The following is a 115,343-nucleotide window of genomic DNA, read 5'->3' as shown; positions in this document are numbered from 1 at the left end:
TGTCATTATGTGGGCAAGTGAAACAATGACTGTAGCAGAAGCGCTACAAGTGTCATTAGTAGGTTTTGCAATAGTTTTTCTATCATTAATATCTTTAGCAATATTTGTAAAGATTATATCAGCTGCTGTTGGCTCAATAGCAGGAAAGACTAGTCAAAAACCTGAAGCTAGTAAAGCAGCTTCTAAACCAGCCAAAAAAGTAGAAAGTAAGGAAGATAGTGCATTAGTGGCAGCAATTATAGCTGCAGTTAGTGAAGAAATTAAAAGACCAGTTGATAAGTTTAAAATAACATCAATAAAAAGAAAATAAGTAGAAAATAAAAATAAGGAAGGATGTATAAAATGAAGTATCAAGTTAAAGTAGACGGAAAAGTTTTTGAAGTAGAAGTTGAAAAAGTAGGCGGAGCTCCTAAATCATTATCAATGGCAGATTTTGGTCAACCAGCAGCTCCTGCAGCTCCTCAAGCAGCACCAGCAGCAGCTCCTCAAGCGGCACCAGCTCCTAAAGCAGAACCAGCACCAGCTCCTGCAGCATCAGGATCAGGCGAAAATAGTGTTGTAGCTCCAATGCCAGGAAATATCTTAAAAGTTCTTGTAAACGATGGAGACCAAGTATCAGCAGGAGATGTTGTAGTTGTTCTTGAAGCTATGAAGATGGAAAACGAAATAGTAGCACCAGCAGATGGTACAATTTCTATGAAAGTTAAAGTAGGAGAAACAGTAGACACTGACCAAGTAATAGCTGAACTTAACTAATTAGTTAGACAATATACTGAACAATATTTAGGAGGAAATTACAGTGATATTTGTAAACGCACTTTCAGGTATATTGGGAGAATCAGGTTTTGCAGCTTTAACATGGCAAAATTGTGTAATGTTTTTAGTATCTTTTATACTACTTTACCTTGCCATAAAAAAACAATTCGAACCATTACTATTATTACCAATAGCTTTTGGTATGATGCTCTCAAATTTACCACAAGCAAATCTTATGCTTGAAACAGAACCTTGGTATGATCAAGGTGTTTTAAGAATTATATACGGCGGAGTTAAATCAAATCTATTCCCATGCCTAATATTCATGGGTGTTGGATCAATGACAGACTTTGCACCACTAATTGCTAACCCTATTTCATTACTACTGGGTTCAGCTGCACAATTCGGGATTTATATAGCTTTTACAGTAGCAGTAGCTCTAGGCTTTGCCCCACAAGAAGCAGCAGCAATAGGAATTATCGGTGGAGCGGATGGCCCTACAGCAATATATGTAACAAACACATTGGCACCTCACTTACTTGCACCAATTGCGGTTGCTGCATATTCATATATGGCTCTTATTCCTTTAATTCAACCACCAATTATGAAAGCATTAACTACTAAAAAAGAACGTGAAACAAAAATGGTTGCATTAAGACCTGTTTCTAAAGCTGAAAAAATAGTATTCCCAGTAGTTGTAGTATTATTTACAGCTTTACTATTACCATCAGTAGCACCACTTCTTGGTCTACTTATGCTTGGTAACTTATTTAAAGAATCAGGAGTTACTGCAAGACTTTCAGATACAGCACAAAACGCTCTAATGAATATTGTAACAATCATGCTTGGTACAACAGTTGGAGCAACAGCAAATGGAGAAATATTCCTTTCTCTTGCAACAATAAAGATAATATGTCTTGGACTTATGGCTTTTGCATGTGCAACTGTAGGAGGAGTTTTATTTGGTAAACTTCTTTACTATATAACAGGTGGAAAAATCAACCCACTTATCGGTTCAGCAGGTGTATCTGCGGTACCAATGGCAGCAAGAGTTGCTCAAGTCGAAGGTAGAAAATATAACCCAACAAACTTCTTATTAATGCACGCTATGGGACCTAACGTAGCAGGTGTTATAGGATCAGCAGTAGCAGCTGGTGTATTTTTAATAATGTTTGGATGATTTAGATATTGACAATTGGAAATTCTTTTTGAGAATTTCCTTTTGTTTATGTTATATGATATTATATAAATGAAATAAGATATAAGATTAAATTATTAAGGAGGCATAATCTTGAGTAAAATTTATAGTTTAAAAGATGCTATAAGTAAATATGTTGAAGATGGAGATGTAATCTCTTTTGGCGGATTTACTACAAACAGAAAGCCATATGCAGCAGTTTACGAAATTCTTCGTCAAGGTAAAAAAGACTTTATAGCAGAGGCAGGACCAGCAGGTGGAGATTGGGATTTATTAATAGGTGAAGACAGAGTATTAGCTTACATTAACTGTTATACAGCTAACTCAGGATACACTAACGTATCAAGAAGATTTAGAAAACATATAGAAGAAGGAAAATTATTGTATGAAGACTATTCACAAGACGTTGAAATGTTAAGACTTCATGCAGCTTCTTTAGGACTACCTTACTTACCTGTAAAACTTATGATGGGAACAGGACTTACTGAAAAATGGGGTATCTCAAGAGAACAAAGAGCAAAAATTGACAAACTTCCTAACGAAAAATTCGTAGAAGTTGAAAATCCATTCAAAAAAGGCGACAAAGTAATAGCTTGTCCAGTGCCTGAAATAGATACAGCAATTATCCACGTACAAATGGCATCACCTGATGGAACTTGTAGAATTATTGGAGACGAATTCCACGATGTTGATATCGCAGTAGCAGCTAAGAAAACAATTGTTACTTGTGAAGAATTAGTATCTAATGAATATATAAGACGTGACCCAACTAAGAACTCAATTCCAGCATTCTGTGTTGATGCAGTAGTTCAAGTACCATTTGGAGCTCACCCATCACAATGTTATGACTACTATGATTATGATGGAGATTTCTTCAAACACTACAATATAGTTTCAAAAACTGAAGAAGACTTCAAAGAATTCGTAAAAGAATGGGTTTATGATGTAGAAGATCATGAAGCTTACCTTAATAAATTAGGAGCTACAAGACTTGTTAATCTTAAACCAGTACCAGGATTTGGATATGCGACAAATGTCCTAAAGGAGGATAAATAATAATGGCTAATTACAAAAATTATACAAATAAAGAAATGCAAGCTGTTACTATTGCAAGACAAATCAAAGATGATCAAGTAGTAATAGTAGGAACAGGTTTACCACTAATAGGAGCATCTGTTGCAAAAAGAGCATATGCACCAAACTGCTATATAATAGTAGAAAGTGGATTAATGGACTGTAGTCCAATTGAAGTACCAAGATCTGTTGGTGATAACAGATTCATGGCTCACTGTGGAGTACAATGGCCAAACGTTAGATTTATAGGATTTGAAGCATGTGAATACCAACATGATAAAAAGAGAATGATCGCTTTTATCGGTGGAGCTCAAATTGACCCATACGGAAACGTAAACTCAACTGTAATTGGTGATTACAACAATCCTAAGACAAGATTTACTGGATCAGGTGGAGCAAACGGTATTGCAACTTATGTAAATACTATAATAATGATGCAACACGAAAAAAGAAGATTCATGAAAGAAGTAGACTACATCACTTCTCCAGGCTGGATGGATGGTCCTGGCGGAAGAGAAAAAGCTGGTATTCCAGGAAATGTTGGTCCACAAATGGTTGTAACTGACAAAGGTATCTTAAAATTTGATGAAGATACTAAGAGAATGTATCTAGCAGGTTACTATCCAAGCTCAAGCCCAGAAGATGTTCTAGAAAACACTGGATTTGATCTTGATGTATCAAAAGCTGTTAAATTAGAAGAACCTGAAGAAGATGTAATCAAATTAATCAGAGAAGAAATCGACCCAGGTCAAGCATTCATAAAAATTCCTAAGGAATGATATAAAATAAGGAGCAAGTATGAGTAACTATTCTTTAAATTCATATTTTAAAAATATGCCGGTTATTGGTCAACCGTTAAAACAATCAGACCAACAAACAGAGTTTTATAAAGAAAACTTCGAAGAAATAAGAAAAATAGAAGAAGAAATTCAAGAACTTATACAAACTGCACAAGCTGCAGGTAAACCAGATGAAAAAGTAAATGAAAGAGGCGAATGGACAGCTCTTCAACGTCTATACGAACTAGTTGATGAAGGAACATGGTGCCCACTTAATTCACTTTATAACCCAGAAGACAATGACAATGGTTCAACAAGTCTTATCAAAGGTCTTGGAAGAATCAATGGAAAATGGGCTTATATAATTGCATCTGACAACAAAAAACTTGCAGGTGCTTGGGTTCCAGGACAAGCTGAAAACTTACTTCGTGCATCAGATACTGCAAAAAGATTAAGAATACCTCTAGTATATGTTCTTAACTGTTCAGGTGTAAAACTTGATGTTCAAGAAAAAGTTTATCCAAATAGAAGAGGAGGAGGTACTCCTTTCTATAGAAACTCTCAACTTAACCAATTAGGTATTCCTGTAATAGTTGGTATCTATGGTACTAACCCAGCAGGTGGTGGATACCACTCAATTTCACCTACAATCCTTATTGCACACAAAGATGCAAACATGGCAGTTGGTGGAGCAGGTATACTTGGTGGTATGAACCCTAAGGGATACATCGATGAAGAAGGAGCTAACCAAATAGCAGATCAAACAATGAATGCTAAAAAAGTAGCACCTCCAGGATCTGTTGGCGTTCACTTTGCAGAAACTGGATTCTTTAGAGAAGTATATGTAGAAGAAGATGGAATGATCGAAGGTATCAAAAAATATGTTGATATGCTTCCAACTTACAACCTAGACTTCTTTAGAGTAGATGATCCTAAAAACCCAGTATATGATGTAAATGATATGTACTCAATCATCCCTGCTAATAAGAAAAAAGCATATGATATCTATGATGTATTATCAAGATTATTTGACGGTTCTGAATTCTTAGAATACAAAAAAGGCTACGGACCAGAAATGGTAACAGGACTTGCTAAAGTTGGCGGTCTTCCAGTAGGTGTTGTAGCAAACGTTCAAGGATTCTTAATGAACTATCCTGAATATAAAGAAAAAGCAGTAGGTATTGGTGGAAAACTATACAGACAAGGTCTAATAAAGATGAACGAATTTGTTACACTTTGTGCAAGAGATAGACTACCAATCATCTGGTTACAAGATACAACTGGTATAGATGTTGGTGATGACGCAGAAAGAGCAGAATTACTAGGACTTGGACAATCACTAATCTACTCAATCCAAAACTCAGATCTTCCACAAATGGAAGTTACAATGAGAAAAGGTACAGCTGCAGCTCACTATGTACTAGGTGGACCACAAGGTAATGACACAAATGCTTTCAGTTTAGGACTTGCTACAACTGAAATCAACGTAATGAATCCTGAAACAGCATCAGTAGCAATGTATTCAAGAAGACTTGCTAAAGATAAAAAAGCTGGAAAAGATTTACAACCTACAATTGATAAGATGAATAATCTAATTCAAAATTATGTAGAAAAATCAAGTCCTAAATACTGTGCTAAACTTGGTCTAGTTGATGAAGTAGTACAAATGAATATGATGAGAAACTACATGATAGCATTTACAGAAAGCTGTTATCAAAATCCAGAATCAATTTGTCCAGTACATCAAATGTTACTTCCAAGAGTAATAAGAGATTACGACAATGTGTTTAGAAAATAATTATTGATTAATTATAAAAAATAATAAGGCTTCTGGCCTTATTATTTTTTTTATCTATAAGAATGAAGAATGACTATTTGACTAACATTTTTGACTTTTATTATTATTAATAGTACAATATCAATGTAGAATAGTTTCATATAAATAATAAAAGATGAGAGGTTTTTATGGCAAAAACTATATATACTATGGGAGTTGATGTTGGTTCAACCGCATCAAAAGCATTGATCCTTAAAAATGGAGAAGAAATAGTTGCTAATGCTGTAGTTGATGTTGGAGCAGGAACAACTGGACCAAAAAGATCAATTACAAAAGTTTTAGAAGCAGCAAACCTTACTATGGATGATATAAACTATGTAACTGCAACAGGCTATGGTAGAAATACCCTAGAAGAAGCAGACTTTCAAATGTCAGAATTATCATGCCATGCTAAGGGAGCATATTTCTTATTTCCTAAAGTTCATACTATAATAGATATTGGCGGACAAGATGCCAAAGCACTTAAAATTGGAGAAGGCGGAGTATTAGAAAACTTCGTTATGAATGATAAGTGTGCAGCGGGTACTGGAAGATTTTTAGATGTAATTGCTAGAGTGCTTGAAGTTGATGTATCAGATCTTGATGATTTAGATGAAAATTCAACTGAAGATGTTAGCATATCTTCAACTTGTACTGTATTTGCTGAATCAGAAGTTATATCACAACTTGCTGAGGGCAAAAAAATAGAAGATATTGTAAAAGGTATTCACTCAGCAATAGCAGCGAGAGTTTCATCTCTTGCAAAAAGAGTTGGGGTAAAAGATGATGTTGTTATGACTGGTGGAGTTGCACTTAATGAAGGTATGGTAAGAGCACTTGAAAGGAGTCTTAACCATGACATCAAAACATCTGAATATTGTCAGCTAAATGGAGCTTTAGGTGCAGCAATATTTGCTAACCAAAAATACCAACAAAAATTGCTTAAAGAAAAGCAAGCTAGTAAATAGTAAGTAAGTTAAATTTATAAGATTATTTATATATAGAATTTAGGAGGATATTATGTCTGAAAAAGTATTAGAAAAAATTCCTGGCAAAAAACCAAGACCAATTGAAGGTAAAAAACCAGCAGCTCAAGTTCTTCGTGACGTTGTAGATGCTGTTTATGGAGATGCTTGGGATGCTAAACAAAGAGGAGAATTAGTTGGATGGTCATCATCAAAATTCCCAATTGAGCTTGCAAAAGCTTTTGATTTACAAGTTGTATATCCTGAAAACCACGCAGCAACAACTGCAGCTAAAAAAGATGGATTAAGACTTTGTCAAGTAGCTGAAGATGCAGGTTATGATAACGATATTTGTGGTTATGCAAGAATTTCACTTGCATTTGCACTAGGTGAACCAACTGACTCAAGAAAGATGCCACAACCAGATTTCGTACTATGCTGTAATAACATCTGTAACATGATGACAAAATGGTATGAAAATATAGCAAGAATTCATGACATACCAATGATCATGATTGACATTCCTTATCAAAACACAATCGATGTTCCAGAAGAAAAAGTTGATTACCTAATGGGACAATTCGAATATGCTATAAAAGAACTAGAAAAATTAACAGGCAAAAAATTTGATGAATCAAAATTCCAAGAAGCATGTGATATAGCTAATAGAACAGCAGCAGCTTGGTTAAAAGCTTGTTCATATATGAAATATAAACCATCTCCACTTTCTGGATTTGACCTATTTAACCATATGGCTGATATAGTAGCAGCTAGATGTGATGTTAGAGCAGCTGAAGGATTCGAATTACTTTCTGAAGAATTTGAACAATCAGTAAGAGAAGGTACTTCTACATGGCAATATCCAGAAGAACACAGAATTCTTTTTGAAGGTATACCATGCTGGCCAGCACTTAGACCACTATTCGAACCACTAAAGAATAAAGGGGTTAACGTAACAGCAGTTGTTTATGCACCTGCATTTGGATTTAGATATGAAACAGTTAGAGAAATGGCTGCAGCTTATTGTAAAGCTCCATGCTCTGTATGTATAGAAGACGGAGTTGAATGGAGAGAAACAATGGCTAAAGAAAATGGTATAAGTGGTGCATTAGTAAACTTCAACAGATCATGTAAACCATGGTCAGGAGCTATGCCTGAAATTTCAAGAAGATGGAAGGAAGACTTAGACATACCTGTAGTTTACTTTGATGGAGACCAAGCAGACGAAAGAAACTTCTCAGTAGAACAATACAAGACTAGAGTTCAAGGTTTAGTTGAAATCATGGAAGAAAGAAAACAAGATAGAATCGCTAAAGGCGAAGAAATTTACACTAACTTTGAAAACACAAAAGAAACTGACTGGTCAAAAACAACTATATAAGTGAGGTATGAAATGAGCGAGTTAAGAGAATTATTAGATAATTTATGTCATATAGCTGAAAATCAAAGAGAACAAATTGATAAATATTTAGCTGAAGGTAAAAAATGTGTTGGAGTATTCCCATATTATGCACCTGAAGAAATTATATACGCAGGCGGACTTGTACCTATAGGAGTATGGGGTGGACAAGGTCCAATAGAAAAAGCTAAAAACTATTTCCCAACATTTTATTATTCATTAGCATTAAGATGTTTAGAAATGTCACTTGATGGCTCATTAGACGGTCTATCTGCTTCAATGTTAACAACACTTGATGATACTTTAAGACCATTATCACAAAACTATAAAGTATCAGCTGGAAGAAAAATTCCAATGATATTCTTAAACCATGGTCAACACAGAAAAGAAGACTTTGGTAAAGAATACAATGCTAGAATTTTCAACGAAGCAAAAGAAGAATTAGAAAAGATTTGTGATGTAAAAATTACAGATGAAAATCTAAAGAAAGCTTTTGAAGTTTACAATGAAAATAGAGCACTTCAAAGAGAATTTGTAAAACTTGCAGCAAGTCATCCACAAACTATAAAAGCATCTGAAAGATGTAGAGTTCTTAAAGCATCAAACCACATGCTTAAAGATGAACACTCTGAATATCTAAAGAAAATCAATGCTATTTTAAAAGATATGCCAGAAGAAGATTGGGATGGACTAAAAGTTATTACATCTGGTGTTATAACTGATAACCCAGGTCTATTAGATATTTTTGACCAATACAAGGTTGCTATAGTTGGAGACGACGTAGCAGCTGAATCTAGAGGACTTAAAGTAGATGTTGATACTTCAATTGAAGATCCAATGCTAGCGCTTGCTGATCAATTTGCTAGAATGGACGAAGATCCACTACTATATGACCCAGATATTTGGAAGAGACCAGCTTATGTTGTAAATCTTGCTAAAGAAAGCGGAGCTGACGGATGTCTATTATTCATGATGAACTTCAATGATACTGAAGAAATGGAATATCCTTCACTTAAAAAAGCTTTTGAAGAAGCAGGAATCCCACTTATTAAAATGGGTTATGACCAACAAATGGTTGACTTTGGACAAGTTAAAACTCAATTACAAACATTCAGTGAAATTGTTGAGTTAAACAAATTCTAATTTATAAAAGATAAAGAGTGAGTAGGAAACTACTTGCTCTTTTTTTTATGCTCTAAAAGACATTAAATAGAAAAAATTAGAAATATAAGAAGCTTGATTATTAAATAAGATTAGGATAAAAATTATTATAGATATTTTTAAAAAAGTTTAATAATTTAGTTTTATTAAATACTTTTGTAGAATTGATTAAATTGATACTGTAATTTATAGATATAAAAAATACTTAATATAAAAAATCAAATTAGATTTATATATATTAGAAGTTAAAGAATAGGTGAGAAGGCTATATAAGTTGCTAGATAGTAAAAATGATATATTGTATAAAATAGGAAAATTTTCTAGAATAGCAAAGTTAATAATTAAATAGAAAGAGATTAAAATGCTTCTATTAAATAAAAAGTTTAAAAAATAAACTTGAAAATTAAATATAAGATAAATAAAAAAAGCTATAGTATTATACTATAGCTTTAAAAATTCATAAAATATTTTTAATTATTCTTCAGTAATTTCAGTGCCTTCTTCAAAAGCATATCTGTGAAGTTCTTCGATAGTTTTAGGTACGCTTACTTCACTGATATTATTTTTGTGGAATGCAAACATATTAATTTTTTTGATTGATTTTGGAATTCTAACTTCTTCTAGTGAATTCTTATAAAAAGCTGATGTGTCAATTACTTCAACAGTATCTGGAAGATCGATTTCTTCAAGATTATTAAGTGCAAATGCTGATGGTCCCATGAAAGTTAAATTTTTAGGGAAATGAACTTTTTCAAGTTTATTTCTATAAAAAGCAAAACCATCAATAAATTTAACAGCATCAGGAATATGTACTTCAGTTAGATTACAAACTCCAAATGCATCATAGCCGATAGTTTCAACAGTTTCAGGAATTTCAACAGATGTTAATTTTCTTCTAAAAAAAGCGTTTTCTCCGATATGTCTAATAGGTGTTCCATCAGGTGCAGTTTTTGGAACTATCATATCAGTTAAACCTTCGTTTTTGATTTTGTCTTTTCCTTTTCTTGTCATACCTTTTAATATATCACCATCAAAAATAAAATCATCATTTTCGAATACGCTACTCATTTTGTTCCTCCTTATAAAATCAATAACTTAAATTAATTATAACATATAAAATAGCTTCTTTAAAGCTTAATAAGGCTTAAAAACTAATGTGGCAAGAGCCGAATTTATATAATCTTGTTACAGAAGCAAATGGCTGATATAATAGTATAGATATGAGAGGTTTTATATATGAAAACAAAAATTATCAAATTGAAAGAAGACAAATTATCTAAAGAGGATTTAGAAATTATTGACCAAGCCTTTAGGGATGGAAAACTTGTAGTTTTTCCTACTGAAACAGTCTATGGGCTTGGTGCAAATGGTCTAGATCCAGATGCGGATAAAAAAATATTTAAGGCTAAGGGCAGACCAAGTGATAATCCTTTGATCTTGCATATAGCTTATATGTCGCAAATAAATGAATTGGTTAAAGAAATACCTGATGTAGCAAGAGAATTATCAGATAATTTTTGGCCAGGTCCTTTGACTATGATTTTTAATAAATCAGATCTTGTACCAGATGCAGTAACAGCAGGACTTGATACTGTTGCTATCAGGATGCCATCGCATCCAGTTGCTAGGGAAATTTTAAAATATACAAAACTTCCAATAGCAGCTCCATCTGCAAATCTTTCTGGAAAGCCATCTCCAACAACTTATAAAAGAGTTATGGAAGATCTTGATGGACTTGTAGATATAATTGTTGATGGTGGTAAACCAAGTTATGGTATTGAATCGACTGTTCTTGATCTTACATCAGACCCAGCAATGATTCTTAGACCAGGTGGGGTTACAAAAGAAGATTTAAGGAAAATCATTCCTAATATAGCAATTGATAATACTATTATCGATTCAAATGATAAGACAGTTCCTAAATCACCAGGTCAGAAATATAAACATTATGCTCCTCAAGCTGATTGTTATACTTTTGCTGGAGACCCATTTAATGTAGTAAATGAAATAAATAAGAGAATTGAAACAAATAAAGATAAAAAAATAGCAGTTCTTGCAACAGATCAAACAGTAGATGAATATGAGGGAGCCTATATGGTTATAAATTTAGGGAGTAGAGAAAATCTACGAGAAATTGCCCAAAATTTGTTTGAGGCTTTGAGAAGTTGCGACGATAATAAAGTAGATATAATTTATGCTGAAGGATTCGAGCTTAGAGGGCTTGGAGTTGGTATTATGAATAGACTATTAAAGGCTTCAGCAGGTAAAGTAGTTTTAGGTTTATAGGAGGAAATATGGGAAAATTAGTTGTTACAGATCATCCGTTAATTCAACACAAACTTACTATTCTTAGAAAGAAAGACACATCATCAATGGAATTTAGAAATCTAGTTACAGAAATAGCATCACTAATGTGCTATGAAGTTACAAGAGATCTTGAGCTTAGAGATATAGAAGTTGAAACTCCACTAGCTAAATGCACTGGAAAAGAAATTTCAGGAAAGAAAATTGGTTTCGTTCCTATTTTAAGAGCAGGACTTGGCATGGTTGATGGGGTATTAAATATAATACCTGGTGCAAGAGTTGGACACATAGGAATGTATAGAGACCCAGAAACACTAAAACCAGTATCTTATTATTGTAAATTGCCAAAAGATGTAAGCGAAAGATTGATAATACCACTTGATCCAATGCTAGCAACTGGTGGAACTTTAATAGCAGCAATTGATGAGCTAAAAAGTTTGGGAGTAACATCAATTAGAACTCTTAATATAATCGCTGCGCCAGAAGGAATTGAAGCGGTACAAAAAGCACATCCAGATGTAGATATTTATGTTGCATGTGTAGATGAAAAACTTAATGAAGATGCCTATATAGTGCCAGGTCTAGGAGATGCTGGAGATAGGTTATTCGGTACAAAATAATTTAAAGTTAGGAAGTTAGTTAAATAAATATGGAAAAAATATATTTTTCACTGATTATATCAGCTATACTTTCTCTTGTTCTGACGCCTCTTGCAAGAAAATTTGCTATAAAATTTAATTTTATAGATGTGCCAAAGGACAATAGAAGAGTCCACACTAAGGCAATACCTTTGCTTGGAGGACTTGCGATATTTTTAGCTGTTATAATAGCAATCTTTATATTTTTAGACTATAAGGGTGAAAGACTTGGACTTTTAATAGGATCTACACTCATACTAGCATCTGGAATTATTGATGATAAATATAATCTAAGTCCAAAAGCAAAGATGGGCTTTCAAATTTTAGCGGCAATAATTTTAGTAGTTTTTGGTGTTAGAATAGAGTTTTTCACCAACCCATTTAATATGGGACAAAGTTTGGTATTTTTAGAATTTCTATCAGTACCTATAACTATATTTTGGATAGTTGGAATTACAAATACTATAAATCTAATAGACGGATTAGACGGATTAGCAGCTGGAGTTTCCATGATCAGCTCTATATCACTTATGTTTATAGCAAGAAGCTTTGGATTTTATGATATATCTATTTTAGCAGCTATAGTGGCCGGAGCATGTTTAGGATTTTTACCCTATAATTTTAATCCTGCCAAGATTTTTATGGGAGATGCTGGAGCCTTGTTTTTGGGTTTTGTACTTTCATATATTTCTATAGAAGGAGTAATGAAATCTGCTGCAGCCTTGACAATTTTTGTACCAGTTTTGATACTAGCTGTACCAGTTTTCGATACAGCCTTTGCCATGGTTAGAAGAAAATTAAGTGGTAAGAGCATGGTATCAGCAGATAAGGGACACCTGCACCACAGACTGTTAAGACTAGGTTTAAATCAAAAACAAACTGTTTTAGTTTTATATTTTATATCCATAGTTTTTGGTCTAATTGCAAATCTACTATCTAATATTGATGCGAAATTAGGTATATTCATTTCAAGCTTAGTTATTTTTTCAGTTATTCTAATAGCATATATGTTTGGAATGTTTAAGTCTAAGGAGGAATAAATTTGAAAGTAATATGTGTCTTTGGTACAAGACCTGAGGCAATAAAAATGGCACCAATAGTAAAAGAGCTTAAAAGAAGAAAAAACATAGAAACTCTTGTTGCAGTAACAGGACAACATAGACAAATGCTTGACCAAGTTTTAAAAGTATTTGATATTGAGCCTGATTATGACATGAATATATTTAAACAAGGACAAAGTTTGAGCGATATAACAGTAAACTCTTTAACAAGACTGGATAAAATTTTGGAAGAAGAAAAACCAGATCTTTTATTAGTCCAAGGAGATACAAGCACTGTATTTGCTGGAGCTCTTAGTGCATTTTATAAGAAAATAAAAATTGGTCATATAGAAGCTGGTTTAAGATCAGATAATCTATATTCACCTTATCCAGAAGAAGCAAATAGAAGACTTACAAGTGTACTTACAAACTTTCACTTTGCTCCAACAAAAGGAAGTAAAGAAAATCTTTTGAAAGAAGGATTTGACGAAAAAAACATCTATGTAACTGGAAACACAGTAATAGATGCCTTAAAATACGCTGTCAAAAAAGAACATAAATTTGACCAAGAAATATTAAATGAACTTGACTATGAAAATAAAAAAATAGTTCTTCTTACATCACACAGAAGAGAAAACATAGGACAAGCAATGGAAAATATATTCTCTGCAGTAAATGATGTTGTAAATGAACATGATGATGTTGAAGTTGTATTTCCAGTCCATTTAAATCCAAAAGTTAGAGAAATTGCAAATAAAATATTCAAAGACAATGAAAAAATACATATGATTGAGCCGCTTGATTATTTACCTTTTTCAAAGCTTATGAGCAAGGTAGAACTTGTGATTACTGATTCTGGTGGAATACAAGAAGAAGCACCAGCCTTAGGAAAACCAGTAATAGTTGTAAGAGAAGAGACTGAAAGGATGGAGGGTGTTTTAGCAAACACTGCTATACTAGCAGGAACATCTTATCAAAAAATCTATGACAGCTTTAAAAGCTTAATAGAAGATCAAGAATTATATGAAAAAATGGCAAAAGCAATAAATCCATATGGAGATGGAAAAGCTGCTGTAAATATAATTGATATAATAGAAAAGGAATTTGACTTAAAATAGTCACTTTAGCTATTGAAAAAAATTAAATATTTAATTATAATAGTCATGATATTAAAAATATTTGACTATCTATAGACGTTTTTTTTTAAAAGCTGACCGGTATTAAATTTTAATATCTGTCAGCTTATTTTCTTTATTGTCAATTTTTATGTTTAAGCCTTTGTGATCTTGGTATATTTATAATGTAATATATATTGATAAATAGCGAGTAATAAGCTTTTATAGGCGATTAAATTATCAATTTAATAAAAAATAGGAGGATTTTATGGGAAAAATAGTTATAGCAAGTGCAGCGAGAACTGCTATTGGATCATTCGGTGGAGTATTTAAAAATGTTAGTGCGCTTCAATTAGGAGTTACAGCTGCTAAAGAAGCAATGAAAAGAGCAAACAACCTAGACCCAGCACTAATCGATGAAGTAATTATAGGAAATGTTTTACAAGCAGGACTTGGACAAAACATAGCAAGACAAGTTTCAATTAATGCAGGAGTACCAAAAGAAGTTCCAGCAATGACAATCAATAAAGTTTGTGGATCAGGTCTTAGAGCAGTATCACTTGCTACACAAATTATTAAAGCAGGAGATGCTGAAGTAGTTCTTTGTGGTGGAACAGAATCAATGTCACAATCACCTTATCTAATTCCTAAGGCAAGATGGGGAGCTAGAATGGGTGATAATCAAATCGTTGATGAAATGATTAAAGACGGACTTTGGGATGCATTTAATGACTACCATATGGGAATCACTGCTGAAAACGTAGCAGAAAAATACAATATCACTAGAGAAGATCAAGATAAACTTGCAACAAGATCTCAAAACCTAGCTTGCAAAGCAAGAGACGAAGGAATATTTGATGAAGAAATAGTTCCAGTAGAAGTAAAAGACAGAAAAGGCAATGTAACAATAATAGACAAAGATGAACACCCAAGAGAAGGCGTAACTGAAGAAAGTCTTGGAAAATTAAGACCAGCCTTCAAACGTGATGGTGGAAGTGTTACAGCTGGTAACGCATCAGGCATCAATGATGGTGCAGCTATGGTTGTAGTTATGACTGAAGAAAAAGCAAAAGAACTTGGCATAGAACCACTTGCAACAGTTGTTTCTTATGCATCAGCTGGTGTTGACCCTGCAATCATGGGAACAGGACCTATCCCTGCAACAAGAAAAGCAGTAGAAAAAGCTGGTATAGAAATAAAAGATTTAGACCTAATCGAAGCAAACGAAGCATTCGCAGCACAAGCTTGTGCAGTAGTTAATGAACTAGAACTTGATCTTGATAAGGTAAATGTAAACGGTGGAGCTGTAGCCCTTGGTCACCCAATAGGTGCATCAGGCACAAGAATTCTAATCTCATTATTATTTGAAATGAAAAGAAGAAAATCTCACCTTGGATTAGCAACACTTTGTATAGGCGGAGGACAAGGAACAGCTTTAATAGTAGAAAGATAAGCAAAGGGTGTATAGACCGTGAATTATGAATTTTTAAAATTAGAGCAAAGAGACAATATTTTAATAATCACAATTGATAAAGAAAGTACTCTAAACGCTTTAAATACCCAACTTTTAAATGAAATTAGTGACTGTTTTACAGAAATTAACAACAGAGACGACATAACTGTTGTTATAATTACAGGCAAAAACAAATCATTTGTAGCAGGTGCTGATATTTCAGAAATGGTTGATTTCACACCAGAAAAAGCTCTAAGATTTACTAAAAGAGGAAATGCTATATTCTTAGAAATAGACCATTCCAACAAGGTTGTTATAGCTGCTATAAATGGCTATGCTCTAGGAGGAGGTTGCGAGCTTGCAATGGCTTGTGATTTAAGAATAGCATCAGAAAAAGCTATATTTGGTCAGCCAGAAGTGGGACTTGGAATAATACCTGCATTTGGTGGAACTCAAAGGCTTCCAAGATTAGTAGGTGCTGCAAAAGCTAAAGAATTAATATTTACAGGAGAAAGCATAACAGCAAAAGAAGCTTTAGATATTGGTCTTGTAAATTATCTAGTAAAGCCTGAAGAACTTATGGATAAAGCCTTAGAGATAGCAGAAAAAATCAGCCACAACTCAAGAGTTGGAGTTATGCAAGCTAAAAGATCAATAAATATAGGACTTCAAACTGATATAGCAACAGGTATACAAGTTGAAGGAACTAATTATGAATTTTGCTTTGGCTATGATGAATATAAAATAGGCATGGAAGCATTCTTAAATAAAAAGAAAGCTAACTATAAAGAAAAAAGAGTGGAGGATAGGAAATGAAAATAGGTGTAATTGGATCTGGAACTATGGGATCTGGAATAGTTGAAGTAGCAGCTAAATTCCATGATGTTGTACTAAAAAGTAGAAATCTTACAGATGAAAAAACAGCAAGAATTAAAGGAAAAATAGAAAAAGCTTACTCAAAAGCAGTATCCAAAGGAAGAATGACTCAAGAAGAAATGGATAAGGCTATGAGTAAAATAACATTAACAGATGAATTTAAAGATATGGCTGATTGTGATGTTATTATTGAAGCAGCAACAGAAGATCCAAAGGTAAAAAAAGAATATCTACAAGAATTAGACGAACTTTGTGACGAAAAAACAATTCTTGCAACTAATACATCTTCATTAAGTATTACTGATATAGCTGAATCTTGTAATAGACCAGACAGAGTAATCGGTATGCACTTTTTCAATCCAGTTTCTGCAATGAAATTAATTGAAATCATTAAAGGACTTACAACAAGTGAAGAAACTAAAGAAAAAATCATTGAATTATGTAAAGAAATTGGAAAAACTCCAGTAGAAGTTGAAGAAGCTCCAGGCTTTGTTGTAAACAGAATTTTAATTCCACTGATCAACGAAGGAATCGGAATCTACGCAGAAGGAGTAGCTTCAGCAGAAGATATCGATACTGCAATGAAACTTGGTGCAAACCATCCTATGGGACCTCTAGAACTAGGCGACTTAGTTGGACTTGATATAGTTCTAGCTATTATGGACGTTCTATATGACGAATTTAGAGATCCTAAATACAGAGCTCATCCACTTCTAAGAAAAATGGTAAGAGCAAATTTACTAGGCAGAAAAACTGGCAAAGGATTCTACGACTATAGTAAATAATAATTAAATAAAAATAAAAATTGAAACGTGTCTTTTATTATTTAAAAAGAAAAGGCTAAAATGAGCCATCTTTTAAAATAAAAAAGATGCGTTTTTTTATTTTAATAAAAATTTATAAAATATGTGATTAAAAAATTTTTATTGGGTATCATTAGAAAGAGAAACAAAACAATTAAATTACTAGCTAAAAAAATTATTAATATAATTTTTTATAAGTTTTCATGTATAGATTGTTGTAAATGAAAAGGTTTTCTAGTCTACTTTGCTTTACCAAACTAATCTTAAAACTTATAAAAGTAAATCATAATAGCAAGCAATTTGATTGATCATGAATTAAATATTTAATTTATGATACGTAATTATATGGATTTATACAAATTCATCAAATTTATTTTCGTCGAAGGAGGATTAACATGAAAGAAAATAAAAACACTAATTTTGAGAACGAAAATTTAAAGACTGGACAAGTTGAAGATGAAGCTCTGAAACATGAGCAAGCACTTAATGAAAAGGTTGGTATTAAGGTTGATTATAGTACCCTTACTCCAGCAAACCTTTTGAAAGCAATTATATTTTCAGGTATAGGAATATTTATATTCTTTATACCATGTGTAACAGGAGCTGACGGAGAAGCTTTGGTTCCTATGGTTTACTTAGTAAACACAGCAAAAGCAGCAGCAAGTGGAATACTTCACCACTTAGTAATGATAGTTTGCATAGGACTTTCCATTACATACACAATTGGGAAAGCAAAAAAAGATTCTGCTCTTGGAAAATTCCACGAAAAAGATGGTCCATTTACAGGTATTCTATATTATCTATCAGCAATATTCTCAACAATGCTAGTATTTCAAGTTGGACCAGAACAAATACTTAATCCAGATGTTGGTGGACTAGCAATAGATCTTGCAGGATCAACACTATTTACAGTAACAATAGCTGGTTGGTTAGTAACATTCTTAATTGAATTTGGTGTTCTAGAATTAATAGGAACATTAATCGAACCAATCATGCGTAGAGTATTCTTACTACCTGGACAATCTGCAGTAGATGCTTTATCATCATTCGTTGCAGCACCAGCAGTAGGTGTATTTATTACAAACAAACTTTATGACGAAAGCGTATATACAGAAAAAGAAGCTTGCTGTATCATGACAAACTTCTCAGTAGTATCACTAGGATTCTTCGCACTATTAGTATCAATCACAGATACACAATATATGTATGGTAATGCAGTATTATTCTCACTACTTACAGTATTTATACTAGCTGTAATAGTAATAAGAATTCCACCTCTATCAAAGAAAAAGAACGAATATAGAAACGGAACAATACAAACTCCTGAAATGAGAAAACCTGGTAAATATGATTCTAAGATCTTTAAAAGAGCTATAGCAGCAGCTACAACAAAAGCATCTGGAACTGAATACAAAGTATTCTTAACAGCATTTAAAGACGTATTCTCATTTGCACTAAAAGTTGTATCTTTCGTACAAGCATTAACAGTAATTTCAACTTTTATATCTACTTACACTCCAGCATTTGAATGGATAGGTAAACCAATGGTTCCATACCTAAGACTTATGGGTCTTGAAAATGCTGACGTAATAGCGCCAGCTACACTAGTAGGTATAGCAGAAATCGCACTTCCAGTTATGACAATAGCAGGAAAGGCAATAGCACCAGCAAGTATATTCTTTGTAATAGTTCTTTCAACAGTACAAATTATATTCTTCACAGAAAGTGCTAATGCAATGTTACAATCAGACGCTGGACTAAAAGTTGGCGAATTAATACTTATATTTATATTAAGAACATTAATAGCAGTTCCAATAGTAGCATTATTTGCAAAACTGTTGTATGCATAAATTAGAAAAATTTTAACAAACATACGAAAATTTGACGATAATAGTTTAATCTAAATAATAACTATTAATATTGAATTTAATGTTGTAAAATAAAACAGTATGAAATAATATGATAGTGAAAACTATCATATTATTTTGTACTTTACAATGTTAATTACATCATTAAATAAGGAGGAATAAATTAGAAATGGATAAAGCTCTAGCAGGAATTAAAGTATTAGACTTTACAAACGTTCTTGCAGGTCCTTTCTGTACAAGTAACTTATCTGACCTTGGGGCAGAAGTTATAAAAATTGAAAGACCTGGAACAGGCGATGGTAGCCGTATATTTGGACCTTTTATAAATGACCAAAGTGGATATTACATATTCGCAAACAGAGGTAAGAAAGGTATAGACCTTAACTTTAAAAGTGATAAAGCTAAGGAAATCGTATACGAGCTAGTAAAAAAAGTTGATGTAGTAGTTGAAAACTTCAAACCAGGTGTTATGGAAAAACTTGGTTTCTCATATGAAAAATTAAAAGAAATTAATCCATCAATTATTTACTGTTCAATTTCTGGATTTGGACAAGACAGTCCACACAGAAACTTACCTGCATATGATATAGTTGCACAAGGTAGAGCAGGTATGATGAGCATTACAGGTTATCCTGATAATCCACCAGCAAGAGTTGGTAGTTCATTAGGTGATATCAGTGCTGGTCTATATGCAGCATATGGTATTATGGTTGCTCTATTCCACAGAGAAAGAACTGGAGAAGGACAACTAGTTGATATCGCTATGATGGATAGTGTATTCACATTTATAGAAACAAATATAGTAAGACATACAATAGGTGGCATTATGCCAAAAAGAGTTGGAGCAAGACACCCACTTTCTGCACCATTTGATATTTACAAATGTAAAGATGGTGGTTATGTAATTATAGCTGTTGCAAGTGATCCACACTTCCAAAGACTATGTGATGTAATGGGACAACCAGATCTTCCAAAGAATCCTAAATTTGACTCTGACCCACATAGATCAGAAAACGATGTAGAATTAAAAGCTATAATAGAAGAATGGTTAAAAGATTACACAGTTGATGAAGCAATTGACAAATTCAACGAAGTAGGAATCCCATGTGGACCAATATTTGATGTAGCTCAAGCTTGTAAAGATGAAAGTATTCTTCACAGAGACATGCTTGTTGAAATTGATCAACCAGGAGCAGGTAAGTTAAAGATCACTGGTAACCCAGTTAAACTATCTAAAACTCCACCAGATCCAGCACATCCAGCACCACTTCTTGGCCAACATACAGAAGAAGTTCTTAAAGAAGAACTTGGCTATAGTGATGATGAAATAGCAAAATTAAAAGACGAAGGCGTATTTTAATTTGCTTTTTAATAAAAATATAATTATAATGTAGTGGTTAGATAATAAATTATCAGTTACTACTAACAACTAAAATAATTAAAAGTATTTAAAGGAGGAAATAATGAATTTTAAGTACACAGATGACCAAATTGAAATCAGACGTATGGTAAGAGATTGGGCTCAAGGATCTTTAGCACCAAGAGCTGAAGAAGTAGACAAAACTCAAGAATTCCCATGGGATAACGTTAAAGGACTTATGGAACAAGACCTTATGGGTATTGCATATGATGAAGAACTAGGCGGCGGTGGCGCTGATGCTATTTCTGAAGCAATCGCTATGGAAGAAGTAACAGCAGCATGTGCAGCAACTGGTTCAATCATGACTGGTCACTACCTAGGATTTGACGCTATTTACTTAGCAGGTAATGAAGAACAAAAAGAAAAATGGTTAAGACCAGCTCTTGAAGGTGAAAAACTTGCAGCTTTTTGTTTAACAGAACCAGCAGGTGGATCTGACCCAACAGCAACTAGAACAACAGCAGTTGAAGATGGCGATGACTACGTAATCAACGGTGTAAAACACTTTATCACAAGTGGTGCAGAAGCTGATTTCTTAACAGTATTTGCTATGACTGACCGTTCAAAAGGAAGAGACGGACTTACTTGTTTCGTAGTAGAAAAAGGAACTCCAGGAATGACTCCAGGCGCATGTGACGATAAAATGGGTATCAGAGGAGCTCTTACTTGGGAAATGGTATTTGAAGATTGTAGAGTACCAAAAGAAAACATCGTTGGCGAAATTGGTAAAGGATACAGACTTGCTCTTGATGTAATTGATAGAGGTCGTATCGGTATAGCAGCAATGTGTATTGGTGTTTCTCAAAGAGCTTTTGATTTAGCTGTTAAATATGCTAAAGAAAGAGAAGTATTTGGTAGACCAATCAGCAAATTCCAAGGTATTGCATGGATGATCGCTGACATGGGAACTCAACTAGAAGCAGCAAGAATGCTAACTTACTATGCAGCTGACTTAAAAGACAGAGGAGAAAACTTCTCTAAAGTAGCTTCTATGGCTAAAGTATTCGGTGCAGAATCTGCTCACAAAATTGTAACTACAGCTCTTCAAATCCACGGTGGATATGGTTACATGAAAGAATACGAAATTGAAAGACTTTACAGAGACCAAAGAATATTAGAATTATTCGAAGGTACTTCTCAAATTCAAAGAATAGTAATTTCTGGTCAAATTTTAAGAGAAAATTAATTTCAATTAAAAATTAATCAGTTGTAATTGTTTTAGAGCAAGACAAACGGTTGTAACGAAATCTTAAGTCTTGCTTTAAAACTTTATAAGCTATAAATAGGTTTAGAATATATAAAATTATAAAGGAGAGAGATCAAGTATGAATATAATGGTTTGTATTAAGCAAGTACTTGATAACGCGGTAGTACCAAAAGTTGACGAAGCTAACAACCGTGTTATTAAAGATGGTGTTGAAACCATGGTCAGCCCATTTGATCAACATGCTATCGAAGCTGCACTTCAATTAACTGAAGAACACGGCGGAGAAGTAAGTGTTATAACAGTGGGAAATGAAGATAGTAAACAATCACTTAAAATTGGTTTAGCTATGGGAGCTGCTCATGCATATCTTGTAAATGTAGATGATCCTAAAGTTGAAGATCCAGATGCATATATAACAGCTGAAATATTAGCTAAAGCTATCAAAAGCATTGGAGAATTCGATTTAATTCTTTGTGGTAAACAAGCAATAGATGCAGATGATGCTCAAGTAGGAGCTCAACTTGCAGAACAACTTGACATTCCACAAATCACTTTCATCGAAGAAATTCAAGAAGTTACAGAAGATAAAATCACTTGTAAAAGAGTAAGCTCATTCAACGAACAAATTGTTGAATCAACAATGCCAGCTGTTTTAACTTGTGAAAAATCTCTTAACGAACCAAGATACCCAACCCTTAAACGTACAAGAAAAGCTAATAAGATGGAAATTCCTGTAATTGAATTATCTTCACTTGACGTTGAGTTAGATGCACAACCTACAAGAACAGTTAAACTATACACACCACCTGAAAGAGAAGGCGGAGAAGTTATAACTGGTGAACCAGAAGAAATAGGCGTAATAGCTGTTCAAAAGCTTGTAGAAGCTAAGATTATTTAATAAGGAGGAAACAAAGCAATGGCAGAAACAAAAGTATTAGTTTGTCTTGAACAAAATGGCGGTTCTATCAGCGGTGTATCCTTTGAAGTTTTAAGTGAAGCTAGAAAACTAGCTGATAAATTATCATACGATCTAGGCGCTATTCTAATCGGTAGTGGCGTTGAAGAAGCTGCAAAAAATGCTTCTAAATACGGTGCAGACAAAGTATTTGTTGCTGATGACGAAGTTCTTAAAGAATACCGTAGTGAAGCATATGCAAAAGTTGTTGATAAAGTAGTAACTGATAATAGTGCTGAAATTTTATTATTCCCAGCAACTCAAAACGGAAAAGATTTAGCTGCTAGATTTGCTGCAAAAGCTGGAACAGGACTTGCTTCAGATTGTACAGCAATAGCTCTAAATGATGATAATAACATGGTATGTACTAGACCTATCTACGGTGGTAACGTAATGATAGACCTAGAATGTCCAGAAAAAAGACCTCAAATGGCTACTATCAGACCAAACTCTATGGAAAGAGTAGAATGTGAAAAAGCTGGCGAAGTAGTTAAGGTTGAATTAGATTTTGCAGAAGAAGATATTCGTACAATAGTTAAAGACGTTATCGAAAAAGCTGGTGGAGAAATCAGTTTAGCAGATGCTTCTATTATCGTAACTGGTGGTAGAGGACTTGGAGATGCTAGCGGATTTGACCTAATCAGAGAATTTGCTCAAACTCTAGGAGCAGCAGTTGGTGCTTCAAGAGCAGCAGTAGATAGTGGTTGGATTGAATATGAACACCAAGTTGGACAAACTGGTAAAACAGTTAGCCCTAAACTTTATGTAGCATGTGGTGTTTCAGGTGCTCTTCAACATTTAGCTGGTATGAAAACATCTGATGTAATCGTTGCAATTAACAAAGATGAAGAAGCTCCTATCATGTCTGTAGCTAACTACGGTATTGTTGGAGACCTTTACAAAGTTATCCCTGTAATGATTGAAGAAATCAACAAAGTTTTCGAAGCTAGAAAATAAAATAAAATAAATTTAAGGAGTTGGAGAAATTCAACTCCTTTTTTTATAATCAATTTTACGTCAATTATTTATAAAATATAAAAAAATAAAAAAAATAAAATTTTTTCTAATAAAGCATTAAAAATTGACTTAAAGCAAATTATAGATTAATATAATTAGTGTTAAGTTTATTATATTTACTTGATAAGTATCTATAGTTGATTTTGTACAATGACAAGTGATATAAATATGCACATAAAGTCTTGAATACAATATAGTGAAAACGATTTTAAGACTTTACATAGTCTTGGTATTGACTTTAGATAAAAAGTGAATATAAATATTTTGCTTATTAAAGAAAGTAAGGATAAAGAGAGGGGAAAATTATGGATTTTGGATTTGATGAAGAATTAAAGATGATACAAAAAATCTATAGAGATTTTGCTGAAAAGGAAATTAAACCACTTGCTGAAGAAATCGACGAAGAAGAAAGATTTCCAAAGGAAAGTGTACAAAAAATGGCTGATAACGGAATGCTAGGTATTCCATGGCCAGAAGAATATGAAGGAGAAGAAGGAGACTACCTAAGCTATGTTATAGCTGTAGAAGAACTTTCAAAAGTTTGTGCTTCAACTGGTGTAACTCTTTCTGCACATACTTCATTAGGATCAGCTCCAATTTATGACTGGGGTACTGAAGAACAAAAACAAAAATACCTAACAAAACTAGCTAGTGGTGAATGTCTAGGTGCTTTTGGTCTTACTGAACCAAACGCTGGTACTGACGCTTCAGGACAAAGAACAACAGCTGTTAAAGATGGCGATTTCTATGTATTAAACGGTTCTAAAAACTTTATCACAAATGCTGGTGAAGCTGGAATCTATGTAGTAATGGCTATGACTGATAAAGAAAAAGGAAATCACGGAATTTCTTCTTTCATAGTTGAAGAAGGAACTGAAGGATTTACTATTGGTAAACACGAAAGAAAAATGGGTATCAGAGGATCTGCTACTGCTGAATTAATTTTTGATAATGCTAAAATTCCTGCAGAAAATCTACTTGGTGAAGAAGGACAAGGTTTCAAAGTTGCACTTCACACACTAGATGGTGGTAGAATTGGTATAGCAGCTCAAGCTGTTGGTATTGCACAAGGTGCTCTAGCAGTTGCAGTTGACTATGTAAAACAAAGAGAACAATTTGGTAGAACATTATCTTCTTTCCAAAACACTCAATTCGTAATTGCTGATCTACAAAATAGAATTGAAGCAGCAAGACTTCTAGTATATAAAGCAGCTTGGTTAAAAGACAACAAACAACCATACTCAGTAGCTGCAGCTCATGCAAAACTAAACTGTGCTGAAACTGCTATGTATGTAACAACTAAATGTGTTCAATTACTAGGTGGTTACGGATATACTAGAGAATATCCTCTAGAAAGAATGATGAGAGATGCTAAGATAACTGAAATTTACGAAGGTACTAGTGAAGTACAAAAAATGGTTATCTCTAGATCAGTTCTTAGATAATTTTAGATAAAATTTAATTTAAATTAACGAAATTGTAGGCTTGTCCTACAATTTCGTTTTTATAATAATAGACTTGCATATTTACATTACACAAGTCTATTATTATTTTATTTTTCAATTTAATAGGAGGCAAAATTTGGAAAGCAATAATTCAAAAAATACTGCAGAGTTTGAAATGTCAGAAGCCGAAAGAGTGGAACGTGAATTAAATGAAAAGGTTGGTATTAAGGTTGATTACTCATCAATAACACCTAAAAATCTTCTTAAGTTTTTAATTTTTTCAGGCATAGGAATTTGGCTGTTCTTCATACCAATGTATGAATCAGGTTCAGAGGCTGTAGTACCAATGGTATACCTTGTTGACCTAGCTAAGCAAGCGTTTGCAGATATTTTACATCACTTAGTAATGGTAGTTTGTATTGCCTTATCAATTACATATACAGTAGGCAAAATAAAACCAGACACTTATTTTGGAAAATTTCATAAAAAAGACGGATGGTTTACTGGACTTTTATATTATCTATCAGCAGTTTTTTCAACTATGATAGTATTTCAAGTTGGACCAGAACACATACTTAATCCAGAGGTAGGTGGATTAGCAATAGATCTTGCAGGTTCAACATTATTTACAGTAACAATAGCTGGTTGGTTAGTAACATTTTTAATTGAATTTGGCGTTTTAGAATTAATAGGAACATTAATTGAACCAATCATGCGTAGAGTATTCTTACTACCTGGACAATCTGCAGTTGATGCTTTATCATCATTCGTTGCAGCTCCAGCAGTAGGTGTATTTATTACAAACAAACTTTATAACGAAAACGTATACACAGAAAAAGAAGCTTGTTGTATCATGACAAACTTCTCAGTAGTATCACTAGGATTCTTCGCACTATTAGTATCAATCACAGATACACAATATATGTATGGTAATGCAGTTTTAGTATCATTAATAACTGTATTTATCCTAGCTGTAATAGTAATAAGAATTCCACCTCTTTCAAAGAAAAAGAGTCAATATAAAAATGGTGTAGCTCAAACAGCTGAAATGAGAAAAGCTGGAAAATATGATTCTAAAATCTTTAAGAAAGCTATAGCAGCAGCTACAACAAAAGCTTCAAATGCAAAATACTCTGTATTTATAACATCAATAGAAGATGTTTTAGCTTTTGCTTTAAAAGTAGTCACATTCGTACAAGCATTAACAGTGCTTTCAATGTTAATCTCTACTTATACTCCAGCATTTGAATGGATAGGTAAACCAATGGTTCCATACCTAAAACTTATGGGTCTTGAAAATGCTGAAGCAATAGCACCGGCTACACTAGTAGGTATAGCAGAAATCGCACTTCCAGTTATGACAATAGCAGGACAAACAATAGCACCAGCAAGTGTATTCTTTGTAATAGTTCTTTCAACAGTACAAATTATATTCTTCACAGAAAGTGCTAATGCAATGTTACAATCTGATGCAGGATTAAGTGTTGGTCAACTAGTTCTTATATTTATATTAAGAACAGTAATAGCAGTCCCAATAGTTGCACTATTTGCAAAACTATTGTATGCATAAATTAATTTTATAAGGAAAGTCTATACAAAATTTGTATAGACTTTTTTATTTTATTACTATTCGTAAAAATTTAATAAAAAATTAAATTGATTAATGGAAAAATTTATATTTTGCTATATAATATATATCATTGTGTGTACTTTTAAGAATGTAATCGTATGCAAATAAAATTAAGCAAGAAAATAACTTAAATTTTTAAGGAAGGATGAAAAAATGGAAGAAAAAGATATTCTTAAGGAAAACTCTGAATTAAGTGATGAGTCCAAGATTCAGAGGGATCTAGAAGAAAAAGTTGGAATACCAGTTGACTATTCAACTATAACATCAAAAAATATTATTAAATTTCTAATTTTTTCTGGGATCGGAATTTTCCTATTCTTTATACCATGTGTCGAGTCAGATGGTGAAACCGTTGTACCAATGGTATATCTAGTAAACAAATCAATTGAGTTAATAGGTGATTTTAAAAATTATCTCACTATGGCGGTGTGTATAATATTATCAATTACTTATAATATTAGTAAGTTTAATAAAAAAGGTAAACTTTATAAGTTTCATAGAAAAGATGGAGCTGTAACAGCTACCTTATATTATTTATCTGCAATATTTTCAATAATGGTAGTATTTAATATTGGACCATCTCAAATACTTGATCCAGAAGTAGGACCAACTGCAATCTCACTTGCAGGAAATACTTTATTCACAGTAACAATAGCAGGATGGTTAGTAACATTTTTAACTGAATTTGGTATTTTGGAATTTATTGGTACTTTAATTGAACCTGTAATGAGAAAAATATTTAAACTACCAGGACAATCAGCTGTTAATGCCCTATCATCATTTGTTGCAGCACCAGCAGTAGGTGTATTTATGACAAATAAACTGTATAAGGAAAATGTTTATACAGAAAAAGAAGCATCAACAATTATGACAAGTTTTTCTTTAGTTTCGCTAGGATTTTTTGCACTTTTAGTTTCAATTACAAATACAACATATATGTATGGAAATGTTGCAATAACTTCATTATTAGTAACATTTTTACTAGCTGTAATAATGGTAAGAATTCCACCCCTTTCAAAGAAAACAGATACTTATTCAAACGGATTTGTTCAAACTGAGAATATGAGAAAAGTTCAAAAATATGATTCTAAAATCTTTAAAAAAGCATTAGCTACATCAACAACAAAGGCTTCAGATGCAAAAATGACAGTATTCATATCAGCTATAGGAGATGCTTTATCATTTGCTTTAAAAATAGTAACATTTGTAATGGTACTTACTGTTTTATCAATGCTACTTTCTAAATACACTCCAGTATTTGATATCATTGGTATTCCAATGGTTCCATACCTAAAACTTATGGGACTTGAAAATGCCGAAGTTATAGCACCAGCTACACTAGTAGGTATAGCAGAAATCGCACTTCCAGTTATGACAATTGCTGGAAAACCAATAGCAGAAGCAAGTATATTCTTTGTAATAGTATTATCAACTGTTCAAATTATATTCTTCTCTGAAAGTGCTAATGCAATGCTACAATCTGATGTAAAATTAAGCTTTGGAGAACTAGTAGTAATATTTATTATTAGAACTCTAATAGCAACACCGATAGTTGCTGTAATTGCAAAAATGCTGTATTAAAAATTAAATTAATTTAAGTGGGTCTAGGCCCACTTTTTTTATTTTATACTGCTATATTTTTGTTAAATTTATATATTTGTATTAAAATAGTAAATATAAAAGGTAAATAGTTTTAATTTAAATAGATTTTATAGGAGGATTTATGGATTATAAAGAAGTCTTAAGAAAAGAGTTGTTGCCTGCGTTTGGTTGTACTGAGCCTATAGCACTAGCTTATGCTGCGGCTAAAGCAAAGCAGGTCTTAGGCCAAAACCCAGAAAAAATAATAGCAAACTTATCAGGAAATATGATAAAAAATGCTAATTCAGTAAAAGTACCAGGAACAGAAGGAAGACAAGGAATAGATATCTCACTTGTTGCAGGAGCTCTTTTAGGAGATGCGAACAAAGAGCTGGAAGTTTTAGCCAATATAGATAAGTCTAGACTTGCTGAATGCGACAAATTAATTGAAGAAGGAATTTGTGAGATAAACCATGTAACAGGAAAAGCAAATTTATATATAGATGTAATTCTTAAAAGTGGAGAAGACTTTTCAGAAGTTGTAATCGAAAATGATCACACAAACATAACTTTAATAAAGAAAAATGACCAAATATTAGAAAAAAGCAAGATAGAAAAAGTAGAAGAAAATAAGGTTGATTTTTCTTTTGATAAGATTTATGACTTTGCTAGAGATTGTGACTATTCTGATATAAAAGATATATTAGATATGCAAATAGAATATAATATGGCAATAGCAGAAGAAGGAATAGAAAACGACTGGGGATCTAATATTGGTAGTATTATATTAAAAAATGCAAATGGCGATGAAAAAGAAGAGATCGCAGCATATGCAAGTGCTGGATCAGATGCTAGAATGAGCGGTTGTGAAAAGCCGGTTGTAATAAATTCAGGATCTGGAAACCAAGGAATAACAGTAGCAGTTCCTATAATATACTATGCGAAAAGACATAATATAGAAGATGAAAAACTATATAGGGCTTTGATATTTGCAAATCTTATAGGCTTATATAATAAACAAGGCATCGGTAAACTATCTGCTTATTGCGGAGTTGTGAGTGCTGGATCATCTTCAATTTCTGGAATTGCAATGCTTAAGGGACATGATAGAGAAGTGATCAAAGAAACACTATCCAATGCCCTAGCTGTAAATTCAGGAATTATTTGCGACGGAGCTAAACCATCTTGTGCTATGAAGATAGCTTCAAGCATCAGAAATGGATTTTTAGCTATGGAACAAGCAGAATCTAACAATTCTTTCAAAGCAGGTGATGGAATAGTTAAATCAGATATAGATGAGACAATAAAGACAGTTGCTGCTATAGCAAAAGAAGGAATGAAAAAAACAGACGAAATTATTTTAAGAGAGATGTTAAACAACTAATTCTTTAGTAATTATCTTAAAATAAATATCTATATGGGATTTAATGCTAAAAACTTTATTTATCTTGTATAATATATAGGATAATAAAATTTAAATTAATAGGAACTCTCTATTTTAAGAGGGTTTCTTTTACAAGGAGATGGTAAATAGATGGACGGTGAGGGGTGGCCGAAAATCTTAATACTGCTTATGTTACTTTTTGCAGCTGCATACTTTGCATCAGCTGAAATAACATATGCATCAATTAATAAAATCAAGTTAAACAGTCTGATTGATAGGGATGATAAAAAGGCAAAAAATGTAAAATATATTTTAGATAATTTTGACAATGCCTTAATTAGTTTGTTGATAGGAAATAATATAGCAAGTATAGGCTTTGCATCCTTGGTTACATCATTAACAACTTATTATCTAGGAGCCAAGTATTTAAGCCTTATGACCATGGCAACAACTTTAATCATCTTTTTATTTAGCGAAATGATTCCAAAAAGTTATGCTAGAGAAAATTTGAACTATGCTTTAAAGATATCAACTTCACTAAAAATCGTGATGAAATTATTTAAGCCAATAAGCTTTGTATTCTTACTCCTATCAAGTTTTTTATCGAAGCTTTTTCCAAGCGCTAAGGGACCCGAGATAAATGAACAAGAATTATATGAAATTATAAAAATTGTTGGAGAAGAGGGTTCCATAACAGATGAAAAGCACGACTTAATGATGTCTGCCTTTAACTTTGATATAAAGACTGTAAAAAGCATATATAAACCAATAGATAAGGTGGAGTATATTGATAGGGATATGGAAAAAGATAAGATTCTAGAATTTCTCAAAGAATCAATATATTCGCGCTTTCCAGTTTATGATAAAAAAGAAAATAAATTTCTTGGTCTTATTCAAAAGAAACAATTATTTAAAGAATATATAAAAAATGGAGACTTTAATATAGATGATCTTTGCTATAAGGCTTACAAGACAGACTTAGATGAGAAAATAGATGAGCTTTTGCAGGGAATGAATAGCAAGAAAATCCACCTCGCCTTGGTTGAGGATGATAGTAAAAATATCATTGGAATAGTTTCTGTAGAAGATATATTAGAAGAACTTGTGGGAGAAATTTGGGATGAAGAAGATTCAACTCAAATTGAGTTATATAAGGAGGTCGCTAAAAAATGATCCTTTATATAGCTATAATCATTTGTATCATACTATCAGCCTTTTTCTCAGCTTGTGAAATTGCCTTTGCATCGGTAAATAGACTTAGGATAAAGACAAAGGCGAATGAAGGAGATCCTAACGCTAAGCAAGTTTTATATATAATAAATAACTTTAATGAAGCACTATCAACAATTTTAATTTGCAATAATCTTGTAAATATCATTGCATCTGCCATAACAACCTTAATAGCAATTGATTTAGTAGGAAATAATGCGACCCTTCTTGCAACAATTGTTATGACTGTTATTATATTAATATTTGGTGAAATAACACCAAAGCTTGTGGCAAAAAAAATAGATGAAAGATTTGTTTACTTTGCTTGTTGGCCATTGAAATTTCTAATGTTTATATTTAAACCACTTGTTGCAGCTGTTGCATTTATAATGAAACAATTAGAAAAAGTCTGGTCAGTTTCAAAAGATGAAAACAATATAACAGAAGAAGAACTTGCTACACTTATAGAAGATGTAGAAGATGATGGAGTAATAGACAAACAAAAATCGGATCTTATGCAGTCAGTTCTTGGATTTTTTGATATATCAGCTTCAAAAATAATTACACCAAGAATTGATATCTTGGCAATAGATATAGATGATGACAATGAAGAAATTTTACAAACGATTCTATCATCTCCCTATTCAAGAATTCCAGTTTATAAAGAAAACATAGATAATATAATCGGCATACTTCATGTAAATAGGTTTTTAGAAAATCTAGTAGATTCTAAAGAAGCTTGCAAAGATGTAAAAGAAGTTTTAAAATCGACCCTAATTGACACTTGCTATGTTTACGAGACAATGAAGCTGCAAAAAGTCTTTAAGATTTTAAATAGGGGAGAAGTTCAGCTTGCCGTAGTTACAGATGAATATGGTGGAACTATGGGCTGTGTGAGCATAGAAGATATTATTGAAGAACTTGTTGGAGAAATCTATGATGAAAGTGACAGCGAAGAAAATCTGATAAGAAAAATATCAGATGATACTTACAAGATAAGCGGAGAAATGTATATCAAAGATTTAGCCCAGGCCCTTGATATAGATGAAGAAATATTTGAAAGTAATCTAAATACAATAGGTGGATTCTTAATAGATAAAAATAAGGAACTACCCAAAAAAGGCTATAAATATAAATTAAAAAATATGACTTTTACAGTTATAAAAGTCGATTCAAATAGGATAGAGAAAATTTTACTTAAGATGTCTAAGAAAAAATCAAAAGGAAAAAATATAACAATCAAATAAAAATTAAATAATAAAGATAGAGAGCTTGTAGAAAATTCTACTTGCTCTTTTTTTTATTACAAAAGTAAAAGTTTTTTTATAAAAAATGCTTTTATTATTTAAAAAATTTACTTTATTTAGTATCATGATATTTGATATGGGAGGTATATATGGAATATAGTTATTTAATAGGATTGCTCGGTGGACTTGTCCTATTTTTATTTGGTATGGAGCTTATGAGTTCTGCACTAGAATTAGTTGCAGGGGGAAAGCTACATTCAACAATTGAAAAGCTCACAAGCAGTCCTCTAAAAGCTGTTGGAGTCGGTGCTATTGTTACAGCAATCATACAATCATCATCAGCAACAACAGTTATGGTAGTTGGTTTTGTAAATGCGAGAATAATAAGCATTACTCAAGCAGTCGGTATAATTATGGGAGCCAATGTCGGTACAACAATTACAGGTCAATTAGTTGCACTAGATATTGTAAAAATAGCCCCATTGTTAGCATTTCTTGGCTTTGTATTATATAAGTCAAGCAAGGATGAAAAGAAAAAATATATCGGACAAGTTATCTTAGGGCTAGGAATGTTATTCATCGGGATGAAAATGATGTCAGATGCCATGGCACCTTTAAAAGATAACCAAGCATTTATTTCTCTTTTAACAAAATTTAAAAATCCAATATTGGGAGTACTTGCAGGAACCATAATGACAGCTGTAATTCAATCATCATCCTCATCTCTAGGTATTCTGCAAGCTTTATCAAATCAAGGACTTATAGGAATTAGCTCAAGCATGTACATTATATTTGGATTTAATATAGGTACTTGTATAACATCAGTCTTATCAGCAATAGGTGCTAGTAAATCTGCACAAAGAACTTCTGCAATACACGTTTTATTTAACTTAATAGGTACAATCATATTTATAGTTCTTGCAAGATTTCTTCCAATTGATCAATTCATCATAAACATATCTCATGGAAGAGGAGCGACTGAGGCTGCAAATATGCACACCCTATTTAATATAGCTACTACAATTATGCTATTTCCTTTTTCAAAAGCACTTGCAAATCTTGCAAATAAGATCATACCAGGAGAAGACAAGGAAGCAGATGCACTTTCTCTACAATACATTACAGACAGAAACATGACAGAACCAAACCTTGCTATAACAAACGTTAGGGCTGAAACAAGAAGAATGTTAGAACTTGCAAAAACTAATTACGAACTTGCAACAGAAATCTTTAATGACTTCGATAGAGATAAGTATGACCAAGTTTTTAGAAACGAAGAGACAATCAACTTTTTAAATCAAAATATTACAAAATATTCAATAGATGTCCTAAGTGATAGGATGGACGATTCCTTAGCAGGAAGATTTTCAAGCTACATGAGAGTTGTAAGAGACATAGAAAGAATTGGCGACCACTTAAAATCTATAGCTGAATTTGCAAAATCAAATGCTGAAAAAAGTCTACCATACACAGACATGTCCTTATCTGAGATGAAAGATGTAAACCATGATATAGAAAACATATTTGATATTATTTATTCTGACATGGAAAAAGGACAAAAAAATCTTTCACTTAAAAAACTTAATAAAGACGTAGAAGAAAAATGTATAAAATACAGGGCAAGTCATATGGATAGGATGAAAGACGGACAATGCGATCCAGAAAGTGGATTAATATATGAAAAAGTGCTTATTTCCCTAGAAAGAGTGAGCTCTTACCTAACAAACGCTGGAAAGCTTATGGCGGTATAAAACCTATATTAAATAACTTTTATAAAATATTATCTGAAAACTTTTAAATAATATTTTTTATTTCTTGTGATATAATTCTAAAATAGGGGAGATGCAGATAATATGTCAAAAAGAGAAGATGTAAGAAATATTGCAATAATAGCCCACGTTGATCATGGAAAGACAACAATAGTTGATTCTTTACTTAAACAATCAGGGGTTTTTAGAGATAATCAAGTAGTTAACGACAGAGTAATGGATTCAGGGGATATAGAAAGAGAAAGAGGAATAACAATCCTTTCCAAAAACACCTCTGTAAGATATAAAGATACAAAAATAAATATAATAGATACTCCAGGACACGCAGACTTCGGTGGAGAAGTTGAGCGTGTTCTTAAAATGGTAAACGGAGTAGTCCTTTTAGTTGACGCATTTGAAGGTCCAATGCCACAAACTAAATTTGTGTTGAAAAAAGCTTTCGAACTAGACCTTGATGTTGTAGTTTGCATAAATAAAATTGATAGACCAGGAGCTAGACCAGAAGAAGTTGTAGATGAAGTTTTAGACCTATTCATAGAACTTGGAGCAAACGAAAGAGTTCTTGAAAGTCCATTTGTATTTACATCAGCAAAAGCAGGAATAGCAAAGCTAGACCTAGATGATGATGCAAAAGATATGACAGCTTTATTCGATACAATTCTAAAATATATACCAGCACCAGAAATCGAAGAAGATGGACCTTTTACCCTATTGATTTCAACAATCGACTACAATGACTATGTAGGAAGAATCGGCATAGGAAGAGTCGAAAGTGGGGTCTATAGAGAAGGCGACAGTGTAGTTCTTGGCAACTACCAAAAGGGCGAAGAATTTGAAAAAACAAAAATTTCAAATATTTATGAATTTGAAGGACTAGCTAGAGTTCCAGTAAAAGAAGCAAGAGCAGGATCAATAGTTGCTGTAACAGGAATTGAAGATATAAATATAGGAGATACCCTATCAGCAGCCGATTCTCCAAGCCTTTTAGAATTTGTAAAAATTTCAGAACCAACAATATCAATGAACTTTTCAGTAAATAATTCACCATTTGCTGGAAGAGATGGAAAATTCTTAACCTCAAGACAAATAAGATCAAGACTATTTAGAGAACTACAAACAGATGTAAGCTTAAGAGTTGAAGACACTGATACAACAGATAGCTTTAAAGTATCAGGAAGAGGAGAGCTACACCTTTCTGTATTAATCGAAAATATGAGAAGAGAAGGCTATGAATTCCAAATCTCAAAACCACAAGTTTTATTTAAAACAGATGAAAATGGCAAAAAATTAGAACCAATGGAAATAGTTACAATAGATGTATCAGATGAATTTGTCGGAGCTATAATAGAAAAACTTGGCAGGAGAAAAGCAGAACTTGTTTCAATGCAAGAACCAAACGGCGGCTACTCAAGATTAGTATTTAAGATGCCAGCCAGAGGACTTATTGGCTACAGATCTGAGTTTTTAACAGACACCAAGGGCAATGGTATCCTAAACTCAATCTTCGACTCATATGAGCCATACAAGGGAGATATACCAAGAAGAGTTGATGCATCAATAATATCATTTGATACTGGAGTTGCATCAAGCTACGGCCTACACAATGCCCAAGACAGAGGAGAACTATTTATAGAACCAGGCGAAGAAGTCTATGAAGGACAAGTAGTTGGACAATCTCCAAAAGGAGTTGAACTAGAAGTTTCAGTAACAAAAACAAAAAAACAATCCAACGTAAGAGCATCTGGATCAGATGAAGCCTTAAAACTTTCACCAGTAAAACAAATGAGTCTGGAAGATGGACTTGAATTTATAGAAGACGACGAACTTATAGAAGTAACACCAAAGACATTCAGAATAAGAAAGAAAATCTTAAATACACAAACTAGGTATAAATCTAAAAAATATAAATAATAAGAGGAAAAAAATATGATTGGACAATATGTTAGAGTTCTAGGCGAATTTATGCAAAGCTATATAATACTTTTCTTAATCAATTTCGCACTTAGTATGTTCATTGTATTTGTAGATAAAAAGAAACCGGTATCTACAATCTTGTGGGTAATGGCAATAAACTTTCTACCAATAATAGGCTTTATCCTATATTTAATTATAGGTAAAGACCTATTTGGTGAAAAAATGTTTGATAAAAAGGGAGTATTAAGCGCAGACCTTAGAAAAAATGCAGAAAATCAACTAGAAGAAATAAAAACAGGAGACCTTGAATTAAAAGATAGGACAAAACAATATCTAGAAATCATCGAAATGTTTAATAAGGGTGAGATGGAACTCATCTACACAGAAAATGACATAAAAAAATATAATGATGGAAGAGATATGTTTAGAGACCTATTCCAAGATATAGAAAATGCTAAAACATCCATCTACATCCAATCATATATATTAAAATCAGATGAACTAGGTAAAAAACTCTTTGAAGCCTTAAAAGCTAAAGTCAAAGAAGGAGTTGAAGTAATCCTTCTAGTTGATGGAATGGGTGGCAGAAACTTTAAAAGATCTGACATGAGAGACCTTGAAGAAGCAGGAGTTAAACTAGCTATATTTTTCCCGGGATTATTTAAGAGAATAAACACCCGTGTCAATTACAGAAACCATAGAAAAATTATAGTAATAGACCATAATATAGGCTATGTTGGCGGTTTAAATATTGGCGATGAGTATATATCAAAAAATAAAAGATTTGGATTCTGGAGAGATACCCATCTTAGAATAGTAGGAGATGCAGTTATAGGCCTTGAACTAAGACTCTTCTTAGATTATAGATTTGCTGCAAAGAAAAACGATGCTAAATTTATGACAACAATACCAGACTGTAGAAAAGAAAATGAAAAAGGCGACAAGGAAATTTGTATAGTAACAAGTGGACCAGACACCAAAGTAGACTCAATAAGAAATGGATACGGAAAACTTATCACAAGAGCAAGAAAAAGTATCTATATACAAACACCTTATTTCATTCCAGACACAGGTTTATATAATGCCTTAAAATGTGCAGCCCTTGCAGGTTGCGACATAAATATAATGATTCCAAACAAAAGAGACCATCCCTTTGTACATTGGGCATCACTTTGGTTTCTAGGAGATCTTTTACAATGGGGAGTAAAAGCTTACCTATATGAAGGAGGATTTTTACACGCAAAAGTTTTATTGTGCGATGACTATCTTTCAAGCGTAGGAACTGCAAACTTTGACATAAGATCTTTCGAACTAAACTTTGAAGCAAATGCTTTTATATTTGATGAAGAATTAAATAAATCTTTAAAAGAAGACTTTATGAACGACGTAAAAAAATCAACACAACTAACCCAGGAAATATACGATCAAAGATCAGCCTTCGTAAAATTCAGAGAAGGAATAAGCAGATTGCTTGCACCAATACTATAATAAGAGCCCTTAGGGGCTTTTTTTATTGCACTTTTATTTAAAAGATTATAAACAAAGATTTAGATTAGAAAAAGATTGAAATTAATAAATTTAAGAAAAATATAAAAATTAAATCTCAAAACTCTGTTTAATAATCTAGAAAAAAGCTAGAAAATGAAATATAGTAGTTATAATATGGGATTTTTCTATGACAAATTATAGGAAAAATTAAAATAATAGATAAAAATGAAAAAACTAGACCTACAAAAAGCCATAAACATAAGTCCAAATACATATAGAAAAATAGGACGAGATGAGAATATGGTCATGTGGATATTTTATGTGATATATTAAGGGTTTTAGAATATATATAGGAGGATATAAATGATCGGTCAAAATATAAAAGACAATCTTGCAAAAAGCCTAATAGCAGAGGAAACTACTAGAATAATAGACTTTAAAAGTGTTTATTAACTACATTTAAGTGGAGGAAACTTATGGATAAACAACAGTTAGCATCAACAATTTGGGAATCTGCAAATCAGATGCGTTCAAAAATAGAGGCAAGCGAGTATAAAGACTTTATCTTAGGATTTATTTTCTATAAATATCTGTCTGATAAAGAATTAAGGTTTTTAAAAAATCAAGGATTGCTACAAGAAGATATTGAAAAGATAAGTGAAGACGATGAAGAATATGCAGAATTTGTAAGAAAAAACTTGGGATATTTTATTTCATATGAGAATCTATATTCAACATGGCTATCCAAAGGTGGAGACTTTGAAATAGCAGATGTAAGAGATGCGTTATCTGCCTTTGATAGAAACATTGATAGTTCATATAAGAAAGTTTTTGAAAACATCTTTAAGACTCTTAGCAGTGGACTTTCTAAATTAGGAGAAAGTGCTGCTAAACAAACCAAAGCGGCAAGGTCGTTATTAAATTTAATAAAAAGAATTCCTATGGATGGTAGTCAAGACTATGATGTTTTAGGTTTTGTTTATGAATATTTAATTTCAATGTTCGCTGCTAATGCTGGCAAAAAAGCGGGAGAATTTTATACACCTCATGAAGTATCTGTTTTGATGTCTGAAATAATCGCTGAAGAACTAAAAGATAGAGATAAAATCAAAATTTATGATCCGACATCTGGAAGTGGTTCTTTGCTAATTAACATTGGGAAGGCAATGCGCAGATATTTAGATAGTGATAATAAGATAGATTATTATGCTCAAGAGTTAAAAGAAAATACTTATAACTTAACTCGTATGAATTTAGTTATGAGAGATATTAAACCAGCTAATATTAATGTAAGAAATGGAGATACATTAGAAGATGATTGGCCATTTTTTGAAGATGATAGAAAAGACAGTACTTACAATCTAGTAAAAGCAGATGCAGTTGTTTCAAATCCGCCATATTCTCAAAAATGGTCGCCTAAAAATAAAGAGCATGATCCAAGGTACAAGTATTATGGTACAGCACCAAGAGGAAAGGCTGATTATGCATTCTTACTTCATGATTTATATCATTTAGAACCAGATGGTATTATGACAATTGTATTACCTCATGGAGTCTTATTTAGAGGAAATGCTGAAGGTGAAATAAGAAAAAATCTGATTGAAAAAAACAAAATAGATACAATTATAGGGCTTCCTTCTAATGTATTTTTTGGAACTAGTATACCAACTATAATAATGATTTTAAAACATAACAAAGAAAATAATGATGTTTTAATAATTGATGCATCAAAAGGATTTGAAAAATCAGGAAAGAGTAACAAACTAAGAAATTGTGACATTAGGAAAATAACTGACACTATAGAGGGATAGGATTAGTATTGAAAAATATTCTAGGGTAGTTACAAAAGATGAAATAAGAAAAAATGAATACAATCTTAACATCCCTCGTTATGTTGATTCTTCAGAACCTGTAGAAAAATATGACTTATATGCAACCATGTTTGGAGGTATCCCAAAGTCTGAAATTCTGGAGTTAAGTGACTACTGGGAGGAACTAAAAGGACTAGATGATGAAATTTTTAGAACAAAAGATGGGGAGTATTATGATCTAAATATTGAAGAGTTAAATAATATAATACAAGGACATAAATCATCTCATGAATATATCAAAAAATACAAAGAAGCCTTTAATGGTTTTAAAGAAAATCTTAAAGAAGATTTGATAGATGGGATTTTAGATGTTGAAATTGCAGAAGAACGAGAAAAAATTGTAAAAAACATCTTTGAAAGATTAGAAACAATAAAATTAGTAGATAAGTATAAGGCGTATCAAATATTTGCAAATAACTGGAATACTATAGAAACTGACTTAGAAATGATTCTAGATGAAGGCTTTGATATTATAAATTTAGTTGATCCAAATATGGTTGTGAAGAAGAAAAAGGAAGGTGAAGAAGAAGTTCCTGAAGTTCAGGAAGGATGGAGAGGTAGAATACTGCCATTTGAATTAGTTCAGGAAAACCTACTAAAAGATGAGGTAGAAGAAATAAGAACTGTAGAAGCTAGACTTGCTGAAATAACATCTGAATATGGAGAAATACTGGACTCTTTAGAAGAAGGTGAAAAAGATGCAGATTATGTAAAGGAAGATAACACTTCTTTTGTAAATACTGAAGTCAAAAAATATATGAAAGAAGCTTGTGATGAGATAGAAACAGATGAAATTAGAATACTAAATGGATATCTTGAATTGTCTAAAAAAGTGGAAAAAGAACAATATGTTAATGAAAATAATAACATTGACTGGGATTTAATGGAGAAGGGCAAAAGTGGAACCTACACAAAACCAGAGATAAATAAAAGAATAGCTCAAATTCAACAAACTTTTAGCTTTGAGGAAGATTCTTTGGAAAGCAAGCTTCAAAAAGTAACTTTTTTAATTGAAGAAGAATCTACTTTAAAATCAGATTTAAAAATAAAGAGAGAAGAACTTCATCTTAAAACAAAAGACTTAATAGAAAGCCTAGACGAAGATAAATCTCTAGACTTACTTTATAAAAAATGGATAGCTCCACTCGTAATAGGCTTGGATGAATTGGGAAAAAATGTTCTTATAAATCTTGAAGAAAATATAAGAGCTATTTACAAAAAATATGCAAAGACATTTGTTGATATAGAAAAATACCTAAATGATACCAAAGAAGAATTTATTTCTATGTCTGATAAACTAATGGGGAATGAAAAAGATTTAGCTGGAATAAAAGAACTCCAAAAATTATTGGAGGTATAAAATGAAAAAAAATAAAAATGTACCTAAGATAAGATTTGATGGGTTTGAAGATGAGTGGAAAATATATAGCTTACAAGAGCTTGGCAACTTTAAAAATGGAATGAATTTTTCAAAAGATGCTATGGGAATTGGTTTTCCATTTGTAAACTTACAAAATATATTCGGCAAAAATATAATTGACGCAGAAAATTTGGATAAGGCATTAGCTTCTAATCAACAACTTAAAGATTATTCTTTAAACAAAGGTGATGTTTTATTTGTTAGATCCTCTGTGAAATTAGAAGGCGTTGGTGAAGCAGCCCTGGTTTCTGATAATTTAAAAGATACAACATATTCAGGATTTATAATAAGATTTAGAGATATCTATGGAATGGAGAATAATTTTAAAAGATTCGTTTTTAGCACAAAGCCTGTTAGAAAACAAATAATTAGTCAATCAACCAATAGTGCTAACAAAAACATAAGTCAATCAGTACTTGAAAAAATAAAAGTATCAATCCCTGAAAAAAATGAACAACAAAAAATAGGAAATTATTTTGCTAATATAGATAATCTTATATCTTTACAAAAGCAAAAATATGAAAAACTTCTTGACGTTAAAAAAGCTATGCTAAATAAGCTATTTCCAAGAGAAGGAGAAGCTACTCCTGAGATAAGATTTAATGGATTTAGTGGAGAATGGGAAGAAAATGTTCTTGGAAAAATAATGGAAGTTACATCTGTTAAACGTATACATCAAAAAGACTGGGTCAAATCTGGGATTCCTTTTTTGCGTGCAAGAGATATAGTTGCAAGATCGAAAAACATCAGTATAAATGATCCTATATTTATAACAGAAGATAAATATATAGAATGTATTTCAATATCTGGAAGAGTTAAGGTTGGTGATTTATTAGTTACAGGAGTAGGAACTATAGGTGTTCCGATGTTAATACAAAACAGTCAACCTATATATTTTAAAGATGGTAATGTGATATGGTTTAAAAACAAAAATAATATTGACCCGAAATTTCTTTTTTATTCATTTTATGGAAATTTAATTCAAAAATATATAAAAATATCATCTGGAATAGGAACAGTAGGAACATATACTATTGAAAGTGGAAAACAAACACCAATAAAAATTCCTAGTTCACGAGACGAACAAAAAGCTATAGGAGACTATTTTTCTAAACTAGATAAACTCATAGAGTTAAATAAGGAAAAATTAGAAAAATTAAAAAATGTAAAGTCATCTTTGCTGGATAATATGTTTGTATAGGAGGTGAAGAAAATGCAATTTAATAACGAAGCTGAGTTTGAGAAAGCTGTTATTGAGACTTTAATAAAGTATGGATGGGAAGAAGAGGTTATTTATTATCCGACTGAAGAAGATCTTATAAACAATTGGGCTGAGATACTATTTAATAATAATAGGCAAATAGATAAGTTGAATGATGTACCACTTACTAGAACTGAAATGGATCAAATTTTGGAGCAAATTATTGCTCTTCAAAGCCCTATGAAACTCAATGGATTTATTAACGGTAAGAGCGTAGCTATCAAGAGGGATAATCCAGACGATAAATTACATTATGGTAAGGAAGTAAGTCTAAAAATATATGATAGGCAGGAAATTGCCTTTGGAGAAAGCAGATATCAAATTGTAAGCCAACCAAAATTTAAAGCAAAAACTTCCATTTTAAATGATAGAAGAGGAGATTTGATGCTACTTATTAATGGTATGCCTGTTATACATTTAGAGTTAAAGAAAAGTGGAATCGAAGTTAGTCAGGCATATAATCAAATTGAAAAATATTCACATGAGGGTATTTTTAAGGGATTATTTTCATTAGTTCAAATATTTGTAGCTATGCAACCTGATGAAACAGTTTATTTTGCAAATCCTGGCGAAGGAAAATTCAACCAAGACTTTTATTTTCATTGGGCAGATTTTAATAATGAGCTGATAAACCATTGGGCGGATGTAATAGCTAATTTATTAAATATTCCGATGGCTCATCAATTAATAGGTTTTTATACTGTTGCTGACTCTAGTGATGGTATTTTAAAAGTAATGAGATCTTACCAATATTATGCTGCAAATGGAATTGCAGAGAAAGTAGCTAAAAACACATGGTTTGATGGGAAACAATTAGGCGGACATGTATGGCACACAACAGGTTCAGGAAAAACCATGACTAGTTTTAAATCTGCTCAGCTTATTGCATCCTCAAACGATGCTGATAAGGTAATATTCCTTGTAGACAGAAAAGAACTTGCTACTCAGTCATTAAATGAATATAGAGCATTTAAAAGTGATGATGAATCTGTACAAGCTACTGAAAACACAAATATTTTAATTAGTAAGCTAAAAAGCAATGACTATGATAATACACTTATAGTAACATCAATTCAAAAGTTATCTAATATCAGTGAAGATTCAGAAGCTTTAAAAATTGATGATATTAGATATATATCTAAAAAGAGAATAGTCATAATAATAGACGAATGCCATAGGTCTACTTTTGGAGAGATGCTTACTACTATAAAGAAAACATTTAAGAATGCACTTATATTTGGATTTACAGGAACGCCTATTCAAGAAGCCAACATAAAGAAAGACAGTACAACTCCAACAATATTTGGAGATGAAATCCATAGATATACTCTATCTGATGGTATAAAAGATGGAAATGTATTAGGCTTCGATCCATATATGGTAAAAGTTTACCCAGATTCAGAGATAAGAGAAAAGGTTGCTTTACACCAAGCTAAAGCAGGATCTATTGCTGAAGCTATGGCTGATGAAAAGAAAAAGAAAGTATTTATGAAATTTATGGATTCTTCAAAAGTAGGTATGTGTGAAGAATTAATAAACAATAAGTGGGTCAAGGGAATAGAAGATTATGTTCCAAATGAACAATATGAAACTGAAGAATACAGGCAGGCTTTGATTGCTGATATAAAGAGTAAATGGCCTTTATATAGTAATGATAATAAGTTTCATGCTATTTTTGCAACTTCAAGCATTCCAGAAGCAGTAGATTATTATAGACTTATGAAAAAAGAAATGTCTGAGCTTAATATTGCAGCCATGTTTGACCCCAGTATTGATAATGAAGGACAGTCTTCCTTGGATAAAGAGGATGGGATTGTAGAAATACTAGAAGACTATAATGCTAAATATGATATGTCTTTTACAATTCCAACTTATGATAAGTTTAGGAAAGATGTCAGTAGGCGACTTTCACATAAAGAACCATATGAAAACATTAATAGAGATGAACAAATTGATATTTTAATTGTTGTAAATCAAATGTTAACCGGATTTGATTCTAAAAGAGTTAATACTTTATATCTTGATAAAATGCTTCAATATGAGAATTTAATCCAAGCAATCTCAAGAACTAACAGAATCTACAACAGAAAAGAAAAACCTTTTGGAATTATAAAGTGGTATAGAAGACCAAATACAATGGATAGAAATCTAAAGGAAGCAGTAAAAGCATATTCTGGAGATATACCACTTGGATTATTTGTTGATAAATTACCTGGTAATATTAGAAATATGAATAATTGCTTCGAAGATATGAGGATTCTTTTTGAAAACTCAGATATAGAAAATTTTGAAAAACTACCTGAAGAAAATAGTGTCAAAGCTAAATTTGCTAAAGAGTTTAATAAATTTTCAAAACATCTGGATGCTGCTTTGATTCAGGGGTTTGATTGGGAAATTAAAGAATATGAATCTGAAAACTCTACAATTTCTGTGATTTTTACAGAAGAAGACTATTTGAAACTTTTAGCTAGATATAATGAATTACCTAAAGGCGGAGGTGGTCCAGGAGTAGGAGACGTACCATTTGATATAGACACTCGAATTATAGAGCATGATAGCGAGAAAATAGATAAAGACTATATGAATTCTAGATTCGAAAAGTATATCAAATTATTAGCTGAAGATGTTTCTAAAGAAGAAGTAGAGAAATTAAGAAAAGAACTTCATGCATCATTTTCGATGCTTTCTCAAGAAAGACAAAAGCTCGCTAGTATTTTAATTTATGATATTCAGTCTGGAAATATTGAATTAAATCCAAATAAAATTTTTAACGACTATATAAATGAAATGCTTGCAAAGCTTGAGAACAATAAAATTAGAAGAGTTGTTAAATTGTTAGGATGCTCTGAGGAGCTTTTAAAATATTTGTATAATAAAGAAGTAACTGAGGACAATATTTCTGAATATGGGACTTTCGATGAATTAAAAGAAAGTTGTGATAAAGAAAAATCAGGGAAATTCTTTGAAGATTCTTATGGTGATTCATATTCAAATAAACGTCTACCTATGTATATAGATGGATATTTAAGACACTTTCTTTTAAATAATGGGGAAGATCAATTTATTGAAATAGATTATGAAGAAACATTAAATGAAAAATATAAAAAGAAAGAGTACAAACAAATTGATGTTTTTTTAACTGAGGAAGACTTGAAGGATAAAAAAGTTAGTACTAAAGTTTCAACTGCACAATTAAATTCTTGGTATAAAGAAAGCGGAGCTTTGGCATCTATTATTGAGAGTGATTGTTTTGCATTTGTTGACAATCATTTATGCTTAAATACAGAGGACTATGTTGAAAAGAAATTAACAGGTGGTTATGCTTTAACGGATTATGCAAAAAAAAATGAGGAAGAATGTTTCTTACAATTTGTAGAAGATGAGAACGGTCAACTCAAATATGTGACTTTACCGTCAGTATTAGCAAGCAAAACATTTTATTACTATGAATATATAGGAGAAGACTTATTAACTCAATATGGCCTTGTCAATCAAATGTCTAATGAAATGTTAAAAGCCATAAATAATCTTGAATTTGGAGATTCTCTAAAAAAACTAATGAGTAAAAACATTTGTGATTGTTCATTTAAGAACTTACAAGGAGATACAGGACTTGATAAAAGAACAATTAGTAATATGCAAAACGGTCAGAATTTAAACAAATTGAATGTTATATCGGCTTGTCTTGGTATTCATATTCCTTCAAAGGTAAGCAAGAAAATGCTTAAGTTAGCTCAAGTTACAATAGATGAGGATTTACCTGGTAGAGCTGGAGATGATAACAACACGTATAATATGTTAATACATTTAAAATGGGCTACGGATTATCCTGAGATTATTACAGAACTAAAAAATCAAAATTTGGAATATTTATTGAAGTACCCAAAACCTAAAAAGAAAAACTAATAAATAAGAAATATAACCAGTTAGCTAAGGATCAGATTTAATATCTGGTCCTTTTTTATTTGAAAAAATAAAATTTTTTGAAGTTTCTTCAACGGCAGAACCTTAAAATAGAACGGTTTTTTATAAATGATAACTTTCAAATGACTTAAAAAAGTGTATCATCCGTTGAAGTTTCTTCAACAAATGAAAAATAGCTACTTGCTAAAATAAAGATGTACCAGTTGGTACAAAAATATTAATCTCAAAAAGTATGAGTGGCCACAAATACGGAGATGCAAAAAGAATATAAATTAGTGTACAAATGCTAATTTTTTCTTTCAATGCAGCTACCGTTATTTGTCGTGTGCAAAGTTAGACTTAAGCTAATTGAATGCCTCTTTTTGTATCTCAAACGAGATTACAGAAAGGGGCTTTTTATATGGAAAAGCAAGAACTGGAAACTTTAATGACAAAAGAGGCTGCTATTGATTTTGGATTAGATGTGAATGACTTAATTAAAGTTAAGAAGAAAGATGGAACTTATTATGTGTACAAAGAAAAAGTAAGTGAAGAAGACTATAAGAAATTTATGCAAGAAGAATGGAGATTAAGAAAACGCAGACAAAGAGATTTTGAATATCTTAAGAATGAAGGTATGTCTCTGCTTTCATTAGATAAAAGTTTGGAAGATATAAACTTTGAAGTTAAATCTGATGAAGATTTAGAAGAAATAGCAGTCACACGGTTAATGTTGGAAGTTTTGCAAGATGAGATAAACAACCTACCTAAAGAAGACAAAAGACTTATGAATTTTATTTTTCATACAGATTTAACTCAAAGACAATTAGCAGATATTTTTGGTGTTTCTGTTTGGAAAATTAATACTGATATTAAGAAAAATAAAAAAATATTAAGAGATCACCTAACAAAGTAGTCGAATTTGTCCTAGGGCTAGTGGAGGGGTTAAGAACTAAATTTTATATTTGGTTCTTGTCTCTAGCACCTAAGGGAGGAGGAAATCTTAATGAAAAACAAAGAATAAATTACAACAAGCTTATATGCCATATAAATTTTAACGATAAAATTAGCAAGATAGTTATTAAAAGAAATTGTTAATGAAAAGATGTCAAGAATAAAGATACTGATAGAAATTAAAAAAGATGCTAACAATCTTGTGCGTCTAGTATAGGTGCCCTTCTCACGACACTAGACAATGATGAAAACCTATCTAGAAAGGAAGAGAAAGTAAAACAAAATGAAAAGACCTATGAGATTGAATATGAGGTTATAAAAAGTAAGAGAACTTGGATTTAATCCCTTTGAAGAAAAGTTACTTGGCATCACAGTTATGACTAAGTTACTAGGTAAGAAAGTCTTTGATGAAAATATTACAGAATTATTAGAAAAACCAAAAGGAAAGTTAACCTTAGTAAGCATTAGAGACACACGAGAAGAAGTAAAAATTGACAATGTTAAAGAAGAATTCGGAGGTAAATAATATGTCAAATATCAATAAAACAAAAGTAATTACAGGTGAAGTTAGATTAAGCTATGCGAATGTTTGGGAACCAAAGTCAATCAATGGTGGTAAAGAAAGATACTCAGTATCTGTCATTATCCCAAAGAGCGACCAAAAGACAATCGAGAAAATTGAAAAAGCAGTAGACGCTGCAATTGAAGAAGGACTTTCTAAATTTAATGGAAAGAAACCAAATAAGAAAGCTATCAAACTTCCATTAAGAGATGGTGATGCAGAAAAAGATGATGAGGCTTATGCAGATGCATACTTCTTAAATGCCAACTCTATGACAGCACCTCAAATTGTAGATAGAAATGTAGAACCAATCTTAGATAGGAGCGAAGTTTATTCTGGAGTCTATGCAAGAGTATCTCTTAACTTCTATGCCTACAATGTAAATGGCAATAAGGGCGTAGCGGTTGGGCTAGGGAATATTCAAAAGCTAAGAGATGGTCAACCTCTAGGAAATAGGTCTAATGCAGCAGATGACTTTGATGCTATGGATGACAATGATGATGAAGATTTCTTAGCATAGGAGGTAGAAATGGACTATTTAATTACAGCGATAGTTTTAGCTATTTGGTCCTTTTTATGGTATAAGCTTGGATTTTTACAAGCTCAGTTAAAGGAACTAGATAGAGATATCAGAAAAATAGAAAAACAAATAAAAGAAGATAGAAAAAATAATTTAGCAGAATTAACGAAGCTTAGTGATAGCTATGAAGAAATTGTCCATAGATCTTGAAACCTATTCTTCAGTTGATTTAGGCAAAAGTGGTGTATATAAATATGCCGAGAGTGAGGATTTTGAAATCCTCCTCTTTGCCTATTCTATTGATGATGAAGAAGTTAAGGTAATAGATTTGACAAGTGGAGAGATTATTCCTGAAGAAATATTATCAGCACTTAGTAATTCTACTTTGTGAAAATGGATATCCTCCTCAATGGAGTGAAGAAGTATTTGATATGGTTTTAGAGCAGGCGAAAAATTATAGAAATTAAGAAAAAAGACTATGAGCATTTAAACTCATAGTCTTTTTTTACTAGACACAAAACGTATTTTTCTAAACTCATAATTCACTAAGCCCTTAGGGGCTTTTTTTATTTGCTCATTTTTTGGGTAAAAATAATTAAAAGTATAATAGAAGAAGGGATAATATTGTTAAAGAATTTTGATTTCGATAAATTTGAATCTACATATAAGGATTATAGTATAAAAGAATTGGGAAAAGAATTAGCTAGCTACCAAAGGATTTGCGTAGATGAAAAGATTCCGGTAATTATTATGATTGATGGATGGGAATCATCTGGTAGGGGCTATGTTATGAATAGGCTGGTTAGGCAGTTAGATGCAAAACACTATGATGTAAGTATTTTTAAAAGATTTGATAAGAAAAATAAATATACTTATACTCATCCTTTTTGGAAGAGACTTCCTGGCAAAGGGGATTTTCAAATATTTGACTGTTCAATGTACCACGACTTGTTAAATGATTTAAAGTCTGATAATGAATTGGATAAAATTCGTATAAAGCAAATTATGATACTTGAAAAGATGCTTTATGATGACCATACTATTATATTAAAATTTTTCTTGCACCAAAGTAAAAAGAGACAAAAAGAAGCTATAGAAGACCACCTAAGTAATAAATACAAAGAGTTTTTGGTATCTAGTGAAGATATAAATCAAAATAAAGAATATGATAAATATTTAGAACATTTTAATTCTATAATTAATCAGACTGATTTTTCTTGGGCGCCTTGGAATGTAGTTTCATCAGAAGATAGAAAACTTGCAGCAAAAGAAATACTAGGCAAGAGTATAGAATATATAAAGAGAAATGTTGAAAGAATTAGACAAAAAAGAGAATATGAAAAAACTTGGAAGGCTCCTTCATTTAATGCTAAAAAAACGGTTGAAGATTTTGATTTATCAAAAAAACTAGAAAAAGATGAATATAAAGATATAAAGGATAAACTACAAGAAGAGGCTGGAGAGCTTGCCTATGCACTTCATACTTTAAATGTGCCTGTTGTTATGGTTTTTGAAGGAATGGATGCAGCTGGTAAGGGCGGAGCTATATCAAGGCTGATAAAAAATATAGATGCAAGATCTTATAAGATAAATCCTACTTCGGCTCCATCTGATTTAGAAAAAGACCACCACTATTTATGGAGATTTTATAATAACTTTCCTAGGGCTGGCGAAATTGCTATTTTTGATAGGAGTTGGTATGGAAGGGTTATGGTTGAAAGAGTTGAAGGTTTTGCAAATGATATAGAATGGACAAGGGCTTACAGAGAAATCAACAATATGGAAAAAGAATTGATTGATTCTGGAAGCATTGTTCTTAAGTTTTTCCTACTTATTTCTAAGGATGAACAAGAAAAAAGATTTAAAGATAGGGAAGAAGAAAAGCCATATAAGATTACAGATGAGGACTGGAGAAATAGAAAAAGATGGGATGACTATGTTTTGGCGATTGATGAGATGATTTATAATACAAATACAAGTTATGCTCCATGGACTCTTGTATCGAGTGAAGACAAAAGATATGCGAGAATTCAAGTCTTGAAGGAATTTAATAAAAGAGCAAAAGAAAAGATAAAAGAAATAAATGAGAAGAATGAGAAAAAGAATAAGTAAAATAAAAAAAGTATAGGTTATTAATAACCTATACTTTTTGTTTTTCTAAGCATCGACTTTATCTTTTTGTCTGCCAGGTACCTTATTTAAAATTCCTGTTACCATAAGTGCAATTGCACCGTCGCCAGTAACGTTACATGCTGTACCGAAACTGTCTTGTAGGGCAAAGATTGATAACATTAAAGCAGTACCAGCATCGTTAAATCCTAATATACTTGTTATTAGACCAAGAGATGCAACAACTGTTCCTCCTGGAACTCCTGGAGCTGCTATGGCAAATATTCCTAATAAAGATATAAATAAGAACATAGTTGATGTATCAGGAAGTTTACCATAAATAATTTGAGAAACTGTCATAACAAAGAATGTTTCTGTAAGAACAGATCCGCAAAGGTGAGTGTTTGCACAAAGTGGAATAACAAAGTCTCTAATTTGTGGATCAATAGTCTTTGATTTTCCGGCACATTTTAATGCAACTGGAAGAGTTGCAGCACTTGACATTGTACCAACTGCTGTAAAGTAAGCTGGTGGATAATATTTAAATACTTCTTTTGGATTAGTCTTTGATATAGCTCCTGCTATAGAATAAAGAAGGGTCATCCAGATGAAGTGTCCGACGATTACTATTAAGATAATTTTTAAGAACACTGGAAGTTCATGAATTATTACACCTTCGTATGAAAGTCCTGCAAAAGTTGTACCTATATAAAGTGGAAGTATTGAGATTACAACCTTATCAACAATTGCAAGAACAACATTATTAAATTCTAATAATAATTTTTCCCATGTTTCAGATTTAGTCCATAATACAGCAAGACCAATTAATATAGCAGTTACAAGAGCTGTCATAACTGGCATTATTGGAGCAATTTCTAATTTAAAAATTGATTCAGGAATTGCATTTCCTGATCCAACATTACTAGCTATATTAAGTTTTGGAATAATAGCTTTACCAGCGAAGATAGACATAGTCGCTGCACCAAAAGATGATAGGTAACAAATTATTAGTGTAATTGTTAAAACCTTACCAGCAGAATCCTTTAAGCTTACAATTGCAGGTGTTACGAATCCAAGAATTATAAGAGGAACTATGTATAAAATAAGTTCTCCTAAAATTTTCTTGATAGCATCAATTACTTCGATAACAGCTAAGTTTGCATAAGAACCAACAAATATACCAATTACTATGGCAAGTAGTAGTTTGAAAACTAAGCTATTAAAAAAACTTGATTTTTTCTCCATTCTTATTCTCCTTTTTTATTATTGCTGATTGGGCAAATAATATATTTTTACCCAATGTAGTTATATAATAGCATATAAATATAAAAATTTAATATAATAGGTCAAATTTAATATATATGCTAAAAGATAAATTTAATTCTAAAGTTATAGCATATAAAAATCGACTAATAAAGAAATAATTTTTAATCGATGAATATAATAAGTAAAAATTAGGAAAAAAGTAGTAAAATAGGCTTAGGTGAGCTTATGGAAAAATATATAAGAGTTAGAGATGGAGCAAAAATTTTTGTAAAAATAATGGGAAATGGAGATCCCTTGTTGCTTCTTCACGGAAATAATGACAATCTAAATTATTTTGAAAAGCAATTTATCGATTTTTCTAAACATTATAAGCTTATAGCAATCGACACCAGGGGACATGGTAAAAGCGATGATATAGATCCAAGTTTTGATTTTGAAGACTTATCAAAAGATATTTTAGATATTATGGATTATTTAGAAATAGAAAAAGCAAATATATTAGGCTTTTCAGATGGGGCAAATCTCGCCTTAACTTTTGCGAAAAATTGGCCAGAAAGAGTTGAAAAACTTATACTAAATTCTCCAAACAAAAATATAGGTCAAATAAAACTTATGCCAAGAATACTTACTTATATTAGCTACTATTTTTTGAAATTCACTTCTAGAATTTTTAGGAGTTTGAAGAATTATTTTTACGTATACAGTCTTTTATTTGAGAGTGTAAAAATTAAAGAAAAGGACTATAAAAAAATGGATTTCCCAGTCCTTATAATAGCAGGTGCAAGTGATGTGATTTATCTTGACTCTTTTGTAAAAATAGCTAATAAATTTAAAAAATCAGAACTTTGCATAGTTGAAAAACAAGGTCACCACATAGCAAAAAAATCACCTGAATTTTACAATAAAGTAATTTTAGATTTTTTAGGAAGAGATAAAATTGAAGAAATTTAAGAAAATACTTGATTATATAAAGCCGATATTTTTATCAATAGTTGTGGTATTGGTAATACTTGAAATATCAAAATTAAAAAAAGAGATATCTATAGAAGAAGTCTCAAATATATTCCAAAGTTTTGGATTGATAAAGTTATTCATTCTTATGATTTTTGGATTTATAGCAGTAAGTCCAATGATAAATTATGATTTATTGATGAATAAAGAATTTCAAAGTGAAAAGACCAAGCTAGAAATTGCAAAAAAATCTATTGTAATAAATTCTTTTAACAACCTGATAGGCTTTGGAGGAGTTATAAACATAGGGCTTAGGATGAGGTATTTTGGAGAAGAAAAAGATGATAAATCTTTTCTAAAATTTTTAGTAAAATCATTCTTATTTGACTTTGTCGGTATATCCTTGCTTGCAGTTATATCTATGCTTTACCTACTTATATCGAGGAGTCATATACTAATAAATTATAAATATATATTACTAGGAGGAATTTTTTATTATCCGGTAATAATTTTACTTTCAAAAATTAAAAATGAAACAATGCCAATTTCAAAAATTTATAGACTAAAAGTATCTATTACATCAATTTTTGAATGGTCTTTTGCTTGTATATTTTTTGCAAGCATAGGATATTTTCTAGGCATAAAATTAAATCCAATTGTAATAGTTTCAATCTTTACAATAGCAAATCTTGCAGGGCTTGCATCCTTTATACCAGGTGGCCTTGGATCTATGGATATAGTTGCGATTACTGCTTTTGCATCCATTGGTATAGATAAAGAATTGGTGCTTACTTGGCTTTTGCTTTACCGTATATTTTATTATTTATTACCATTTGCACTAGGACTTATTTTATTTGTAAAAGATTTAGGATCTGTGTTTGATGAAAAGAATGACCAGCTTCCCTCGAAAATAGTAAAGTCTATAGGACTAGATATATTATCTTTTATGCTATATGTATTGGGAATATTTATGTTATTTTCAATAGCAGCACCAGATGAAACTTTGGATATAGAAATTTTAAAAGACCTTAACAAATTTGATGCTAACTTGATTTATCAATTTCCAAGTTTAGTATTTGGATTTTCTTTTATAATTCTTGGCCGTGCCAATAAATTAAAAGTTGTAAGAGCAAAAAAAGCAACCTTATTGTATTTAATTTTGGCATTGATTTATTCAATTGCCACAAATTTTGGAATTATTGAAATAATCTATATATTAATTTGCCTGGTGTTAAATATATTCTCAAGGGAAATCCACTACAGAAAACAACTTATCTACTCACTTGAAAATATTACAATTGATTTAATGATTTTTATTTTAGTAAGTGCAATCACAGTAGTACTAACAACATCTAATTATTATTTTGTAAGTGAAAATAAATATGACTTTTTAATAATTCCTTTTGAAGAGTCTTTCTTAGAAATTGCAGTTATTATCTTAGTTTTATTCGCCCTATCTTATCCTCTTCTATACTACTTAAAAGCAGCTAGGGTAAAGCTTGGAGAAAGTTTGGATAGGAAAAAAGTTTTAAATCTAATAAAAAAATATGACTGCGATCCTGAAACCAGCCTTGCCCTAGTTGGCGATAAAGATATTTACTACTATTACAGAGAAGAAAAAGATGATTCAGGACAAACTATAAAAGTTCCAAGTGCGGCGATTTCTATATATACATTAAAGAGCAAGATCATAGTAATGGGAAATGCCTTTGGAGATCCAGAAGATATCCCAAAATTAATAGAAAAATTTATAAAAGAAGCAGATGAGTATTGTTACAATCCAGTTTTTTATGAAATAGAAGAAAAACAAACAATAAAACTCCACGACTATGGTTATAACTTTATAAAATTTGGAGAAAAAGCAGCTATTCCAATAGAAAACTTCAATCTAGAAGGAAGAAAAAACAAGGCAAATAGGAATGTAATGTCAAAATTTGCTAAAAATGGAATAGAATTTGAAATCATAAAACCACCTCATAATAAAGAAACTTTGAATGAGCTTAAAAAAGTTTCTGATAGCTGGCTAGGCGGAAGGAAGGAAAAAGGATTTTCTCTAGGTTATTTTAGGAAAGACTATTTGGAAATTTGCGAAATAGCAGTGGCAAAAGAAGATGGACAAATAATAGCCTTTACAAATATAATGCCAAACTCAGAAAAAGAATGGACTACAGTAGACTTAATGAGATATGACAGAGAAAGAGCTCCAAGTGGAGTTATGGATTTTCTATTCTTAAACTTATTTATCTACGAAAGTCAAAATGGAAGAAAATATTTTAACATGGGCATGTCGCCGTTTTCAAATGTAGGCATAAATGCAAACAGCTTCACAGAAGAAAAATTTGCCTATTTAATATATAAATTTGGCTACAGATTTTATTCTTTTGAAGGACTCAGAGCATATAAGGAAAAATTTTTCCCAATTTGGACACCGGCCTACCTAAGTTATAGCAAAAAAACCTGGCTATTTTATAATGTAATAGCAATATTTATCCTGGATATGTTGGCTGGGAAAAAACAAGAAAAATTAAGTTAAAATTAAGGACTAGTAAACACCTAGTCCTTTTTTAATGCAAAGATACCCTCTTTACTAGAAATAGTAGAGAGGGTATCTTATTTAAGATATATTAATTTTTTAATTTTTTAATTGTTTTAAATAAATCTTTATTTTCTTCTAATATATCTTCTCCGCCAATTGCACATAAATAATTTTTGTCCATGGCTTCTTTTATATAGGATGCTGTTTCTTTTAGCTCGCTAAGATTTGTCTTAATTGCTTCTTCCTTGTATTTAGAAATTATTTCCTCGCTTATGCCTGTCATATATCTTGCAAAGTTTAGGCTGCCTTTTGCTTGTTCTGAAAGCATTGGGTCAAAGGTGTTCATTGTTCCAATTATAAAGTTTTTGATGCTTTCTTGGTCTAGTTCAAGACTTTCTATAAATTTATAGATATTATTATAAACATCTATTGTATTTACAAGGTTTGGATCTCTGTAAGAGTAGGTTTGTAGATCTCCTGTTATTGAAAGTCTCATTCCTCCGCCGTAGGCACCACCTTTTGCCCTGATATTGTCGTGCAAATAAGTTGATGAAACTATATTTGATAATACAGAGTAGGAACCCTTGTATTCAAGTCCTAAATCTTTTAAGTCATAACCTTTTGAAATGTATTGAACGTTTGAAGAGATTGCAAAGCCTTCGTTTCTAGGATTTTTTTCAAAGGCAAAGTCTGCTTTTTTATTTTCCTTATTTTCTAGAGTTTTTGCAAAGTTTTCTAGGTATACTTTATTTTTTTCATAAGCTTCTTTTGATGATGTGAAGTTTATAATTAATTTATTTGAATTTAGATAAGATTTTGCAAGTTTTTTCATAGAATCTCTAAAGTTTTCCCACTTTTCATCGAAATTATTTAATAAATCGATTAGGTAGAAATAATTATCCAAACCAGCAAGCTTTGAACTATAGGCTGCTTGTTTTGAATAGTAGCTTCTCACTGTGTCCATCATAATTACATGGCCGCTTTGTAGTAGGGCAGCTTCTATTGAGGACTTATCTATTAATAATATTTCTTTTATTCTCTTCTTATCATCAAAGTCAGAGCTTTCAAGTATTTCTTTTAAAAGGTCTAGAGTTTTTTCAAAGTTTGTATCTAGGGTTTTAAAAGATAAGTTTACTCTTGCATTTAGGTCATCTTGGTCTTTAAAGTTTGCATAGACTGATGGGTTTACAGAAAATCCACCCATTATTTTATAAATGCTTGTGTCAATTTCATTGTAGTCGTGGTTTTTAGTAGAAAGTCTGCCTAGTAGTCTTGTCATCAAAGAAAGATCTTCTAAATCTTCTTTTTCTATGTGATTGGCATCGAAAGAAAAAATTACATAATTTACTCCGTTTGTAAATTGTTCATTAAATAAATATTTAACTCCATCTTTTTCTTCTTCTTGTCTTGGAATATGGGTTATTTCTTTTGAAATATCTTCTATATCAAGGCTTGGTATGCTTGCTTTTGCTTCTTTTGAGTCGTCTGAAAGTTGAAAATCAAATAATTTTTTTGTATCGTCTATAAGTTTTTGGATTTCTTCATCACTTAGAGATTTTTTATATTCTTGCAAGTCATTTTTTATCTTTTCATTTTCTTTTTTTGCCTTGTTAAGCTCTGGTTTTACTGAAAGAAGAAGGGCGTATTTATTGTTTAAGAGATTTTTTTCTATATATTTTTCAAAGAAATCAGTCTTTATATTTTCATGAAGTTCTTTTATCAAGTCATCAGTTTTTAATCCATCAATTGGCGATTTATCATAAAGCCAGGTGTTCATGGCCCTGATGTTGTAGATGATGGATTTCATTGTGCCGCCGCCTTCTCTAAATGTAAATTCAAATTTATTTAGAGTTGCTTGTAAAAGATCTTTATTTATTCCATTTTTAACTAGGTCTTCTAGGCAGGAAAATATTGTTTCTTTGAATTCATCTCTTCTTGCAGCCTCTGTATTTTTTGCAATAATTGAAAAATCAAGGGCAAGAGATGATGAACTTTCTCCATATATATCTTCTGCTAGATTTTTTTCAAGCAAGGCTCTTTTTAAAGGAGCTGATTCTGAATTTACTAAAAGCTCTAGTAAAAAGTTTTGCATAAATAAATCTAATTTATTATCACTTTTTCCAATGCACCAGCTGTAGGCAAGATAGTCTTTATTTTCTCCCATTTCATCTTCTGATGCAGAATAGCTATCTTCAACAACTTTTTCTTCATCAAAGGCAGGATTTAAAATAATTTTTGAATCTACTTCTTGGTAGTCAAAATCAGATAAATAGTTTTTGTCTATATAGTCCATGGCTTCTTCCATGTCTAAATCGCCATATAGATAGATGTAGGAATTTGAAGGATGGTAGAATTTTTTATGGAATTTTAAAAAGTTTTCATAGGAAAGATTTGGAATTTCTTTTGGATCTCCACCTGAATCAATTCCATAAGAAGAATCCTTGTGAAGGTTAAAAGTTACTAAATCAGAAACAATATTTTGTGGATCTGAATAAACTCCCTTCATTTCGTTGTAGACAACTCCGTTATAGATTAGATCCTTATCCTTATCTTCTAATTCATAGTGCCAGCCTTCTTGTCTAAATATTTCTTCTTTTTCATACATCATAGGATAAAAGACTGAATCTAAATATACATCCATAAGATTATAAAAATCTTTTTTATTTCTAGTAGAAATTGGATACATGGTCTTGTCTGGATAAGTCATTGCATTTAAAAAAGTTTGCATGCTGCCTCTGATCATATCCATAAAAGGTTCTTTTGTCCTATATTTTCTAGAACCAGAAAGCACACAGTGTTCAACTATATGGGCAGTGCCTGTTGAGTCTTCTGGAATAGTTCTAAAAGATATTGAAAAAGCTTTATTATTATCATCGTTTGCTAGGGTCAAAACCTTAGCCTTAGTTTTTATGTGTTCATATATTTTTACATCAGAATTTACATCTTTAATGTATTCTTGATCAATTAATTTATAAGATTTCATTTTGGCCTCCTTAACTATTAATTATACCCTTTTTATATATTTAATTTTATAATATAAAGTATATTGCAAAATATATAATAATATTTGCTATAATGTTTTTTAGGAGGGAATAATATGGAAACAAGTTTTTTAGAAAAAAAATTCAAAATGAAAAAGTATAATTCAGATCCTAGAACAGAATTTCTAGCTGGACTTACTACTTTTATGACCATGAGTTACATATTAATAGTAAATCCTGATATCCTGTCTCAAACAGGAATGGATAAAGGGGCTGTATTTACTGCAACAATTATTTCATCAATAATTGCTATGTTAGTCATGGGTCTTTATGCAAATTTACCTTTCGGACTTGCTCCTGGCATGGGACTAAATGCTTTCTTTGCATTTACTGTTGTTATAGCCATGGGACACGATTGGGAATATGCATTAACAGCTGTATTTTTAGAAGGAATTATTTTCGTATTCTTAAGTATTTTTAATGTCAGGGAAGCAATTTTTGCATCAATACCAATTGGTCTAAAAAAAGCTGTCAGTGTTGGTATAGGTTTATTTATCACAATAATTGGACTAACTAATGCAGGAATCATTCAACAAGGAGAAGGAGTAATCCTAGAAAAAGGTAATTTACTTACTCCAGAATCATTAATATTTTTCTTTTCATTATTTTTAATGGCTTTTCTTACTGCAAAATATGTTAAGGGAGCTTTATTATTTGGTATAGTTGGAGGAAGTATTTTATCAGTTATACTTGGGGTTTCACATTTTCCAGGAATAACAAGTATATTTTCACTTCCACCATCACTAGCACCGATTGCTTTTAAATTAGAATTTAAAAATCTATTTACTTTTGAAATGTTTTCTGTAATGTTTACATTCTTGTTTGTAGATATGTTTGATACAATTGGAACTCTAACAGGTGTTGCTACTAAGGCAGACATGTTAGATGAAAAGGGAAATCTTCCAAATGTTGGCAGGGCTCTTTTAGCAGACTCTGTAGGAACAATAGTTGGTGCCTTACTTGGAACATCAACAGTTACAACATTTGTTGAATCTGCAAGTGGTGTTGCAGATGGAGGAAGAACAGGTTTAACATCATTATCAACTGCATTTTTCTTCTTTATATCTTTATTCTTCTTCCCATTATTTTCTGTAGTTCCAGCTGCAGCAACATCAGCTGCTCTAGTAATGGTTGGCTTATTTATGATTGAACCGATTACAGAAATAGACTTTAAAGATTTCACAGAAGCAGTACCAGCTTTTCTAACAATAACAATGATGCCATTTGCTTATTCAATAGCAGAAGGTATAAGCTTTGGTATTATGTCTTATGTACTATTAAAGTTAATAACTGGTAGAAAGAATCAAATTACACCAATGATTGCAGCTTTGGCTATTATCTTTTTCTTAAGGGTAATAAGTCCAATACTAGCAACATTATTTTAATTAAAATATTTAAGTTAAAAGCAAAGTATACTAATACTTTGCTTTTTTATTTACAAAGAACCTATAAGTGGTATAATGGGGGAAGTATAGAGTAGATAAGATGCGTTAAGTGTAAAAAGATGGGAAGTAGCTTTTTAACGAAATTTCACGATGTCTTATCGCTTCCGCTCATAATAAGAATTTGCGGGAGCATTATCCGTACGGATAATGCTTTTATATTTAAAATAAATTGCAAAGGAATGTTAATAAAATAATGGATAAAGAAAAAATTGAAAAAGCAGTTTCTATGATAATTGAGGCAGTAGGGGAAGATCCTAATCGTGAAGGCCTTTTAGAAACACCTCAAAGAGTAGCAAGAATGTATGAAGAAATCTTCTCTGGACTTGGAAAAGATGCAGAAGAAATACTATCAAAAACTTTTGAACTAGTAGAAGGTGGAATGGTAGTAGAAAAAGACATACCTTTTTACTCAATGTGTGAACATCATTTTCTTCCATTCTGGGGTAAGGCACATATAGCTTATATTCCAGATCAAAGAGTTGCTGGTCTATCAAAACTTGCAAGAACAGTAGACCTTTATGCAAAAAAACCTCAACTTCAAGAAAGACTAAATCTTGAAATTGCAGATGCAATTATGGATTATCTAACAGCTAAGGGAGTTTTAGTTATAGTTGAAGCAGAGCATATGTGCATGAACATGAGAGGAATTAAAAAACCTGGAACATCAACAGTAACTTATATTGCAAGAGGAGTTCTTGAAGAAGACGAAAAATTAAGAGAAGAAGCCTTTAAAATGATGGGATATTAATGGAAAATACTAATATAATTTTTTCTGAAACAGATTATAAAGAGTATTTAGAAAAACTTGTATATTTAGAAAAAGATAGGATCTTTTGCAGGCATAATCTAGAACATTTTATTGACATGGCTAGGATTTGTGTGATTCTTTGCTATGAAAATAAGGTGGATTTTGATAAAGACTTAGTTTATTCTGCAGCCCTTCTTCATGATATAGGCAGGATAAAAGAAATTGAAGATGGAACTAGACACGAAATAGCATCGGCAGAACTGACTCCCCATTTTCTTGCTGCGACAAAATTTTCAGAAGAAGATAAGAAAAAGATAATATCTTTAATAAAAAATCATAGAAATAAAAAAAATCCAGACAAGAGCCTAGAAAAAATGTTTTATATGGCAGACAAACTTTCTAGATATTGCTTTAGATGTCCGGCAAGGGACAAATGCAATTGGTCTGATGAAAAGAAAAATTTAACTATTAAATACTAGGGGTGGAAGATATGGACTGTATAAAAATTAAAAATCTAGAAATTTTTGCAAATCATGGAGTATTTAAAGAAGAAAAATCTTTAGGACAAAAGTTTTTACTATCCCTATCTGTTTACTACAGCCAATCCAAAGCTGCAAAAACTGATGATCTTAATTATTCAATTAATTATGGAGAGCTTTGCTTTGAAATAATAGAAAGATACAAAAAAGAGAAATTTGATTTAATAGAAACAAGTTGCTTAGATATAATTAAATTTATCTTTGAAAAATATAAAATAGTTGAACAAGTTGATTTAGAAGTAAAAAAACCATGGGCCCCTGTCCACACAGGCGTAGATATGATATCAATAAAAATGTCTAGGAAACGTAGGAATTTTTATATTGGTATAGGAACAAATATCGGGGACAAGGAAGAAAATATCAAAGAAGCCATAGACTTAATGAAGGAAAATGGAATTGATATAGTAAAAGAATCCGGACTTCTAAAAAATAAGGCTTGGGGAAAAACTGACCAAGATGATTTTATAAATAAAATTGTAATAGGATCATCATATGAAGATCCAGATGATTTGCTTAGGATTTTGAACAAGATAGAAGATGAGATGGGTAGAAAGAGAATAGAAAAGTGGGGGCCAAGAATTATTGATCTGGATATACTTTTTGTAGATTATGAAAAAATTTATACAGAAAGGTTAATAGTGCCTCATCCTTATATACAAGAAAGAGAATTTATTCTTGAGCAATTAGTAGAAATTGCACCGCACTTTGTCCACCCAGTTTTAAATAAAAGTGTAAGAGTTTTATATGATGAATTAAGAGAAAAAGAGCTGAAGTAATTCAGCTTTTTTTATTGTAAAATGTCACGATAATTTAATGTTAATCATACTTTATTACTTTATAATTATAGTTAAGAGGTGATATTTTGAAAAGGTTAATAGCGTCGATACTTATTATAGCAGGATTGATTTTTAATCTTACAACAATAGCCTATGCCAGTGATGATATTTTAGTTGTGCTTGAACAACCAGCTGTTTATAAGGCTAATGAAAACGATTCATTGGATTATAATTTACTTGTAGAACTTCCAAAAGACTACAATAAAAAATACAGATCTTTTGCTGTTAGTATTTTAATGGACAGCAATTTAAAGGTTGAAGGAACTAAATTTGTAGGAATTGATCCTGTTGATTCAAAAATCAGTTTAAATAAGACTGAGGTAAAAGATGGTAATCAAGATTTAATTAGTGTTTCAATTAATGATACAGAAGCCCTAGGTAGTGCAGAAAAATTCAAGGTAAATATAAAAACAAAAGTTAAAAAAGCAGCAAGTGGCGACTCATTTAATAACTCATTTGTCTTAACCTATGTCGATAGGCAAGGAAATGAAAATTCTGTTCAAAAAAATCTTATTTCAAACACTAAATTAGAAAATCAAGAATCCATACTAGATGTAAATAGCATATACACAAATAGCAAAGTGGTTCAAGGCAAGGCCAATCCAGAAGCAAATATAGCTATTCTAAAAGATGGAAAAGAAATTGCCAAGACAAAGGCTGATAAAGATGGTAAGTTTTCTATAAAAATTGACAAACAAAAAATAGGAACAGAAATTCTAGTAAAGAGCAACTACAAAATAAATGGTGCAGATTTTTCTATTGATAAAAAGTTTGTTGTCAAAGATGCAGAAGAACAATATGATTCTAATTCTATGGTTGATGATTCTTTAATAGGAACAAAAAAAGAAAACATGGAAATACTTGATGATTATGTAAAGATGGCAAAGCTTATAAATATTTCCAAAGCTAATAAAGAAGATTCAGCAAGACTTGTTGCAGCAATTGCCAATGGTCAGTATATACAAATCAAGTCTGATCTAAAGAGTGATGATATAACAGATGCTATCAAAAAAATAAAAGAAGCCACTGCATTTTTAAGAAGTCCAATAATGAAGGGCTACACAGATAATACTTTTGGAGTAAATAAAAAGATGACAAGGGCTGAAACTGCTGCTGTTCTTGCAACAATAGACAATGGTGGAACTAGTCCAGTTGGATATTTTTCTGACTTCAAGGATGTAGAACAGGCTGATTGGTTTGCAGATAGTGTAGGTTATGTTCAAAAACAAGGAATTTTTGGTGGATATGAAAATAATACATTCAAGCCAACAAAATCAATAACAAGGGCAGAATTTGCAAAAGTTATTGCTAACTTTAAAGGATTAGAAGCGGATGAAGAAGGACAATCTTTTAAAGATGTTAAAGATAATTTCTGGGCAAAAGATGCTATTGAAGCAGTGAGTGCCAATGGTTATATGAATGGTAGAGGAAATAATAAATTTTATCCAAACGAAGCTATAACAAGGGCCGAAGTGGCAACAGTTTTAAATAAGATCCTAGATAGGACTCCAAATGAAGAATTTATAGACAAATATAGCAAAAATCCATTTAAAGATTTAAAGAAGGACCACTGGTCTTATTATCAAGTAATGGAAATAAGTGGAAATTAAATTATTGTATCCAATTAGATTGGGTATATAATTAGTGTAGTATAATTATAGAATTTATTGGAGGTAATACTTTGAAAAAATTAACTGAAACTGTACAAACTGCTGATTGGAAGAAAGAAAAACACGTTCCTGTAATCCATGTTGAAAATAAAGATGGTGAACTTTTAGTAACTGCACAAGTTGGAGAAGAAGTTGAACATCCAAACACATTAGAACATCACATTGCATGGATAAAATTATTCTTCCAAGCAGAAGGAGCTAAATTCCCTGTAGAAATTGGTTCTTACCAATTCTCAGCACATGGAGAAGAAGAACTTTTCTCAAAACCATATGTAGCTGCTAAACTAAAAACTGACAAAAAAGGTATTGTTTATGCACTAAGCTATTGCAATATTCACGGTCTTTGGGAAAATTCTGAAGAAATCTAATTTAATAAAACTAGAAAAGATGCATGACTTTGTGCATCTTTTTTGTTGCAAAAAATTATTTCTATTTAATATTTTTATTAATTTAAAAAAATTATAGAATAAAGACTTATTTATCCTATAATATACTTGTAGAATTAATAAAATAATAGAAAGATTAGATTAGTAATTACATTTAACCGAGGTGCATGATGAAAGATTTAAAATTTGTTTTTAATGATAAAACAATTGAACACGGAGATAAAACAAGAATTTGCGGTATAGTTAATGTTACTCCAGACTCATTTTCTGATGGAGGAAAGTGGAATAATATCGATGCTGCCTTAAAGCACAGTCAAGAATTAATAGACCAAGGGGCAAGTATATTAGATATAGGTGGGGAATCAACTAGACCAGGTTCTACTTATGTAGAAATTGAAAAGGAAATAGAAAGAGTTGTTCCTGTTGTAGAAGCTATAAAAAAAGAAATGGATGTTGCTATTTCTGTCGATACTTGGAAGGCAGATGTTGCAAAAGCAGCAATTGAAGCAGGAGCAGATATTATAAATGATATTACAGGATTTTTAGGCGATCACAAGATGGCAGATGTTGTAGCTGATTCAAAGGCTGGAGCAATTGTCATGTTCAATCCTGTAATAGCTAGACCAGAACACAAGAGTGCAAAAATATTTCCAAAATTTGGTAACAATGATGTATTTAACAAAGAAGAATACAAAAAAATGCAAGACATGCCAATACTAGACCTTATGGATTTTTATTTCAAAAAATCTCTTGAGCTAGCTAAAAAAGCTGGAATAGAAGACCAAAGAATAATGTTAGATCCTGGAATTGGCTTTGGACTAACAAAGGTAGAAAATCTTAAACTTATAAATAATGTTGAAAGAATTTATGATCTAGGCTACACAATCTTTCTTGGAGTATCAAGAAAAAGATTTATCGTTAATATGCTAAACGATATAAATATAAACATGGATGAAAATACAGAAGAAGGCTTTAGAAATAGAGACATGGGTTCAGCAGTTTTAAGTTCAATAGCAAGCTATAAGGATGTTGAGGTTGTAAGAGTTCATTCAATAGAAGAACATAAGATGGCAATTGAAATAGCCCACAATTTAAAGATAGCTGATTCTTTAGAAGATGTAGATTTTGGGGCTTATAAAAACAAATAAGATTAGGATAAAAATTAAGGCGGGGACAACCCGTCTTTTTTATTTTAAAAGTTATATAAAATAGGATAATAAAAATTATAAATAAATATTTTAAATTTTTGCAAAAAAAGATGCAAGACTAAAATTGATTCGCTTGCATCAAATTTAAATTTATTTTACACTTTTACATTGCACAAATATGATAATCCATTTTTTTAACCATTTCCATATCATCTTCCAAGCGAGCTCCGTAAGTTGTCAACATATCTCCTGTAATAGCTGCATTGGCACCAGATCTGAAACAAGATTTTCCTAATTCTTCCATGTTTGCACGACCGCCAGCTAGACGAATAGCTGCCTTAGGATTTATAAAGCGACAAATTGCAATTGTTCTGTTGATTTCTTCTTGGTCTAAAATCTTGTTATTTTCTAGCGGAGTTCCTTTTATTGGATTTAAAACATTGACAGGAATAGAAGCTACATTTAAATCTCTTAAGCTAATAAACATATCAACCCTGTCTTCAATCCCTTCTCCCAAACCAATAATTCCTCCGCTGCAAACTTCCATGCCAGCTTCTTTAGCATTTTTAATAGCTTGAATTTTTTGGTCAAAGCTGTGGCTTGTGCAGATTTCTTTAAAGAAATTTTCTGAACTTTCCAAGTTGTTGTGAACTCTTATGACACCAGCTGCCTTTAATTTTTTAAAACCTTCAGCAGAAATTAATCCACCTGATAAGCAAACCTTGACTCCAGGCTCTATTTCGTGGATAGCTTTTACAATTTCACAAACTTTATCAATATCTTTTTCAGTTAAAGACTTTCCTGACGAAACTAAAGAATATCTAGGGACACCCCTGCGATATTTTTCAATAGCATCATTTACAATAGTATCCTTGTCCAAAAGAGAATAGACATCAACTTTTGCATGATTGTGAGCTGATTGGGCACAAAATTTGCAATTTTCTGGACAATGGCCACTTTTTGCATTGATAATTGTGCACATATCAAATTGATCTTGGCAGAAATGTTTACGAATTTCTTCAGCAGCTGCTCTTAATTCATCATAGTCTTCATTATACAGGTCGATAGCATCTTGACGAGAGATTTGTCCACCTTTTAACACTGTATTTTTTAGTTTTTCTAAATTCATTTTCATTCAACACCTCTAATAAAATTAGTATAAAAAAAAGCTTTTTATATGTCAACCTAATTGACAAAATTGTTTACATTGTTTAAAATAAATAATTGTTTAAGACTTTAAATGATTTGGGAGGTATTAAAATAATGAATCGAGTAGAAAGAAAGATGAAGACACAAGACCTAGTACAAGTAGCTCTTATGGCAGCTTTAATTGCTGTTGGCGCTTTTATTACTATTCCTTTGGGACCAGTTCCTTTTAGTATGCAAAACTTTTTTGTATTTATGGCAGGACTTTTATTAATTCCAAAATTTGCTGGTTTAAGCGTACTTACATATGTTCTTGTGGGTCTAATTGGAATTCCTGTATTTGCAGGTTTTCACGGTGGCGTGCAAATGGTTTTAGCACCAACTTTTGGATTTTTAATTTCTTTTATAATTGCAGCTTATGTAATTTCAAAACTTGCTTATGGAGAAAAAAACTTTATTAAAATTTTATCTGTACTTATTCTTGCAGAAGTTATTTTTTATGCAATCGGTCTACCATATATGTATATAATTCTTACAAAAGTTAATGGGACACCGATGACATTTCAATCAACTTTAGCAGTTGGAATGATTCCATTTATAGGACCAGACTTATTAAAGGCTGTTGTTGCAGCTTTAATCGCACCAAAAATTTTAACTGCACTTAATCGCTACTAATTAAAATTCATATTTGCTTAAAATTTAAGTTAGAAGACGGGGAAAATCCTCGTCTTTTTTGTTTGAAAAATTTAAAAATATTTTTATGAGAAAATTTAAAATAAAGACTATTTAGAAAACTATCTAAATAGAATTGACAAAAGTCATTTCAAATAATACAATCTATTTAGAAATATTTCTAAATAGATTTTGGAGGTGGTTTTATCAATATCGATAAAAGCTTAAAGGCTCTGAATGATGAAAATAGGAGAAAAATCCTATTTATGTTAAGAGATAGGGACATGAGTGCAGGAGAAATTGCAGAAGCTTTTGATTTAAAAAACGCAACTGTATCCTACCATCTTTCTCTTTTAAAAGATGCCGGCTTAATAATTTCCAAAAAAGAAAAAAATTATATTTACTATAAGTTAAATATGTCGGTGTTTGAAGAAGTGATATCTTATATTTTAAATTTTACGAAAAAGGGTGATTAGTATGAAAAGGAAAACAGCTTTTAAATTAGGTTTATTAATATTTTTATTTGTATTTGCAGTATGCTTAATTTTTTATAAAAGGCTACCAAGTGAATTGCCAATTCATTTTAATATGAATAACCAGGCTGATAGTTTTGCCAGCAAAGAGATGGCACTTTTTGGAGTAAATGGTTTTATGCTAGTTCTATATTTATTTTGCTATTTTATTACAAATAAGGACCCAAAAGTTGAAAACCAAGGAGACAAGGCCCTTAATGTAGTCCTTATATTTGTACCAATTTTAGCAATTTTAACAAGTGCTATAACAATTTCTTATGGATTAAATTATAGACCAAGAATTGATTTATATTTAAATCTTGCGCTTTCTATAATGTTTATCTTGATTGGAAACTATCTACCAAAGACTAAGAGGAATTACACTCTTGGAATTAAACTTCCTTGGACCTTAGCAAGTGACTATGTTTGGGAAAAGACACACAGGTTAGCAGGTTATCTTTGGGTAATAGGAGGTCTTGTAAGTCTTATAGGAACAATACTTTTTAAAGAATATAATTCCTATATATTTGTAGGAGCTATAATTATTATGGTTTTTATTCCAATGCTTTATTCTTATTTAGTTTATGAAAAAATAAAAAAGCAAGCAGATGAAGACAATGATTAGAAATTTTAGAAATTATTTAGAAAATATTTATCTAAAATTTAATAAGCCTATAGTATAATCAAAATAGTTAGGAGGTAGCTATGACAAAAGTAAAGGCTTTTATTTTAAAACATAAAAAACTATTTATTATACTTGCTTTACTTCTGATTGCTTTATTTGCAGTTAAATTAATCTTTGCAAATAAAGATGATAGCGAAGTATTAGCAAAGGCAGAAACTACGGAAATGAAGAAAAAGAATTTTGAAAATTCTATAAGAGAAAGTGGAGAAGCAATCAGCGAAAACAGTACGACAATCTTTGCTGAAAAGCAGCTTCCAGTCAAAGAAATAAATGTAGAAGTTGGGGACAAGGTTGTAAAAGACCAAATTATAGCAAGGCTTGATGATTCTAGCATAAGACAACAAATTGCTCAAAAACAAGCAGCCATAGCATCAACTTCTTCATCATCTGCAGCGCAAATAAAAAATGCACAAAATAGACTTTCAGATGCAAATAAAAATCTAGAAAAGGGAACCAATGCAAATATTGTTGCAGCAAATAATGCAGTTATATCAGCCTATGACCAATGGCAAAGTGCTGAAAAAACATATGATAATTATCAAAGATCTTTAAGTCTTGGTTATAATGACCAAATTATCCAGGAAGACCAAAGTGGTAAAAATGCAGATGATAGTTTAAATTCAGCTCAGTTAAACTTAGACCAATCCATAAGAAAATATAGTAATTTACAAGATGAAATTAGAAATGCTGAAGCTAATTTAAGTTCAGCTAGCGCTAGAGTGGACAATTTAAGGAATAGACAGGATAATTTGACAAGACAAATATCAGATTTGAGATCACAAAAAGAAATGCAAGATTCAAACTTATCTATGCCAAGTAATCAAGAAATGCTGGGCAAATTAAATAGTGATCTTATAGAAATTCGTATGAAGATAAATTCTGTAGATAGGACTCAAGCAGGTTCGCAAGATTTACTTAATTCCTTACAAGATAGAGAAAGACAAATACAAGACCAGATCAATGAAATAAGCAGAAACTCACAAAATCAAAATAATTCTAGCAAAGTAGATTATACAAGTCAGATTGCTAGTTTAGAAAATAGCTTGAAAGAAGTTAGTGAAGACCTAGCATCGGCACAAGCAGACCTTAGCAAGTACCAAGCAGAAGTCGAAAGTGGAAGAAAGCAACTTGATCCTAGCAAGATGGAAATAGAACAACAAAATCTTGCCCTAAATAAATCGAAAACTGATAAAGAAGCAAATAGTGAGCAAAAAGAAAAAACTAAACTAACAAGAAAAGACCAATTAGAGGTTTACAGACAAAATGCTCAAGACTTAAAAAGTGCTTATGAATCAGCCCTAAGAAATCTTGCCTCAGCAGAAGAAGCTGCAAAAGATGAAATATCATCTCTTAAAAATAATTTATCAATAGCAAAATCTTCAGCCAACACAGGAATTGATTCTACTGATCTTAAATATTTATATGAAGACCTAGAAAAAACAGTTATAAGGTCTCCAATAGACGGAACAATAACAAGTGTTAATGTTGAAGAAGGTCAAGTGGCAGGAGATTTTTTAGCAAAAGTTGATACAGTTGATAGGATAGTTGTTAAGACAAAGGTAAAAGAATTTGATGTAAATAGGTTAAAAGTAGGACTTCCTGCAGAAATAACAAGTGATGCAGTGGGAAAATCAAAAGTATTCAAGGGTAAAGTTGAATCAATAAACCCAACGCCAATTTCTGCAGACCCTAGCAATCCAGCAGGAGGACAAAAAACAAACGAAGTTTACTATGAAGTTAAACTAAGCCTTGAAAATGATAGAGAAAATGAAATTAAACCTGGCATGACTTTGAGAGTAAAATATATTTTCGAAAAGAAAAAAGATGTATATGTAATACCTCTTGCTGCAATATATGAAAAAAATTCAAAAGACTTTGTACTTTATTTAGATAAGAATGCAATAAATAAAGCTTCAACAATAAAGGAAATGCCAGTAATTATCAGGGATAAAAATGATTATGAAGCAGTGGTAACATCAGAAAATGATCTTTCAGGCATAAGAGTAATTAATTCACCAGATAAGTATAGTGCTGGAATGAAAGTTAGACTAGAAGATATTAAAGTTGATGGTGATTAATTTGCAAAAATTGATTTTAATGAAAGATATAGTAAAAAAATACTATATAGGCCAGGAAAATGAACTTGAAATTTTGCATGGCATAGACCTAGATGTTGAAGAGGGAGAGTTTGTATCAATAGTTGGTGCTAGTGGATCTGGAAAGTCTACTCTTATGAATATTATAGGACTACTTGATAGACCAACATCGGGAACTTACTTTTTAAACGGCTTAAATGTTTCCGATGCAAAGGACCAGGACCTATCTAAGATAAGAAATAAAAAAATAGGCTTTGTTTTTCAAAACTTCAACCTTATACCGAGAATTTCTGCCATGGGCAATGTTGAACTTCCCATGATGTATGGAAAAGTTGAAAAAGAAAAAAGACAAGAAAGAGCAATCGAGCTTTTAAAACTTGTCGATATGGAAGATAGGAAAGACCATAATCCAAATGAATTATCGGGTGGTCAAAAGCAAAGAGTTGCAATAGCAAGAGCGATGGCAAATGATCCAGATATAATTCTTGCAGATGAGCCTACTGGTGCTCTTGATTCAAAGACTGGCAGGCTAGTTATGGATATATTCCATAAATTAAATGAAGTGGAGAAAAAGACAATTATTTTAATAACCCACAATACTGAACTGGCTGAAGAAACTTCAAGAGTTCTCACCATGTCCGATGGAAGGATAGGGTGATTTTATGGGCATATTAGAAAATATTAAGATAGCTTTTTCAGGACTTTTATTAAACAAGATGAGGTCTTTTTTGACCATGCTTGGAATAATTATTGGAATATCTTCTGTAATAGCTATAGTTACAATTGGGAAGGCCCTTTCGGATTCAGTTGAGCAGGGCTTTTCTCAAATAGGAAATACAACAATAGAAGTTATGGTAAGACCAAAAGATGACTTTGAAGATATGACATCAGATGATATGATTCCAAGATCAGAAATTGAAAGATTTAAGGAACTTAATCCTGATAAAATAGACTCAGTAACTATAAATGGAAGTATAGTGTCAGGAACTATAAAAGATGAGAGAAAAACTTCAAATGTAAGAATATATTCTACAACACCTGGAGCAAAGAGTGTTTTTAGTATAAAAATGCTATCGGGATCTTTTTTAACTGACGAAGATGAAGAAAAATCAAAAGAAGTTGCAGTAATATCAGATAAGGTCGTAGAGGATATTTTTAATGATAAAATAGAAGATGCATTAGGATCTGAAATTGAAGTAGATACTGGAGGTAGTTTAAGAGTTTATAGAGTCATAGGTATTTATAAATATGAACCAATGAGCATGGGAGTATTTGGGGGAGAATCGGAAGATGATCCTACTAGCGTTTACATACCGCTTGGAGTTGGTAACATGCAATTTTCTGATGGAGAAGATACAGACAAATATATGTACTTTATGTTAAGTGCAAAAGATAGGGAAGGACTTTCTGATTTAGAAAAAGAAATAGAAAAATTTTTTAATGAAGGAATACTAAGAGATAGAGAGAATGTAGAAGTAAGAGCAAATAGTGTTGAATCATTTGCAAGCCAAGTAAATCAAACTATGGGAACAATAAAACTTGCTATAGGAGGAATTGCAGCTATTTCTCTTTTAGTTGGTGGTATTGGGGTTATGAATATATTGCTTGTATCTGTAACAGAAAGAACAAGGGAAATTGGTATTAGAAAAGCCCTTGGTGCAACCAATAAAGACATAAGACTACAATTTATAATAGAAAGTATAATTATTTGTATAATAGGTGGAGTTATAGGAATTTTACTTGGAACAGCTCTTGGATATGGAGCTTCGATCTTGTTAAAATCAAAAACTCTGCCATCAATCAGCTCAATAATTGTTGCAGTAGGATTTTCTATGGCGATTGGTATATTTTTTGGATACTATCCAGCCAACAAGGCGGCAAAACTCGATCCGATAGATGCTTTGAGATATGAATAAAATTAGAGAAGAAGAACCAGAATAACTGGTTCTTTTTTTTATAGAATATATTGTATAATTAATTTGGGTGAAAGAATGAAGAATATAAAAATAATAGTAAATATGAATTTTGGACTAGAGTCTGTTGTAAAAAGAGAACTTTTAGACTTAGGCTATGAGAAACTAGAAGTTAGTGATGGACAAATAAAATTTGATGGAAATTTAAGGGATATAGCTATCTTAAATTTAAGATTAAGATCAGCAGAAAGAGTTTTTATAGAAATAGCAAGTTTTGAAGCTCTTAGCTTTGAAGAACTTTTTGATAATGTATATGCGATTGATTGGGAAGATATAATTTCAGAAGAAGGAAATTTTATCGTTCAAGGAAGATCAGCAAAGTCAAAACTTTTTTCAGTATCTGATTGCCAAAGAATAACAGAAAAAGCAATTATAAAAAAATTACAAAGAACTTATAAAATAGATTATTTTGAAAAATCTAAAGAAAGATATAAATTAGAAGTCATTTTATATAAAGATGTCGCTAGAATTTTACTAGATACATCAGGATCAGGACTTCACAAAAGAGGATATAGGGCTGCATCCTACAAGGCGCCAATATCTGAAACCCTAGCAGCAGGGCTTATCCAGCTTTCATTTTGGAATGATTCCAGAGTATTTTGGGATCCATTTTGCGGATCAGGAACTCTAGCAATTGAAGCTGCCATGATAGGCAAAAATATAGCACCAGGACTTTCTAGAAAATTTGACTTTGAAGAATTTATTTTTATGGACAAGGAAATAATGAAAGAAGAAAAAGTTAAGTGCTATCAAGAAATAGATTATGATAAGGAACTTGAAATTTATGGAACAGATATTTCAAGACAAGCTATTGAAATAGCAAAAAGCAATGCAGAAATTTTAGGACTAGAAAATGATATTAAATTTTTTGTAAAAGATATAAGAGATTTAGACCTTGCTGGAGATTACGGAGTCATTGTTACAAATCCACCATATGGAGTGAGAATTGGCGGAGACGATTTGGCGGAATTAGAAAAAGAACTTGGGAAACTTTATAAGGAAAATCCAACTTGGTCCTTATTTGCCATATCTGCTGATGAAAAGTTTGAAAAAAACTTCGGCAAAAAATCTAACAGAAATAGAAAACTATACAACGGTAGGATTAAGACCTACTACTACCAGTATCACGGACCTATGCCAAAATAGAATATCATTTAACAGTTTAATATGATATAATAATTGAACAGAGGTGGAAGAATGGGATCTAAATATAAAGATATGATATTTAACAAATCAAAACTTAATTATCAGATTTTAGATGCTATTGCTGATCTAGTTAGAGTCATAGATGCTGATGGCAGGGTGATTTTTGTAAACAATGCCATGGAAGAGCAACTAGGCTATGACAAGAAAACCTTGGTTTGTAAGATAGATGATTTTGATTTATCTACGAATATAGCAAATAGAACCATTCAAACAGGAGAAGTTATTCAAAGAGAAGAATATATAGACGGGATATACTATTCTGTAAAATGCTCTCCTATAAAGAACCTAGATGGAAGAATATTTGGAGCAGTAGAAGTTTTTAGAAACACTAGTAACGAGCATAGACTTATTAGTGAAATTATAGATAAAAATAAAAAGCTTTCTATAGAAATGGCTCAAGCTAAAAAAATTCAAAATTCCCTATTACCTAAAAATGGATTTATTGAGAATTTGAAAGTAGAATATATTTACAGACCATCAAGTGTTCTTAGTGGAGATATTTTTGATATCTTCAAAATAGATGAAGAAAATTTTGGAGTTTATATATCAGATTGTGTGGGACATGGATTTGCATCTTCTATGCTAACCATGTTTATTAAATTTGTACTCAGAGATGTACCTTTTGAAATCTTGATCCACCCAGCAGACACACTTTCCTATCTACAGGAGAAGTTTGTAAAACTAGACTTAGATATAGATAATTACTTTACTTTTTTCTATGGAGTTTACAATAAGAAAGCTTCAAAATTTACTTATTCAAATGCAGGTCATTTTCCAACACCAATTTTAGTATCAAATGGTCAAGCAAAAGTTCTTGAGGCAGAAGGATTTCCAATTACAAAATTTTTAAATAATGAATCCTACCAAGAGTATGAAACAGATCTTAGAATAACAGATAAATTATTATTTATGACAGATGGAGTAGTAGATTCAAAAAATTTTAAGGAAGAAGCCTACGGAGTTAATAGGGTTATAGATATCTTACTAAACAATGATGATGGAGAAATTGATGAGCTAAACAAAAAACTCTATGAGTTTACAATGGGCGAACAAAAAGACGATATTTCTGCCCTATTATTAAAAATATGGTAAGTAATATAAATATAGAATAGATGACTAAAGAGATAAAAATTATTTTAAAAGATTTTATTAAAAAAATCATTATAAATGCAGCCAAAGTCTCATGTATACAAGCTTGCAGTCAATGCAAGCTTCTTTTATAAACTTTTAGAAAACGATTGCAAAACTATGAAAGCTGTGTTATTATTAAGTTGTTAATATTTCCACTATGTTGTTAATATTACTCAATTATCTTTTTTTCTTCCCAATATAAAATAAGGAGGGCAGTCCGAAACTGTTCTCCTTATTTTTTATCTATAAAAGTCTCCTCTAATTGAGATCTCGCCACTAGACAAGGTCATTTTATTAGAATCATCTAATTTAACAATTAAATTTCCTTTTTCATCAAATTTTTCAGCTATACCACTGTACTTTTTAGAATTTAATTCAAATTCAACTTCCTGATTTATAACATTCGAATACTTAGTGTAATAATCTAGGACACTTTCATTTGATTGATGATAGTAGATGTCGTAAAAATTACTGATTATTTTTGCACACAATTCACTTCTTAAAACGCCCTTAGGATTGATAGATCCAGCCTTGTTTTTCAATTCACCAAAATTTTCTTCTTTGGTAGAAAAATTAATTCCAATTCCAACTATTATAGATTTTATATGTCTATTTTCAAAATCAGAATCGGCTTCTGATAAAATTCCACAAACTTTTTTTCCATCAACAAAGACATCATTGACCCATTTGATTTTTGCCTCTTTATCAGTGATTTCATTAATTGATTTTGCAACAGCAACTGCTGCTCTAACAGTTACAAGGTCAAACGAACTCATATCAAAATTATCTTCTGGGAATAAGACAATTGAAAAATAAATTCCAGACCCCTTAGGAGAAATAAAGTCTCTGCCGCGTCTGCCACGTCCTCCAGTTTGTTCATCGGCAACTATCACAGTGTAATTATTTAATTTTTCAGAATAGAGCCTTCTTTTCATTTCTGTATTAGTCGAATCTATAGAATCATAATAGATAATATCTATATCTTTTTCCTTTAACTCATCTGATAAATTATGTTTTATGCCAAATTCAGAAATTTTATCACAATCTTTATCAATCTGGTAACCCTTGTTGGTGGAACTGTTTATTACAAAGCCTTGATCTCTTAGAGAATTAACCCCTTTCCAAATCGCAGTTCTAGATATATTGAGTTTTTTAGCCATATCTTCACCGGATATAAAATCATCCCTATTTTCTTCCAGATACTTTAATATCTTTTGTTTTGTATTCAAAACCTCACTCCTTAAGAAAATACTCTTAATTAATATTTTACATCATTTAGAAAAAATTTTAAAATTTTCTATTTATTTTTAATTTATTTATCTCTTTATTTGCAGTAAAATCATAGATTCTTGACAAAGTCTAGATTACAAGTTAGAATTATATTCTAAGCTTGGAGAGATGTCCGAGAGGCTGAAGGGGCCCGCCTGGAAAGCGGGTATACGATAATATCGTATCGAGGGTTCAAATCCCTCTCTCTCCGCCATTGCCATGATAGACGGGGAATTAGCGATGCCTTGTAACCTGCGATTCGCTATAGCAGGGTCGAATTCCCATATGAGGGTTGTTGTTTGTATAGACTGCCCCAAAAAAGTGATGTTGATAATAGGGTCCTGCGCAAGATAGCCCTGCGAACCGTGTCAGGTCTTGACGGAAGCAGCACTAAGTAGGTGACTAGCTGTGCCGCGGGAGTGCCTTATTTGAGTTAACTATTTGGGTACCGTATATGAACGTAATTCGATTATGGGTTCATGGTTACATATTAGCACCTGGAAACGGGTGCTTTTTTTATGCAAATTTATAAAAATAAAGCAATTAATTTGTTTGATAGATTTAATTTAAAATTATTAAAAGTATCTTAAAGCAAAATTTTTTATTATAAATGTTTTAAATTTTAATATGCAAACAGGAATAATATGAAAAATACAGAAAATACTTAATTTTATTTGGGAATATTTTAATTTGGAAAAAAAGTGTGTTATAATATCGATGCTGATTATCAAAAGACTTGTGTTATCAAGTACATATTATTATCAATTAGAAACAATTACTTTAAATATTTAGGACTTCGATATTGATAGAATTTTGCTATATTTCATGTTAGGAGTTGAGGAAGATGAATTTATTAATGATTCCGAAAAACACAGACTTTAGAATCACCAAGATAAAACAAAATAAGCTTAATAATTTAAATCAATATAGACATCTTGAAAATTTAGGATTTGTTGAGGGTGCTATTATTAGTGTTGTTAGTGAAAACAGTGGAAATTTGATTGTAAAAGTCAAAGATTCCAGAGTTGCAATAGGACACGATATAGCGTCGGCTATTATTGTTGGGGGGATTTAAAAAATGAGTTTGAAAGAGGCAAAAGTAGGCCACTACTATAAAATCTCAAAGATTAATGGTCAAGGTGCCTACAAAAGAAGAATTATGGACATGGGTATTACTAAGGGAGCTGAAATATACATAAGAAAAGTTGCCCCTCTTGGCGATCCAGTACAAATCAATGTGAGAAATTATGAATTATCTATAAGAAGAAATGATGCAGAACTTATAGAAATTGAAGAAATAATAAAATAGGAGGTAAATTATGGATATTACAGTTGCATTAATTGGTAATCCAAACAGTGGTAAAACCACTTTATTTAATAATTTAACAGGATCTTACCAATACGTTGGTAACTGGCCTGGTGTTACAGTTGAGAAGAAAACAGGACAATATAAAGAAGATAAAAATATAAAATTTACTGATCTACCTGGTATATATTCTTTATCTCCTTATACATTGGAAGAAGTTGTATCAAGAGATTATTTAATAAACGAAAAACCAGATGTGGTTATAGATGTTATTGATGCATCTAATATAGAAAGAAACTTATATCTTGCAACTCAGCTTTCAGAAATTGGAATTCCTTTAATTTTAGCTTTTAACATGATGGATGTTGTTAGAAAAAATAAGGACCAAATTGATACTAAAAAGATAGAAGAAGAACTTGGCTGCAAAATTGTAGAGATATCAGCACTAAGAAATGAAAATCTTGATGAGTTGATAGAAACAACTAAGCAATTAGCTGAAAAATCTTACGAAAATAAGAGCATGAAGAGTTTTTCAGAAAATGTTGAAAATTATATAGAAGAAATAATTTCTAGTGTAGATTCACTAAAAGAAAATCCAGCTAAAAGATGGCTAGCAGTAAAACTTTTTGAAAGAGACGAAAAGATAAGAGATGAGATTTTTGTTAGCGAAGACGAATTTGCTAAAATCAATTCAATTATCGATAAGGCAGAAGAAGAATTTGATGATGACAGCGAAAGTATTATAACAGACCAAAGATATAATTTTGTAACTGACATCACAAGTAAATCAGTAAAAAAAGGAAGAAGTGGTCTTTCAACAAGTGATAGAATCGATAAAGTTGTAACAAATAGACTTCTTGCCCTTCCTATATTTGCAGTAATTATGTCAGCTGTTTATTATATTTCGATTGGCATTGTTGGTGGTCCAATAAATGATTTTTGGGCTGATGAACTTTTAGGAGAAAGGGTTCCAGAAGCTGTTGGTGGATTTTTATCTTCTATGGGTGTTTCAGATGCTTTAACAAGCTTAATATCTGATGGTATTATTGGCGGTGTTGGAGCAGTGCTTGGATTTTTGCCTGTAATAGTTTGTCTATTCTTCTTAATTTCAATTCTAGAAGATGTTGGCTACATGGCAAGAATTGCCTTTATATTAGATAGAGTATTTAGAAGATTTGGTTTATCTGGTAAGAGCTTTATTCCTATTCTAATAGGAACAGGTTGTTCTGTACCGGGAATCATGGGAACAAGAACAATAGAAAACGACAAGGATAGAAGAATGACAGTAATAGTTGCATCCTTTATGCCTTGTGGAGCAAAAACGGATATAATTGCCATGTTCGCAGCTATGTTTGCTGGAGTTTGGTGGTATTCAACAATTTGGTATTTTGGTGGGATTGTTGCTGTTGTAGTTTCTGGTTTAATATTAAAGAAAACAAAAATCTTTAGTGGCGACCCTGCTCCATTTGTTATGGAACTTCCAGAATATCATTTACCAAGCATGAGAAATGTTTTAAAAGCAACTTACAACAGGGGTAAAGCCTTTGTTATAAAAGCTGGTACAATTATTCTTTTATGTACAGTTGTAGTTTGGGTTCTATCAAATATTTCTATTTATGGAGAATTTATGGAATTTGAAAATGCTTCAACTCATTCAATCCTATCTTATATTGGTACAAAACTATCATTTATATTTGCACCGCTTGGGTTTGGAGATTGGATGGCAACAGTTGCTACTTTACTAGGACTTGTAGCTAAGGAAGTTGTAGTTTCAACTTATGGAGTAGTTGCAGGACTTGGAGAAGTTGCTGCTGGAGATGCTAGCTTAAACGCTTTAATAACTTCTAAATTTACAACAGCATCTATCTTATCATTCATGTTCTTCAACCAATTAACTCTACCTTGCTTTGCAGCACTTGGTGCAATGAAAGAAGAAATGGGAGAAAGAAAATGGTTTAGATTTGCAATAGGCTACCAAATGGTATTTTCTTATACAGTAGCTCTTATGATCTACCAATTCTCAAGAGTTTTAATAGATAAACAAGCTTTTAATGCTGGAACAGCAGTTGCTCTAGTAATATTGGCAATATATCTATACTTAATTCTTAGACCAGCAAAAAAAGAAGATAATAAATTACAAGTTAGTCATGAAGGAGTTAGATGATGAATATTCCTACAATAATAACCTTACTTTTATTATTAGTTGTTATATATTTTTCAATAAAGCATACAAGAAAAGCTAAAGGTTGTGACTATTGTCAAGCATGTCACAATAAAAACTCTTGTTGTGCTACAAAGAAAAAGGACCTGAATTAATTCAGGTCTTTTTTTATATGTTAGAAATATTTACAAAAGTTTATTATAGCTAATATCATTGAAAATTAAACGATTAAAGTATAAAATTAATTTGATAGATTGCTTAAAGGAGATTAGATATGTTTTTGTTACTTATATTTTTAATTCTTGCCACTTTAGTCTTTTTTATGGACTTATTTGGCTATATATCCTATCTTCTAAATGCCAACAATATTTTTATAAAATTAGCTTTTAAAAATTTAGATGATGAAAGAAAGGAAAGTTATAAGAATCTTTTGCTACTTAAAATAATCGTCGTATTATTTTTGTTGTCATTTGCCATATATTTTTATATTAAGCAATTATATGATTTTTCAAGAATGCTAGTTTTAATAGCTAGTTTAATAATAAGTTTTTATGAGAGAATTGTTAGTGAACTTTAAGGAGGAAACATGGGAGAAGTTAGAGTAAGATTTGCACCAAGTCCAACTGGATTTTTGCATATAGGTGGGCTTAGAACTGCACTTTACAATTATTTATTTGCTAAAAAAAATAAAGGAAAATTTATCCTTAGAATAGAAGATACAGATAGATCAAGATTTGTAGAAGGAGCAATTGAAAACTTAATAGATGCACTTGAATGGTCAGGAATTGGTCATGATGAAGGGGTATTTGTTGAAGATGGAAATATAATTGAAAAAGGAGAACATGGTCCTTATATACAATCAAACAGATTAGACTTATATAGAAAATATGTAGATACTCTAATTGAAAATGACAAGGCTTACTACTGCTTCTGTTCAAAAGAAAGACTAGATAATTTAAGAGAAGAACAAAGAATAAAAGGACAAGTTCCAAAATATGATGGATTTTGTAGAGGTCTTTCTAAAGAAGAAGTAAAAAGAAGAATAGAAGCTGGGGAAGAATATGTTATTAGGTTAAAACTTCCTAGAAATCAAGACATAACATTTGATGATGCAGTAAGAGGAAAAGTAACTATAAATACAGATGAAATGGACGACCAAGTTTTAGTTAAATCTGATGGTTTTCCAACTTACCATCTTGCAGTAGTTGTTGATGATCATTTAATGGGAATAACTCATGTAGTTAGGGGAGAAGAATGGCTTCCATCAACTCCAAAGCATGTTTATTTATACCAAGCATTTGGATGGGAAGCTCCAAAATTTGTTCACCTACCAACAGTATTAAATAAAAATAGAAAAAAACTTTCAAAAAGAGAAGGCGATGTTTCTGTCGAAGACTTTAGATCAAAAGGATATTTACCAGAAGCTTTAATAAATTATCTAGCCCTTGTTGGTTGGTCTCCAGAAGATGGAGAAGAAATACTATCACTTGATGAAATGGTAGAAAAATTCTCCTTCGATAGGGTAGGAAAAAGCGGCGGAATATTTGATATAGAAAAATTAAATTGGGTCAATGCTCACTATATAAAAGAATATCCACTTGAAAAGATTGCAGAACTTACTGAACCAGCAATGATAGAATCAGGTCTTATGACAAAAGATGAAATAGCTAAAGACTGGAATAAATACAAATATCTTGTTGAAACTGTTTTAGACTCACTTGATACAGTAAATGAATTGCCTGAAAAAGTAAGCTTCTTATTTGGAGATTTAAAAGTCGAAGAAGCAGATGCAATTGAGCAATTAAAAGGCGAAAATACAGAGAAATTAATAACAAGCCTGGAAAAAGAATTAGTTCAAGTAGAAGAAGTGGACGAAGAATTTGCAAAAACTGTAATGAAAAGAGTTCAAAAAGATACAGGAGTTAAAGGGAAGAATCTTTATATGCCTGTAAGAGCTGCATTAACAGGAAATGTTCATGGACCAGAACTATCAAATATTATGATAATCCTAGGTAAGAATGAATTATTAAGAAGACTTGAACAAGCAAGACAAGAAATAATTAAATAATTCTTTTAAATTGCTTAAAAGTCAATCATATAGTAAAATTATCTAGTGAGTAATAGCTAATTTTAGCCAAAATAAATGTGTTTGGATGAATTAAGGGAGGTCTTATATGAATGTTGAACTTTTAAGTTCCTTTGTTCCAGAATTTAGAGAAATCTTTGTAAGAAGATACGAAATTCTAGAATATTTAAATAGGACTGGAACTATAACAGAAGAAGAACTTGCAGAAAAACTAAATATCTCAAAAGAAACAATTAACTATGAAATTACAAAACTAAAGGATATTGGCTTGATAGAAGTTAATTCATCCATGATTAGTGTAAATAAAAAAGCTAGAGTTAATTTAAAAAGATTTAATGACACATATAGGGACCTTAACAATCTTAAAGAACTTGGGGCAAAAGTTACATCACTTCTTGGAATAGAAGAAGTTATAGTTGTTAAGGGAGACTATTCAAAAGGAGATTATGCTTTTTATAATTTAGCAGCAGCAACAGCAAGACTTATCAACCTAAGCATATGTGAAGGAGACTTGATGGGAATTACTGGGGGCAAAACTCTTCGTTCAATAGCAGATAAACTTAGTGAAAGCAAAAGAGATCTTGGTATAACAGTTATACCAGCAAGAGGATCTTTGGGAAGTGTTGTAGAGTATCAATCAAATTCAATAGCTGCAATTATTGCTGATAAATTGCACTGTGAATACAAATTATTCCCGGTACCAGATACAGTAAGCGATGAAGCTATGAATATGCTGCTTGAAAATGAAGAAGTTTCAGAAACTTATCAAATGCTAAAACACCTAGACCTACTAATTTTTGGTGTAGGAAGAGCGGATGAAATGCTAGAAAGAAAAGGCATAGACAAGGAAAAAACAAAAGAAATTTTAGATCAGGGTGCTGTATCTGAAGTGATTGGTCACTACTTTGATAAAGAAGGTAAAGAAATCTATGTTGCACCAAGCTCAGGCATATCTCTACAAGACTTTTTAAAAATACCAATTGTAATTGGGGTTTGTGGAGGAGTAGAAAAAGCTGAAGCAATAGTTTCGATATCTAATCTAAGAAAAGATATGGTACTTGTTATAGATGAGAGCGCTGCAAATTGCATATTAAATACTAGGAGGTAAGTATGTCAGTTAAAGTAGGAATAATGGGTTTTGGAAGAATAGGTAGAGATTTTTTAAGATCTTGGGCTTTAATGGATAATCCAGGATTTGAAATAACACACGTTACAGTAAGAAGAAAAGAAGAAACAATGGAAGATCGTATTCACTTATTCAAATACGACACTATATACAGAAAATTCCCAGGAAAAATCGAAATACTAGATGACGGATTTACAATAGACGGTAAAAAAATCACAGTTCTTGAAAGTAAACAACCAGAAGAAATGGATTGGAAAGCTCACGGAGTTGATATAATAATTGAATCAACAGGAGCTTTTAGAGAAAAAGAAAAAGTTATGGGCCATATAAATGCCGGAGCAAAAAAAGTTATTATAACAGCTCCAGGCAAGGGCGTTGATAATACAATAGTTATGGGCGTAAATGATGACACTTACGATAAAGATAAAGATCAAATCTTATCATCGGCATCATGTACTACAAACTGTTTAGCACCTCTAACAAAGGTAATTTTAGATAATTTTGGTATCGAAAGAGGATTAATGACAACAATCCATGCTTACACAAACGATCAAAACATACACGACTCAGTCCACAAAAAAGATTTAAGACGTGCAAGGGCAGCAGCAGAGAATATTGTTCCTACTACAACAGGAGCAGCAAAAGCTGTAGGACAAGTAATTCCTGAAGTTGATGGAATATTAACAGGTATGGCTGTTAGGGTTCCAGTTCCAACAGGTTCATTAGTAGATGTAACTTATGAAGTTTCAAAAGATGTTACAAAAGAAGAAATCAATGAAGCTGTTAAAAAAGCATCAGAAAATCAATTAAAGGGAATCATAGAATATACAGAAGATGAAATAGTAAGTTCAGACATAATTCAAAACGAATATTCATGTATATTTGATTCTAAACTAACCCTTGTTAAGGATAGACTAGTAAAATGTATAGCTTGGTATGACAATGAATGGGGATACACTCAAAGAGTTATAGATTTAACAAAACTAGTTGCTGAAAATCTATAAGATAAAAGCGAAAGCCTAAGGGTTTTCGCTTATTTTCTTGGAGGAAAAGATGAAAAAAACACTAAAAGATTTTGATTTTAAAAATAAAAGAGTTTTATTAAGAGCAGATCTTAATGTACCTTTAGACAATAAAGAAATAACAAACGATGCAAGAATTAGAAAAAGCTTACCAAGCATAAAATATATACTAGACCAAGGTGGATCTGTAGTTTTATTATCCCATCTTGGCAGACCTAAGGGAGTATATGATGAAAATCTTAGCCTAAAACCAGTAGCAAAAAGAATATCAGAATTATTAGGTCAAGAAGTAAAATTACTTGCAGATAAAAATGTAATTTCAGATGAAATTATAGAAGAAATAAAAAAAGTTAAAGCCGGACAAGTTGTTATGCTTGAAAATACAAGATTTAATCCAGCAGAAAAGAAAAACGACCAAGAATTTTCTAAAAAACTTGCAGGTGCCTGCGATATCTTTATAAGCGATGCCTTTGGAACAACTCACAGAGCTCACGCATCAAATGTTGGAGTAGCATCCTTCTTGCCATCTGGAGTAGGATTTTTAATTGAAAAAGAAATAAAATACTTTAGCGAAGCTTTAAACAATCCTAAGAGACCATTTGTAATTATTATGGGCGGAGTAAAAGTTTCAGATAAAATTGGAGTTATTGAAAATTTATTCGACAAGGTAGATAAATTAATTATAGTAGGAGCCATGGCCTATACTTTTTATAAGGCTATGGGATATAGCGTTGGAAAATCTTTTGTTGAAGAAGATAAATTAGATCTTGCAAAGTCAATTTTAGACCAAGCAAAAGAAAAGAAAGTAAAATTAATACTACCAGTAGATACACTTGTTGCTCCAGAAATGAAAAATGGCTATCCAAGAAAAGTTGTCAGCTGCAAGGAAATTCCAGATGACTTAATGGGATTAGATATAGGCGATGAAACTATAAAAGAAATTAAAGAAGAATTAAAAGATGCTCGCACTGTCATTTGGAATGGACCTGCAGGAGTCTTTGAACTAGAAGACTTTTCTAAGGGAACATTTGCGATAGCAGAAATCTTAGCAAATCTCGACCAAGCCTTAACTGTAATTGGTGGAGGAGATTCTGCATCTGCTGTTGAAAAATCTGGCTATGAAGATAAAATTTCCCACATATCAACAGGTGGCGGAGCAAGTCTAGAACTTATAGAAGGCAAAAAACTTCCTGGTATTGAATGTATAGAGGAGGCATAATTTGCGAAAAAAAATTATAGCTGGAAATTGGAAAATGAACTTAGATATTAATGAATCTAAGCAGCTAATTGAAAATATAAAAAATAGTGAATTTGATAAAGATAAGGAAGTAATAATATTTCCACCCTATGTATTTTTGCAATTAGCAGAAGAAGAATTAAAAGATACAGATATAAGACTAGGAGCACAAAACCTTTGTCAATATGATGACGGAGCCTATACTGGAGAAGTATCAGCAAAAATGCTCAAGGCTCTTGGAGTTGATAGTGTACTTGTTGGTCATTCAGAAAGAAGAACTATATTTTCTGAAAATGATCAGGTTATAAATACAAAAGTAAAACAAGGATTAGAAAACGGTTTAAGAGTTGTTTTATGCCTAGGCGAAAGCGAAGACATAAGAGAAGAAGCTAAACACGAAGACTTTGTAAGAGAACAAATCCTTAAAGGCCTAGATAAAATTGAAGCAAAAATTGGACAATTAATAATTGCCTACGAACCAATTTGGGCGATAGGAACAGGAAAAACTTGTGATCCAAAGGATGCAGAAAAAATGTGTAAATTCATAAGAGACCAACTTGCAAGTCTTTATGGACAAGAGTTTGCAGAAAAAACTAGGATTTTATACGGTGGATCAGTAAAACCTGAAAATGCAAAAGAATTATTAGAAAAAGAAAATATAGATGGAGCCTTAGTAGGTGGAGCATCTTTAGATAGCAAGAAATTTTTAGATATAATAAATTATGAGGTATAAGATGAGACCTGTAATATTAACAATATTAGATGGATATGGAATCGGCAAAGATTATGAGGGAAATACTTTAAATTTTGCAAAGACTCCAAATCTAGATAATTTAAAAAATAATTGGCCAAATGCTAAACTTTTGACATCAGGAGAAGCGGTTGGACTACCAGAAGGTCAAATGGGAAATTCTGAAGTTGGACATTTAAATATAGGTGCAGGAAGAATAATATTTCAAGACCTAACCAGGATAAGTGGATCAATAAAAGATGGAGAGTTTTTTAAGAACCCAGTATTTATAGATGCCATGGAAAATGTAAAGAAAAATAAGTCTAACCTTCACATTATGGGACTTGTTTCCAAGGGAGGAGTCCACTCTCATATGGACCATCTTTTAGCCTTGGTAGAAATGGCAAAAAAACAAGGACTAGAAGATGTATATATAGATGCGATTTTAGACGGAAGAGATGTAGCACCGGATAGTGGTCTAGCAGATATAAAAGAACTTGAAGAAAACTTAGAAAAAATCGGTCTAGGTAAAATTTCTAGTATAAGTGGAAGATACTATGCCATGGATAGGGATAAAAGATGGGACAGGACAAAACTTTACTATGATTGTGTAACTGGAAATTCTAAAGAAGGTTATAAGTCTAGCCAAGACTTGATAAAAGCAAGTTATGATAAAAAAGTTTATGACGAATTTGTTGAACCTAGCTATATAGAAAAAGATGGCAAAGCACTTGCAAATATAAAAGATGGAGACAGTATAATTTTCTTCAACTTTAGACCAGATAGGGCAAGACAAATTGTAAGAGCATTTACAGATGAAAACTTTGATGGCTTTGAAAGAAAGTTGCTCGATATTCATATGGCAACTATGACCGAATATGATAAAACTATCCCACACACCCATGTTGCTTTTAAAGAAGAAAGACCAAACAATACCTTGGGAGAAATTCTTGCAAAAAATAATAAAAAACAATTAAGAATTGCAGAAACAGAAAAATATGCCCATGTAACATTTTTCTTCAATGGAGGAAGAGAAGACCCATACGATGGAGAAGATAGGGTTCTTGTTCCATCACCTCATGTAGCAACTTATGATCTTAAACCAGAGATGAGTGCCCTAGAAGTTACAGATGAATTAGTAAAAAGAATTGCATCCAATAAATATGATTGCATAATATTAAACTTTGCTAATCCTGATATGGTTGGTCATACTGGAAAAATAGATGCAGCGATAAAAGCAGTTGAGACAGTAGATAAGTGTTTAGGTAGAATTTTAAAAGAAATAGAAAAAGTTCACGGAGCTGCAATTGTAACAGCTGACCATGGAAATTGCGAAGAAATGTTAACAGATACAGGTGAAACTGTTACAAGCCACACAACAAATCCAGTTCCAGTATATTTATATGGAATAAAAGATGCAAAAATTAGAGATGGTGCCTTATGCGATATCTCGCCAACAATTTTAGATTTATTAGATATTACTAAGCCAGAAGAAATGACTGGCAAATCATTATTAATAAAGGAGTAAATTATGAGTTTTATTAACGATGTTTATGCAAGAGAAGTCCTTGATTCAAGAGGAAACCCAACTGTAGAAGTAGAAGTAAGAACAGAAAATGGTGGATTTGGAAGAGCAATAGTTCCAAGTGGAGCATCAACAGGCGCTTATGAAGCAGTTGAGCTAAGAGATGGTGGAAAAAGATATCTTGGCAAAAGTGTTAAAAAAGCAGTGGAAAATGTAAATTCAAAAATTGCAGAAAATTTAGTTTACTTTGATTGCCTAGACCAAGTTGCAATTGATAGATATCTTATGGAATTAGACGGAACAGAAAATAAATCAAAACTTGGGGCAAATGCTATACTAGGTGTTTCTTTAGCAGTAGCAAGAGCTGCAGCTGATGAATTAAATATGCCACTTTACCAATATATTGGTGGAGTAAATTCAAAAGTTTTACCAGTTCCAATGATGAACATTTTAAACGGTGGAGAACATGCTGATAACAATGTTGATATACAAGAATTTATGATTATGCCAGTTGGAGCAGATAGTTTTGAAGAAGCATTAGAAATGGGATCAGTAGTCTACCATAAGCTAAAAGAAGTATTAAAAGGACTTTCTCTATCAACTGGTGTTGGTGATGAAGGTGGATTTGCTCCAAACTTAAGATCAAATGCAGAAGCTTTAGATGTGATAGTAGAAGCAATAGAAAAAGCTGGTTATAAACCAGGAAAAGATATAGTTCTTGCTCTTGATGTAGCTGCATCAGAAATGTATAAAGATGGAGAATACTTTATGAAGGGCGAAAACAAAATATTTGATTCAAAGGCTTTAATTGAATATTATTATGAACTTAGCGAAAAATATCCAATCTATTCAATAGAAGATGGCCTTGATGAAGATGATTGGGAAGGTTGGAGATTATTAAATCTTAAACTAGGAGACAAGATTCAATTAGTTGGAGATGACTTATTTGTAACAAATACAAAAAGACTTCAAAAAGGAATCGAAGAAAGATCTGCAAACTCAATTTTAATAAAACTCAACCAAATTGGAACACTTACAGAAACACTAGATGCAATAAATTTAGCAAGACAAAATAATATGACAGCAATTATTTCTCATAGATCTGGAGAAACAGAAGATTCTACAATAGCAGACCTTGCAGTTGCAACAAATGCAGGATTTATAAAAACTGGTGCTCCAGCTAGATCTGAAAGAGTTGCAAAATATAATCAATTATTAAGAATAGAAGATCAATTAGGAAATAGTGCTGAATATTTAGGATTAAAAGGATTTTATAATTTAAGAAAATGATATATTTAATTAGACATGGTAAATCAGAAGATTTAATAACAAGTGATTATGATAGAAAATTAACCTTAGAAGGCAGAAAAGAATTAGAAGATAACTTTAAAGAATTTAAAGAAAAATTTAAATCAGATAATTTTAAAGTTTATTGCTCACCATATACAAGAGCAAGGCAAACTGCAGAAATATTTTCTTCTATATTTGATTGTGATTATGAAATCTTAGACCAATTATCTTTTGGAAACTCAGGCTACGATAAAATAATAAATATCTTAGATGATGACTGTGATTATATCTTAATAGGTCATCAGCCATATATATCAGATGCCATTTACAAGATGACAGGAAGAGATGTCCCTGTAAAAAGAGGTTCTATCCATAGGGTTAAATAATGTATAAATCAAAAATAAATAATTTATTGATAGAAAGTGATTTTGAAATCAGACCCATCAGGGAAAATGAAATAGACCTAGATCACTTTATAGAAATTGATAATCGAGTTTTAAATATTTATTTAGAAAATGATTTTTATCCTTTGTCTAAATTGCAATTAACAAAAACATATGCTATTTTAATTAGGCAAAGTAAGGCTGGCAATAAACTTGCCAGTCTACATTTTTTGAAAAATCCAGATTTGGCAGATGCATACTTAAATTTTGATTTTGATTATAATGAGTATTATTTAGAAATAAAAAATGAAGATTCTAGTGTTGGTCTTTTTATAAATAGGAGGAAAGATGACAGATTTTGATAAATTAATAAAAACCCGTAATGAAAGAAATAAATATGCTATTTTTTTGGGAATAAATACTACAAAAATTAGCGAAGGTCATGCTGAAGGAGAAATTATACTAAGAGATGAACATTTCAACCCAATTAAAAGTGTTCACGGTGGATGTATATTTTCACTAGCAGATACAATAGCTGGCTCGGCATCTATTTCTTATGGTAAAAAGACGGCAACTCTTTCTTCAAATATGAATTTTATTTCTGCGGCCATGGATACAGAAAAAATAATTGCCTATGCAGATGTTACAAAAAGAGGCAAGAAAGTAATAGTTGTTAATGTTGATGTTACAGATGATAAGGACAAGAAGGTTGCTATAGGGACTTTTACCTTTTTCAATCTAAATAAAGATTTCTTGGAAGAAGAATGATTAAGAGATTAAGTGATATAAAATGGATCAAGCAAGCAGTATGAATAATTCAGAAGATTTTATAGAACTTGTTGGAATTGACAATGTAAAAATTAATCAAGGGACGAGCAAGGCAGATATTATTGTAAAAGATATTTTTATAGATGATAGTGGAAAGATTGCTCCAGGAATTATTTTTACTTTGGCAGATTCTATAGCGGGCATTAATTCCATAGCCACTTGTGGCAATAAGATGGCGACCTTATCAAGTAATATTAGTTATTTTTCAGAAAAAGAATGCCACGGCAAAAAAGTTTATGCCATGGCAAAATTAATTAGAAATCATGAAGTTTTTAAAGTTTCAGAAGTTACAGTTACTAATGAAGATAAAAAAGTTATTGCCAAGGGTCTTTTTACCTTTAGCAATTTATTCATGAAATATGAAAACTTTCCTTATGAAATAAATTAAAGATATGAGATAAATAGAAAATGTCCTCCACTTAAATGTGTGAGGACATTTTTTTATTTTAACTTATGAATAAATAAACCTGATCTTGGTTTTGGTTCAAACCAGGTAGATTTTGGAGGCATGTTTTTATTTTGGTCTGCAATTTGAATAAGCTCATCTAGTGAAGTTGGATAAAGTGCAAAAGCTATTGCCATATCCTTGCGAACTCTTCTTTCAAGCTCATCAAGACCCCTTATTCCTCCGACAAAATCAATTCTCTTATCTTTTCTTGGATCTTTAATTCCAAGAATCTTATCTAAAACTAGATCTTGTAATATTGATACATCTAAATTTTCAACAAGACCTTGTCTTTTATTTTTATAGGTCATTTTGTAGTGAGAATCGCCGATAAATAAAGTAAATTCTCCTTTTTTAGCTGGCTTATAAATTTTATCTAGCTTTTCTAGGTCAAAATCCTCTTTTAATTTTTCTAAAAATTCTTCTTCGCTTAGATTATTTAAATCTTTTACCAGCCTATTGTAATCATAAATTTGAATTTCATCCTTATCTACAAGCATTGATAAGAAATAATTAAATTCTTCGTCGCCCTTGTAATTTGGATTTTCAAGCCTTCTTTTTTTGGCAACTTGGACTGCAGAAGCAGACCTGTGGTGGCCATCAGCTATATAAAAATTATTAATTTTTTCAAATTCCTTGACTAAATTTTTTATAATTTCCTGGTCCCTTATGGTCCATATTGAATGCTTAACTCCGTCTGGACTTGTAAATTCAATTTCTGGATCAGATTTTTTAAGACCAGCTATAAGATTTTTTATTTTATCATTTGATGAATATGTTAAAAATATTGGTCCAGTGTTTGCATCTAGGATATCTATATGCTCTGTCCTATCTTTTTGTTTTGCCAGCAGAGTTTTTTCGTGCTTTTTGATAGTGTCATTTATATATTCATCAATTGAACAAGAAGCTATTAGGCCCGCTTGGTCTTTTCCCCTAAAATTTAGATTATAAAGGTAAAGGCAGTCCTCATCTTCTTGATAAAAATAGCCTTGGTCTAACATTTGATCTAGATTTTCTTTTGCTTTTTGATTTATTTCCTTGTCAGTGTAATTTTTATTTTGCTCAAGACTAGCAAGTGGAAGATCAACTTTTAAAAATGAAAGTTGATTTTTATTTATCTCTTCTCTTGCTTCTTCAGTAGTAAAAATATCGTAGGGAAGGGCAGCTATTTGGCTTGCAAATTCTTTTTTCGGTCTAAGAGCTTTAAAAGCTTTTATCGTTGCCATAATCCACCTACCTTATAATTCTTACTCTTACAAGTCCATCAATCTTGGCTAATTTTTCCCTAAGATCACTTTCTGGTTCAGAATCTATATCGATCATAGTGTAGGCCCAATCTTTTTTGTGTCTATTCAAAAGATTTGCTATATTTATGCCTTCTTCTGCAAGGACTGATGTGATTTGTCCTAGCATGTTTGGAATATTTTTATGAAGAAGGGTTATCCTGTGAGCAGCTTGGCAAACTCCCATATCAGAATCTGGGAAATTTACAGAATTTCTTATATTACCATTATTCATATAATCCATCATTTCTTCTACGACCATCTTGGCAGAATTCTCTTCACTTTCTGGAGTAGATGCACCTAGATGAGGAATATTGATTGTATTTTTTAATTTAAGACTTTCCTTGTTTGGAAAATCAACTACATATTTAGCAATTTTTCCATTTTCAAGATATTTTTCCAAAGCTTCTAAGTCAACCAGTCCAGCCCTTGCTATATTTAAAAGTCTGAGGCCATCTTTTGCCTGACTTAAAAGATCTTCACCTATATAATTTTTTGTATCTTCTGTCAAAGGAATGTGGATAGAAATATAATCACAATTTTTAAAAAGTTCTTTTGGATCATCCACATAATTAACATGAGTGTCTAGGTTAAGAGCGTTATTTATAGAAATAAAGGGGTCAAAACCATAGACTTGCATACCAAGACTTATTCCAGCAGAAGCAACAAGTCTTCCTGTTGCACCAAGCCCAATCACTCCTAATTTTTTGCCTAGAAGTTCTGGCCCAGCAAAGTTCTTTTTATAAGCTTCAACTTCTTTTCCAACATCATCTTCATCAGTTAAAGTTTTTGTCCATTCAATTGCATCAATGACTTTTCTTGAAGCAAGTAAAAGAGCGGTGATTGCGAGTTCTTTTACAGCGTTGGCATTTGCGCCAGGTGCATTTGCTACAACAATTCCTCTTTTTGAACAATCATCAATTGGAATATTATTGACACCTGCACCAGCCCTGCCGATAAATCTGATATTTTCTGTAAAATCATATTTATGCATATCAGCACTTCTTACTAGAATGGCATCTGGATTTTCTGCGTCTGGATCTATAATAAAATTATCATCTATCAGGTCTAAACCTTTTTTTGAAATATTATTAATTGTTTTTATTGTGTATTTATTTTCTAAATTATCTAAATTCTTATCTTTGTTCATTTTATATCTCCTTATTTATGCTGGATTTCAAAATCTTTCATAAAGTTAATCAAGTATTCTACAGCTTCTATAGGCATAGCATTATAAATACTTGCCCTCATGCCGCCAACACTTCTGTGACCTTTAATATTTACTATATTTGCAGCCTTGGATTCTTTTACAAATTCCTTGTCAAGTTCTTCATCGCCAGTAACAAATACAATATTCATCAAAGACCTATCTTCTTTTTTAATATTATTTTTATAAAGATTTGAATTGTCTATAAAGTCATAAAGTAATTTTGCTTTTTCTCTGTTTAATTCTTCTAATTTTTTAACTCCACCTATATTTTTCATCCATTTTGCAACTAAGCCACACATATAGATGCTGTAGCAAGGCGGAGTATTATACATGGAATCTTTTTCTAGGTGGGTAGTGTAGTTTAGCATGCTTGGAAGATCTTTTTTATTTTCTTCTATAAAATCTTTTTCAACTACAACTACAGTCAAACCACTAGGACCTAGGTTTTTTTGTGCGCCAGCAAAGGCTATTTTAAATTGATTCATATCATATTCTTCAGATAAAATATTTGAAGACATATCAGCAACTATATTAGATTTTAAATTTTTAATAGTTTTTGGATCAATTCTAGTTCCATAAATAGTGTTATTCGTACAAAGATATAAATATTTAGATTCTTTAGCTATATTATTTTCTTTAATTTCAGGTATATAGGTAAAGTTATCATCTTCTGATGAAGCTAATATATCTATTTGTCCAAAATATTTTGCTTCCTTGTAGGCTTTTTTTGCCCAAGAACCAGTAATTAGATAACTTGCTCTATCCTCTTTATTTAGGATATTCATAGGAAGCATATAAAATTGCGATGAAGCGCCTCCTTGTAGGAAAAGAATTTCATGTTTATCATCTAGATTCATTAATTCTTTTAACAAGTTTTTGGCTTCTTCGTGAATTTCTTTATATTCAGCACTTCTGTGACTAAGTTCCATAACCGAAGAACCGCAGCCCTTGTAATTAAGCATCTCTTTTGCAGCTTCTTCTAAAACTTCCACAGGCATCATAGCAGGTCCTGCTGAAAAATTATAAACTCTGTTCATATGTTTCCTCCTATATAATAAATTAAACTATTAACTCTTTATCGAGTTAAAATAATTTCCTCACATTATATACTCATTAAAAATAAAATACAAGCTATATTTTTCAAAATAATAAATAAAATATAGTAAAAATAAAAAATCTATGTAAAATTACAAATTTTAAAATAAAAAATAATTAAAAAACAAATTTCCCCAATAAAAAAAGACAGTCAAATAAATGACTGCCTTTAAAGATTTTATCTTATAAAAGATCTGATAATTCATGGAAATCATAACCTAGATCATCAGCAACTGCCTTGTAAGTTACTTTTCCATCGTATGTGTTGATACCGGATGCAATTTCTTTTGCATGTTTAATAGAATCTTTTAAACCATACTTAGCAATTAAATTAATATATTTTGATGTTGCATTTGAAAGGGCATAAGTTGATGTTTTTGCAACAGCACCAGGTATATTTGTTACGGCATAGTGAATTACTCCGTGTTTTACAAATACTGGATCGCTATAAGATGTTGGATGGTTTTCAGTAGTTTCTATTGAACCACCTTGGTCAATCGCAACATCGACAATAACAGAACCTTTTTCCATATTTTTTACCATTTCTTCTGTAACAATTTTTTGTGCCTTGTGTCCTGGAGTAAGTACAGTTGAAACAACAAGGTCTGCAGATTTTAAAGCATCTTCAATATTTCCAGGTGTTGAGTATAGAGTTTCAATTGCACCAGAAAATACATCTATAAATTTACCAAGTTTTTCTATATTTCTTCCGATTACAGTTACCCTAGCACCCATACCAACGGCCATTCTTGTAGCAGCATTTGCAACTGTACCAGAACCAATAATTACAACATGGGCAGGGGATACGCCTGGAACACCTTCTAGTAAAACACCTTTACCACCCATAGGGATAGTTAAGTATTTTGCACCCTCTTGCACTGCCATCCTACCAGCAACCTCAGACATTGGCTTAAGAAGTGGTAGAGTATCATTAACTTCGATTGTTTCAAATGCAATTGATGTTACTTTTTTATCTATCATTTCTTTAGTTAGTTTGGGATCTGCGGATAAGTGAAGATAAGAATAAACTATTAGTCCTGGTCTTAAATACTTATATTCAGATTCAATTGGTTCTTTTACCTTATAAATGATATCTGATTTTTCCCAGACTTCTTTGGCAGTATCAAGAATTGTTGCTCCTTTAGATATATACTTTTCATCTGTGAAGCCAGAGGCTAGGCCCGCCGCCTTTTCTATGTAAACAGTATTTCCTTGTTCCACAAGTTCTTTTACACTAGCAGGTGTAGCAGCGACTCTGCTTTCCTGATCTTTGATTTCTTTAACAACTCCAATTATCATAATTTACCTCCCTAAAACTTTATAACAATGAAATTTTACTACAATTTAATAACGATGGCAATATTTTTTAAAGGCATTTAATATTTTAAAATTTGCCAGCAAATAATATAATTTTTTTAAAATCTTTGTTACAATGAAATAAAGTGAGGTAGAAAATGAAAACATCTTATATATTGATGATAGTTACAATAATATCTAAAATATTTGGACTGGCAAGAGAAAAAGCCCTGGCTCAATTTTTTGGAACTAGCATTATAGCCGATGTATTTTTAGTTGCTTTTCAAATTCCTATGACATTTACAAATGTTATATCTGGTGCAACTGCAAATGGTTACATTCCAATTTACAATGAAATTTTGGAAACTTCTTCAGAAGAAGAGGCAAATAAATTTACATCAAACCTTTCAAATATAGTTTTATTGCTTACATTTTTCTTGTCCCTGCTAGGACTTATATTTTCTAAAAATTTAGTAAATCTAATGGCAATAGGTTTTACAGGAGAAAAATTAGAACTTGCAGTATATATGACAAGAATTGCTCTTTTATCAATAGCTGCAACAACATTTTTTTCTATATTTAAAGCTTATTTACAAATAAAGAAAAAATTTATTGTATCGATAGCTCACGCAATAATTATGAATATTATAATAATTGCGGCCATGTATATAGCAAAAAAGACCTCTGTTAATTATCTTGCATGGGGAATATTTTTCGCCTTTGTGTTTCAATACATAATATTTATTCCATACATAGCAAAGAGCTCTTACAAACACAAATTTATATTTGATTTAAAAGATGAAAACTTTAGAAAGCTTATGAAAATAATTCTTCCGGTAATAATTTCGACATCAGTTATAGAATTAAACTTTATAATTTCTAAATCTTTATCATCTGAGTTATTTTCAGGTGCCATATCTTCATTAAACTATGCCTATAAATTACAAGGATTTGTAACAGGAATAGTTGTAACATCAATAGTTACAGCAGTTTATCCTGAAATGGCAAAGTCTGCTAGTGAAAAAGATTTTTCAGGCTTAAAAGAAAAAATACAAGATTCAATTATAACCATGTCATTTCTTGTAGTGCCTGCAACAATTGGTTTATTTATACTAGCAGAGCCAATAGTAAAACTATTATTTGTTGGTGGAGCTTTTTCAAAACAAGATGGAGTAATTACAGCTGAAGTTTTGGCTCTTTATTCTTTTGGAATAATTGGAATAGGTTTTAGAGAAATTATTTCTAGAGTTTTTTACACAATTATGGATGCAAAGACACCAGTTATAAATTCTATAATAATAGTTTTATTAAACATTGGATTAAGCTTAATTCTTATCGGGAAAATGGGCATCTTAGGACTTGCACTTGCAACGTCTGTTTCATTTATAGTTGGAGCAATTTTAATAATAATTTCAGCTAATAGAAGGATAGGTTCAGTATTTTCTAAAAAATCTATCAAGGAACTTTTAAAAATATTGATTGCTGCCTTAGTTATGGGAGTTATTGCAAAAGTATCTTTTGAATATTTAAATAGCCTTATAGACTTTAAAATAGCCATGCTTTTAGCCATTGGTCTTTCTGGACTTAGCTATTTAATTTTACTTATAGTTTTTAAATCAAGTGAGATTTATAATTTTACCGATAAGATTAAGGCGAGGAAAAATAAAAATTAAAAATGAGAAATAAAAAAGTTGGGTTTTTAAGAAAATTATTTTCTTGGAATTTAATCGGCATGAGGGTATTAACCGTTATGCCGATTTTTTATAATCTCTTCTTAGAGCCTAGCTTCCAGATTATAAAAAATATAATGAAAATTTGATATTTTTATATTTTTAAGTGGTAAAATTATTTTTCTGTTAGTTCATAAGATAAAAACAGTAACTTTTTAGTAAAAAAACATAAATAAATTAGTTTTAAGAATTTTGTAAAGATTAAGTTGTAAGATATAGTATAGTATTACTGAGAAAACGTATAGATCAAAAGATTATATTAACATAGAACGAAATTTTATAAATTATGTAAGAAATAATTTATAAAATTTTGAATAATTGGACCCATAAAAGCAACAATAGAAAAATGTAAGTATATAAAAATGTTAGTATGAAAATACTTGCTAAAATTTATAGGTATTTTAAATATGATATATCTGAAATATGGGAGATATGGAATTGAAAATATTAATGATTGAAGATGACAGCACAATTGCCTTTGCTGTTAAAACTTACTTAAACAAACATAATATTGAAACAATTATTTATAACAATCTTTCTCTGACAGAAAATCTTAATTTTAATGATTTTAATTTAATTCTACTTGATGCCAATCTTCCAGATGGATCAGGCTTTAATTTTTTAAAGTGGCTGAGGGGATTTTCTGACCTTCCTGTAATAATGCTTACTGTAAAAAATGAAGATGAATATGTTATAAAAGGTCTTTCCCGAGGAGCAGATGACTATATTACAAAACCTTTTTCTCTTCCTGTCCTAAAGGCGAGAATAGACAATGTTTTTAGTAGAAAAATTAAAAAAGTGAATGAGCTGACTTTTGAAAATTTATCTTTAGATCTTATATCAAAACAAGCTTCGATAGATGGAAAAGATTTAGATCTTAACTTAAAAGAGTTTGCTATATTGGAAATGCTTTTAGAAAACCAAAATATAAATCTATTAAGGGAGAGAATTTTAGATTATGTATGGGGTTATGATTTTTATGAGGTAAATGACAATACATTAACTGTCACCATAAAAAGACTCAGATCTAAACTTGGAGATTATGGTAATCATATAAAAACTCTTAGAGGGATAGGATATAGGTGGGACAATGAATAAAAACAAAAATATTTTACTTGTCTTAATTTTAAATTTGATAATGTCTTTGTTTGTAGTCTATCTAAACCCAAGGTTTGATATTCTAACACTCATAGGTTTTCTACTAATAAATGTAATTTTATTTCTAATTCTTAGAAATATTGAAAATAAAAAAGAAAAAGAGCTAGAAGATAAGATTAATAATATATTTATCCTCCTCCATTTATTGGATATAGACTCGGATAATTATGAAATTATAGACGATGAATTTGGTAAACTCAGAGATGAGATTATTAAAATTATTATAGAAAATAAGAGAATAGCTGAAAATGCTGAGAAAAATAAAGAAATTCTAAGGGAATATACGGAAGATATTGCCCATCAAATAAAAACTCCATTAACCGGATCTCTATTATTACTTGACTTATTAGAAGACGAAGAAGATGAATCGGTAAAAGAATATATATCTAGACTTAGGGACAATCTTCTTAGACTTTACAATCTATCTGACATTTTATTAAAACTTGCAGCCCTTGATTCAGGTACAATAGAAATGACAAAAGACAGGATATCTGCTCGAGAATTAATTGAAGATATCATACAAAAGCTAAAAGATTATTTTATTAATGATAATGTTGAAATTTCTCTTTATGGAGATGATTTTAATCTTATATGTGATAAGAAATGGACCTATGAAGCACTTTTCAATGTGATGAAAAATGGTATAGAAGCTACAGAAGGTAGACAGATAGAAATCCAACTTAAAGAAACCAATCTATATAAAAGTATTTTTGTGGAAGATTTTTCTAAAGGTTTGGATCGTGAAATGTTAGAAAAAGTTTTTAAACGTTTTTATAAGATAGATCCAAATTCAAAAGGCTATGGGATTGGGCTTCCTATGGCAAAATCTGTTATGGAAAGACAAAATGGAGAGCTTTTATATCATAAGGGGAAGAAATCAAATTCCTTTGAACTGAGATTTTATAACTGATTTAATTATGGCTGTGTAAATAAAGCACAGTCATTTTTTTCTAGTCACTTTCCAGTCACTTAAGTCTAATATCATCTAAGAAAGATAAGGAGGACTAAATATGAATATTGTAAAAACAGTAGATTTAACAAAAACTTACAATAATGGAGTAGAAGTACACGCTCTATCAAATGTGAACTTTGAAATGGAAAAAGGAGATCTTGTCGCCATTATTGGAGACAGTGGCTCTGGGGACAGTGATATAATGATGACAGATACAATAAATCCATTAAAATCAAAGTTTAAAGGCTTCCACAAAACTTTTAAACAAGATGATTTAGGATTAAGTCTGTCATCTTTTTTATTAAATTAACAAAAAAGAAAAGAAAACATAAGTAATAAGGATTGAAGAGAATATGATAATATTTAGAGTTTTTTTCAAAATCATATTGTTTCCTATTAGTATAGCGTTAAGTATCATCACTCTATTTTTAACGTTTGTATTAGGACTCAGCACAATATTTTTCAAACTGATTTCATTTATTGCTATTATGGGATTTTTAGGATCTGTTTATCATGGAGAAAAAGCACTTGCTATAGAGGCAATTATAATAGCATATCTTTTTAGTCCTTATGGTTTACCAGTGCTAGGATATTTTATTATAGAAGTGATAGAAGGGGTGAATGAAAGAATAAAAGTAATTTAAATATAAAAATAAATAGATTAAAACGATGAAAAAGAGATAGCAAAATCAAAGCTATCTCTTTTTATATGAAAAGAAAGGGGGTTATGATGAAAGAAATAGTTAAATTTGAATACTATTATGGCAATGAAGCAGAACAATATTCATTTTTTAGGATTCCCAAAACTTTATTTACCGACTTAAATTTTAAAAAACTATCCGTAGAAGCAAAAATTCTTTATGGAATTCTACTCGATAGAATGAGCTTGTCAATTAAGAATAAATGGTTAGATGAAGAAAACAAGGTATACATCATCTATACCATAGAAGAAATTATGGAAGTATTAAATTGGGGGAGAAATAAATCGGTCAAAGTAATGAAAGAAATTGAAGAAATAGGATTATTAGAAAAAAAGAGGTTAGGACTTGGAAAGCCAAATTTACTTTATGTAAAGAACTTTATTTACACAGAAAATAATAAAACTACAGAAGTTTCAAAAGCAAACCTCAAGAAGTTTAAAAAACAAACTTCAGGAAGTTTAGAAAATAAATCTCAAGAAGTTTCAAAAGAGGACTCTAATAATACTAATATTAATAATACTGAAACTAATAATACTGATTTTAATAATACCACCCCCATATCCCCCTTAGAAAAGCTAGGAGAAAAATCAAAAAAGACTTTGGAGGAGGAAGAATTAAAAGAAACTATAAAAAAGAATATATCTTATGAAACCTTTGAAAAAGTAAGAATAGAAGAAAAGAAGAAAGTAGATGTAATGATAAATGTACTTGTAAAAGCCTTAACTAGCTTTACAAACATTAAAATAGGAGGGAGGCATATATCCAATGAAAATTTTAAAGAAAAATTTCTAAGTCTTAACTATAAACACATAGACTATGTTTTGAAATACCTAAGAGAAAATGCTCCAAAGGATATTAGAAACATTAATGCTTATCTACTGACTCTCTTATACAATGCAGATGAAAATATTAGAAACATAGAAGTCATAAAGAGAGAAAATCAGAAAAGAGAAAACTATGACTATAGTAACGATGAGGATATATGGAGAGAAATTTTAAATACTTGATAGGAGAGGAGCATATGGAATTAATAAAAGAAATCCTAGAACAGAAAATAAAAAATGCAGAAACAAATAGTCCATCAAAAGATGAAGAAAATAGGAGTTATATAGATCAAGAAACAGGATTAAAATATTGTGCAAAATGTAAAACACCAATTGAAAAAGAAATAGACTTCTTTGGAGAAATAAAAAAAGTTGGTATTTTATGTCAATGTAAAAAAGAAAGACAAAAATTAGAGGAAGAAAAAAGAAAAGAAAATAAAAGGCTTTTAAAAATTGAACACTTAAAAAAAGAGTGTTTTTCTGATCCTATCTTATTAAATTGGAATTTTAAAAATATGGACAAAGATAGTGAGCATGAAAAAGTAGCAAAAAACTATGTGGAAAAATTTGATGAAATATATGAAAATAATATAGGATTAATTCTCACAGGGAATGTGGGATGTGGAAAAACATATCTTGCAAGTGCTATAGCAAATGCTTTACTAGAAAAAGAAATATCAGTCAAAATGACAAATTTTTCAGTAATTTTAAATGATATGACTAACTTTGAGATTGATAAAAGTAAGTATATAGATAACCTAAATCATAAGAAACTATTAATTATTGATGATTTTGGAATGGAAAGAGATACAGATTTTGCAGCTGAGCATATCTTTAACATAATAGATAGTAGATATAGAAGTGGGAAACCATTGATTATAACAACAAACTTAAATATATCAGCTTTAACTAATCCTGAAACTATAAAAGATAAAAGAATTTACTCAAGGATACTTGAAATATGCAGTCCCATTATATTTACAGGAGAAAATAGAAGAATAGAAAAAATGAAGGAGAAATCAAAATTAGCCTATGAAATATTAAAAAAAGAATGAAAGTAGGTGAGTGAATGCAAAATGATGATATAAATAGCAGAACAATAGCCATAGTAAAAAAAGCAAGTATAGTAACAGCCAAGCAAGTTATAAATTTGATGAAGAAAATATTAGAAATAAATAAACATAAAGCGCAGACAGAACAGTCAAGACCCTTAGAAAAATTTAAAAAAGTAAAAGTAAAAGATCTTGTAAAAAAAGGTAAAGTAGAAACCTTAGAATTAAATGACATAGACTTAAAAGCATTGAAAAAAGAATTAAAAAGATATGGGGTGAAATTTTCTATAAAGAAAGATTTAGAAAATGGAAACAACATTATCTTTTTTCAAGCAAAAGATATAAAAGTAATGGAACAAGCTTTTAAAAAGACAGTCCAGAAATTTACTAAAGATAAGTCAAGAAAAAGGAAATCTGTAATAGAAAGGCTTAATAACTTCAAGGATAAAATCAAAGATACTATTGACAGAGATAAGGTTAAACATAAGCATCAGGAACAAAGTTTATAATAAAAGCACTTGGATATATAATATATATGATGAGAAGGCATGAATAGCTTTATTGTTGGATACTATGAAAAAGAAGAAGGGAAACATCCAGTAGAAGAATTTCTCTTATCTATAGATAAAAAATGAGAGCAGAAGCATTAGGAAAGAAACTAAAAGCTACCTTTGAAAGTAAAGTATAAGTGTATGAAATGAAGAAAAATATTTGCCCAAAATGTAAAAGAAAGATGAAACAACAATTTATAGGCTTACTACATTGCAAGTGTGGTATAAGCTATCATAAAGATTTAGGATATTTTAAAAGAAATGAAAATATGATGTTTGTCTTGGAAAGAAAAAAGATAGGTAAAAAAATAAAACAAGTTCCAGTAATAAGATATAAAAAAGATACTAATGGGTAGAGAAATCTACTCTTTTTTATGGAGAGGAAGTGATTAATTCGAAAATACTAAATGAAATAATAAAAGATATAAAAAATGTTTTTAAGATAAGAGATAAGAAGAAATTTGTATTAGAAAATCTTCCTTACCTCTTATTTTTTTATATAGGAAATATCTTTGCAAGCCATGTCAACTCTTATGTAGGAGGAGATATAATAGATAGAATTTTAGTAGCTTTTAGTCAAATAGATACTTTAAAATATATTCCATCATTAAAAATAAAAAACCTGATACCCAGTCTAATTCTATCAGTAGTTATTAAGTTAATCCTTATACAGAAAAAGAAAAATGCAAAAAAGTTTAGAGAGGGCAGAGAATATGGGTCGGCAAGATGGGGAAATGAAAAAGACATTGAGCCATACATTGACAAGAAGTTTGAAAACAATGTGCTATTAACTCAAACTGAAAGACTTACCATGAACAATAGACCTAAAAATCCAAAATATGCGAGAAATAAAAATGTATTGGTAATTGGAGGTTCTGGTAGTGGTAAAACAAGGTTTTTTGTAAAGCCAAATCTCATGCAAATGCACTCTTCATATGTAGTAACCGATCCAAAAGGAACATTAGTCTTGGAATGTGGGAAAATGTTGGAAAGAAATGGATATGAGATAAAAATACTAAACACAATAAACTTTAAAAAATCCATGAGATATAATCCCTTTGCATACTTGAAAAGTGAAAAAGATATTTTGAAATTAGTACAAACAATAATTGCAAATACTAAGGGAGAAGGAGAAAAATCAACTGAGGATTTTTGGGTGAAAGCTGAAAAACTCTATTACACAGCACTTATAGGATATATCTGGTATGAAGCTCCTAAAGAAGAACAGAACTTTACAACTCTACTTGCTATGATAGATGCAAGTGAGGTAAGAGAAGAAGATGAAAATTTTAAAAATGCAGTAGACTATATGTTTGAAGCATTAGAAAAAGAAAAGCCAAACCATTTCGCAGTAAAACAATACAAGAAATACAAACTTGCAGCAGGAGTAATAGAATTAAGGAGAACACTTAATCACTATTTTAGTGAAATATGTACTTCTTAATTCTTTTTTTATTGAAAAATTAAGAGAAAGGGGGTAAAAATGAGGAATTTTGAAAAGATAACAGCACTCTATGAGAGATTAAGTCGTGATGATGAACTGCAAGGAGAGAGTAACTCCATCATCAATCAGAAAAAAATATTGGAAGAATACGCAAGCAAAAATAATTTGTCAAACATCATTCACTTTACAGATGATGGAATCAGCGGAACACAGTTTGACAGACCGGGATTTATGGCAATGATGAACGGAGTCAATCAAGGCAATATCGGTTGTATCATTGTAAAAGATATGAGCAGACTTGGCAGAGATTATCTCAAAGTCGGTCAATGTATGGAGATACTAAGACAAAAGGGCGTAAGACTAATCGCTATCAATGATAATGTAGATAGTTTTTACAGAGAAGATGATTTTACTCCCTTTAGAAATATCATGAATGAATGGTATGCAAGAGATACATCAAGAAAAATCCAATCGACTTTCAGGTCAAAAGGTGAAAGTGGGAAACATACTGCAAGCACACCGCCTTATGGCTATATCAAAGATGAAAAAGATAAAAACAAATGGATAGTAGATGAAAAAGCAGCCGAAGTAGTAAGACGCATATTCAATATGACCATGCAAGGCAATGGTCCGTATCGAATAGCAAAGATATTGGAGAGTGAAAAAGTAGATATACCCGCCTATCATCAACAGAAATTAGGCTATGGGCTATATCAAAGCAAAAACTTTGAACATCCCTATCGTTGGTGCAGCTCAACCATAGCAAGCATTTTAAAGAAACAAGAATACTTGGGGCATACAGTCAATTTCAAGACAAGAAAGCATTTCAAGGACAAGAAAAGTAAATATGTATCGGAAGATAACTGGCTTATTTTTGAAAACACGCATGAACCAATCATAGACCAAGAAACCTTTGACAATGTGCAAAGGATAAGAGGAAATGTAAAAAGGTATCCTGACGGTTGGGGAGAATATCACCCACTCACAGGACTGATGTATTGTGCAGATTGTGGAAGCAAAATGTATGTTCATAGAACAAGCAACTATAAAAATATTCCATATTATACTTGCAGTGCCTATACCAAAACACCTTGTGGGACACTTTGCCCATCAGCACACAGAATAAAAGCAGAAGTAGTCTTAAATCTAATACAGGAAACATTAAAAGATATTAAAAAATATCTTGATGAAGATAACGAAGCCTTTATCCGTTCCATTCAAAATGAAATGGAAGAAAAGGAAAAAATAGAGATAGAAAAGAAACGCACAAGGCTTATTGACAGCAAAGGGCGATTACAGGAATTAGAAAGACTGATGTGTCGTATCTATGAAGATATGATCCTTAACAAAATACCAAATAGCAGATATGAGATACTAAATAATCAATATGAAACGGAGCAGATAACTTTAAGTAAAGAAATTAAGGATTTGGAGCAGACAATATCAAGATATGAAAAAGAAACAGACAGAGCTAAAAAATTTATATCTCTTATCAGTCGTTATGAAAACTTTGATGAACTTACAACCACAATGATAAATGAGTTTGTAGAAAAAATTATCGTACATGAAAGAGATAGAAAAGGAAGTCAGACATCAAAGCAAAAGATAGAAATTTACTTTAATTTCATAGGCAATTATGAATTGCCACAGGCGGAGTTAAGTGAGGAAGAAAAACAAAAACTTGAGGAAGAAGAAAGAAAAATCAAGGAAAGAAAAGATAAACTACATCAAAATTATCTAAAGAGAAAGGCAAGCGGAAAACAGAAAGAGTATGAAGATAAATATAAGGCAAGAAGGAAGCAGAAGAAACAGGAGAAAATAAAGGTTCTAAAAAGAGCAGGAATACCATTAAGTGATTTTCAACGAAAGATTTTAGATTGACTTTTCGGTTAGAGTGTGCTAACATATAAATAAAGAACGAATGTCGGTCAAAAGGGGTGATGATTTGTCAAACAGAATTTCAAAAGCTCCGGAGGAGAGAAAGAAGGAATTGATAGAAGTTGCATCTAAACTTTTTGAGTTGAAAGGTTATGAAAAAGTTTCAGTGCGAGATATTCTTTCTGAAGTAAATGGAGCTCCGGGAATGTTTTATTATTATTTCAAGTCTAAAGAAGATATATTTTTAGCTTGTATGGAAACATATTTTGAAGAAAAACTAAAAAATAAGTTGGATATACTTCAAAATAAGGAAATAGATTACGAAGAAAGAATAAAAATTTTAAGAGATCTCATAGTAAAAGATATCAGTCAATTTACAACAAGATATAATTTTTCAAAAGAGAATTCAATTACAGATAACTCGTACAGGCTATGGGAATTGATTCATTACATTGGAAAATTTATAGATGTCTATTCAGAGTTTATAATTGAAGGAATTGAAAATAAAAAAATAGAAAATAGTATGGGAATAAACAGGGAAAATGTGAGAAGTTTTGCAGCTTTTATTTTATACGGAGCTGTTGGAACAATATATAATGACTATATTATTAAGGGAGAAAACAAAACAAATTCAAGTGAAGCCTTTGGAATAATAAGCGAACTATTTCAAAGACCTCATTAGAGAAAAATAAAATATAAGTATTTTACAAGGGAAACATCAATGGTGTTTTCCTTGTATTAGTTTTAAGGCAAATGAACGAACTCGTTCGGTAAGGAGGTATGTTTTAGATGAAAAAGAAGAAATCAATCAAAGATATTATTTCCTACAGTGAAATAAAAAAAGGACAACTTGTAGGAGGGATATTATTTGTTAGTCTTGGTATGCTATTAAGTATTTGTCCAATTTTGGTGATATACAAAGTCATAAAATCTCTATTTTTATATGGAAAATTAGAACAAAGTACAATACAGTTCTGCACCTATGGACTTGCAGCAGTGGTATTGTCATATTGTTTAACTTACATTGGAGGTATTTTATGCCATAAGTTTTCATATGTTTTAATAGCTAACTTAAAAAAGAAGATATTATTTCATATTGGGAATCTTCCTTTAGGTTTTTTTACCGGAGACAACAAGTCAAAAATAAGGCAAGTATTAGGATCGGACATGAATCAAATTGAGGGATATTTTTCTCATCAATTACCAAATTTAATTTCAACTTTAGCACTAATTTTAGCAATGATAATTGTTATGTTGAAGATAAATTTAATATTAGGTCTTACGACTTTGTTAATTATATTTGTTGGTTTAGGAATTCAGATTGCAATCATGGCAAAGATTATAAAGTCGGGTGGACTTGAGAAGAACTTTGCGATTTTGGATCAAATTAATTCAGCAACTACTGAATACGTTAATGGTATGCCGGAAGTGAAAATATTTGGAACAGGAGCAAAATCATTTAAAACTTTTTCAAAGTCAGTAGGAGAATATAGAGACTTTACAAGTTCGATGACATCAATGATAAGACCGGGATTTGTTTCATTTAGAATGTTTATTTTATCTGTTGCTACATTCATAGTTCCAGTAGGAATACTTTTAATGTCACGAAATAATAACTTGGATTTTGCTACAGTTTTTATTTTCTATTTGATTCTTGCACCTGCCATTAGCGTACCTGCATTAAAACTTAGAGATTTTGCAGAAGGAATGAATTTACTAAATGAAGTTGTTTTGAGAATCTACGAAATTATAGATCAAAAAGAATTGGCAATTGAAAATATCGAGGAAGAGATAAAAGGTCATGATCTTGAATTCGAGAATGTAAGCTTTTCTTATGGAGATGAAGAGGTTTTAAAGAATATAAGCTTCTGTGCTAAACAAGGAGAAGTTACAGCATTAGTTGGCTATTCGGGAGCAGGCAAATCTACCATTGGAACGCTAATACCCAGATTTTACGATCCTTCAGAAGGCTCTATTAAAATTGGTGGAGTTAATATAAAAAATATTCCGATGAACGCCTTAATGGAGAGGATAGCATTCGTTTTTCAAGACAGTGATCTTATCACAGATACAGTCTTCAATAATGTTGCTATGGCAAAGACAGGTTCTACAAAAGAGGATGTCATAAAAGCATGTAAAAAAGCAAGATGTCATGATTTTATTGTAAAACTTCCTGATGGGTATGACACTGTTTTGGGTAAAGGGACTTATTTATCCGGAGGAGAGAAACAACGTATTGCTATAGCAAGAGCGATTTTAAAGGACGCACCAATATTAGTATTAGACGAGGCAACAAGTTTTGCTGATTCTGAAAATGAATATCTTATGCAGGAAGCTTTGTCTGAATTGGTTAAAGATAAGACAGTTATCATGATTGCTCATAGGTTAAATACCATAGAGAATGCAAATCAAATTTTAGTAATATCTGATGGAAAAATTGCAGAAAGAGGTAAGCATGAAAATTTAATCCTTGCAGATGGAATATATAAGCGACTCTTTGATATTTATAAGAAGACAAATATTTGGCAAATGGATATAGAAGGGAGTGATAATAAATGATAAGAAATATTACGTTAGGAAAGATGAATAATATAAGAAAATCCATTGCCTTAAATGTTTTGGCTTCTATTTCCAACCTTATACCATTTATTGCTTTGGCGAAAATTGTAGAAACACTATTTTTAAATAGAGGTGCAGATAGTATAGATACGAGCCTTTTATGGAAGTATTTTGGGATAATGGCAATATTTTTCTTTGTAACATTCTTATTGGAAAATTTAGCCACAAAATATACCTATGAACTTGGATACAAGTCAAGTGCAGATGGAAGAATAGAGCTTGCAGACCACATAAGAAAACTGCCGATAGGTTATATTTCAGGGAAAAGCTCAGCAGAGATCGTAGATACATTAATGAATGATTTTTTCAAAGTTGAAACGGCAGTAACGCACCAACTACCTCAATTCTTCAGTGGTATATGTGTAGCAGTTCTTTGCTCAATATTATTTTTGATAATTAATGTAAAAATGGGAATAGCAACTCTTATTGGACTACCTATTTCTGTTCTACTTCTTACACTCATGCAAAACTTTCAGAAAAAAATTTATTTGAAAACAAAGAAAATGAGGATAAAAGAGGAAGAAGATATAAACGAATATTTGGATGCCATTAAGACTCTAAAAGCTTATAACAGCTTAGATGATACATTAACAAAGCTTGAAGAAGATATAGATAACTCAAGAAATGCAAATATTAAGAGTGAGAAAGGGGTTGGTTCATTAACTACTATAGCAAGTATGATTTTAAGAATAGGACTTCCTTTGATGAGTTTAGTTGGTTCCTATTTATTTATAAATGGATCTTTGGAAATTGATACATTTTTAATGTTCTTATTTGTAGGCACAAGGATTTTTGATCCCTTGGAGCTTGCACTTGTAAATTATACAGGTCTACAAATGGCATCAGTTTCAGGAGAGAGAATCATTAACTTACTTAACGCTAAACCTATGTCAGGAAATTCCGATGTAAACGAAAGCAACAAAATTGAAATCCACGATGTTTCATTTTCTTACAAGGAATCTAAGGTTATCGATAATGTTTCATTAGACATTAATGAAAATGAATTAACTGCTTTTGTTGGTTACTCTGGTTCTGGAAAATCTACACTAATTAAATTAATTTCCAGATTTTATGATCCTAATGAAGGGACAATTAAAATTGGTGGAGTAGATTTGCTAACAGCCGACCCTGATAAATTAATGGATAAATTTTCTGTTGTTTTTCAAGATGTGTATCTTTTTAAAGACACAATTTATAACAACATAAAATTTGGAAATGAAGATGCAAGTAAAGATGAAATCATGAATGCTGCAAAAATGGCAGGAGCTTATGACTTTATAGTCAAAAAAGATGATGGATTTGAAACTATGATTGGACAAGGAGGTGCGACTCTGTCTGGAGGTGAGAAACAAAGAATATCAATAGCGAGAGCAATATTAAAAAACGCCCCAATAATACTACTTGATGAAGCAACATCATCCCTTGATCCTGAAAATGAACTTATTATACAGGAAGCCATATCAAATTTAATTAAAAATAAAACAGTTGTGGTTGTAGCCCATAAATTAAGAAGCGTAATGGGAGCTGATAAAATTGTTGTTTTAAACAAAGGAAAGGTAGAGGAAGTTGGGAAGCATGAAGAACTTATTAAAAATGAAGGACTATATAAAGACTTATGGAATTATCAAGAAAAGTCTAAAGAATGGAAGATTGTAAAGTAACAATCAATTTTAAAGGAGAAAACTTATGAAAACACAAAAGAAATCATCAAAAAACGCAGTTACAGCCGGTGTTTTAATTGCACTTTACTTTGTAACATATTTAGTAATTGGGGCAATATCTATGCCTGTCCCTGTTTTATTTTTACTAATGCCTATGCTTGTAGCACTACTTGCTGCACCAACCTATCATATGCTTCTTGCAAAGACAAAGTCAGCTACTGCTATTGTTATCGCAGCTATCTTACCAAGTATTTTATTAGTTGCAACTGGACATATTCCAATTGCGCCATTAGTGGCAGTGCCTGCCGGAATAATTGCTATGTTCATAGCAAAAGGTGGAAATTATACAGACTTTAAGAAAAATACAATTAGTCATATGTTTTTTTCTCTAAACTTATTTGGAGGATTCTTACCAATCTGGGTTATGAGAGAAGCATTTTTTGAAAGTGTAATAAAAGGTGGCTTAGATCAAAGCTTTTGTAACACAGTAAGAGCATGGACACCAATATGGATGTTACCGGTTATGATTATAGGAACATTTATATTCTCTTTGATTGGTTCTTATTTTACAAAAAAAATACTAAATAAAAAGTTGGAATCCGCAGGAGTTTTATAATGGAAAATTCAAAGTTTGTTCTGGGGTCAAAATATGACCTCAGAACAAAACTTATCTTGCTTATAGGTGCGAATATTTTAATTTTTTTAGGGTTTGATTGGATCTATCAAAGCCTTATTACATTATTTTTCCTTGTCATTATTATTAGCGATGGTTATAAAAAATCCGCTATAAGGTATGTTTTATTTTTTGTAATAAGTGTAGTATTGGAAAAATCTTTAGCCTATTTTAGTATGAATTTTCTTTTGAATTTAATTTTATTTATCTTAGCAATTGGAAGAAAATTTCTGCCATGTATTATCATGGGTAAATGGATTTTAAATTCAACATCTGTTTCCGGTGCAGTGGCAACTTTACAAAAATTAAAACTTTCAAAAGACTCGCTCATAATGATTTCTGTAATATTTAGATGTTTGCCTACTATTAAAGACGAATGGAGTCATATAAATATGGCGATGAAAACAAGAGGGATTAGCATTAGTATTTATAATTTATTTCATAGACCTGCTGCGACAATGGAATACTTTTTTGTACCCTTATTCGTAAGTGTAATAGAAATTGGGGATGAGCTATCCCAATCAGCCATTATAAGGGGGCTTGATGCTCCTGTTCAAAAAACAAGTAGATACCTAATTAAGATTAGAAAAAATGACATTGGCGTTTTAATTCTTATGATTTTAATTTTATCAATAGTAATATTTATGAAAGTGTCAGGGTGGGATTTATGATTGAAATTAGAGAATTAAGTTTTAAGTACAAGGGAGGATCTGATTACTCATTAAAAGATATAAACTTGAAAATCAAAAAAGGGGAATGCATTCTTCTATGTGGTAGGAGCGGTTGCGGAAAGTCGACTCTATTAAAGCTTATGAACGGCATAATACCTGAGTTTTATGATGGGGACATTTCTGGCAGTGTTATGGTCAATGGTATGAATACATTTACCACACCAATTTATAAATTATCTAAGGATGTAGGTTCAGTTTTTCAAAATCCTAAAACACAATTTTATACAACAAACACTACAGATGAGATTGCTTTTGGTTTAGAAAATTACGGAATAGAAAGAGAAGTAATTAACAAAAGGATTAAAGAGGTCGAAAAAGAGCTTCATCTTGAAAGCTTGATGAATAAAAATATATTTAATCTTTCCGGAGGAGAAAAGCAGAAGATTGCTATAGCAAGTATTTACGCATTAAACCCTGAGATATTTATTCTTGATGAACCGTCTTCAAGCTTAGACATAAAGTCAATGAAAGAACTATCACTTACAATAAAAAAGCTTAAATCTTTAGGAAAAACTATTATTATTGCAGAACATAGGCTGTGGTATTTAAAAGACATTATTGATACAGCAATATATTTAGAGGATGGGAAAATCATCAGAGAATACAGTATGGAAGAAATTCAAAATTTAGATGAAGAAGAAAGATTGAAAACAGGACTTAGACATACTGAATTGCGTAGTGCTAACTTTAATAGAAAATCAAATTCTTTGCGAAAAGTACCTGAATTAGAAATAAACGACTTGCTGTACAAAAGAAATAAGCAAACTGTTTTTAAAGTAGACAGATTAAAATTTGAAAGCGGAAATATTGTGGGCATAGTTGGAAATAACGGAATAGGAAAATCTACTTTTGCGAGAATTGTTTGTGGTCTTGGGAAACAATCCTCAGGAACAATTTGTAAAAATAATAGGAAACTATGCTCTAAAGAGAGAGTTAGAAACAGCCTATTAGTTATGCAAGAAATAAACAATCAGTTATTTACTGATACAGTTTATGATGAGATAAGTTTGACATCGGATATAGATGATGACAATAAAATAAACATCTATATGGAAGATATGCAAATTGAAAAGTTAAAGCAAAAGAATCCTCATACCTTATCAGGCGGGCAGAAGCAGAGAGTGGTTATTTTAGCCGCCCTACTTTCAAATAAAAATCTACTGTTTTTTGATGAGCCGACAAGTGGGTTGGATTATGCGAGTATGAAAGTAGTCGCTGAAAATATAAAAAATTTCAAAGAAAAAAAGAAACTGATTTTGATAATTTCTCATGACTTTGAGTTTTTAGAAGCAGTCTGTGATGAAGTTATATATTTTTCGTAATTGATGCAGGAAGTTAAGTTGAATATTAAAAAGGATAAGGGAACACGACAATTTTAAAAGGAGGGTATTTTTATATGGAGGGATAATCATGTCAAAACTTATAGTTTCGGTTTTCAAAGAACGATATAATTATCCTTTTTTATTATTGGAATTGCTTACACATAGCAATAATACTTTACCAGAAACAACAAAATAGAAAATTATATAAAACATTAGTTTTTAAGCCGAGAGGACATTTTACGCCAAAGTGTAGAAGTCCTCCTTTTTTATTCTCAAAAAGCAAAACAGAGAACTTAAAAAGGAGGATAACACAATGGCAAAGAAAGAATATTACCTTTATGTAAAAGGCAAAGCCGTACCTGTAAGTGAAGAAGTATACAAAGCCTACTGGAAGATAACAGAGCATGAAAAGTATCTCCAAATAAAAGATTGGAAGCATAATGTAATACCATTTTCGGCACTGGATCATGATGGACACTTTGTAGATAACATCATAGATGAAAAAATAGACTTAGAAAAAATTGTAGAAGTAAAAATGCAAATTGAAGAACTTCATAGAGCATTAAATACTCTTTCAAAAGAAGAACGAGAGTTAATGGAAGCCATCTTCTACAAAGAAGAAAGTCTAAGGTCAATCAGCAGAAGAGAGAAAGTTACACATCAAGCAATCAGTGGGAGGAGGGATAGGATTTTAGAAAAACTGAGAAAGATTTTAGAAGATAAAATCTAAAAACTTGGAAAGGTTAAGTGTCAAAAAAGGTGCTTAACCTTTCTTTATGGAAACAAGCAGATACCAAAACGGAGGAATTAAAAATGAAGAAAGAAAAAACATTACAGGAAGTACAGGAACAAATTTCTGAACTTCAGGAAGAAAGAGAAAAGTGCGATGTAAAGCTGAAACAATTACAAAATCAAGGCAAAAAATTAGAAAAACTGGCAAATGAAAAGGAACGAAAAAGAAGAAATCACAGGCTCATACAAAGAGGCTTGATAGTAGAAAGAGTAATTGAAAATTCCCTTATGTTTGCCAATGAGGAGATAGAAGAACTACTTAAAGTTGCTACTGATACAGAAGAATACAGACAAGCCTATGAAAAAATGATAAATGGAAAAGATATGGAAGATGAAACAGATATTGAGTGAACAGAATAAAAAAACTTAGTTTTTTCAGAAGCTCCCTGCAAGGGCAAAAAGCTTCGCAGAACGCAAAACACCCTTTAGGGTGTATAATTGCGCCCTTAGAAAAACTAAGGGATTTTAGCAAGTCTTAAAACATACAAAAGTTAATAAAAATATACAGATAAAGCAGATAGGAAAAGATACAAAAATAACCTGTCTGCTTTTTTTATTTACCTGAAAACAAACAAAAAATGAAAGGAGCTTATACAGATGGCAGAAACATTTCACTTTAGTATATCAATGATAAGCAGAGGAAAAAGTAAATCGGCAGTTGCAAGTGCAGCATATATATCCTGTGAGAAATTAACAAATGAATGGGACGGAGTAACTCACGACTACCATAATAAAAAAGGACTTTTACATTCAGAAATCTTCTTGCCGGAGAATGTCCCCATAGCATTAAAAGATAGAACTACTTTATGGAATAGCGTTGAACTAAATGAGAAAGCAAGCAATGCACAGCTTGCAAGAAACTTCATTATCGCCTTACCGAAAGAATTATCTTTTGAAGAAAACAAGAAACTCATTATCGACTTCATACAAGAAAATTTTGCATCAAAAGGAATGATAGCAGACCTTGCAATCCATGATGAAAGTGATGAAGAAAATAACAATATCCATGCTCATATTATGACTACCCTTAGACCAATCAATGAAAAAGGAGAGTGGCAGGCAAAAAGCAAAAAAGAATATGTTCTTGATGAAAACGGAGAAAAGATAAAACTAAAAAGCGGAAACTATAAAACAAGAAAAGTAGAGCTGACAGACTGGAACGATAAAGGCAACGCAGAGAAATGGCGAGAGAATTTTGCAAGCCTTTGTAATCAGTATTTAGAAAAAAATCATCAGGAAAAGAGAGTGGATCATCGTTCCTACAAAAGACAAGGGATAGAAGAAATCCCAACCATTCACATGGGAGCAAGTGCCAGCGCCTTAGAGAAAAAAGGAATCGAAACCGACAAAGGAAACATCAACAGAGAAATCAAAAAGCATAATTCCTTAGTAAAAGCCATCAAGAACAAGATAAAAGAGATCACTTCATGGATAGATGGGTTACTTGGAAATCTGCAAGCAAAATACGATGAGTATAAACAGACCAAGAAAGATGAACTGGAGAACAAAGCAGAACTCTTTAACCTTTATGAATATATTTCTATCTACAACGAAATACAGGGAGAAAAAATAAAAAATCTATCCTACTATGGACAGATAAAAAAGGGAAATGTAGACCTAAAGAGATTTGTAAAAGCAATCTACTATCTAAAAGATAATCATCTTCAAACCATAGCAGACCTACAAGGAAAAGTCTTTGAACTTGCAAAACAAAGTAAAAAGATAAGTGGTGATATTCAAGAAAAAACACAAAGAATAAAAGACTTAAATCAATGTGTAAGCTGCATAGACTCTATCAAAGAAAACAAAGAAGTTTATCAGGAATACAAAAGCAAAACCATATTCAAAGACAGCTTTTATAATTCTCATAAAAAAGGAATAGACAGATATCTAAGAGCAAGAAAGACCATAGAAAAATTTACAGGGACATCATCTATAAAATTAAGTGATTGGCAAAAAGAAATATCAAACCTTGAAAAAGAGATACAAAGTTTAACGGAAGATAAAGTTAAAGTACAAGACGAATTTAAGCAGATAGACCATATCAAATATGCAGTAAAGATTGTCAATGACGAGTATGGAATAGACCTATCTATTGAGATAGATAAGGCAATTAAGAGAGGAGATAAACCAAGTGTTATTGCACAGCTGAAAAAATTCCAAGAGCAAGAGGAAAGAAAGGAGCAGTACAAACAAAAAGCCAAGGAAAAGGCTAAAGAAAATTATAAAAATAAAGGGGAAGAAAGATAAAAATGGCAGACAACAGAAGATACTATTGGTTAAAATTGAAAGAAGATTTTTTTACAGATAAGAGAATCAAAAGGCTAAGAAAAATATCAGGAGGAGATACCTATACAATCATTTACCTCAAATTGCTTTTGCTTAGCTTAAAAGATAGTGGGAAGCTGTATTATGACGGAGTAGAAACAGACTTTATCAAGGAGCTTGCATTAACGATTGATGAAACGGAAGATGATGTAATGGTTACAGTAAATTATCTTGTAGCACAAGGATTGATGGAGATAATCACAGAAAATGACGAGTATTTTTTAACAGAAATCCCAAGTCTTATAGGTTCAGAAACAGCGTCTACAAGGCGTTCGAGGAAATCAAGAGGACAAAAAGCGTTGCAATGCAACAATGGTGCAACACCTTGCAACCTTTTGCAACAAAACTGCAACGGAGATATAGAGATAGATAAAGAGATAGATATAGAGTTAGAAAAAGAGGGGGAGATAGAAAAAATATCCCCCTCCCTTTATGGAGAATATAAAAATGTTTCCTTAACTGATGAAGAATATGGAAAATTAAAGGATAAAATGCAAGGGCATAGGGAAGAAATGATAGAGAAGCTGTCAACCTATT

At 31.3% G+C, this 115,343-nt stretch carries 101 protein-coding genes, 1 tRNA gene, 1 other RNA gene, 1 pseudogene and 1 riboswitch; of the genes and pseudogenes, 95 read left to right on the top strand and 9 right to left on the bottom strand.

What is annotated here, in order from left to right:
* Positions 1 to 7: 7 nt before the first annotated feature.
* From HGPB_RS07590 to HGPB_RS07550, 9 genes are all read left to right on the top strand, one after another.
* Positions 8 to 310: an OadG family protein gene (locus tag HGPB_RS07590; protein ID WP_019133088.1), complete on the top strand. Its 303-nt coding sequence runs from the start codon at positions 8 to 10 to the stop codon at positions 308 to 310.
* Positions 311 to 342: 32 nt separating this feature from the next.
* Positions 343 to 756, top strand: coding sequence for a biotin/lipoyl-containing protein (locus HGPB_RS07585; protein WP_019133087.1), 414 nt, complete (start codon positions 343 to 345; stop codon positions 754 to 756).
* 118 nt (positions 757 to 874) lie between these two features.
* Positions 875 to 1,936, top strand: a complete 1,062-nt coding sequence (locus HGPB_RS07580) for a sodium ion-translocating decarboxylase subunit beta (RefSeq protein ID WP_148497903.1) — start codon at positions 875 to 877, stop codon at positions 1,934 to 1,936.
* A gap of 111 nt (positions 1,937 to 2,047) precedes the next feature.
* Entirely contained in the window at positions 2,048 to 3,010 is a 963-nt protein-coding gene (gene gctA, locus HGPB_RS07575) for a glutaconate CoA-transferase subunit A (protein ID WP_019133085.1), read from the top strand.
* 2 nt (positions 3,011 to 3,012) lie between these two features.
* Positions 3,013 to 3,807, top strand: coding sequence for a glutaconate CoA-transferase subunit B (gctB, locus tag HGPB_RS07570; RefSeq protein WP_019133084.1), 795 nt, complete (start codon positions 3,013 to 3,015; stop codon positions 3,805 to 3,807).
* 19 nt (positions 3,808 to 3,826) lie between these two features.
* Positions 3,827 to 5,605 (top strand): acyl-CoA carboxylase subunit beta, encoded by a 1,779-nt coding sequence (locus tag HGPB_RS07565; RefSeq protein ID WP_019133083.1) that lies wholly within the window; start codon positions 3,827 to 3,829, stop codon positions 5,603 to 5,605.
* A gap of 167 nt (positions 5,606 to 5,772) precedes the next feature.
* On the top strand, positions 5,773 to 6,591 hold the full coding sequence (locus HGPB_RS07560; RefSeq protein WP_019133082.1) for an acyl-CoA dehydratase activase: 819 nt from the start codon (positions 5,773 to 5,775) through the stop codon (positions 6,589 to 6,591).
* A gap of 52 nt (positions 6,592 to 6,643) precedes the next feature.
* Positions 6,644 to 7,969 (top strand): 2-hydroxyacyl-CoA dehydratase subunit D, encoded by a 1,326-nt coding sequence (locus HGPB_RS07555; RefSeq protein WP_019133081.1) that lies wholly within the window; start codon positions 6,644 to 6,646, stop codon positions 7,967 to 7,969.
* A gap of 12 nt (positions 7,970 to 7,981) precedes the next feature.
* A complete protein-coding gene (locus tag HGPB_RS07550; protein WP_019133080.1) occupies positions 7,982 to 9,130 on the top strand; it encodes a 2-hydroxyacyl-CoA dehydratase subunit D in 1,149 nt (382 codons plus the stop codon).
* Between the two features lie 492 nt (positions 9,131 to 9,622).
* Here the strand turns inward: HGPB_RS07550 and HGPB_RS07545 are convergent, their stop codons facing one another.
* Positions 9,623 to 10,216 (bottom strand): leucine-rich repeat domain-containing protein, encoded by a 594-nt coding sequence (locus HGPB_RS07545; protein WP_019133079.1) that lies wholly within the window; start codon positions 10,214 to 10,216, stop codon positions 9,623 to 9,625.
* A 168-nt stretch (positions 10,217 to 10,384) separates the two neighbouring features.
* On the opposite strand from HGPB_RS07545, the gene HGPB_RS07540 reads away from it, so the two are divergent.
* The 31 genes and pseudogenes from HGPB_RS07540 to HGPB_RS07400 all read left to right on the top strand — a co-directional run bounded on the left by HGPB_RS07540 (position 10,385) and on the right by HGPB_RS07400 (position 50,114).
* Positions 10,385 to 11,434: an L-threonylcarbamoyladenylate synthase gene (locus tag HGPB_RS07540; RefSeq protein ID WP_019133078.1), complete on the top strand. Its 1,050-nt coding sequence runs from the start codon at positions 10,385 to 10,387 to the stop codon at positions 11,432 to 11,434.
* Positions 11,435 to 11,442: 8 nt separating this feature from the next.
* Positions 11,443 to 12,072, top strand: a complete 630-nt coding sequence (gene upp, locus HGPB_RS07535; protein WP_019133077.1) for a uracil phosphoribosyltransferase — start codon at positions 11,443 to 11,445, stop codon at positions 12,070 to 12,072.
* A gap of 29 nt (positions 12,073 to 12,101) precedes the next feature.
* The gene (locus HGPB_RS07530) at positions 12,102 to 13,130 is read left to right on the top strand and encodes an MraY family glycosyltransferase (protein WP_019133076.1); all 1,029 of its coding nucleotides are present in this window, start codon (positions 12,102 to 12,104) and stop codon (positions 13,128 to 13,130) included.
* A gap of 2 nt (positions 13,131 to 13,132) precedes the next feature.
* The gene (wecB, locus tag HGPB_RS07525) at positions 13,133 to 14,248 is read left to right on the top strand and encodes a non-hydrolyzing UDP-N-acetylglucosamine 2-epimerase (protein WP_019133075.1); all 1,116 of its coding nucleotides are present in this window, start codon (positions 13,133 to 13,135) and stop codon (positions 14,246 to 14,248) included.
* 265 nt (positions 14,249 to 14,513) lie between these two features.
* Positions 14,514 to 15,698, top strand: coding sequence for an acetyl-CoA C-acetyltransferase (locus HGPB_RS07520; protein WP_019133074.1), 1,185 nt, complete (start codon positions 14,514 to 14,516; stop codon positions 15,696 to 15,698).
* 18 nt (positions 15,699 to 15,716) lie between these two features.
* Positions 15,717 to 16,514 carry an enoyl-CoA hydratase/isomerase family protein gene (locus HGPB_RS07515; RefSeq protein ID WP_019133073.1) on the top strand — a complete coding sequence of 266 codons (798 nt, stop codon included), beginning with the start codon at positions 15,717 to 15,719 and terminating at the stop codon, positions 16,512 to 16,514.
* Positions 16,511 to 17,359 carry a 3-hydroxyacyl-CoA dehydrogenase family protein gene (locus tag HGPB_RS07510; RefSeq protein ID WP_019133072.1) on the top strand — a complete coding sequence of 283 codons (849 nt, stop codon included), beginning with the start codon at positions 16,511 to 16,513 and terminating at the stop codon, positions 17,357 to 17,359. Before HGPB_RS07515 ends, HGPB_RS07510 begins: the two co-directional genes overlap by 4 nt.
* 413 nt (positions 17,360 to 17,772) lie before the next feature.
* Positions 17,773 to 19,227, top strand: coding sequence for a YjiH family protein (locus HGPB_RS07505; RefSeq protein ID WP_019133071.1), 1,455 nt, complete (start codon positions 17,773 to 17,775; stop codon positions 19,225 to 19,227).
* Between the two features lie 187 nt (positions 19,228 to 19,414).
* A complete protein-coding gene (locus tag HGPB_RS07500; protein WP_019133070.1) occupies positions 19,415 to 20,605 on the top strand; it encodes a CaiB/BaiF CoA transferase family protein in 1,191 nt (396 codons plus the stop codon).
* 103 nt (positions 20,606 to 20,708) lie between these two features.
* Positions 20,709 to 21,851, top strand: coding sequence for an acyl-CoA dehydrogenase family protein (locus HGPB_RS07495; RefSeq protein WP_019133069.1), 1,143 nt, complete (start codon positions 20,709 to 20,711; stop codon positions 21,849 to 21,851).
* Between the two features lie 139 nt (positions 21,852 to 21,990).
* Positions 21,991 to 22,770, top strand: a complete 780-nt coding sequence (locus HGPB_RS07490; RefSeq protein WP_019133068.1) for an electron transfer flavoprotein subunit beta/FixA family protein — start codon at positions 21,991 to 21,993, stop codon at positions 22,768 to 22,770.
* An 18-nt stretch (positions 22,771 to 22,788) separates the two neighbouring features.
* Positions 22,789 to 23,784: an electron transfer flavoprotein subunit alpha/FixB family protein gene (locus tag HGPB_RS07485; protein ID WP_019133067.1), complete on the top strand. Its 996-nt coding sequence runs from the start codon at positions 22,789 to 22,791 to the stop codon at positions 23,782 to 23,784.
* A 365-nt stretch (positions 23,785 to 24,149) separates the two neighbouring features.
* Positions 24,150 to 25,289 (top strand): acyl-CoA dehydrogenase, encoded by a 1,140-nt coding sequence (locus HGPB_RS07480; protein WP_019133066.1) that lies wholly within the window; start codon positions 24,150 to 24,152, stop codon positions 25,287 to 25,289.
* Between the two features lie 136 nt (positions 25,290 to 25,425).
* A complete protein-coding gene (locus HGPB_RS07475; protein WP_019133065.1) occupies positions 25,426 to 26,859 on the top strand; it encodes a YjiH family protein in 1,434 nt (477 codons plus the stop codon).
* A gap of 213 nt (positions 26,860 to 27,072) precedes the next feature.
* A complete protein-coding gene (locus HGPB_RS07470; RefSeq protein WP_019133064.1) occupies positions 27,073 to 28,500 on the top strand; it encodes a YjiH family protein in 1,428 nt (475 codons plus the stop codon).
* A 142-nt stretch (positions 28,501 to 28,642) separates the two neighbouring features.
* Entirely contained in the window at positions 28,643 to 29,884 is a 1,242-nt protein-coding gene (locus HGPB_RS07465) for an L-cysteine desulfidase family protein (RefSeq protein ID WP_019133063.1), read from the top strand.
* 150 nt (positions 29,885 to 30,034) lie between these two features.
* A complete protein-coding gene (locus HGPB_RS07460) occupies positions 30,035 to 31,057 on the top strand; it encodes a CNNM domain-containing protein (protein ID WP_019133062.1) in 1,023 nt (340 codons plus the stop codon).
* On the top strand, positions 31,054 to 32,340 hold the full coding sequence (locus HGPB_RS07455) for a hemolysin family protein (RefSeq protein ID WP_019133061.1): 1,287 nt from the start codon (positions 31,054 to 31,056) through the stop codon (positions 32,338 to 32,340). The genes HGPB_RS07460 and HGPB_RS07455 overlap by 4 nt, the downstream gene beginning before the upstream one ends.
* 149 nt (positions 32,341 to 32,489) lie before the next feature.
* Positions 32,490 to 34,091 (top strand): Na/Pi cotransporter family protein, encoded by a 1,602-nt coding sequence (locus tag HGPB_RS07450; RefSeq protein ID WP_019133060.1) that lies wholly within the window; start codon positions 32,490 to 32,492, stop codon positions 34,089 to 34,091.
* Positions 34,092 to 34,193: 102 nt separating this feature from the next.
* Complete coding sequence (gene typA / locus HGPB_RS07445; protein ID WP_019133059.1) at positions 34,194 to 36,020, top strand: translational GTPase TypA; 1,827 nt, start codon at positions 34,194 to 34,196, stop codon at positions 36,018 to 36,020.
* Positions 36,021 to 36,035: 15 nt separating this feature from the next.
* Positions 36,036 to 37,511 (top strand): cardiolipin synthase, encoded by a 1,476-nt coding sequence (gene cls / locus HGPB_RS07440; protein WP_019133058.1) that lies wholly within the window; start codon positions 36,036 to 36,038, stop codon positions 37,509 to 37,511.
* Positions 37,512 to 37,987: 476 nt separating this feature from the next.
* On the top strand, positions 37,988 to 39,322 hold the full coding sequence (locus HGPB_RS08910) for a type I restriction-modification system subunit M (RefSeq protein ID WP_218915127.1): 1,335 nt from the start codon (positions 37,988 to 37,990) through the stop codon (positions 39,320 to 39,322).
* 127 nt (positions 39,323 to 39,449) lie between these two features.
* Complete coding sequence (locus tag HGPB_RS08905) at positions 39,450 to 40,742, top strand: hypothetical protein (protein ID WP_218915126.1); 1,293 nt, start codon at positions 39,450 to 39,452, stop codon at positions 40,740 to 40,742.
* Between the two features lies 1 nt (position 40,743).
* Positions 40,744 to 42,003: a restriction endonuclease subunit S gene (locus HGPB_RS07430; RefSeq protein WP_019133056.1), complete on the top strand. Its 1,260-nt coding sequence runs from the start codon at positions 40,744 to 40,746 to the stop codon at positions 42,001 to 42,003.
* A gap of 12 nt (positions 42,004 to 42,015) precedes the next feature.
* On the top strand, positions 42,016 to 45,969 hold the full coding sequence (locus HGPB_RS07425) for a type I restriction endonuclease subunit R (RefSeq protein ID WP_019133055.1): 3,954 nt from the start codon (positions 42,016 to 42,018) through the stop codon (positions 45,967 to 45,969).
* 418 nt (positions 45,970 to 46,387) lie between these two features.
* Positions 46,388 to 46,882, top strand: coding sequence for a sigma-70 family RNA polymerase sigma factor (locus HGPB_RS07420; protein ID WP_019133054.1), 495 nt, complete (start codon positions 46,388 to 46,390; stop codon positions 46,880 to 46,882).
* A gap of 378 nt (positions 46,883 to 47,260) precedes the next feature.
* Positions 47,261 to 47,446: pseudogene (locus HGPB_RS08705) on the top strand (DUF2800 domain-containing protein); the annotation flags it as partial.
* 1 nt (position 47,447) lies between these two features.
* Positions 47,448 to 48,002: a DUF2815 family protein gene (locus HGPB_RS07415; protein ID WP_019133051.1), complete on the top strand. Its 555-nt coding sequence runs from the start codon at positions 47,448 to 47,450 to the stop codon at positions 48,000 to 48,002.
* 9 nt (positions 48,003 to 48,011) lie between these two features.
* The gene (locus HGPB_RS07410; protein WP_002834902.1) at positions 48,012 to 48,212 is read left to right on the top strand and encodes a hypothetical protein; all 201 of its coding nucleotides are present in this window, start codon (positions 48,012 to 48,014) and stop codon (positions 48,210 to 48,212) included.
* On the top strand, positions 48,187 to 48,393 hold the full coding sequence (locus HGPB_RS07405; RefSeq protein WP_019133050.1) for a hypothetical protein: 207 nt from the start codon (positions 48,187 to 48,189) through the stop codon (positions 48,391 to 48,393). The genes HGPB_RS07410 and HGPB_RS07405 overlap by 26 nt, the downstream gene beginning before the upstream one ends.
* A 233-nt stretch (positions 48,394 to 48,626) precedes the next feature.
* Positions 48,627 to 50,114, top strand: coding sequence for a hypothetical protein (locus HGPB_RS07400; protein WP_019133049.1), 1,488 nt, complete (start codon positions 48,627 to 48,629; stop codon positions 50,112 to 50,114).
* Positions 50,115 to 50,159: 45 nt separating this feature from the next.
* On the opposite strand, the gene HGPB_RS07395 is transcribed toward HGPB_RS07400, so the two are convergent.
* The gene (locus HGPB_RS07395; protein ID WP_019133048.1) at positions 50,160 to 51,356 is read right to left on the bottom strand and encodes a dicarboxylate/amino acid:cation symporter; all 1,197 of its coding nucleotides are present in this window, start codon (positions 51,354 to 51,356) and stop codon (positions 50,160 to 50,162) included.
* Positions 51,357 to 51,602: 246 nt separating this feature from the next.
* On the opposite strand from HGPB_RS07395, the gene HGPB_RS07390 reads away from it, so the two are divergent.
* Together HGPB_RS07390 and mprF are read left to right on the top strand one after the other, a co-directional pair.
* A complete protein-coding gene (locus HGPB_RS07390) occupies positions 51,603 to 52,328 on the top strand; it encodes an alpha/beta fold hydrolase (protein ID WP_019133047.1) in 726 nt (241 codons plus the stop codon).
* Positions 52,315 to 54,861 (top strand): bifunctional lysylphosphatidylglycerol flippase/synthetase MprF, encoded by a 2,547-nt coding sequence (mprF, locus tag HGPB_RS07385; RefSeq protein ID WP_019133046.1) that lies wholly within the window; start codon positions 52,315 to 52,317, stop codon positions 54,859 to 54,861. The genes HGPB_RS07390 and mprF overlap by 14 nt, the downstream gene beginning before the upstream one ends.
* Before the next feature lie 91 nt (positions 54,862 to 54,952).
* Here the strand turns inward: mprF and HGPB_RS07380 are convergent, their stop codons facing one another.
* A complete protein-coding gene (locus HGPB_RS07380; RefSeq protein WP_019133045.1) occupies positions 54,953 to 57,847 on the bottom strand; it encodes an insulinase family protein in 2,895 nt (964 codons plus the stop codon).
* 114 nt (positions 57,848 to 57,961) lie between these two features.
* Here HGPB_RS07380 and HGPB_RS07375 point away from each other — a divergent pair, with 114 nt between their 5' ends.
* The 7 genes from HGPB_RS07375 (at position 57,962) to folP (ending at position 64,677) form a co-directional block, all read left to right on the top strand.
* Positions 57,962 to 59,290, top strand: coding sequence for an NCS2 family permease (locus tag HGPB_RS07375; RefSeq protein WP_019133044.1), 1,329 nt, complete (start codon positions 57,962 to 57,964; stop codon positions 59,288 to 59,290).
* Between the two features lie 85 nt (positions 59,291 to 59,375).
* Positions 59,376 to 59,463, top strand: a riboswitch (THF riboswitch).
* An 80-nt stretch (positions 59,464 to 59,543) separates the two neighbouring features.
* A complete protein-coding gene (gene folE / locus HGPB_RS07370) occupies positions 59,544 to 60,098 on the top strand; it encodes a GTP cyclohydrolase I FolE (protein ID WP_019133043.1) in 555 nt (184 codons plus the stop codon).
* Positions 60,098 to 60,577 carry an HD domain-containing protein gene (locus HGPB_RS07365; RefSeq protein ID WP_019133042.1) on the top strand — a complete coding sequence of 160 codons (480 nt, stop codon included), beginning with the start codon at positions 60,098 to 60,100 and terminating at the stop codon, positions 60,575 to 60,577. The genes folE and HGPB_RS07365 overlap by 1 nt, the downstream gene beginning before the upstream one ends.
* Positions 60,578 to 60,588: 11 nt before the next feature.
* Positions 60,589 to 61,413, top strand: coding sequence for a 2-amino-4-hydroxy-6-hydroxymethyldihydropteridine diphosphokinase (gene folK, locus HGPB_RS07360; RefSeq protein WP_019133041.1), 825 nt, complete (start codon positions 60,589 to 60,591; stop codon positions 61,411 to 61,413).
* 86 nt (positions 61,414 to 61,499) lie between these two features.
* Positions 61,500 to 63,083, top strand: coding sequence for an S-layer homology domain-containing protein (locus HGPB_RS07355; protein ID WP_019133040.1), 1,584 nt, complete (start codon positions 61,500 to 61,502; stop codon positions 63,081 to 63,083).
* 71 nt (positions 63,084 to 63,154) lie between these two features.
* Positions 63,155 to 63,511 carry a class II SORL domain-containing protein gene (locus tag HGPB_RS07350; RefSeq protein WP_019133039.1) on the top strand — a complete coding sequence of 119 codons (357 nt, stop codon included), beginning with the start codon at positions 63,155 to 63,157 and terminating at the stop codon, positions 63,509 to 63,511.
* Between the two features lie 188 nt (positions 63,512 to 63,699).
* Positions 63,700 to 64,677: a dihydropteroate synthase gene (gene folP, locus HGPB_RS07345; RefSeq protein WP_019133038.1), complete on the top strand. Its 978-nt coding sequence runs from the start codon at positions 63,700 to 63,702 to the stop codon at positions 64,675 to 64,677.
* 163 nt (positions 64,678 to 64,840) lie between these two features.
* Here the strand turns inward: folP and bioB are convergent, their stop codons facing one another.
* A complete protein-coding gene (bioB, locus tag HGPB_RS07340) occupies positions 64,841 to 65,812 on the bottom strand; it encodes a biotin synthase BioB (RefSeq protein ID WP_019133037.1) in 972 nt (323 codons plus the stop codon).
* A gap of 128 nt (positions 65,813 to 65,940) precedes the next feature.
* Here bioB and HGPB_RS07335 point away from each other — a divergent pair, with 128 nt between their 5' ends.
* The 8 genes from HGPB_RS07335 (at position 65,941) to HGPB_RS07300 (ending at position 74,059) form a co-directional block, all read left to right on the top strand.
* A complete protein-coding gene (locus tag HGPB_RS07335) occupies positions 65,941 to 66,498 on the top strand; it encodes a biotin transporter BioY (RefSeq protein WP_019133036.1) in 558 nt (185 codons plus the stop codon).
* Positions 66,499 to 66,680: 182 nt separating this feature from the next.
* The gene (locus tag HGPB_RS07330; protein WP_316245539.1) at positions 66,681 to 66,971 is read left to right on the top strand and encodes an autorepressor SdpR family transcription factor; all 291 of its coding nucleotides are present in this window, start codon (positions 66,681 to 66,683) and stop codon (positions 66,969 to 66,971) included.
* 1 nt (position 66,972) lies between these two features.
* Positions 66,973 to 67,632, top strand: a complete 660-nt coding sequence (locus tag HGPB_RS07325; RefSeq protein ID WP_019133034.1) for an SdpI family protein — start codon at positions 66,973 to 66,975, stop codon at positions 67,630 to 67,632.
* Between the two features lie 80 nt (positions 67,633 to 67,712).
* A complete protein-coding gene (locus HGPB_RS07320; RefSeq protein ID WP_019133033.1) occupies positions 67,713 to 69,770 on the top strand; it encodes an HlyD family efflux transporter periplasmic adaptor subunit in 2,058 nt (685 codons plus the stop codon).
* Between the two features lies 1 nt (position 69,771).
* Positions 69,772 to 70,446, top strand: a complete 675-nt coding sequence (locus tag HGPB_RS07315) for an ABC transporter ATP-binding protein (RefSeq protein WP_019133032.1) — start codon at positions 69,772 to 69,774, stop codon at positions 70,444 to 70,446.
* A 4-nt stretch (positions 70,447 to 70,450) separates the two neighbouring features.
* The gene (locus HGPB_RS07310) at positions 70,451 to 71,704 is read left to right on the top strand and encodes an ABC transporter permease (protein ID WP_019133031.1); all 1,254 of its coding nucleotides are present in this window, start codon (positions 70,451 to 70,453) and stop codon (positions 71,702 to 71,704) included.
* Positions 71,705 to 71,779: 75 nt separating this feature from the next.
* Positions 71,780 to 72,907, top strand: a complete 1,128-nt coding sequence (locus HGPB_RS07305) for a THUMP domain-containing class I SAM-dependent RNA methyltransferase (protein ID WP_019133030.1) — start codon at positions 71,780 to 71,782, stop codon at positions 72,905 to 72,907.
* Between the two features lie 51 nt (positions 72,908 to 72,958).
* Complete coding sequence (locus HGPB_RS07300) at positions 72,959 to 74,059, top strand: SpoIIE family protein phosphatase (RefSeq protein WP_019133029.1); 1,101 nt, start codon at positions 72,959 to 72,961, stop codon at positions 74,057 to 74,059.
* A 278-nt stretch (positions 74,060 to 74,337) separates the two neighbouring features.
* Here the strand turns inward: HGPB_RS07300 and HGPB_RS07295 are convergent, their stop codons facing one another.
* Entirely contained in the window at positions 74,338 to 75,327 is a 990-nt protein-coding gene (locus HGPB_RS07295) for a biotin--[acetyl-CoA-carboxylase] ligase (RefSeq protein WP_019133028.1), read from the bottom strand.
* 163 nt (positions 75,328 to 75,490) lie between these two features.
* On the opposite strand from HGPB_RS07295, the gene HGPB_RS07290 reads away from it, so the two are divergent.
* The 17 genes from HGPB_RS07290 to HGPB_RS07215 all read left to right on the top strand — a co-directional run bounded on the left by HGPB_RS07290 (position 75,491) and on the right by HGPB_RS07215 (position 89,449).
* Positions 75,491 to 75,581: transfer RNA gene (locus HGPB_RS07290), tRNA-Ser, on the top strand.
* Between the two features lie 3 nt (positions 75,582 to 75,584).
* Positions 75,585 to 75,850, top strand: an RNA gene (gene ffs / locus HGPB_RS08700) — signal recognition particle sRNA large type.
* Positions 75,851 to 76,211: 361 nt separating this feature from the next.
* Positions 76,212 to 76,442 (top strand): FeoA family protein, encoded by a 231-nt coding sequence (locus HGPB_RS07285; RefSeq protein WP_019133027.1) that lies wholly within the window; start codon positions 76,212 to 76,214, stop codon positions 76,440 to 76,442.
* A 3-nt stretch (positions 76,443 to 76,445) separates the two neighbouring features.
* Complete coding sequence (locus HGPB_RS07280; protein WP_019133026.1) at positions 76,446 to 76,676, top strand: FeoA family protein; 231 nt, start codon at positions 76,446 to 76,448, stop codon at positions 76,674 to 76,676.
* 10 nt (positions 76,677 to 76,686) lie between these two features.
* Positions 76,687 to 78,837 carry a ferrous iron transport protein B gene (gene feoB / locus HGPB_RS07275; protein ID WP_019133025.1) on the top strand — a complete coding sequence of 717 codons (2,151 nt, stop codon included), beginning with the start codon at positions 76,687 to 76,689 and terminating at the stop codon, positions 78,835 to 78,837.
* 271 nt (positions 78,838 to 79,108) lie between these two features.
* Positions 79,109 to 79,411 (top strand): hypothetical protein, encoded by a 303-nt coding sequence (locus HGPB_RS07270; protein ID WP_019133023.1) that lies wholly within the window; start codon positions 79,109 to 79,111, stop codon positions 79,409 to 79,411.
* A gap of 9 nt (positions 79,412 to 79,420) precedes the next feature.
* On the top strand, positions 79,421 to 80,902 hold the full coding sequence (gene gltX / locus HGPB_RS07265; protein WP_019133022.1) for a glutamate--tRNA ligase: 1,482 nt from the start codon (positions 79,421 to 79,423) through the stop codon (positions 80,900 to 80,902).
* Between the two features lie 106 nt (positions 80,903 to 81,008).
* Positions 81,009 to 82,028: a sugar-binding transcriptional regulator gene (locus HGPB_RS07260; RefSeq protein WP_019133021.1), complete on the top strand. Its 1,020-nt coding sequence runs from the start codon at positions 81,009 to 81,011 to the stop codon at positions 82,026 to 82,028.
* Between the two features lie 2 nt (positions 82,029 to 82,030).
* Positions 82,031 to 83,050 carry a type I glyceraldehyde-3-phosphate dehydrogenase gene (gap, locus tag HGPB_RS07255; protein WP_019133020.1) on the top strand — a complete coding sequence of 340 codons (1,020 nt, stop codon included), beginning with the start codon at positions 82,031 to 82,033 and terminating at the stop codon, positions 83,048 to 83,050.
* Positions 83,051 to 83,099: 49 nt separating this feature from the next.
* Positions 83,100 to 84,287, top strand: a complete 1,188-nt coding sequence (locus HGPB_RS07250; RefSeq protein ID WP_019133019.1) for a phosphoglycerate kinase — start codon at positions 83,100 to 83,102, stop codon at positions 84,285 to 84,287.
* Between the two features lies 1 nt (position 84,288).
* A complete protein-coding gene (gene tpiA / locus HGPB_RS07245) occupies positions 84,289 to 85,038 on the top strand; it encodes a triose-phosphate isomerase (RefSeq protein ID WP_019133018.1) in 750 nt (249 codons plus the stop codon).
* Position 85,039: 1 nt separating this feature from the next.
* Positions 85,040 to 86,563, top strand: coding sequence for a 2,3-bisphosphoglycerate-independent phosphoglycerate mutase (gpmI, locus tag HGPB_RS08875; protein ID WP_019133017.1), 1,524 nt, complete (start codon positions 85,040 to 85,042; stop codon positions 86,561 to 86,563).
* Positions 86,564 to 86,566: 3 nt separating this feature from the next.
* Positions 86,567 to 87,850, top strand: a complete 1,284-nt coding sequence (gene eno, locus HGPB_RS08870) for a phosphopyruvate hydratase (protein WP_019133016.1) — start codon at positions 86,567 to 86,569, stop codon at positions 87,848 to 87,850.
* Positions 87,847 to 88,236, top strand: a complete 390-nt coding sequence (locus HGPB_RS07230) for a SixA phosphatase family protein (protein ID WP_019133015.1) — start codon at positions 87,847 to 87,849, stop codon at positions 88,234 to 88,236. The genes eno and HGPB_RS07230 overlap by 4 nt, the downstream gene beginning before the upstream one ends.
* On the top strand, positions 88,236 to 88,595 hold the full coding sequence (locus HGPB_RS07225; RefSeq protein WP_019133014.1) for a hypothetical protein: 360 nt from the start codon (positions 88,236 to 88,238) through the stop codon (positions 88,593 to 88,595). Before HGPB_RS07230 ends, HGPB_RS07225 begins: the two co-directional genes overlap by 1 nt.
* Positions 88,582 to 89,001, top strand: coding sequence for a PaaI family thioesterase (locus HGPB_RS07220; protein WP_019133013.1), 420 nt, complete (start codon positions 88,582 to 88,584; stop codon positions 88,999 to 89,001). Before HGPB_RS07225 ends, HGPB_RS07220 begins: the two co-directional genes overlap by 14 nt.
* A 22-nt stretch (positions 89,002 to 89,023) precedes the next feature.
* Positions 89,024 to 89,449, top strand: a complete 426-nt coding sequence (locus HGPB_RS07215; protein WP_019133012.1) for a PaaI family thioesterase — start codon at positions 89,024 to 89,026, stop codon at positions 89,447 to 89,449.
* 53 nt (positions 89,450 to 89,502) lie between these two features.
* On the opposite strand, the gene HGPB_RS07210 is transcribed toward HGPB_RS07215, so the two are convergent.
* The 4 genes from HGPB_RS07210 to ald form a co-directional block, all read right to left on the bottom strand.
* Positions 89,503 to 90,732, bottom strand: a complete 1,230-nt coding sequence (locus HGPB_RS07210; RefSeq protein WP_019133011.1) for a DUF1015 domain-containing protein — start codon at positions 90,730 to 90,732, stop codon at positions 89,503 to 89,505.
* A 7-nt stretch (positions 90,733 to 90,739) separates the two neighbouring features.
* Positions 90,740 to 91,939, bottom strand: a complete 1,200-nt coding sequence (locus tag HGPB_RS07205) for a phosphoglycerate dehydrogenase (protein ID WP_019133010.1) — start codon at positions 91,937 to 91,939, stop codon at positions 90,740 to 90,742.
* Between the two features lie 11 nt (positions 91,940 to 91,950).
* Complete coding sequence (serC, locus tag HGPB_RS07200; RefSeq protein WP_019133009.1) at positions 91,951 to 93,036, bottom strand: 3-phosphoserine/phosphohydroxythreonine transaminase; 1,086 nt, start codon at positions 93,034 to 93,036, stop codon at positions 91,951 to 91,953.
* Between the two features lie 241 nt (positions 93,037 to 93,277).
* On the bottom strand, positions 93,278 to 94,393 hold the full coding sequence (gene ald / locus HGPB_RS07195) for an alanine dehydrogenase (RefSeq protein WP_019133008.1): 1,116 nt from the start codon (positions 94,391 to 94,393) through the stop codon (positions 93,278 to 93,280).
* Between the two features lie 155 nt (positions 94,394 to 94,548).
* Here ald and murJ point away from each other — a divergent pair, with 155 nt between their 5' ends.
* The 21 genes from murJ to HGPB_RS07090 form a co-directional block, all read left to right on the top strand.
* On the top strand, positions 94,549 to 96,063 hold the full coding sequence (murJ, locus tag HGPB_RS07190; RefSeq protein ID WP_019133007.1) for a murein biosynthesis integral membrane protein MurJ: 1,515 nt from the start codon (positions 94,549 to 94,551) through the stop codon (positions 96,061 to 96,063).
* A gap of 495 nt (positions 96,064 to 96,558) precedes the next feature.
* Positions 96,559 to 97,218, top strand: coding sequence for a response regulator transcription factor (locus tag HGPB_RS07185; RefSeq protein ID WP_019133006.1), 660 nt, complete (start codon positions 96,559 to 96,561; stop codon positions 97,216 to 97,218).
* Positions 97,211 to 98,188, top strand: a complete 978-nt coding sequence (locus tag HGPB_RS07180) for a sensor histidine kinase (RefSeq protein ID WP_019133005.1) — start codon at positions 97,211 to 97,213, stop codon at positions 98,186 to 98,188. The genes HGPB_RS07185 and HGPB_RS07180 overlap by 8 nt, the downstream gene beginning before the upstream one ends.
* Positions 98,189 to 98,288: 100 nt before the next feature.
* A complete protein-coding gene (locus HGPB_RS09075) occupies positions 98,289 to 98,540 on the top strand; it encodes a hypothetical protein (protein WP_019133004.1) in 252 nt (83 codons plus the stop codon).
* Positions 98,541 to 98,583: 43 nt separating this feature from the next.
* Positions 98,584 to 98,874, top strand: a complete 291-nt coding sequence (locus HGPB_RS07170) for a CD1845 family protein (protein WP_019133003.1) — start codon at positions 98,584 to 98,586, stop codon at positions 98,872 to 98,874.
* Positions 98,875 to 98,960: 86 nt separating this feature from the next.
* Positions 98,961 to 99,938, top strand: a complete 978-nt coding sequence (locus tag HGPB_RS07165) for a replication initiator protein A (protein WP_019133002.1) — start codon at positions 98,961 to 98,963, stop codon at positions 99,936 to 99,938.
* Positions 99,939 to 99,952: 14 nt separating this feature from the next.
* Positions 99,953 to 100,810 carry an ATP-binding protein gene (locus HGPB_RS07160; protein ID WP_005956106.1) on the top strand — a complete coding sequence of 286 codons (858 nt, stop codon included), beginning with the start codon at positions 99,953 to 99,955 and terminating at the stop codon, positions 100,808 to 100,810.
* Between the two features lie 14 nt (positions 100,811 to 100,824).
* On the top strand, positions 100,825 to 101,316 hold the full coding sequence (locus HGPB_RS07155) for a PcfB family protein (protein WP_019133000.1): 492 nt from the start codon (positions 100,825 to 100,827) through the stop codon (positions 101,314 to 101,316).
* Between the two features lie 188 nt (positions 101,317 to 101,504).
* Positions 101,505 to 101,714 carry a hypothetical protein gene (locus HGPB_RS07150; protein WP_019132999.1) on the top strand — a complete coding sequence of 70 codons (210 nt, stop codon included), beginning with the start codon at positions 101,505 to 101,507 and terminating at the stop codon, positions 101,712 to 101,714.
* A gap of 29 nt (positions 101,715 to 101,743) precedes the next feature.
* A complete protein-coding gene (locus HGPB_RS07145) occupies positions 101,744 to 102,802 on the top strand; it encodes a VirD4-like conjugal transfer protein, CD1115 family (protein WP_019132998.1) in 1,059 nt (352 codons plus the stop codon).
* Positions 102,803 to 102,841: 39 nt separating this feature from the next.
* Complete coding sequence (locus tag HGPB_RS07140) at positions 102,842 to 104,683, top strand: recombinase family protein (RefSeq protein WP_019132997.1); 1,842 nt, start codon at positions 102,842 to 102,844, stop codon at positions 104,681 to 104,683.
* A 64-nt stretch (positions 104,684 to 104,747) separates the two neighbouring features.
* Positions 104,748 to 105,362 carry a TetR/AcrR family transcriptional regulator gene (locus HGPB_RS07135; RefSeq protein WP_019132996.1) on the top strand — a complete coding sequence of 205 codons (615 nt, stop codon included), beginning with the start codon at positions 104,748 to 104,750 and terminating at the stop codon, positions 105,360 to 105,362.
* A gap of 107 nt (positions 105,363 to 105,469) precedes the next feature.
* Complete coding sequence (locus HGPB_RS07130; RefSeq protein ID WP_019132995.1) at positions 105,470 to 107,239, top strand: ABC transporter ATP-binding protein; 1,770 nt, start codon at positions 105,470 to 105,472, stop codon at positions 107,237 to 107,239.
* The gene (locus HGPB_RS07125; RefSeq protein WP_019132994.1) at positions 107,236 to 108,960 is read left to right on the top strand and encodes an ABC transporter ATP-binding protein; all 1,725 of its coding nucleotides are present in this window, start codon (positions 107,236 to 107,238) and stop codon (positions 108,958 to 108,960) included. The genes HGPB_RS07130 and HGPB_RS07125 overlap by 4 nt, the downstream gene beginning before the upstream one ends.
* Positions 108,961 to 108,985: 25 nt before the next feature.
* Positions 108,986 to 109,576 (top strand): MptD family putative ECF transporter S component, encoded by a 591-nt coding sequence (locus HGPB_RS07120; protein ID WP_004827287.1) that lies wholly within the window; start codon positions 108,986 to 108,988, stop codon positions 109,574 to 109,576.
* A complete protein-coding gene (locus HGPB_RS07115; protein WP_019132993.1) occupies positions 109,576 to 110,304 on the top strand; it encodes an energy-coupling factor transporter transmembrane component T in 729 nt (242 codons plus the stop codon). Before HGPB_RS07120 ends, HGPB_RS07115 begins: the two co-directional genes overlap by 1 nt.
* On the top strand, positions 110,301 to 111,686 hold the full coding sequence (locus tag HGPB_RS07110; RefSeq protein ID WP_019132992.1) for an ABC transporter ATP-binding protein: 1,386 nt from the start codon (positions 110,301 to 110,303) through the stop codon (positions 111,684 to 111,686). Before HGPB_RS07115 ends, HGPB_RS07110 begins: the two co-directional genes overlap by 4 nt.
* Before the next feature lie 313 nt (positions 111,687 to 111,999).
* On the top strand, positions 112,000 to 112,416 hold the full coding sequence (locus tag HGPB_RS07105) for a sigma-70 RNA polymerase sigma factor region 4 domain-containing protein (protein ID WP_019132990.1): 417 nt from the start codon (positions 112,000 to 112,002) through the stop codon (positions 112,414 to 112,416).
* 83 nt (positions 112,417 to 112,499) lie between these two features.
* Positions 112,500 to 112,829 carry a DUF3847 domain-containing protein gene (locus HGPB_RS07100; RefSeq protein ID WP_019132989.1) on the top strand — a complete coding sequence of 110 codons (330 nt, stop codon included), beginning with the start codon at positions 112,500 to 112,502 and terminating at the stop codon, positions 112,827 to 112,829.
* Between the two features lie 246 nt (positions 112,830 to 113,075).
* Entirely contained in the window at positions 113,076 to 114,728 is a 1,653-nt protein-coding gene (gene mobQ / locus HGPB_RS07095; protein WP_019132988.1) for a MobQ family relaxase, read from the top strand.
* Between the two features lie 2 nt (positions 114,729 to 114,730).
* Positions 114,731 to 115,343: phage replisome organizer N-terminal domain-containing protein (locus HGPB_RS07090; protein ID WP_019132987.1), on the top strand; the 613-nt coding region annotated here is incomplete at its 3' end.

Source organism: Peptoniphilus obesi ph1 (assembly GCF_000311865.1).
In the GTDB taxonomy this organism is placed as follows: Bacteria; Bacillota; Clostridia; order Tissierellales; family Peptoniphilaceae; genus Peptoniphilus_E; species Peptoniphilus_E obesi.
This window is presented reverse-complemented; position numbering and strand designations above follow the sequence as displayed.

Excerpts from the sequence above, each read along its gene's own strand:
- HGPB_RS07590 (WP_019133088.1), top strand. The coding sequence starts at position 8 with ATGTGGGCAAGTGAAACAATGACTGTAGCAGAAGCGCTACAAGTGTCA.
- HGPB_RS07585 (WP_019133087.1), top strand. The coding sequence starts at position 343 with ATGAAGTATCAAGTTAAAGTAGACGGAAAAGTTTTTGAAGTAGAAGTT.
- HGPB_RS07580 (WP_148497903.1), top strand. The coding sequence starts at position 875 with ATGTTTTTAGTATCTTTTATACTACTTTACCTTGCCATAAAAAAACAA.
- gctB (WP_019133084.1), top strand. The coding sequence starts at position 3,013 with ATGGCTAATTACAAAAATTATACAAATAAAGAAATGCAAGCTGTTACT.
- HGPB_RS07565 (WP_019133083.1), top strand. The coding sequence starts at position 3,827 with ATGAGTAACTATTCTTTAAATTCATATTTTAAAAATATGCCGGTTATT.
- HGPB_RS07560 (WP_019133082.1), top strand. The coding sequence starts at position 5,773 with ATGGCAAAAACTATATATACTATGGGAGTTGATGTTGGTTCAACCGCA.
- HGPB_RS07555 (WP_019133081.1), top strand. The coding sequence starts at position 6,644 with ATGTCTGAAAAAGTATTAGAAAAAATTCCTGGCAAAAAACCAAGACCA.
- HGPB_RS07550 (WP_019133080.1), top strand. The coding sequence starts at position 7,982 with ATGAGCGAGTTAAGAGAATTATTAGATAATTTATGTCATATAGCTGAA.
- HGPB_RS07545 (WP_019133079.1), bottom strand. The coding sequence starts at position 10,216 with ATGAGTAGCGTATTCGAAAATGATGATTTTATTTTTGATGGTGATATA.
- HGPB_RS07540 (WP_019133078.1), top strand. The coding sequence starts at position 10,385 with ATGAAAACAAAAATTATCAAATTGAAAGAAGACAAATTATCTAAAGAG.
- upp (WP_019133077.1), top strand. The coding sequence starts at position 11,443 with ATGGGAAAATTAGTTGTTACAGATCATCCGTTAATTCAACACAAACTT.
- HGPB_RS07530 (WP_019133076.1), top strand. The coding sequence starts at position 12,102 with ATGGAAAAAATATATTTTTCACTGATTATATCAGCTATACTTTCTCTT.
- HGPB_RS07520 (WP_019133074.1), top strand. The coding sequence starts at position 14,514 with ATGGGAAAAATAGTTATAGCAAGTGCAGCGAGAACTGCTATTGGATCA.
- HGPB_RS07510 (WP_019133072.1), top strand. The coding sequence starts at position 16,511 with ATGAAAATAGGTGTAATTGGATCTGGAACTATGGGATCTGGAATAGTT.
- HGPB_RS07505 (WP_019133071.1), top strand. The coding sequence starts at position 17,773 with ATGAAAGAAAATAAAAACACTAATTTTGAGAACGAAAATTTAAAGACT.
- HGPB_RS07500 (WP_019133070.1), top strand. The coding sequence starts at position 19,415 with ATGGATAAAGCTCTAGCAGGAATTAAAGTATTAGACTTTACAAACGTT.
- HGPB_RS07495 (WP_019133069.1), top strand. The coding sequence starts at position 20,709 with ATGAATTTTAAGTACACAGATGACCAAATTGAAATCAGACGTATGGTA.
- HGPB_RS07490 (WP_019133068.1), top strand. The coding sequence starts at position 21,991 with ATGAATATAATGGTTTGTATTAAGCAAGTACTTGATAACGCGGTAGTA.
- HGPB_RS07485 (WP_019133067.1), top strand. The coding sequence starts at position 22,789 with ATGGCAGAAACAAAAGTATTAGTTTGTCTTGAACAAAATGGCGGTTCT.
- HGPB_RS07480 (WP_019133066.1), top strand. The coding sequence starts at position 24,150 with ATGGATTTTGGATTTGATGAAGAATTAAAGATGATACAAAAAATCTAT.
- HGPB_RS07470 (WP_019133064.1), top strand. The coding sequence starts at position 27,073 with ATGGAAGAAAAAGATATTCTTAAGGAAAACTCTGAATTAAGTGATGAG.
- HGPB_RS07465 (WP_019133063.1), top strand. The coding sequence starts at position 28,643 with ATGGATTATAAAGAAGTCTTAAGAAAAGAGTTGTTGCCTGCGTTTGGT.
- HGPB_RS07460 (WP_019133062.1), top strand. The coding sequence starts at position 30,035 with ATGGACGGTGAGGGGTGGCCGAAAATCTTAATACTGCTTATGTTACTT.
- HGPB_RS07455 (WP_019133061.1), top strand. The coding sequence starts at position 31,054 with ATGATCCTTTATATAGCTATAATCATTTGTATCATACTATCAGCCTTT.
- HGPB_RS07450 (WP_019133060.1), top strand. The coding sequence starts at position 32,490 with ATGGAATATAGTTATTTAATAGGATTGCTCGGTGGACTTGTCCTATTT.
- typA (WP_019133059.1), top strand. The coding sequence starts at position 34,194 with ATGTCAAAAAGAGAAGATGTAAGAAATATTGCAATAATAGCCCACGTT.
- cls (WP_019133058.1), top strand. The coding sequence starts at position 36,036 with ATGATTGGACAATATGTTAGAGTTCTAGGCGAATTTATGCAAAGCTAT.
- HGPB_RS08910 (WP_218915127.1), top strand. The coding sequence starts at position 37,988 with ATGGATAAACAACAGTTAGCATCAACAATTTGGGAATCTGCAAATCAG.
- HGPB_RS08905 (WP_218915126.1), top strand. The coding sequence starts at position 39,450 with ATGTTTGGAGGTATCCCAAAGTCTGAAATTCTGGAGTTAAGTGACTAC.
- HGPB_RS07430 (WP_019133056.1), top strand. The coding sequence starts at position 40,744 with ATGAAAAAAAATAAAAATGTACCTAAGATAAGATTTGATGGGTTTGAA.
- HGPB_RS07425 (WP_019133055.1), top strand. The coding sequence starts at position 42,016 with ATGCAATTTAATAACGAAGCTGAGTTTGAGAAAGCTGTTATTGAGACT.
- HGPB_RS07420 (WP_019133054.1), top strand. The coding sequence starts at position 46,388 with ATGGAAAAGCAAGAACTGGAAACTTTAATGACAAAAGAGGCTGCTATT.
- HGPB_RS07415 (WP_019133051.1), top strand. The coding sequence starts at position 47,448 with ATGTCAAATATCAATAAAACAAAAGTAATTACAGGTGAAGTTAGATTA.
- HGPB_RS07410 (WP_002834902.1), top strand. The coding sequence starts at position 48,012 with ATGGACTATTTAATTACAGCGATAGTTTTAGCTATTTGGTCCTTTTTA.
- HGPB_RS07405 (WP_019133050.1), top strand. The coding sequence starts at position 48,187 with ATGAAGAAATTGTCCATAGATCTTGAAACCTATTCTTCAGTTGATTTA.
- HGPB_RS07395 (WP_019133048.1), bottom strand. The coding sequence starts at position 51,356 with ATGGAGAAAAAATCAAGTTTTTTTAATAGCTTAGTTTTCAAACTACTA.
- HGPB_RS07390 (WP_019133047.1), top strand. The coding sequence starts at position 51,603 with ATGGAAAAATATATAAGAGTTAGAGATGGAGCAAAAATTTTTGTAAAA.
- HGPB_RS07380 (WP_019133045.1), bottom strand. The coding sequence starts at position 57,847 with ATGAAATCTTATAAATTAATTGATCAAGAATACATTAAAGATGTAAAT.
- HGPB_RS07375 (WP_019133044.1), top strand. The coding sequence starts at position 57,962 with ATGGAAACAAGTTTTTTAGAAAAAAAATTCAAAATGAAAAAGTATAAT.
- folE (WP_019133043.1), top strand. The coding sequence starts at position 59,544 with ATGGATAAAGAAAAAATTGAAAAAGCAGTTTCTATGATAATTGAGGCA.
- HGPB_RS07365 (WP_019133042.1), top strand. The coding sequence starts at position 60,098 with ATGGAAAATACTAATATAATTTTTTCTGAAACAGATTATAAAGAGTAT.
- folK (WP_019133041.1), top strand. The coding sequence starts at position 60,589 with ATGGACTGTATAAAAATTAAAAATCTAGAAATTTTTGCAAATCATGGA.
- folP (WP_019133038.1), top strand. The coding sequence starts at position 63,700 with ATGAAAGATTTAAAATTTGTTTTTAATGATAAAACAATTGAACACGGA.
- bioB (WP_019133037.1), bottom strand. The coding sequence starts at position 65,812 with ATGAAAATGAATTTAGAAAAACTAAAAAATACAGTGTTAAAAGGTGGA.
- HGPB_RS07335 (WP_019133036.1), top strand. The coding sequence starts at position 65,941 with ATGAATCGAGTAGAAAGAAAGATGAAGACACAAGACCTAGTACAAGTA.
- HGPB_RS07325 (WP_019133034.1), top strand. The coding sequence starts at position 66,973 with ATGAAAAGGAAAACAGCTTTTAAATTAGGTTTATTAATATTTTTATTT.
- HGPB_RS07320 (WP_019133033.1), top strand. The coding sequence starts at position 67,713 with ATGACAAAAGTAAAGGCTTTTATTTTAAAACATAAAAAACTATTTATT.
- HGPB_RS07310 (WP_019133031.1), top strand. The coding sequence starts at position 70,451 with ATGGGCATATTAGAAAATATTAAGATAGCTTTTTCAGGACTTTTATTA.
- HGPB_RS07305 (WP_019133030.1), top strand. The coding sequence starts at position 71,780 with ATGAAGAATATAAAAATAATAGTAAATATGAATTTTGGACTAGAGTCT.
- HGPB_RS07300 (WP_019133029.1), top strand. The coding sequence starts at position 72,959 with ATGGGATCTAAATATAAAGATATGATATTTAACAAATCAAAACTTAAT.
- HGPB_RS07285 (WP_019133027.1), top strand. The coding sequence starts at position 76,212 with ATGAATTTATTAATGATTCCGAAAAACACAGACTTTAGAATCACCAAG.
- HGPB_RS07280 (WP_019133026.1), top strand. The coding sequence starts at position 76,446 with ATGAGTTTGAAAGAGGCAAAAGTAGGCCACTACTATAAAATCTCAAAG.
- feoB (WP_019133025.1), top strand. The coding sequence starts at position 76,687 with ATGGATATTACAGTTGCATTAATTGGTAATCCAAACAGTGGTAAAACC.
- HGPB_RS07270 (WP_019133023.1), top strand. The coding sequence starts at position 79,109 with ATGTTTTTGTTACTTATATTTTTAATTCTTGCCACTTTAGTCTTTTTT.
- gltX (WP_019133022.1), top strand. The coding sequence starts at position 79,421 with ATGGGAGAAGTTAGAGTAAGATTTGCACCAAGTCCAACTGGATTTTTG.
- HGPB_RS07260 (WP_019133021.1), top strand. The coding sequence starts at position 81,009 with ATGAATGTTGAACTTTTAAGTTCCTTTGTTCCAGAATTTAGAGAAATC.
- gap (WP_019133020.1), top strand. The coding sequence starts at position 82,031 with ATGTCAGTTAAAGTAGGAATAATGGGTTTTGGAAGAATAGGTAGAGAT.
- HGPB_RS07250 (WP_019133019.1), top strand. The coding sequence starts at position 83,100 with ATGAAAAAAACACTAAAAGATTTTGATTTTAAAAATAAAAGAGTTTTA.
- gpmI (WP_019133017.1), top strand. The coding sequence starts at position 85,040 with ATGAGACCTGTAATATTAACAATATTAGATGGATATGGAATCGGCAAA.
- eno (WP_019133016.1), top strand. The coding sequence starts at position 86,567 with ATGAGTTTTATTAACGATGTTTATGCAAGAGAAGTCCTTGATTCAAGA.
- HGPB_RS07230 (WP_019133015.1), top strand. The coding sequence starts at position 87,847 with ATGATATATTTAATTAGACATGGTAAATCAGAAGATTTAATAACAAGT.
- HGPB_RS07225 (WP_019133014.1), top strand. The coding sequence starts at position 88,236 with ATGTATAAATCAAAAATAAATAATTTATTGATAGAAAGTGATTTTGAA.
- HGPB_RS07220 (WP_019133013.1), top strand. The coding sequence starts at position 88,582 with ATGACAGATTTTGATAAATTAATAAAAACCCGTAATGAAAGAAATAAA.
- HGPB_RS07215 (WP_019133012.1), top strand. The coding sequence starts at position 89,024 with ATGGATCAAGCAAGCAGTATGAATAATTCAGAAGATTTTATAGAACTT.
- HGPB_RS07210 (WP_019133011.1), bottom strand. The coding sequence starts at position 90,732 with ATGGCAACGATAAAAGCTTTTAAAGCTCTTAGACCGAAAAAAGAATTT.
- HGPB_RS07205 (WP_019133010.1), bottom strand. The coding sequence starts at position 91,939 with ATGAACAAAGATAAGAATTTAGATAATTTAGAAAATAAATACACAATA.
- serC (WP_019133009.1), bottom strand. The coding sequence starts at position 93,036 with ATGAACAGAGTTTATAATTTTTCAGCAGGACCTGCTATGATGCCTGTG.
- ald (WP_019133008.1), bottom strand. The coding sequence starts at position 94,393 with ATGATAATTGGAGTTGTTAAAGAAATCAAAGATCAGGAAAGCAGAGTC.
- murJ (WP_019133007.1), top strand. The coding sequence starts at position 94,549 with ATGAAAACATCTTATATATTGATGATAGTTACAATAATATCTAAAATA.
- HGPB_RS07180 (WP_019133005.1), top strand. The coding sequence starts at position 97,211 with ATGAATAAAAACAAAAATATTTTACTTGTCTTAATTTTAAATTTGATA.
- HGPB_RS09075 (WP_019133004.1), top strand. The coding sequence starts at position 98,289 with ATGAATATTGTAAAAACAGTAGATTTAACAAAAACTTACAATAATGGA.
- HGPB_RS07170 (WP_019133003.1), top strand. The coding sequence starts at position 98,584 with ATGATAATATTTAGAGTTTTTTTCAAAATCATATTGTTTCCTATTAGT.
- HGPB_RS07165 (WP_019133002.1), top strand. The coding sequence starts at position 98,961 with ATGAAAGAAATAGTTAAATTTGAATACTATTATGGCAATGAAGCAGAA.
- HGPB_RS07160 (WP_005956106.1), top strand. The coding sequence starts at position 99,953 with ATGGAATTAATAAAAGAAATCCTAGAACAGAAAATAAAAAATGCAGAA.
- HGPB_RS07155 (WP_019133000.1), top strand. The coding sequence starts at position 100,825 with ATGCAAAATGATGATATAAATAGCAGAACAATAGCCATAGTAAAAAAA.
- HGPB_RS07150 (WP_019132999.1), top strand. The coding sequence starts at position 101,505 with ATGAAGAAAAATATTTGCCCAAAATGTAAAAGAAAGATGAAACAACAA.
- HGPB_RS07140 (WP_019132997.1), top strand. The coding sequence starts at position 102,842 with ATGAGGAATTTTGAAAAGATAACAGCACTCTATGAGAGATTAAGTCGT.
- HGPB_RS07130 (WP_019132995.1), top strand. The coding sequence starts at position 105,470 with ATGAAAAAGAAGAAATCAATCAAAGATATTATTTCCTACAGTGAAATA.
- HGPB_RS07125 (WP_019132994.1), top strand. The coding sequence starts at position 107,236 with ATGATAAGAAATATTACGTTAGGAAAGATGAATAATATAAGAAAATCC.
- HGPB_RS07120 (WP_004827287.1), top strand. The coding sequence starts at position 108,986 with ATGAAAACACAAAAGAAATCATCAAAAAACGCAGTTACAGCCGGTGTT.
- HGPB_RS07115 (WP_019132993.1), top strand. The coding sequence starts at position 109,576 with ATGGAAAATTCAAAGTTTGTTCTGGGGTCAAAATATGACCTCAGAACA.
- HGPB_RS07110 (WP_019132992.1), top strand. The coding sequence starts at position 110,301 with ATGATTGAAATTAGAGAATTAAGTTTTAAGTACAAGGGAGGATCTGAT.
- HGPB_RS07105 (WP_019132990.1), top strand. The coding sequence starts at position 112,000 with ATGGCAAAGAAAGAATATTACCTTTATGTAAAAGGCAAAGCCGTACCT.
- HGPB_RS07100 (WP_019132989.1), top strand. The coding sequence starts at position 112,500 with ATGAAGAAAGAAAAAACATTACAGGAAGTACAGGAACAAATTTCTGAA.
- mobQ (WP_019132988.1), top strand. The coding sequence starts at position 113,076 with ATGGCAGAAACATTTCACTTTAGTATATCAATGATAAGCAGAGGAAAA.